A 115,343-nucleotide genomic window follows, 5' to 3' on the forward strand; every position below is an offset into this window, starting at 1 on the left:
ATGGCAAGATGGTTATCCAAACCCCGAAGTGGTTAAAAAAGACATTGAAAAAGGGGCAGGATTTGTTTTGACCGATGAAGAAACCATCGTTGGGTATTGTGCGGTATTGATCAATGACGAGCCGGAATATGCAAACATTGAAGGAAAGTGGTTAACCAATGATGATTTTGTCGTGTTTCACCGAGTGGCCATTTCCGAAAAGTATTTGGGAAAAGGTTGTGCCCAAAAAATGATTGGCTGTATAGAAGATTTTGCAATCCAGAACAACATATATAGCGTAAAAGCAGACACGAATTTTGATAATATTGCAATGATGAAAGTTTTCGAAAAATTAGGTTACACTTTCTGTGGTCATGTTTATTTCAGAGGAGGACAAAGAAAAGCATATGAGAAAGTGCTACATAAATCATAAATCTAAAATCTGCAATCTCTTTTCCTTTGTGCTATATTTGTGAACCAATATCGATTCAATGCAAAGAAGGCTTTTATATCTATTTTTTTTATTTGTACTACAAATCACTTTTGCCCAAACGAATTTGTCTTGGCAAGGATATTTCTCATACACCCAAATCAAAGCCGTTTCCGAATCACCAACGACTATTTATGCCGCTTCCGAAAATGCTTTGTTTTCCCAAAACAATACTACAAACATTATAAAAACCTCCACAACTGTTGATGGACTTTCAGGTGAAACCATTACAGCGCTTTATTACAGTCCAACTTTTAATAAAACTATTGTTGGCTATCAAAACGGCTTATTAATCGTTATCAATGAAGCTGATGGGACAATGCTCAAAGTGGTCGATATCATTAATAAAAACTTGCCAAGTAGCATAAAACGAATTAATAATTTTATGGAATTTGGCGGAATTGCATATGTCTCAACCGACTTTGGGATTGTTCAATTCAATCTGGCCACTTCCAAGTTTGGTGATACTTATTTCATCGGTGACAATGGTGCCGAAATCAAAGTATCTCAAACCGCTATTTACAATGGATTTATTTATGCATCCACTTCAAGCGGAATTAGAAAAGGAGACATAAGTAATCCTAATTTAATTAACTTCAAGCAATGGCAAGTTATAAACTCAGGGGATTGGTCAGGAATAGTTTCATTTGGTACTGAATTATATGCTGTAAATACAGCAGGCTACGTTCACAAATACGATTCAGGTTCGAATACATTTAATGGTTTCTTGCCATTATCAGAAGCAACCACGAATTTTCGTTCCACCACAGATTATCTAATTATAACAACAGCAAATACCGTTTTTATTTACAATAAACAGATGGTATTGCAGCGTCAAATAAACAGAAATGAAATCCCAGAGATAAATTCAACTTTTAGCTGTGCTACCGTAATAAGTGATGCAATTTATATTGGCACAACCGAAAATGGATTGATTACTACCTCATTTTTGCCCGGTTCAACTTATGAAAACATAACACCCATTGGGCCTTCCCGTAACAATATCTTCTCCATGCAGGCTACTCCAACACAGCTTTGGACAGTCTATGGCGATTATAGCACTTTTTACAATCCATATCCATTGGATAGTTATGGCATAAGTAAATTCACCACATCTGGATGGTTGAATATCGCTTTTGATGCAGTTTTGGGAGCCAAATCGATGTCCCGAATTACGGTTAATCCAACCAATGAAAATGAAGTTTATGCCAGTTCTTTTTTTTCAGGATTGTTAAAAACAGAAAAGGATATTCCAACGATTTTGTACAATCAAACCAACAGCGCTCTGGAATCACTAACCATTAGCCCACCAGATCCCAATTATATTGACATTAGAATCAACGGAACTGCATTTGATAAATCTGGAAATTTTTGGGTAACCAATTGTAGGGTTGTAAATGGTTTGAAAGTGATGAGCTCTGGTGGACAATGGAAAAGTTATGCTATGGATAAAATTCTTTTAGCACCTTCCGAAAATGATTTTGCTACAATGGTTATAGATAAATATGGAACCAAATGGATGGCAACCAGTAAAAATGGTGTGGTAGGATTTAATGAAAGCAGCAATACTTTCAAAAAAATTACTTTTGGTGCAGATCAAGGAAATTTACCTATACAAGACGTTAGGGCAGTTTCAGTGGATACCAAGAATCAACTTTGGATAGGAACAACCAAAGGATTGAGGGTTTTGTCTAATGTGAGCAATTTTCAAACCGAGAGCCAGTTGACGACAGAAAGCATCATTATTTTGGAGGACAATTTGGCTCAGGAATTACTTTATGAGCAATTTATAAGTGATATTGAAGTAGACGGTGCCAACAATAAATGGATTGCTACTGCAGATGCTGGTGTATTTATGGTGTCTCCAAATGGACAAGAAACCAAGTATCATTTTACAACGGATAACTCTCCATTGCCGAGTAATGTGATCAATGATATCAGCATCAACAGCAGTACAGGCGAGGTTTTTATAGCAACATCCAAAGGATTGATTTCTTTCAAAGGAATTGCTACATCGGCAAGTGAAAACTTAAGTAATGTATATGTATATCCCAATCCAGTTCGCCCAGAATATCAAGGTACAGTAAAAATAAATGGATTGCTCAACAAAGCGAACGTAAAAATTACTGACGTGGCAGGCAATCTTGTTTATGAAGCGACATCCGAAGGAGGGACTATAGAATGGGATACTACCGCTTTTGGGAAATACAAAGTGGCATCTGGTGTCTATATGATTTTTGTATCGGCTCAAGATGGAGGCGAAACCAAAGTCAAAAAAGTGATGATAATCAGATAGCAGAATGAAGATTTCAGTTAGCAGTTTCTGAAAATCTAAAATCTAAGAAGTCCAATAATCTAATAATCCAATTTTGCTAGTCAAAACCAAAGCCATCGTAATTTCAACATTAAAATTTCAAGAGAAAAGCTTGATCGTAAAATGCTTTACGCTATCCAGCGGATTGAAGTCGTACTTTGTTCGTGATGCTTTTTCGTCTCGTAAAGCAAGTCAAAAAATGGCTTATTTTCAACCTTTGACTATTATAGAAATTGAAGCCGTCCATAAAAATAAAGGGACCTTGGAAAATTTCAAAGAAGTAAAAATTTCGTCTCCTTTTCATTCGATACATTCGGATATTTTTAAAAGCACCATAGTTTTGTTTCTCTCCGAAATTCTGCATCATTCGATACACGAAGAAGAAAAAAACGAATCATTGTTTACATTCCTAGAAACGGCTTTGCATTGGTTGGACCAGCACGATGAAATTTCCAATTTCCATTTGATTCTAATGTTGGAAACTACAAAATACCTTGGGTTTTATCCAGATACTTCGGATATGGATATGCCTTTTTTCGAAATGATTGAAGGGGTTTTTACTCCTTTTCACGCCATTAGTTCACTAACGGAACACGAAACCCAGTTGTTCAAAAAACTAATTCAGTTAAAACTTGATAACGACCAAAAAACGTTTCATGTTATTGAAAGACAGCTGCTCTTGAAAATTTTAATCGATTATTATAGTTTCCATCTCGATGGTTTCAAAAGACCAAAATCTTTGGATGTTTTGAAGGAAGTTTTTTCTTGAAAAATTTCGACGATGGCTTTCCTCTAAATCTTTGATTTCGCTACTGCTTCACGAAAGAATGCAGCTACAATTCCTTACACATAAAAACTCATATACTCATAACTCATAATTCATAACTATTTATTACTTTCGCACCACGATTAAGAAAAGGATAAAATGAGTACAAAATTTACTGAATACAAAGGACTTGACTTGCCTACAGTGGCATCAGAAGTGTTGGATTTTTGGAAGGAAAAAAACATTTTTGAGAAAAGTGTAACCACTCGCGAAGGAAATGAGCCTTTCGTGTTTTTTGAAGGACCACCTTCGGCTAATGGATTGCCTGGAATTCACCACGTAATGGCACGTGCGATTAAAGATATTTTTTGCAGATATAAAACCCAAAAAGGATTTCAAGTAAAGCGTAAAGCTGGTTGGGATACCCATGGTTTACCTGTGGAATTGGGTACAGAAAAAGAACTTGGAATCACCAAAGAAGATATTGGAAAAAAAATAACCGTAGAGGAGTATAACGAAGCGTGCAAGAAAACTGTAATGCGTTATACCGATGTTTGGAATGACCTAACCGAAAAAATGGGGTATTGGGTTGATATGGAAGATCCATACGTGACTTACAAATCCAAATATATGGAATCGGTTTGGTGGTTGTTGAAGCAAATCTACAACAAGGATTTGATGTACAAAGGGTACACCATTCAGCCTTATTCTCCAAAAGCGGGAACAGGATTGAGCTCTCATGAGGTAAATCAGCCTGGAAGTTATAGAGATGTTACTGATACAACGGTTGTGGCTCAATTTAAAGTTTTAGAAGACCAAAAAGAATTGGTTTTTAATACTTTTTATGATTATATCAGTTCCAATAATTTAAAACATTATAAGTTCGAAAAACTAGATTTGGATGAAATCCATTTCTTGGCTTGGACGACAACTCCTTGGACTTTGCCAAGTAACACTGCCTTGACAGTAGGACCAAGAATTGAATATGTTTTGGTAAAAACATTCAATCAATATACTTTCCGCCCATCCAATGTGATCTTGGCGAAAAACCTAGTTGGAAAACAATTTGGAAAAGGTTTTTTTGAAAGTACCGATGCGTCTGATTTTGAAAATTTCAAAGAAGGAGATAAAAAAATACCGTTTCATATTCTTGCAGAATGTAAAGGTGCCGATTTAGTTGGTATTCGTTACGAGCAATTATTACCTTTTGTTTTGCCATACCAAAATCCAGAAAATGCTTTTAGAGTAATTTCAGGAGATTTTGTTACAACAGAAGACGGAACTGGAATTGTGCACACAGCGCCAACTTTTGGAGCTGATGATGCCAAAGTAGCAAAAGAAGCTATGCCAGAAGTACCGCCAATGTTAGTGTTGGATGAAAATGAGAACCCAGTTCCATTAGTGAATTTACAAGGGAAATTTATCCAAGGATTAGGGCAATATTCTGGTAAATATGTTAAAAACGAATACTATACAGCTGCAGATGGAGATGCACCAGAACGTTCTATTGATGTAGAGATTGCCATTCAATTAAAAGAAGAAAATAAAGCATTCAAAGTAGAGAAATATGTGCACAGTTACCCACATTGCTGGAGAACTGATACGCCAATTTTATACTACCCTTTGGATTCTTGGTTTATAAAAATCACCGAGGTTAGAGACCGTATGTTCGATCTTAATGAAACCATCAATTGGAAGCCAAAAGCGACAGGTGAAGGACGTTTTGGAAATTGGTTGAAAAATGCCAATGACTGGAATTTATCCCGTTCCCGTTTTTGGGGAATTCCATTGCCTATTTGGAGAACCGAAGACGGAACCGAAGAAATGTTAATCGGATCTGTTGAAGAGTTATACAATGAAATTGAAAAAGCAGTTCAAGCAGGCGTTCAAAGTGAAAATCCATTCAAGGGATTCCAGATTGGAAACATGTCTGAAGAGAATTATGATTTGATTGATTTGCACAAAAATGTAGTCGATCAAATTACGTTAGTTTCTGCTTCAGGGAAAGCGATGAAGCGTGAAGCCGATTTGATAGATGTTTGGTTTGATTCAGGTGCGATGCCTTATGCACAATGGCATTACCCATTTGAAAACAAAGAAAAAATAGACGAAAACAAAGATTATCCTGCTAATTTTATTGCCGAAGGAGTAGATCAAACTCGTGGTTGGTTTTATACTTTGCATGCTATTGGAACTTTGGTTTTTGATAAAATTGCCTATAAAAATGTAGTTTCAAACGGATTAGTTTTGGATAAAAATGGACAAAAAATGTCCAAACGTTTGGGTAACGCAGCCGATCCTTTTGAAACTTTAAAAGAATATGGTCCGGATGCTACACGTTGGTATATGATTTCGAATGCCAATCCTTGGGATAACTTAAAATTTGATTTAGAAGGAATTGCTGAGGTGCGTCGTAAGTTCTTTGGAACGTTGTACAATACTTATTCTTTCTTTAGTTTATATGCCAATATTGACGGGTTTAAATATGCTGAAGCTGAAATTCCAGTAAACGAAAGACCTGAAATTGATCAATGGATTATTTCAGAATTGAATACTTTAATTGCTGAGGTAGACGGTTATTATGATGATTATGAGCCTACAAAAGCAGCTCGAGCGATATCCGAATTTGTACAGGAAAATTTAAGTAACTGGTACGTTCGTCTATGYCGTCGTCGTTTCTGGAARGGWGAATATGCTCAAGATAAAATYGCTGCTTATCAAACGCTTTATACTTGTTTGYTTAGTATCAGTAAATTAAGTGCGCCGATAGCCCCGTTCTTTATGGATTCTCTTTACAGAGACTTGACAAAAGCGACACAAACAGAAAATTTTGAGTCTGTACATTTGGCTCAGTTCCCTGTTTCAGTTGAAAAGTATGTTAATAAAATGTTAGAGAGCAAAATGCAGAAAGCGCAGACTATCTCTTCACTTGTCTTATCACTAAGAAAAAAGGAGATGATTAAGGTACGTCAACCACTGCAAAAGGTAATGATTCCGGTACTTGACGAGAATCAGAAGCTTGAAATTGAAGCTGTTTCAGATCTTATCAAAGCAGAGGTAAATGTAAAAGAAATCGTGCTTTTGGATGATGCTTCCGGTGTTTTGATTAAACAAATTAAACCGAATTTCAAAGCTTTAGGGCCTCGCTTCGGAAAAGATATGGGATTGATTTCCAAAGAGATACAAAATCTATCTACAGAACAAATCTCACAATTTGACAAAGAAGGCTCGCTAACTGTTGTAATTGCGGGAAATAGTGTAATTTTATCACTAGAAGACGTAGAAATATCGTCACAAGATATCGAAGGATGGTTGGTTGCCAATTCAAACGGAATAACAGTTGCGTTGGATATTACAATTTCTCCCGAGCTGAAAGAAGAAGGAATTGCAAGAGAATTGGTGAACAGAATTCAAAATATCCGAAAAGATACTGGATTTGAAGTGACTGATAAAATTAAAGTTCATTTGCAAAATAATGATACTTTGGAAACAGCAGTTAAGGCCAATGAAGACTATATAAAATCAGAAACGCTGACAGAAGTACTTGTTTTTGAGGAAATTATAGAGAATGGCACGGAAATTGACTTTGATGGAATAACAACAAAAATAACAATTACAAAAAATTAGTATTATGGTAGATGAAGTTGCAAGATACTCTGACGCTGATTTAGCAGAGTTTAAGGAAATCATTCAGATTAAAATCGTAAAGGCTCAAGCCGATTTAGATTTGATTAAAAGCGCCTACATGAATGACCTTAACAATGGTACAGATGATACATCTCCAACGTTTAAAGCATTTGAAGAAGGTAGCGAAATCATGTCTAAAGAAGCGAACTCACAACTTGCAATTCGACAAGAAAAGTTTATACGAGATTTAAAGAATGCACTATTCCGTGTAGAAAACAAAACATACGGTGTTTGTAGAATCACAGGAAAATTAATCGGAAAAGAAAGACTAAAAATCGTTCCTCATGCAACAATGAGCATCGAGGCAAAAAWTTTGCAAAGATAAATGTCTTATCATTCAATAATTAACGCTCCTTTAGGAGCGTTTTTTTTGGTTAATTCATTACTTTTACGCCTTTAAAAATTCAAAAATGTCATTATTCAAAGCGTACTTTCTTATTGTTCTTATATTGTTAGTGGATCAAGTTTCTAAAATATATGTAAAAACAAATTTTATTTTAGGAGAAGAGGTTCATGTATTCAATTGGTTTCAGATTCATTTTATTGAAAATGAAGGAATGGCCTGGGGAACGAAGATTCCTGGAGCCTATGGGAAATTAATCCTAACAATTTTTAGACTTTTTGCCGTAACTGGGATTGGTTATTGGTTGTGGGATTCAGTTGAAAGAAAAAAAAGTTCTAACTATCTGATAGTTGCAATCGCTTTGATATTGGCCGGAGCTTTTGGAAACATTATTGATTCTGTTTTTTACGGAGTCATTTTTGACGACAGCCACCAACAATTGGCTACAATATTTACTGACAACCCTTATGGAACTTGGCTAAACGGACAAGTGGTCGATATGTTTTATTTTCCTTTTATAAAAGATTATCCAATGCCGGAGTGGATTCCTTATTTTGGTGGACGCAATTTTACTTTTTTTAACGCCATTTTCAATGTTGCCGATGTGGCCATTTCAACAGGTGTTGGAATTTTGATAGTATTCAACAAAAAAGCTTTTCATAAACATTAATATTTTGCTTTTTTGAATAAAAAAAAAGAGGCTGACCTTTCGGGCAGCCTCTTTTTTTTATTTATTATGGCCAGGAGCGTGATTTTTGGCACTTTTTTCTCCTGTCATCTTTTTGGCTTGTCCAGGAGGAACCTGTTTCGTTTTGGCATGACTATGATTTGGTCCAACTTTAACACTGCAGTTAGTCAATGTAATAGCAAAAAGCATAATCAGAATTTGGGTTGTAAATCTGGGGATTTTAAACATTTTCATAATTTATTAGTAGGTTATATAAATGCAAAAGTACTACTTCTAAACTAAAATTCATAAATTCCATTTGGGCAAACACAATAATCCAATAATATGTCAGTCTCAAAAACATCCTCAATCACCTCTTCGGGTCCAAAGAAAGACAGGCCAATTTTAATGGTTTCAGGTTTGCATTGGGACAAGAATTTATCATAAAATCCTTTGCCATAACCCACGCGGTTTCCTTTTTTGTCAAAAGCCAAAAGTGGAACAAAAACCACGTCAATTTTTGTGTCGGGAACTTCAAGGCCGTCAACGGGTTCTGGGATATTGTATTCGTTTTTTTGTATTCGTGTATTGTCGGTCAAAAGAAAATGGGTCATTTCTCGAGTTGCAAAATCACTTTTGGAAATCACAATTTCTTTGTCTTTTCCAGAGAGGAGGTGCAGTATAAATTCTGTATTGACTTCCTTTTGCTCTTCAATGGGCAAAAAAACATGGAAATAGGTTTTGTCCCAAATAGGAAGTTTCAGGATTTCATTGGCTATAACAAGGCTTAAATTCTCAATTTCAGTAGTACTAAGATTTTGTCTTAATTCTTTATACTTCTGTCTTAATTCCTTTTTCAACATAAAGTGATTCTTTTAGATCGGTTATAAAAGTACTCAAATGATCTACTTCTACATGATCCATAATCACAATTTTATACCACGAATTATCACCATTGTGTTTTTGGGGTACCAAATCAAATTTTTTGACCAATGCCTCTTCAATGTATTGGGCCTGTATGGTAACAATATTCATAAATGGATCCCTAAAATAAGCTACTTTCAATTTGTCCAGTTGGTCGCAAAGCCACTGCGTTCTCATTTGCAAAACACGTACTTTTTCGCACCAACCAAAAGGGCCATAGGTAAATAAAATCATCCAAACCGCCACAGCATTGGAACCCGATCTACTGCCACAAAGGGTCAAATCCATTCCTTCTATATATTCTGCTTCTTTGGTTAGAACATTTTCGATTAAACCTTTTCTGCATAGAAAAATACCGGTTCCATAAGGAGCTTGTAGCATTTTGTGTGCATCAATGGTTATGGAACTGATTTTTGGATTTTCAAAATTAAGTTCCGATTCTTTGTTGCTGAATGGATATATGAAACCACCATAGGCACCATCAATATGTATTTTATAAATCAAATGATGTTTTTCTAAAACCTGGACATAGTCATTGGGATTGTCAATAGCCCCGAACATGGTAGTTCCCATATTGGAGATTACTATAAAATATTTTTTTCCTTTTTTCTTGGCTTTAAGGATGATGTTTTCCAATTGGAAAGTATCTATTTCTCGGGTATGAAAATCAACAGGCACTTTCAGCCAATCGAGCATCAGAATGTTTGCAGCTTTTGGGATGGAGTAATGTGTGTCTTCGGAAGCTAAAATGGCAATTTCATATGGATTGGCACCAAGTTTATAGCTAAAATAATTGCGATACATCCAAATGGCCTGAATATTGGCTTCGGTTCCGCCAGGAGAAATATAGCCGTCATAAGATTTGGGTTGTGCTTTGAAAAGATCGACTGCCAGTACATCTAAAACTTCGCGTTCCATTTCTTGGGTTCCCTTAAATGCTTTCTCTGAAGTGCCCAGCGTATGACATCCAATGTGGTTGGGATTGGCCACATAAGTTTTTAAAGTGGGAGCATCGGTCAAGAAAGAGGCTTCCTCATAATATACTTTACTGTCCAGTTTTGATGCTGGATAGCCTAGAGAAGTGTCAAGGCTAAAATTGACATTTTCCTGTAAAGCTTTTTCGATACGGGTTTGTCTTTCTTTCTGGGATAATTTTTTCCAATACAGCATAATCTTATTTTTACTCAAAAATAAGAATGTTGAAGTATTGAAAATATGATAATTGTTAGGTTTTAGTCTTCTTCTTCCTGTTCGTCTTCTCCTGTATTTGAAAGATGGTAAATGGCATCTCCTTGATATACAATGGGAGAATGATTAGCATTGAGGACATAGCCATCATTTGGGGCTTTAATCTTACGTTCAAATTTTCCAAAAGGATCGGTTATCATTCCAAGGACAGCCCCTTTTTTTACAAACTGACCAACCAGATTATGGTCTATCAATAAGCCGGAACATTTGGCCCGCAGCCAACCCGATTTTTCGATGTAAATGGTTTGTTTTTTTTGAGTTGGAACAAATTGTTTTGGATCCAACATATCCAAATGTTTCAAAAGACGCTTGACACCATTAACGCCCTCTTGGGCTACATCATGATTAATATCCAAGGATTTTCCACCTTCAAAAAGCAACATTTTCACATTTATTTTTTCACTTGAACTTCTAAAAGAGCCAGCAATGTTTTTGGAAAATAAAGTAAAGGGGGCATTAAATGCATCGGCCAATATTTTTACACTGGGGTTATTTGGCGTAAGCCTAATTTGTGGAGCATTAAATCGGCTAGCACCTCCAGCGTGAAAATCAACTGCATAATCCACTAGAGGCATAATGTCAGTTATGATATGATAAGCAAATCGACTGGCCAATGACCCTTTTTTGCTTCCTGGAAATACTCTATTCAAATCTCTTCCATCTGGAAAATCCCTTGATCTATTGATAAACCCATAGATGTTTATGATGGGAATGCAAATGATGGTACCTTTTTTTGGTTTGTTTATTTTTTTGGTGATGAGTTGCCTAACGATTTCGATACCATTAAATTCATCGCCATGAATTCCTCCCGAAAAGAGGACAACAGGCCCTTCAATTTTGGAACGTTTTACGATAATAGGGATAGTCAGTTTGGTCGTGCTGTGCAATCTGGCAATTTCCAGTTGAATAGTTTTACTTTCTCCAGGCAAAACGCTTTCGCCAAAAATCACTAATGGTCTTGAGTCTTTCATACTGTAAAATAAAGTTTAAATATAAAAATTATTATTGGGTGGGATCAGAAGTTGTAGATCCAAATGAAAATCTTTATGAAAACAACAAAAATGGCTATTCGCTATTGCAAATAATTCATTTTAGACCTCCTTTTTGGTTATACCCGTTCTAGGGAAAAAGACAACCATATCCTCAATTTTTTTTGAATAGCCACTTTCATTCGCAAATCGGTTTTTGTATTTGGCATATTGATAATCCCGCAGCGCATCGGTATAATTGTCATAGTCGCCCAGGATTTTTATGTTAATGAGTTGGTTTTCGATAGCCTTAATTTTCAATAACATTTGCGAAGTCTGTAACCTATTTTCATAATCAAGATCAAATTCCTTCCAGTCTACTTCCGGCGACTGCAGTCGAGGCTGGTTATCATGATAGTTTTTTACTTTGTCAATAAGCAATTTGTTTTTCTCTTTCACTCTGCCATATTTCTGGTGTTCGGCAGCGGTCAAGTTCACCGACATTCCTGCCAAGCTGTCCGTCAGCGCAGTCAGGGCTTGGTTTATATCCTGAATTTGCTGTTTCGAAAAATGGATTTTACCTAAATTCTCTATTGGCATATTGTGTTCGTTTTAAGTATTTTATATAAAAATATAAAAAATATGTTTAAAAAATTAAGTGTAGTAAATAAAATTTTATTTATAAATATTAAAAAATAGAACTATATCAGTTAAATTTTAAAAATCTGTATTAAAATTTTAAATATATTTTATAAAATTTTAATAATTTTAATTAATTTTTTAATGATTGAGTTTAAAAAATGACGTTATATGCACGAATAAACTATCTGAAACTATAATCAGAATGTTTAGGATGATGGGAATTAATGGATCTAGCTTTAACAAAAAAAGATTAATGAGTATATTTGTATACTGAAAGTTAATTTGCGAATAGATAATCTGCATTCTTAAATCCCAATGACCAACCCTAATTTAGCCTTACAAATACAAACTCTACCGGATGGTCCTGGTGTATATCAATATTACGATAAGGAAGGGAAGATTTTGTATGTGGGCAAAGCCAAGAATCTTAAGAAAAGAGTCACTTCGTATTTCAATAAAATTCACGATGCAGCCAAGACCAATGTGCTGGTTAAGAAAATTGTAACCATCAAGCACATCGTTGTTCCCACAGAAACAGATGCCCTTTTGCTGGAAAACAATCTGATAAAAACGCTGCAACCCAGATATAATGTATTGTTGCGGGATGATAAAAGTTACCCTTGGTTGTGCATCAAGAAAGAACCTTTTTCCCGAATTTTTGCAACTCGTAGAATGGTAAAAGATGGATCGGAATATTTTGGTCCTTATACCAATTTCAAGACGGTTCATACAATTTTGGACCTAATAAAAGAACTATACCCACTACGAACCTGCAACTACGATTTGAGTAAAAGCAATATCGATAGCGGAAAATTCAAAGTGTGTTTGGAATATCACATCGGCAATTGCAAAGGGCCATGTGAAGGGTTTGAAACATTGGAACATTATCAAAAACAAGTTGATGCCATTCGGGAAATCCTAAAAGGGAATTTCAAGGAAAGCATGAAAGATTTCAAGCGCCTCATGACCACTTTGGCGCAAGACATGCATTTTGAAGAGGCACAAAAAATAAAAGAAAAGATAGAAGTATTGGAGAATTACCAATCGCGTTCTACGATTGTAAACCCAAAGATTACTAATATAGATGTCTTCTCAATTGTTTCTGACGAAAGCGCCGCTTTTATCAATTTCCTGCAAATTTCTCACGGATCAATTATTCGATCCCATACAATGGAAATCAAAAAGAAACTGGAAGAATCAGATGAAGAATTGTTGGAATTGGCCATTATAGAATTACGTGAGCGGTTCCAATTACTGTCCAAAGAAGTGATTGTCCCTTTTGAAGTGGATTTGGGACCAACGATAAAAATTACGGTACCGCAACTGGGCGACAAAAAGCAAATATTGGACTTGTCGATTCGTAATGCCAAGTTTTATAGAATCGAGCAGTTAAAACAATTGCAGATAGTAGACCCAGATCGCCATACCAATAGAATCATGGCTCAAATGAAAAGTGATTTGCGATTGCCGGTAGAACCAAGACATATTGAATGTTTTGATAATTCAAATATACAGGGAACAAACCCAGTTGCTGCTTGTGTAGTATTTAAAGACGGAAAAGCAAGCAAGAAGGATTACAGGCATTTTAATGTCAAAACAGTAATTGGTCCAGACGATTTTGCTTCGATGGAAGAAATAGTCTATCGCCGTTACAAAAGGTTATTGGATGAGAACGAACCTTTGCCTAATTTGATTATTATTGATGGAGGAAAAGGGCAGTTGTCATCGGCATTAAAAAGTATTGATGCTTTGGGGTTACGTGGTAAAATTGCCATTATAGGAATTGCCAAAAGATTGGAAGAGTTGTTTTATCCTGGAGATTCAATCCCTTTATATTTGGATAAAAAATCGGAAACTTTGAAAGTCATTCAGCAATTACGTAATGAAGCACACCGTTTTGGAATTACGTTTCACCGTGATAAAAGAAGTAAAGCTGCGTTGAACTCTTCGATTGAGAGCATTCCCGGAATTGGCGAAAAAACGATGTTGACATTAATTCAGCATTTTAAAAGTGTTAAAAGATTGAAATTGGCAACCGAAAAAGAAATTTCTGACGTTATAGGTATATCAAAAGCCAAAAAAATTACCGACTTTTACAAAACAAAGTAATTTGCCCTTTATGTATAGAATACTGATTTTTATTCTTTTGTTTTTTACTTGTTTGAATTCATTTTCCCAAGACACACCCAAAAGGCCTAAAATTGGCTTGGTGTTGAGCGGAGGCGGAGCCAAAGGGTTCGCTCATATCGGTGTTTTAAATGTACTAGAAGATGCCGGAATAAAGATAGATTACATAGGTGGAACCAGTATGGGAGCCGTTATAGGAGGACTTTATGCGATGGGGTATAATGCCAAACAAATCGATTCTATTATTGATGTAACCAATTTCAGTAATGTACTGAATGATTATATCCCTCGATCTTCTAAGAATTTTTATGAAAAGCGAAATGATGAATTGTATGCTTTGACACTTCCGTTTAATAAACTAAGTATTGGTGCTCCCGAGGCATTGTCAAAAGGGATGTATAATTTCAACTTGTTAAGCCGATTGACATTGCCAGTACGACATGTTCGTGATTTTAATGAACTACCAATTCCTTTTTTGTGTGTAGGAACAAATATTGCACTTGGGGAACAAGTGGTTTTTGATAAAGGTGTTCTGGCTCAGGCAATAACAGGAAGTTCTTCTTTGCCTTCCATATTTGCGCCAGTTGTAATTGATAATAATCTTATTGTTGATGGAGGCGTAATTAATAATTACCCAATTGAAGAAGTTCGAAAAATGGGTGCCGATATAATAATAGGAGTAGATGTGCAATCAGGGTTACTCAATAAAGACGAATTAAGAAGCGCTTCAAAGATTTTCTTTCAAATCACCAATTTACAGATGATAGAAAGAATGAAAACAAATGCAAATCTAACGGAAGTTTATATCAAACCTGATGTAAAAAATTATGGAGTGGTAACCTTTGACAAAGCTGCAGAAATTATTAAAAAAGGTGAAGATGCTACTTTTGCAGTTTATGAAAAAATTGAGCTTTTAGTAGATAAAGCAAATCCTTACCACAAACCAAAATTAAAAGTAGAGACTGATAGTCTGACCATTGTGGATATTAAAACAAATGAACTGCAAAATTATTCCAGAGATTATATTATTGGTAAATTAAACTTTAAGCCAGGAGCAAAAATAAGTTTTAGAAACTTGGAAACGGGGATTAACAATCTTAATGCCACTCAAAACTTTAGTGCAGTGAGTTACTATTTTGAAAAAAATGGAGAGCATGATGATTTGATTCTGACCTTAACAGAAAGCCCTGTAAAAACAAATTTGAAGTTTGGATTACATTACGATGGTTTGTATAAAAGCGCAATTTTGGCCAATGTGACCAATAAAAAGACGTTTTTTAAAAATGACTTTTTATCTGCCGATTTGGTTTTGGGAGATAACGTAAGGTATTATTTTGACTACTATATTGATAATGGATACCAATTGAGTTATGGTTTCAAATCCCAATTGAACCGATTTAATAAAAACATTCCGGTGAGTGTGATAACCTATAATAGCGACGGAACGAATTCTATAAATATTGATTATCTTGATTTGTCTAATCAGGTATATATTCAATCAGTATTTGCCCAAAAATTCCTTATTGGAGTTGGAGCCGAATTTGAATATCTTGACATTACTTCAGAAACGCTTGAATTAGAGCCAACGATTACCAAAAGCAATTATTTTAGTCTCTTTGGGTATATAAAATACGATTCTTACGACAATAAATATTTTCCTAAAAAGGGATGGTATTTTTCTGGAAACCCTCAGTTTTATATGTTTTCTTCTGAAAGCACAGCAAATTTCGAACCTTTTTCTATTGTAAGTGCCGAAGCGGGTATTGCAAGAACAATTTTTAAGAATACGACAATAAAACTTCAGGCCGAAGCAGGAACCTCAATCGGAAGTAAAAGTTTGCCTTATTTTGATTTTATTTTGGGAGGTTATGGATTTAACAACACAAATAATTTCAAGTATTTTTATGGTTATGATTATTTAAGTATTGCAGGCAATAGTTATTTGGAAAGCACAATTACTCTTGATTATGAAATCTTCAAAAAGAATCATCTCAACTTTTCGGCCAATTATGCCAATTTAGATGACAATCTTTATGATTCCTTAGATTGGATTTCATTGCCAAAATACTCAGGATATGCTTTGGGTTATGGATTGGAAACTGTTATTGGTCCAGTCGAAGTCAAGTATTCCTGGTCTCCGGAAACCTCAAATTCCTACCTTTGGTTTACTGTTGGATTTATATTTTAATTTGTATTTTTTTAAATAAAAATTACGATATTTGTAATTATGAAAACAAATTGGACAGGTTTATTAGAGTATCTTCAATTCCTAATCAAAAGAAATCCAGAGTGATTTTATAGGAGCATCTAGCCCTATTAGTATTGTCAAAGAATTGAATACTTGATTGTGTATATCAAAGTTTTGTTTAAAAAAGAAAACTATTTGACGCTACGATTTTTACGAATTGTTTATTATCTAATTTAAATTGTTATGCCAATATATCATAAACTAGGAAATATTCCACCTAAAAGACACACCCAGTTTGAAAAACCAAATGGAGGTTTGTATTACGAACAACTATTTGGTACAGAGGGATTTCATGGACATTCTTCTTTGTCCTACCATATTCATCGACCGACTCAGGTCAAAGAAATACTAAAATCGTATTCGGTTGAACCCAAAATTGCAATTGGGAAAAACATAAAATCATTATTGTTGAAAGGTTTCGAATTGAAACCCGAAGATGATTTCTTGGACAGCCGAAAAGCCATGTTGGTCAATAAAGATTGTATCATAGGATTGGCAGCACCGAGAAAATCATTGACTTCTTATTTCTATAAAAATGCCGATGCCGATGAAATGATTTTCATTCACAAAGGCAAAGGAAAACTTCGAACCATGCTTGGGAATATCCCTTTTGAGTATGGGGATTATTTGATTATTCCACGCGGAATTATTTATCAAATTGAATTTGAAACCGAAGACAATCGTTTGTTTTACGTAGAATCCTATTCTCCGTTTTATACACCAAAACGTTATAAAAACGAATCAGGACAACATTTGGAACATTCTCCATTTTGTGAGCGTGATTTTATTTTGCCAAACGAATTAGAATCACATGATGAAAAAGGAGATTTTGTCATCAAAATGAAAAAAGAAGGAATGATGCATGAAGTAGTTTATGCAACACATCCTTTTGACGTTGTGGGTTGGGACGGTTACAACTTTCCGTATGGGTTTTCGATTCACAATTTTGAACCTATAACGGGTCGTGTACATCAACCGCCACCAGTGCATCAAACATTCGAGACAGGCACTTTTGTAGTTTGTTCTTTCGTGCCAAGACTTTATGATTACCACCCGAAATCGATTCCGGCACCATACAATCACAGCAATATTGATAGTGACGAGGTGTTATATTATGTAGATGGCGATTTCATGAGCCGTAACAATATCGAGCAAGGACATATCACATTACACCCAAAAGGAATTCCACACGGACCCGCTCCAGGTGCTATGGAACGCAGTATAGGGCATAAGGAAACGCAAGAATTGGCCGTAATGGTCGATACTTTCCGTCCACTTATGGTAACTGAGGAAGCCATGGGAATAGACGATGGACAGTACTACAAATCTTGGGTAGAGTAAGTCATTACGAGGAACGAAGTAATCTCACTAAGTATATCACGTTTAGGACATCAGTTTAAAATAATCACATTTAAAAAATAATTAGGAGCTATTTCCTGCTATCCGTTGCAATCTCCCGAAAAAAAATCGGGAGGATTTCCACTGTTATCAGGGCTAGGGCCTTAGAACAATAAACAACATTTCGGCACATCAATTTAACGATTAACCGATTAAACAAATAAACATCATGGCAAAAGAAGTAAAATCAGTAGAATACGGATTAGAGAAAATATTCGAAGGAGCGCAAGATTTTCTTCCGCTTTTAGGTACAGATTATGTAGAATTTTACGTAGGCAACGCAAAACAATCGGCACATTATTATAAAACTGCTTTTGGTTATCAATCATTGGCGTATGCCGGATTGGAAACAGGAGTGAAAGACAGAGCTTCTTATGTTTTAAAACAAGACAAAATCCGAATTGTTTTAACCACTCCATTAACGCAGGATTCTCCCCTTCACGACCATTTGAAAAAACATGGTGACGGAGTAAAAGTTGCTGCTCTTTGGGTAGAAGATGCAAGAAGCGCCTATGAAGAAACTATAAAGCGTGGTGCTCGTTCTTTTATGGAGCCAACAGTTGAGAAAGATGAGTTTGGAGAAGTTGTGCGTTCAGGTATCTATACTTATGGTGAAACGGTTCATATTTTTGTCGAAAGAAAAAATTACAACGGTATTTTCTTGCCAGGCTATAAAGAATGGAAATCCGATTACAATCCAGAACCAACTGGTTTGAAATACATTGATCATATGGTTGGAAATGTGGGTTGGAACGAAATGAATACTTGGGTAAAATTCTATGAAGATGTAATGGGATTTGTAAATTTCCTTTCTTTTGATGACAAACAAATCAATACCGAATATTCGGCTTTGATGAGTAAAGTAATGTCAAATGGAAACGGAAGAATCAAATTTCCAATCAATGAACCAGCCGAAGGAAAGAAAAAATCACAAATCGAAGAATATTTAGATTTCTACGGTGGGCCTGGAATTCAGCACATCGCCATCGCCACCGATGATATCATAAAAACAGTTTCGCAATTAAAAGCAAGAGGTGTAGAATTTTTATCGGCACCCCCACATACCTATTACGAAGCGATTCCAGAAAGGTTGGGAGTACACATGGATATGATGAAAGAAGATTTGGTTGAAATAGAAAAATTGGCCATTATGGTAGATGCCGATGAAGATGGCTATTTGTTGCAAATTTTCACCAAGCCTGTTCAAGACCGTCCAACTTTGTTTTTTGAAATTATTCAAAGAATGGGAGCAAAAGGATTTGGCGCAGGGAACTTTAAGGCACTTTTTGAGTCCATTGAACGCGAACAGCAATTGCGAGGAACTCTGTAAAAATTCATTTTTTTTGCATTATCAAAAAAAATAATAGTTAACATACCCTTAAAATTGCAAATGTTGTGTTAAACTTGACTTTTTGCTAAAAAAACGTCGATTGATAGCATACCTTTGCACTCGCAAATCAGGAAGGGGTGGTTTCCTTCTTAGTTTCATATAAATTTTCATAATTTATAGTTTTTTGGTTAGTTAATAGCATAAAAACTCAGTCATTAATTTGACTGAGTTTTTTTGTTTTAATACATTTGGTAATATTATTATGGCACGTTTTTTGTCATATACGTACGCAACCAAATGAACACTTGATTTTCGAACTCGGCCGAATGAGCAAGAGACGGTTTTATAAGACGAATTTTTTGGTGCAAATAAATCGAATCCATGAAAAAATTTTTGATTTTCTTGTTAGTGGTTATCACTTTGGGTTTCGATACTCAGAAAGATGAAGCCTTTTCAGGAGGTGAATATCTAAAATTCAGAGTGCATTACGGGCTCTTAAATGCTGGTTATGCTACAATCGAAGTCAAAGATGAAACATTAAGTGGCCAGCCAGTTTACCATGTTATAGGAAAAGGTTTTTCTACTGGTATGACCAAATTTTTTTTTGATGTTGAAGATGTTTACGAAAGCTACATTGACAAGGATACTAGAAATCCTTACCGCTTTGTTAGAAAAATTGACGAAGGTGGATATACTAAGAATCAAGAAGGATTCTTTAATCAAAAAAATAATAAAGTCTTGGTGAAAGACTATAAACACAAAACCGAAAAAACATTTGACTTTTCCAAAAACACACAAGACATATTGTCGTCATTTTATTATCTACGAAATTACCCGAATATCAATAAAATAAAAACAGGTGATTCGGTAATTATTGATATGTTTTTCGACAATGAGACTACAAAATTTAAGTTAAAATTTATAGGTAGAGAAGATATTAAAACTAAATTTGGCATTGTTTCTGCGATGATTTTTAGACCTTTAGTGCAGTCTGGACGGATATTTAAGGAAGAGGAAAGTTTAACGATTTGGATTTCAGACGACTACAATAAGATTCCGCTTAGAATAAAAGCGAGTCTTTTGGTAGGGTCTCTCAAAGCCGATTTGGAAGAATACAAAGGATTGAATAATCCGTTTAAATTAAAATCAAAATGACAATAAATGATACCACTGCATCAATTTTGGATGAAATTGATCAAAAATTTCAAAAAATAAACCAAAAAACGGAGACACATCTTGAAGGATTGCTTTGGTCAAAACCGATAACTTATTGGGATTATATTCAAACTGATGCTTTGTTGAATTTACAAATTCAAAGAACAACGCTTCCAGATGAAATGGTTTTTATCATGTATCATCAAGTCAATGAATTACTTTTTAAAATGATATTGTGGGAAATGCATCAAATTTCCTATTCTGAAAAACTGACAACTGATTTTTTTACAGAGCGATTAATGAGAATTAGTCGTTACTTTGACATGCTTACCACTTCTTTTGATATTATGGGAGACGGTATGGAGGTTGAACAGTATATGAAATTTAGAAATACGTTAACTCCAGCCAGTGGTTTTCAAAGCGCACAATATAGAATGATTGAAATAGCTTCAACTGATTTAATCAATCTTATTGATTACCGTTTTAGAGCTACGATAGATAGAGATACTCCTTACGAACATGCTTTGGATCATATGTATTGGCAAGCAGCGGGTAAAGATCATCAAACAGGTGAGAAGTCTTATTTGTTATTAGAGTTTGAACGCAAATACAAAGGGGCATTTTTGACACAAATGCAGGAATACAATACTATAAATCTTTGGCAGAAATTTAAACAATTACCAGAATCCGATCGTGAAAATCCGGAATTGGTTAAGGCTATGCGTCATTATGATCACACGGTAAATATTACTTGGGTAATGGGACATCTAAATGCCGCCAGAAAATATATTGATAACGGTAAAGGTGATGGTGAGGCAACTGGTGGAAGTGATTGGAAAAAATACATGCATCCAAGGTACCAAAGAAGAATTTTCTTCCCGGAATTATGGAGTGTAGAGGAATTGGCTAATTGGGGAGTAGAAAACTAAAAGTAAAAAGAGATAACTTGAAGCAGGTAATTGTAATTTTAGTAGTGCTGTTTTCCTTGATATCCTGTAATAGGAGTGAGGATGTTGTGGAAAATCAAGTGATTCCAAAGTCCAAAAAAAGTGACTTTGGTTTTAAATTTTCTGATTTTAATGTTGTTCAGGATTCTGTAAAGTCAGGAGATACTTTTGGGAGTATTTTACAAAATCAAAACATTGGAGACAAAAAAGTATTTGATATCGTAGCTCAAGTAAAAGATACTTTTGATGTACGTACAATTAGAATTAACAAACACTATACACTGCTTCGTTCTAAAAATAAGACCAATACACTAGATGTTTTTATATATCAACCTGATGCTTTAAATTATTATGTAGTGGATTTGCGGGATTCAATAGCAAAAGCCTACAAAAAAACGAAACCTTTAACATTAAAACGCCGAACTATTGGTGGAGTGTTAAAAGGTTCACTTTCTGAAACTTTAGAATCTGCGAACGTTGAAGGAGCGTTGGCAACAAGGATTTCAAAGATTTTTGCTTGGTCTATTGATTTCTTTAAAGTTAAAAAGGGAGATCGCTTTGGACTAACTTTTACGGAAAGATATATTAATGATTCAATTTATGATGGAGTTGACAGTCTTGAAGCCGCTTTTTTTGAATATAAAGGGAAGATTATTTATGCTTTCCCGTTTGAACAAAATCTAGGTTCGGGTAAAGTTGACTATTATGATGAAGATGGAAAAACGCTGAAGAATTTTTTCCTTAAGACACCAATCAAATTTAGTCGTATTACCTCTCATTTTAGTTCTAATCGTTTTCATCCCGTACAGCAAATATGGAAAGCCCACAAAGGAACCGATTATGCGGCGCCATATGGAACACCGATTTCTACAACCGCTGCCGGAATCGTGGAACAAACAGGTTATACGGCCGGGAATGGTAACTTTGTGAAAGTAAAACACAACAAGGTTTATTCTACTCAATATCTGCACATGTCTCGAATACTGGTAAGACGTGGGCAACATGTTAATCAAGGGCAAACTATTGGATTGGTTGGAAGTACAGGATTAGCAACTGGTCCACACGTATGCTATCGTTTTTGGAAAAATGGGGTTCAGGTTGATGCATTGCGATTGAAATTGCCAAACGGTGAACCGATGAACCCAAAAAACAAAGAACGTTTCTTAAAGAGAATCGAGCCATTGAAATTTGAATTGGACAGTGTTTCTAATTTATAGAAATGATTTCTAAGCTTATTTAATCCAAGTTGATTTATTCTTTTATTTGACATTTAATTGTTATATAATGTACTGATTTTAGTCCAATCAAACTTATTTCAGTAAATTTGCACAATTATAAAAAACTAGAATTAAAATGGCTTTAAATACAATAAACCCAACTGAAACTTCTGCTTGGAAAAAACTTCAGGCACACTATAATGAAATACAACAGGCTTCGATGACAGCAATGTTTCAAGCCGATTCTTCAAGAACCGAAAAATTTCATTTGAAATGGAATGATTTTTTGGTTGATTACTCCAAAAACAGAATTACTCAGGAAACAATTGATTTGTTACTTGAGTTAGCAAACGAAACAGGTTTGAAAAATGCTATTTCCGATTATTTTGGAGGAGCAATTATTAATCAAACAGAAAATAGAGCTGTTTTGCATACTGCTTTGCGTGCCAAAGAATCTGCTGTAATTAATGTGGATGGAATCAATGTGATGCCAGAAGTATATGCAGTAAAAAATAAAGTAAAATCATTTACAAACGAAGTAATTTCAGGACAAAGAACTGGATATACAGGTAAACCATTTACAGATATTGTTAATATAGGTATTGGTGGTTCTGATTTAGGTCCTGTAATGGCAGTTGAAGCTTTACAATATTATAAAAATCATTTAAATGTACATTTTGCATCCAATGTTGATGGAGATCATGTAAATGAAATTATTAAAAAACTGAATCCGGAAACGACCTTATTTGTGATTGTTTCTAAAACATTTACAACCCAAGAGACTTTAACCAATTCTGAAACGATTAAAGCTTGGTTTTTAAAATCGGCCAACCAAGAAGATGTTGCCAAACATTTTGTGGCAGTTTCAACCAATATTCAAAAAGTAACTGAGTTTGGAATCAATCCTGACAATGTATTTCCAATGTGGGATTGGGTTGGAGGACGTTTTTCTTTATGGAGTGCAGTAGGACTTTCTATAAGTCTGGCGGTTGGTTTCGATAATTTCAACGATTTGTTAAGTGGTGCCAATGAAATGGACGAGCATTTCAAAACAGCTGATTTTGATAAAAATATCCCTGTAACACTTGCGTTATTGAGTGTTTGGTACAATAATTTTTTTGGTGCCGAGAGTGAAGCCTTGATTCCTTATACACAATATTTACAAAAATTGGCTCCTTATTTACAACAAGGAACAATGGAAAGTAACGGTAAGAGTGTAGGGCGTAATGGGAAACCGGTAAACTACGAAACTGGAACTATTATTTGGGGTGAGCCTGGAACGAATGCGCAACATGCCTTTTTTCAGTTAATTCATCAAGGGACGAAATTGATTCCTTCTGATTTTATTGGATTTGTAAAACCTTTATATGGAGATGACGATCATCATGATAAACTGATGTCAAACTTTTTTGCCCAAACAGAAGCTTTGATGAATGGAAAATCAGAAGAACAAGTTCAGGCTGAGTTTGACAAACAAGGATTGAGTGCTGAGAAAGCAAGTGTTCTTTTGCCATTTAAAGTGTTTACAGGAAATAAACCGACTAATACAATTTTGATTCAAAAATTGACACCAAAATCATTAGGTTCGCTAATTGCGATGTACGAGCATAAAATCTTTGTACAAGGTATTATTTGGAATATCTTTAGTTTTGATCAATGGGGAGTTGAACTCGGAAAACAATTGGCCAATTCGATATTAGAGGAGATTCATAGCAAGCAAGTTAATAATCACGATAGTTCTACAAAATTTTTATTGAATCATTTTTTAGACAATAAGTAGAGATAGCTTCTGTAATAAATAAAAGGCTCTGATTTTTATAATCAGAGCTTTTTTTATTGGGCGAAAATTAAAATTTGTATGTTCTGATCAAAAAAGAAATAGCTAGAGATTGAAAAACAGGTATGAAATATTTATTTTTTGCAATTAAAAATAGATAATTTGTTAAAAGATTAACGATAAAATTATAATATGCTTTTTCTGTATCTAAAAGTTATTAAAAGTGTAATTTATTAAACTTTTCTTAACATTAATTCGTTCAAATGTTATAATTTTGCCAAAAATATTTAAAATAACAAGAATGAAGACAATGAAAAATTGGTTACTCTCTGGATTACTGTTTTTGATGGTTTCGACCGTATTTTCACAAGGAAAAATTACTGGAACTATTACAGATGGACAAGGTCCATTACCTGGAGCAAATGTTGCTATTAAAGGTACATCAGCAGGTGCTTCAACAGGTTTTGATGGTAAATTTACCATTAGTTCTACTGTAAATGCTGGACAATTAATTATTTCTTACATTGGTTACGATAACCAAACTGTTAATTTTACTACTTCAAGCAATGGAACTACAGATTTAGGGAACATTGTTTTGGTGTCTAATTCCAATCAGTTAAGTGAAATAGTTGTTAAGTCATCTGTTGTGGATGTTGCAAAAGACAGAAAAACACCTGTTGCAGTATCGACTATTAAAGCATCTGAAATTCAACAAAAACTTGGGACTCAGGAATTTCCTGAAGTTTTAAAGAACACTCCTTCAGTTTATGCTGTAAAAGGTGGTGGTGGATTTGGAGATTCAAGAATTAGTATTCGTGGATTTAGCCAAAATAACATTGCTGTTATGATTAATGGTGTACCTGTTAATGATATGGAAAACAGTTCTGTATATTGGAGCAACTGGGCTGGATTATCTGATGTAACTTCTGCTATGCAAGTGCAAAGAGGTTTAGGATCTTCAAAATTGGCTATTGCATCTGTTGGAGGAACAATAAATATATTGACTAAAACTTCTGATCAAAAAGAAGGAGGTTCTATTGGGACTTCTTTTGGAAATGCAAATTATCTAAAAACACAAGCTTCTTATTCTACAGGTAAATTGGAGAATGGACTTTCAGCTTCTATTTTGTATAGCCATACAATGGGAGATGGATATGTAGATGGAACTGATTTTGTAGGAGATAACTATTTTGTGGCTTTGGGTTATACTACAAAAGACAACAAGCACGATTTTCAATTTACTTTTACAGGAGCGCCACAATGGCACAACCAAAGAAGTTCAAGTATTACTATCGCTCAATATCAAAAATATGGAGTTGATGGAGAACCAAATATAAAATACAATTCTGATTGGGGATATTTGAATGGAGAAAAGTTTAGTATGACAAGAAACTATTTCCATAAACCAGTTGGTTCTTTTAACTGGGATTACAAAATCAACGAGACTTCAAAATTATCAACAGTTCTTTACGGTTCTTGGGGCCGTGGAGGTGGAGCTAGAGGAGCTGGAGGAGTTAGAGGTTCATCTTATACAGCAAATGAATTTAGAACTGCTAATGGTTTAGTGGATTTTGATAAGATTCAAGCCTACAACTCTGGTCAAACAGTTATGATTAATGGAGTGGCTACAACAAGAACGGAAATTAACGGTAATTTTCAAAATAGTTCTGACACAGGTAGAAAAGGTAAAGGAACTGCAACTGATCCATATATTTACAATAGTACTTCAGGTATTTCTCAAATTTCATCTATCAACTCTCATGACTGGTATGGTGGTGTAATCAATTTTAATAAAAAATTCACAGAGAACATAACTTGGGATTTAGGGGTTGACGCTAGAACTTATGTAGGTATTCACTATCAAAATTTAAATAATTTGMTAGGAGCTGATGAGTATTATGATAATACGGATAAGAATAACCCAAAAAGAATCTTGACAAACACCTATACTGTGAGTCCTTCTGGAAATCCTTTTTCAAATGCTACAGCTGGAGATAAAATCAATTTTTACAATGATGGAAATGTAAACTGGTATGGTGCTTTTACTCAATTAGAGTATTCTAAAGATAATTTGACTGCATTTATTCAAGGAGCCATTTCTCAGCAAGGTTTTGAAAGAGTAGATTATTTCAAATATTTAAGTTCAGATCCAATTTCTAATTCTGGTTACGAGAATATTCTTGGAGGTAACGTAAAAGGAGGAGTTAACTATAATATCAATGAGCAGCATAATGTTTTCGTTAATGCTGGATATTATTCGAAACAACCATTTTTTAATGCGGTATATCCTGGAAATGCAAATATTGTAAATCCATATTTGACAAATGAAAAAATCATGAGTGTTGAAGGTGGTTACGGTTTCCGTTCAGGAATTTTCTCTGCCAATGTAAATGTTTATTATACTACTTGGGATGATAGAAATTTAAGAATAAATGATTCTAATACAGATACGAATAATGGTGGGTATTATGATTACACAGGACTTAGTGAAACACACATGGGAGCTGAATTTGAAGGAAACGCTAGAATTACTGATAAATTCAAAGTTAATGGAATGTTCTCTTATGGAAACTGGGAATACAGTGGTAATGCTAATTCAACATTATACAATTCTGCTAACGTAGAATTGAGTAAAGCACTTTTATACTTGGACAAAGTTAAAGTAGGTGATGCTGCTCAAATGACAGCTTCTTTAGGAGCTTCTTATGAGGTTTTGGAAAGAGTTACTTTGGATGCTAATTATAATTATAACAACCATTTATATGCAGCAATTTCGCCTGAAAAATTCACGTCAGCTGACAATAAAGGATCTTTGGAATTGCCATCTTACGGATTGGTTGATGCAGGATTCTCATATAAAATGCTTGTAGGAGCAAAAAGAGATAAATCAGTAAATTTTAGATTGAATGTAAACAACGTGTTTGATAAAATTTATATTGCTGAATCTAAATCTAACTTCTTTGCTGATGATAATATAGATTCAAAAAACCCATCAAAAGGAACATACGCTTCAAACAATATGCTTTATGATGGCATAGCAAATGGTAACCAAGTTTTCTTCGGTTTCGGAAGAACTTATAACTTTAGTTTACGTTACGATTTTTAAAAAAAGAATCAAAATAAGGTTCACAAAACCCCAATCGCTTTTTAGTGTATTGGGGTTTTTTTATGACTTTTTTGCTTATATTTGTTTAAATTAAAAAACTATTTATGTACACGATTTTACAAAAATTTCACTCAGGTTGGGCTTATATTGCATTGTTAGTTCTTGTTATCGCGGTTATTAATGCCATAATAGGAATTTCTTCTAAAAAAGAATTTACTCCAAAAGATAGAAAAATTGCTTTGTTTGGATTAATTGGAATACACGTTCAATTATTGATTGGTATAATCTTGTATTTTGTTTCTCCGCTAGGGTTGGCCTCATTTGGGCAAATGTCCGATAAAGCATTACGTTTAACTTCATTGGAACATCCATTAATCAATACCATTGCTATCGTTTTGATTACAATTGGTTGGTCAAAACATAAAAAATTAACGACTAGCGAATCAAAATTCAAAACCTTCTCTATATTTTACGGTTTAGGATTAGTACTTATTTTAAGTAGAATCCCTTGGTCCTTGTGGTTTTAAACCCATTTTTAAAAGTCCTGAAAAGGACTTTTTTTTACCCATAATTTTTTTGCAATTCAAAGTTTCACCTAATAAACTATAAATGAAAAAAATAATCACGCTTTTATTTTTACTGGCCAATATTGGTTTGGTAAGTAGTCAAAGTTCTATTATAAACAGCAAAAAATTTTCCATCAATAAAGACACTGTTAAAAAAACTGCTAAAGTTGTCGAGAAAGAGTTTACACCAGTAACAATCGCCCCAGATTCTGTAATTGTTGAAACCGGAAAGTTTGTATTCTTCAAGAAAAATGCCCACGCCTCTTATTATCATGACAAGTTTAATGGTAAAAAAACAGCAAGCGGAAAACGATTTGATAATCAAAAATTAACTGCAGCCCATAGAAAATTCCCTTTTGGGACCAAGCTCAGAATTACCAATGAAGCCAATGGGAAGTCGGTAATAGTAGAAGTGATTGACCGCGGGCCTTTTGCAAGAGGAAGAGAAATAGATTTAAGTAAAAAAGCTTTTATGGATATTACTTCCAACAAAAGCAGTGGTGCGGTAATTGTGAAAATTGAGGAATTACAAAAATAAGTTACCAATTCTTAAAAGGATTGTTGCTCAAGTAGGCATTGTAATATCTTTTGTCGTTCGTAACTTCTTGACCAAGCCAGATTGGTTTATCAAAAGATTCGGTTTCAGATTTTAGCTCGATTTCAGCCATAATCAGTCCTTGGTTTTCACCATAAAACTCATCTACTTCAATAATATGACGACCCGTTTTGACTTCAAATCGGGTTTTGTCAATTACGCCAGCTTCACATAAAAGCAATAATTTTTCGGCCTCATCAATAGGGATTTCTTTTTCCCATTCAAAACGGGACATACCCGATTCGCTTGAGATGCCTTTTATGGTCAAAAAACCTTTGTTTCCTTTTACGCGCACTCTAACGGTTCTTTCGGGAACGGAACTTAAATAGCCTTGTTTTATTCTGTTTTGGGCAAAAGATTCTTGTTTGAAAGCATCTGAAGTAACCAAAAATTTTCTTTCTATTTCTAGCATTTATATGTTTTTTAGGAGCTTTATCCCGCTATTCGTTTCAAACGAAGTTCACTGAACTCCTATGAAAATGAATGTACAGTGAAGTAATCTTATGAGCCGAACCCCGGCTCATAAGGATTTCCACTTCTATCGGGGCTAGTTGCGTTCATCAAAGATATTCATTTATTTTTTTAACAGTTCCGTCGTTCCATTTTTTTGAAAACGTTTCTAAATTTGTAATATGTCCGAACCGCTTCCACATAGAAAAATCATACACATCGACATGGATGCTTTCTATGCTTCGGTGGAGCAAATGGACAATCCTGAGTTACGAGGAAAGCCCATTGCGGTGGGTGGAGCCGAAAATAGGGGAGTCGTTTCAGCAGCGAGTTATGAAGCCAGAAAATTTGGTGTTCGTTCTGCCATAAGTGGATTTTTGGCCAAAAAAAATTGTCCTGAACTTATTTTTGTAAGGCCACGTTTTGACCGCTATAAAGAAATCTCAAAGAAGATCCATAAAATATTCCATGAATATACTGATTTGGTCGAACCTCTTTCGCTTGATGAAGCTTATCTAGATGTTACCAAAAACAAAAAAGGAAATCCCAGTGCCAGTTTATTGGCACAGGAAATTAGGATAAGAATATTTAATGAAGTTGGGTTAACAGCTTCAGCGGGGATTTCGGTCAATAAATTTGTGGCCAAAATTGCCAGTGATTATAATAAACCCAACGGTCAGAAAACGGTTAATCCTGATGAAGTTATTTCCTTTTTGGAACAATTACCTATCCAGAAATTTTACGGAGTAGGGAAGGTTACTGCCGAAAAAATGTTTCAACTTGGAATTTTTACGGGTTTGGATCTAAAAGGTAAATCTGTTGAATTTTTGGAAAAGCATTTCGGAAAGTCGGGTGGATTCTATTATAATGTAGTTCGGGGAATTCACAACAGTGAAGTAAAATCAAATCGAATTACAAAATCTGTGGCGGCCGAACATACCTTTGACATCAATCTTTCTTCGGAAATATTTATGTTGGAAAAACTCGAAAGAATTGCACTGGAATTGGAGCGTCGTTTAAAGAAACATCAAATTTCGGGTAAAACAATTACCCTTAAAATAAAGTACAGCGATTTTACCCAACAAACGCGTAGCAAAACAATGCCATATTTTATTTCGGATAAAGCACTGATTTATGAAACGGTCAAGGAATTATTATATCAGGAGAAAATGAAAGATTCGGTGCGCCTTCTCGGAATTTCATTAAGCAACCTAAATACCGAAATCAAAAAGACAGTGGTGGTACAACTCAAATTTGATTTTTGATTCAATTGGATTATGTAATGGGCCACTGATTTTACGGATCAAACGGATTTGCACAGATTTTTTTATATTCTACTCAAATGTAATTATTGCTTTTTTTGGATGATGGCAAAAAAGCAAAATGTTTCTCTTTAGCCCGGATTGCTTCGCCAGTTCGCTTCGCTCGTGTGTAGCGAAAATCCTTGTGAGCCGGTGTTCGGCTCCCAAGATTGAAGCGGATAGCGGGAGGAATGTTTCCTAAAATGCCTAATCTTTCTGCTCCAAAATCAACAATTGTATTTAGTTTTTATTGTTGTTGCTGTTGTTCGATATAATTTATTTGCTCGTTTATTTCCTGTGGAATTTCCTCAAGTTGAACATCGTTTATTTCTTCGTAATGCCTGCCGTCCTCATAGCCTATGGAAACGCAAACGGAGAGTGTTTGCCTTGCCAGTCCCTTAAATGTTCCTTTAATTGGTGTGCAGTCGCAAAAATCCCTGCCTACGGCCAGTTTTACGTGATTGTCCATAGTCCATATATTATTGGTGGGATCGAGTCCTAACCAGCCTTGAGTAGGTGTGTAAATTTCGACCCAGGCATGAGTTGCTCCTTCGCCTCTTAAACCACTTTCATTTGGACAAATATAGCCACTCACATATCTAGATGGAATCCCTACAGTTCTTAATAGTTGTAGCAATACGTGTGCAAAATCTTGGCAAACTCCTTTTTTGAGTTCCAAAAGTTCATCAATAGTGGTCTCAATATTGGTGATTCCTTTGGTATAGGTAAAGTTGTCAAATATGTATTGATTGCATAATTGAGCAATGGTTATAACTGGTTTACTGACTACATCTATAGTTGCCAAAATGGCTTCTATCTCGTTTTGTTTTTGAATGGATTCGGGGTAACTAAGCCTTAGTAAGGTAATGTTTTCACTTTTTTCTTTCTGTAAATCTTCAACAGTTGTATTGTCAATTTTAGGTATTTTCAGAGAATGATTAACCCGAACAGTCATTCTGGATTCGATAACCATTTCTTCATGCGCTTCCAGATTGTTGAAATTTGCAACCCGATTGCCGTAATAGTCTTGGTAATATTCTACTTTGGGATCATGGGTAATCAAGAGTTGGTAGTCGAGTAGGTCTTGATTGTCAAAATGGTTAGGGAACAAACGTACCTCGTTTATGCTTTCTTTTATGGGCCAATTGTATTGGTATTTTGTAATGTGAACTATTTTGAATATTGCCATAAGAAATTAGGTGTAGGAGAAAAATAATTTCGAGAAATCGACAGAAAACTGAGTTAGTTGTGTTTTCGTAGTTTCTAGAACTTCTTCCAATTGTTTGTTCGTCAAGTGATGATAGTCTGTAAAGGCTATGTAGCTTTTTAATCGTCCAAATTGATTGTACAATGTTCTGGCTTCACTTATTTCGCTGTCTTTCACAAGGCAATCCAAATATTTATTAATTAATTCGAGTGTAAATATCACGGAATGAGCAAAGTCTTGGTTAAAAATAACATGTTGTACGACCTTTCGATTGTGTTTGATATTGCTGTAGCTCTTAAGGTACAATTCGTAACCCGACAAGGAAAGCAATAATCTTCTCCAGTACATTACGTCTTCATTTCCGTCAAGATTATAATTGATAGGAGCGTAATAGGCTTGTGTCATGGAAATGGTTTGCAGGCACCTTTCTATTAGTTTTCCTATATTCGAAAAGCTCCACCCGAGTCCTCTTGGCATAGTGACTTGCAATATACCGTTGTAAAGCAAGAGGTCTTTATTGAGTTTGTTTACAATTTTTAAAGCATCGGAGGTTTCCAGCTTTTTGGGAAGATCAGGGGAGTTCATGAAATGATACAATGAATTGATGTGTTCCCAGAGTTCTTTTGTTATTTTGTCTTGAGAACCCCTGGCATTTTCACGGGCCTTCACTACCAAATTTTTAACCGAATTGTGATTCAAACTATCGCAAATAATGTATTTCAACACAAAGTTGGTGTCATATTGCACTTCGTTTATTTGGTCGTATGTCAAATCGGTATAGTATTTTAATAGAGGTTTGTAGCCTTGACAGTCATCTGTTTCCTTGTCAAATGAAAGAATATAACTGGTGTTAAGAGTTAGTAACATGCCATCGGTTCTTTCCATATATCTGTGGAGCCAGAACATTCCGTCTGCCACACGACTTAGCATATTTGCCTTCATCTGTTTCGATTTAAAAGTTGTATTTTTTTCAGTAAAATTATATACTGCGTCAATTCACAAAAGCTCGTGTGGGCGTGACCCTATTGAGCAAAGGGACTTACTTTTAGTAACGCTTATACAGCTCCTTTTCTCAACAGCGTCGGGCTATCACGAGCGCATAGCGCCTTGTTCAAATGGAATTCACTGAACTCCAATGAAAATAAATAAGTTGTGAAGTAATCCCTCATGCAATCCCATAAATCGGCTTCTCGTAATAGTTACAAGTTCACAATGATTGGAAACTGTGGCTAAATAGTTCTCTATTTTAGCATTTGAAAATAATAGGTTCTACAATGGTTTCTATTATTGACTCTATGATGGGAGCCTGAGAATCCGAATAATTGTTGAGTAAAAACATCCCGTTTCTAACTCCACTTAGCATTGTTGTTTTCATTTGAATTGGTTTTAAAATTGTGGTTAATAGATTTTTATTTTGTTTATAAATCGCTTGATTAAATTTTCGTCTGATTCACTTTTTATTTTTTCCAAACTGAGATGCTCTACAGTTTCAATGGGCTTTATTGTTTCTTTTTTTGAAACTGTTTCCGGAATTGGAATTGAATCTAAATTTGGTATATCAGGATCTGCTGTTATTGTTATTTTTTTTACTTCAGGCTCTTTTAAATTTTCTACTGCTGTTTCAGTTGGTTTCGCTTCGTTTAAATGGGTTAAAACCATTTCTGGCAAAAAGGCAAACATTGGATTGTCGTTTTTTTCTGTGTTTAAGGCTGTTGTTTTCATTTTGATTCATTTTAATAATTAAAAATGAAATTACTTTATGATCCAAGTGTCTTTACTTCCTCCTCCTTGCGAAGAGTTGACGACCAATGAACCTTCTGTTAGTGCGACTCGAGTTAATCCTCCAGGCACAATTTCTACTCCATTGGGTCCACATAAAGCATACGGTCTTAGATCTACATGGCGTAATTTCAATTGGCCATCTATTAAACAGGGGACAGTACTGAGTTGAATGATAGGTTGTGCGATAAAATTTCTGGGATTGGCCAAAATGGCTATTTTGCCATTTTCAAGTTCTTCTTGCGTAGCCTTATTTCCCATAATCATTCCATACCCGCCACTTCCGTTAGTTTCTTTGATAACCATATTTTCCATATCGGCAAATACTAGTTCTCTTTCCTCACTGTTTTCCATTTGGTATGTTGGAACATTTTTAAGTATTGGTTCTTCGTTAAGATAATATTTTATCATATCTGGGACATAGGCATAGACGGCTTTGTCATCGGCAACGCCATTTCCCACGGCGTTTACTAAGGCAACATTTCCGTGACGGTAAGCGCTGATAAGTCCTGGTACGCCCAGTGTACTTTCGGGTTTAAAAACCAACGGATCGAGATATTCATCGTCCAAACGACGGTAAATAACATCCACTTGCTGTAATCCCGAAGTGGTTTTCATGTATACTTTATTATTATTAACTACCAAGTCTCTTCCTTCTACAAGAGGAATTCCCATTTGTCTGGCTAAAAAAGTATGTTCATAATAAGCTGAATTATAGACTCCCGGTGTAAGTAAAACCACGTTGGGATTGGATACGTTTCGTGGGGACAGCGAAACCAATATGTTGTGAAATATCATCGGATAACTTCCTACCATGCTGACTTTATTGGAGGTAAGCATATCTGGGAAAATTCGTTTGGTAATTTCACGGTTCTCCAACATGTAACTCACACCGCTGGGACATCGTAGGTTGTCTTCAAGCACATAGAATTCTCCCTTTGCCCCACGAATTAAATCAATTCCTGCGATATGCACATGAATGCTATGCGGTACTTTTATCCCATGAACTTCTTGTATGTAGTGAGGGCAAGACGCTACCAATGAAGCTGGAATTATACCATCTTTTATAATGTGCTGTCCATTATAAACATCTTCCAAAAATAAATTAAGTGCTTTTAATCGCTGTTTGATTCCTGTTTCCACTTCGCTCCATTCGGCTTTCGTGATGATTCTGGGAATAATGTCAAACGGAAAAATTCTTTCTATTCCTTGATTATTGTCGCTATAAACTGTAAATGTTATACCTTGATTCATGAACAAGTCCGAAGCCTGAATTTGTTTGTCGTTTAGGCTTTCCGGATTTAGATTTTGTAACGTTTGAAGGACCTGAGCATAAGAATTTCTAACGCCTTCATTTGAGAACATCTCATCCCACCCTTTTGGGTTTAGCTGTGGTATCAATTTCATCATATTTCTCAGTATTAAATAATTAATATTCTGGTGTAATATGGCTTTTTTAAGCGCTATTTTGCTCTAAATTATTAAATTATTATCACTGAAATTGACATTGTTGTGATTATTTTGTAATTTATATCATTTTCTTTTTTAGTCAATCTTTTTTTGATAAATCCAATTTTTTTGTTTGTATTTTTTTTTGATTTCGCATTCGCTAAATTGATTTTTTACTCACAGCTAATTGATAGTGGGTGTTTTATAGTTTGTGTAGATGTTATTAAAGAAGAAAATATTTAGATTACACGATTATCTTTTGATGAAAGAAATAATGTCATAATCTGTTTCAGTTGTTGAGTCATTAACAAATAAAGAACAATAAGTTTTTTTGCCAAAAAAAAGACCATCAGCAATGATGGTCTTTTAATAATGCTATTTCAAAAGCAGCTATTTTGACTTTATTTTTTATTCAGATTATTGTCTTTTCTGGTTCAAATGAGTATTTAAAAAAGCTAAAACTTTATTTTTAATGTCTTCGGATCTAAACAATTCTCCGCCATGTTGACCACCTTCTACAATTACAAATTCACTTTGAACATTTGCAAGCTTTAAATAGGAATCTAATAGTTTTGATAATGTAATAGGTACAGTTGTGTCTTTATCACCATGGAAAATAAGAAATGGAGGGTCTGCTTTGTCAATATAAGTGGTGGGACTTGCAAATTTAGCCAAGTCAGGTCTAGCTAATGGTTGAGCTCCAAGAAGTCCTGTCGATGTGGTTTTGTGTTCTCCTTCGTCCAAAGGCATACTACCAATTCGGGCTATGAAATCAGATGGGCCATAAAAATCAATTACTCCCCTTATTTTGAAATGTGGTTTTTGATTTTTATAATAAAAAGCGTTAACAGTATTGTTGTTTGAGGTAGCAATCAATGAAGCTAAATGCCCGCCAGCTGAGAAACCAATAACCGCAATCTTGTTTTTGTCTAAATTATATTTTAAAGAGTTGTTATAAAGATAATTTACAGCTTGGTTGCAATCTTGTATTTGGGCAGGAAAAATGTCGGTTGTGCTAAAACGATAAGCAATGGAAGCCACAGCAAACCCACTGTCTAAAATTGCTTTTAGAGTGGATTTCATATTCTCCATGTCTCCAAATTTGTCTCCACCTATCCATCCTCCTCCATGAATCCATACCACAAGCGGCAGTGAATTTCCAATATGTTTTGGAATGTATAAATCTAGAGTATGATTTTTCAGAGTATCTGAAGCATAAGGGATGTTTGATTGAACAAGGGTTCCCTCGGGTAATACATCTTTTATTTTGGAAGGCATCTGTGCATGTAGTGCATTTCCATAAATAAATAGAAGCAAACAAAATGTATAAATTTTTCTCGTTTTCATTATTAACTATTTGGAATAGCAATTTAACGATTAATTATGCAAACATCAAGGGAGAATTAGAATTTGTCTTTTATTGCTTTTGGAGGAGCCCAAAATGAGAATCATGGGAGGCGTGGGTTTTAATCCCAAAAAAGAGGCCATCATTTCTGACGGTCTTTTTTTTGAGAATAGTATTTCTTAACAGAATCTGATGTTGATTTTTTTATGTAAATCAGTACTCATAAACTTCATAACCCCAAGGTTTCATTTTCCATTCTTTAGAGTTTAAATCCTCTTCTTTTCCTTTAAAGACATTATGTGCTTTTCCTGTCAAAGTATTGTCTTTTATGGATACAGTTTGTTCGATTCCCGAAAAATTAAGGATTATCAAAACTTTTTTGTTTCCCTTTTCTCTTACATAGGCATAAATAGCTTTGTCATCTCCTAAAGATACTTTTTTGAAGGAAGCATTAGCGGAAAGCGCTTCGTTGTTCTTTCTTAGATTAAGTAATGTCTTGTAGAACTTTTCTCTTTGAAAGTTTTTAAATGTTATTGGGTCTTTGTCGAAAAACTTCAAGGCTCTTAAAACAGGTTCTTCCTGTCCGCTGTAAATTAGTGGGACACTGTTTTTCATGGTCTGAGTAAATACGACAAAAGGCTCGTGAATAACCCCTTGAAAAGTTCCGAAATCGGCATGATTCCAGCTATTTTCATCGTGATTACTTGTAAAATACATTTGAATCGTATTTTTGGGATAGAAAGTTTCATTTTCCTTGTTGATGCTATCCAATGCAAGTGCTGATTTTTCGCCTTTGGCTACTTTTTCCATCATTTTGAACATATGCCATGGGTAAACAGCATCAAATCCACTTTTGGGAAGATAAGTGCTGTCTCCTTCGGCAAGCATAAAGATATTCTTCATTTTTTTTAATTCCAGAATAGATTTACGCCAAAAAGAAGCGGGGACGTTCCAGGCAACATCACATCGAAATCCATCAATATCAGTGTCTTCAATCCAGTATTTCATCGCACGAACCATGCTGTCTTGCAATACAGGATTTTTATAATTTAATTGTCTCGTGTCATTCCAATCAAATGCAACTGCAGGTTTGCCGGAGCTGTCTTTTACAAAAAAATCAGGATGTTGTGTGATCCATCGATGGTCTGCTCCAGTGTGATTTGGTACCCAATCAATTAATACTTTCATCCCTTTATCGTGTATGGATTGTACCAATTTCTTAAAGTCATCCATTGTTCCAAATTCAGGGTTAATTGTGGTATAATCTGAAACTGCATAATAACTTCCCAAAGAGCCTTTTCTGTCCAATTTGCTAATAGGATTAATAGGCATAAACCAAATCGTTTGTACTCCCATTGCTTTTAATCGGTCAAGATGTTTGGCAAACGCATTAAAAGTTCCTTCTGGTGTATACTGGCGAACGTTTACTTCATAAATATTGCCTTGCATGATCCAAGCGGGATGACCGTCGATTTGATTGTTGTCGTTATTTGAGAATTTGTTCTTTTGACAGCATATCAAAGAAAAAATCAATGCAACTAATAAAAAAGGAATAGGAGTTCTTTTCATAGCAGTGAAAATTAATTATTGAAACAACTTTATAATTTGAAGTGTTTTAGTTTATGGAATCTTGGAAAACGTTTTTCTGTAAATTACACAAACTAGAGGACTACCAATTTAGTGATTTATTAAATAAATTCAAATAAAACGGGTGTTAATGTATTAATCATCAAGTTGTTTTGATGTTTGAAGATATGTGTGTTTTTTTTATTCAATCTTAATTTGGAGAATTTGACCTTGATGATCTTTAGCCTTGATTCCTTTTTTCGCGTAAAAAAGAGTTGAGTTTCGAGCAAAAAAAAAGACCATCATTGCTGATAGTCTTTTTATTAAGCTCCCTCTCTTGGGCTCGAACCAAGGACCCTCTGATTAACAGTCAGATGCTCTAACCAACTGAGCTAAGAAGGAATCACCTTAAAGGTAAATATGTTTGCTAAAAAAGTTGCTCCCCCTCTTGGGCTCGAACCAAGGACCCTCTGATTAACAGTCAGATGCTCTAACCAACTGAGCTAAGGAGGAAGTTGTTGCTCTTTTTAGCGAGTGCAAATATAGGATTAAATTTAAATGTAGCAAACAAAAAAAGCAAAAATAACATTCTTTTTTATTTACCTACAATCGCTTTATAAATATCATTTCCATTCGCAAAAAGTAATAGGCTGATAAGTAATACAAAACCAACCATTTGGGCATTCTCTAAGAATTTGTCACTTGGTTTTTTGCCGCTAACAATTTCAAACAATAAAAACATTACGTGACCTCCATCAAGTGCAGGAATAGGTAATAAATTCATAACTCCAAGCATAATCGATAATATCGCCGTGATGCTCCAAAAAACTTCCCAACTCCAAGAACTTGGGAAAATGTTATAAATGGCATGAAATCCTCCCACTTGCTTGTAGGCTTTTGTTTCTGGATTGAAAATCATTTTTAATTGTTTTCCATATCCTACCAATTGGTCTTTTCCTTTTTCGATTCCAAAAGGAATCGATTCCATGAAACTGTATTTTTGATGCGTAATTTTGTAATAACCTAATTTCTCTAATGAATCAAGACCTAAGCCACCAAGTTGAACGCCTAATTTACCTTCATTATTTACTTTTACATTTACAGCTACTTGTTTCTGATCTCTCAAAACTAATGCTGTAATGCTTTTGTTCTTGTTGTTTTCTAGAATTACTTTGGCTTGATCAAGATATTTTGTAGTTTGCCCATTTAGGGACAAAAGAATATCTTTTACTTTAAGATCTTTGTTTAAAGATTCATCAGGAATATTTCCGATAACAAAAGGAATTCGGATAGTTGCCAATGGTTCTTTCTCAAATTTTGATAATTGATCTACAAAATCATTTGGCATTTTAATGGTTTGTTCTACACCATTTCGTTCAATTACAACTTCTTTGGCCAAAATAACTTTGCCATTAATTTCTTTGTCAAAACGGATAATTTTTTCTCCATCAACAGCTACGATTTTATCTCCAGATTTGAATCCAGCATTTATCATCGCTTTATTTTCTATTAAAAGACCGTCTTTCATATCAGCATTCGCGATATAGGAATCTCCATAAACAAACGCCATACCAATGTATATAATGAAAGCCAGTATGAAGTTCACGGTTACTCCACCTAACATAATAATCAAACGTTGCCAAGCCGGTTTGGATCTAAATTCCCAAGGCTGTGCAGGCAAAGCCATTTGTTCCTTGTCCATGCTTTCGTCGATCATACCCGATATTTTTACGTAACCGCCAAGAGGCAACCATCCAATTCCGTATTCGGTTTCGCCAATTTTCTTTTTTAGAAGGGAATATTTTACGTCAAAAAATAAATAAAATTTCTCGACTCTGGTTTTGAATAATTTTGCAGGAATGAAATGCCCTAATTCGTGAAGTATAATAAGTAATGATAAGCTCAATAAAAATTGAGAAAGCTTGATAACTATTTCCATTTTTTAATTTTCGGTTCTTTAATGACGGACAAAAGTACTATTTTCTATTTTATTATTTGTGCTATATTTTTTTGGATCCTTTTAAATGTTTGTTAATTAATGCATTTTTCATTTTTATTTTAAAGTTAGTGCAATAACTTTACTACATAAAAATCTTGTTTTAATGCAATTTGGCTTAAAACATTAATATCCTTGTATTTATGTCTTCACAATTATTTTCTCCATTACAAATAAAAAGCATCACACTCAAAAACAGAATTACAATTTCTCCTATGTGCCAGTATTCGGCGGAAGATGGCTTTGCCAATGATTGGCATTTAATTCACCTTGGTAGTCGCGCTACGGGTGGATCGGGTTTAATCATTCAAGAAGCGACAGCCGTTTCTCCCGAAGGAAGAATTTCTCCTAGTGATTTAGGTATTTGGAGTGATGATCATATCAAAAAATTACAGTCTATCACGAAGTTTATCATTAGCCAGGATTCGGTTCCGGGAATACAATTGGCCCATGCTGGTAGAAAAGCCAGTGTTTCGTCTCCTTGGTATGGCAATAAAAAATTAGCCCAAAATCAAGGCGGGTGGGAAACTGTTGCGCCAAGTGCGATTGGCTATCACGATAATGAGCAAACCCCAACAGCATTGGATAAAGAAGGAATTCAAAAAGTAATTACCGATTTTAAATTGGCTACCAGAAGAGCTGAGCAAGCAGGTTATCAAGTTCTTGAAATTCACGCAGCACACGGTTATTTATTGCACCAATTTCTGTCGCCTTTGTCTAACTCGAGAACGGATGAGTATGGCGGTTCTTTTGAAAACAGAGTAAGATTGCTTCTTGAAGTGCTAGAGGCTGTTCAGTCTGAATGGTCAAAAGAGTTTCCTTTAATGGTGAGAATCTCGGCTACAGATTGGGCTGATGGCGGTTGGAATGATGAAGAATCAGTGCAACTTTGTAAAATTCTAAAAGAGAAAGGAGTCGATTTAATTGATGTTTCTTCAGGCGGATTGGTGTCTCATCAACAAATTCCTTTAGGGCCTAATTATCAGGTTCATTTTGCCGAAAAAATTAAAAAAGAAACGGGAATTTTGACTGGAGCAGTTGGTTTGATTACCACTTCACAACAAGCGGAGGCTATTGTAGCGAGTGGAAAAGCTGATCTCGTTTTATTTGCTAGAGAGTCACTAAGAAATCCAAACTTAGGTTTGACTTTTGCACAAGAATTGGGAGTTGATGTTCAATGGCCGAAGCAATATGATAGAGCCAAAACGAGATAAGTTCTTGTTTAAACGTTTTCCTGCAAGGTCTTTTTTTGACCTTGTAGGTATTAAATTTAAAATCATACCTACAAGGTTTTTGGAAACCTTGCAGGATTGTAAATCACACAAAATATATGCAAAAAATAAAAACCGCACTACTATCTTATGGAATGTCTGGAAAAGTTTTTCACGCTCCATTTTTGGATTTTCATCCAGGATTTGAATTGGTTGGTTCTTGGGAAAGAAGCAAGCAATTAATTCAATTGGATTATCCAAATGTAAAAAGTTATGCAACTATTGAAGAATTGCTTCAGGATGATATTGATTTGGTAATTGTAAATACGCCGGTTGGAACTCATTTTGAATATGCCAAGCAAGTTTTGCTTGCTGGAAAAAATGCTGTGGTAGAAAAGGCTTTTACCACCACTGTTGCCGAAGCTCAGGAATTAGTGAATTTGTCCGAAGAAAAAGGATTGAAACTTTCTGTTTTCCAGAATCGAAGATGGGACAGTGACCTTAAAACTGTACAAAAGGTTGTCTCGGATAAAGTGTTGGGAGAATTGGTGGAAGCCGAATTTCATTTTGATCGCTATAATCCGTTGTTGAGTCCAAAAGGACATAAAGAAACTGCCAATTCGGGTGCTGGAATTCTGAAGGATTTAGGGCCGCATTTAATTGACCAAGCATTGTTTTTATTTGGATTTCCCCAAAGTGTTTTTGCCGATATTCGAACAACACGGGAACATTCTTTGGTAGATGATTGGATTGATATTTTGCTTTATTATTCAGATTTTAGAGTGCGATTGAAAGCTGGTTTTTTTGTGAGAGAAGCCAATCCTGCGTATGTTATTCACGGAAAAAAAGGTTCTTTCCTAAAACCTCGTGGCGATGTTCAAGAGGATGAATTGAAACTAGGAAAGAAACCAAATCTTACCACTTGGGGGAAAGAAGCTTCTGGTTATGAAGGATTGTTGCATACAGTGATAGATGATAAAATTATAAAAGAGAAAATTCCAACGTTGCAGGGAAATTATTATGATTTTTTTGAAGGTGTTTATCAGTCAATTATTAATGATACCAAAGAACCTGTTACGGCTAAAGAAGGATTGCAGGTGATGCAAATTATTGAAGCAGCTATAGAAAGTAATGCCCAAGGAAAAGTCATAATGTTGTAATAAATGATGTTTTTTAGCACTCAATATCTTGTTTTACAGCTTGGGTGAGGGATAAAAGCTAGCTACCGAAGTAGCGGATAGCCCGACAGCATTAGGGAAAGGGACCGACTAAGCGATATGCTGAGTTGGTCCCTTTTTCTAATGGTGGCACCTCCAAATGTTTCTTATTTTGATGGTATTATTTGCTGTTTTTTCTAACAATAACGTTGTAAATTATTGTATTGAAAGTGTTTGAGTCTTTGGATTGTTTCTTTTCGTACTTTTGACACAAAGGATTCCCAAAAAACAATTATTTTGATAGATTTAAATTTTTTAGGTCGATTTAAGACCAAGGGCAAATACAAGAAAAACTATCGAGATGCAAAAGCATCTTATTTGGTTCGAATTCGTTGGGCAGTTTCCATGTTTTATTTTGCTATGGGTTTGTGTTTTGCTACTTGGGCAAGTCGTATTCCAACGATAAAATCAGCATTGCACCTAAGTGACGGTCAGTTGGGCAGTATTCTTTTTGCCTTACCTGTAGGACAATTAACGATGATGTATTTTTCGGGTAAATTGGTTACTCGCTATGGGAGTCACCGGATTTTGTTTTTTGCAATTATGATGTATGCGGTGAGTTTAACGAATTTGGGATTGGCTCAAAACGCGTGGCAATTGGCTCTTGGATTATATGCTTTCGGAATCTTTGGTAACCTCACTAATATTTCTGTAAATACCCAAGGCGTTTATACAGAAGGACTTTTTAGAAGAACTATTATGTCTTCATTCCACGGGATGTGGAGTTTGGCTGGATTTACAGGTGCATTGGTAGGGTTGGGAATGTTGGCATTGCAACTCAGTACGTATACCCATTTCCTAATAGTTGCTTTTATAGCATTTTTGTTGGTTATATCAAATTTTAAATTTTTGATTAAGGCCAAAGAAACAATCAAAATAGAGAAGAAAAAAGGATTCAGTAAACCAGATGCCACTTTAGTTTCACTCGGAATTATTGGATTTTGTAGTATGGCCAGTGAAGGAATTATGTTTGATTGGAGTGGTGTTTTTTTTAAAGACATAGTCAAAGCACCAGGTGCTTTAATAATTTTAGGCTACACTTCATTTATGATTATGATGGCAAGTGGTCGTTTTTTTGGGGATAAATTGATTAATATATATGGGCGAAAAACGGTAATGAAAATTAGTGGAATTATGATTTCATCTGGTTTCTTCACTGCAGTTGCTTTTCCTTATATAATACCTTCCACAATTGCTTTTATGGTCATTGGCTTGGGAGTTTCTACAGTTGTACCTACTTTGTATAGTATTGCAGGTAAACACCCAACAATCCCTACTGGCGAAGCCTTGACCACTGTTTCAAGTGTAAGTTTCCTTGGTTTTTTGATGGGACCACCTGTTATAGGTTACATTGCCGAACTTTTTAGTTTACGATTCTCATTCGCCTTTATTGGGATTTTTGGTTTTTTTATAGCCTTTATGGTTAGCCGAATTAAGGCTATTAATTAGATCTATAAATTTAAATTATTTCTTTGATTTTGTTATAATTAAGAAAATGACGACCATTTAAAAATTAATTAATAGTTTTTTTCCTAAGTTTGCAACTTAGTTTTTAATCTAATGATTTTTTTATTCGATTAAAAACTAAGATGCCACACTTGCTTTAGGTTTTTACAGTTCATTTTTCCCAAAAACATTTTATCCTTTTTTTAAACGAATCTAATTTTTGGATGCGTTGCGTTTTGTATGCAGCGTGTTCCAAATGTTTACAAAACTGGTATGGGTAAATTTTTGTTAGGAATGCTTTTTTTATTGAAAATGTCTTTTGTATGTGCCCAAAAACCAACAGGAATTAAGGGAAAAATAATCGATGCTAAAACTCAAAAACCATTAGAAAATGTAGTGGTTACGATTGCAAACACACAACTGATGCAACTCACTTCAAGTGATGGTGTTTTTAGTTTTTATGCTGTTGTTCCAGGAAATCAATTATTGCTTTTGCATAGTCAAGGTTTTAAGGATGTTATACTTCCAGTTGAGATTACTAAAGATCAAATGTTGGATTTGGGAGCTATTCCATTAGAGGATAATCAAACTTCAGAGCAACAAACAGGAATAATCACGCTTCTCGAAAGTGACTTGAGCGATGATAATAGTGGTTCCGAAAGTACGTCTGGGCTTTTGCAATCTTCAAGAGATGCTTTTCAGCAAGCTGCGGCTTTCAATTGGGGACAAGCTCGATTTAGGATTCGAGGGCTGGACAGTCAATATGCAACTACAATGATCAACGGTGTTACTATGAACAAACTGTTTGATGGAAGACCGCAATGGGGAGATTGGGGAGGATTGAATAATGTGATTCGTAATCAGGAATTTACAGTGGGTTCTTTTCCTTCAGATTATGCTTTTGGAGGTATTTTGGGAACTCAGGAAATCAATACGCGAGCGTCTATTTACAGACCGGGAACAATTTTATCCTTTTCGGGTACCAATACCAATTACGATTGGCGAATGATGGGAACCTATGCTTCTGGAATGAATAATAAAGGTTGGGCATTCGTGGTTTCGGCAGGAACTCGCTGGGCAACGGAAGGATATTTTGAAGGTACAGATTATAATACCCTAGCTGGTTTTATTAGTGTGGAAAAGAAAATAAATGAACGCAATTCCTTGAATTTCTCAGGATTTTATACACCCAATTCCAGAGCCAAAAATTCGCCAAATACTGCCGAAGTTACTGAATTAACTAGCGAGAAATACAATTCGTATTGGGGCTGGCAAGACGGCAAAAAGCGTAATGCAAGAATAAAAACGATCGAAGAGCCTATCTTGATGCTGAATCATTTTTATACCGTTAATGATATCTCAACTTTGAATTCAAGTTTGACGTATCAATTTGGAAAAATTACCAACAGCAATATTGATTACCAAAATGGTAATAGTCCAGACCCAACTTATTATAGAAAGATGCCGAGCTATTACAGTTCGATGTATGCGCCGGATAACGGAGAGTTTTCTGGAGAATTTACTCCCGATTATGAGAATGCTGGGAAAAGCAGGGAACAGTTTCTAGCAAATAGCCAAATCGATTGGAATGCTTTGTACTATGCCAATCAAGCTCCGATTTTAGATTCCAATGGAAAAATAACAGGCTATATTCCCGCCAAAAGCAATTATGTTTTGTATGAAGACTGCACGGATGACCAAACGTTAACGGGGACTTCCAACTTCAATACACAAATAAGCGACAACCTTTTCTTCACGGCTGGGGGTTTTTACAGTCATCTAAAATCTCATAATTACCAACAATTAACTGATTTATTGGGAGGTTTGTATTTTGATGATATCGATGTTTTTTACAATGGAAATCAGGCACAATCTGATTTGAATCATCCCGATAGACAGGTTGTGGTGGGAGATGCTTATGGTTACAATTTTAGTTATGTTGCAAATAATATAAACCTTTTTACCAATTTTAAATTTACATATGATAAAGGCGATTTTTATTTGGCACAAAATTTCATAAGTACTAATTATCAAAGGGAAGGCTTGTACCAAAATGGAATCTATCCAACCAATTCTTTTGGAAAAAGCGAGAAAGTACAGTTTGAAAATTTTGGTTTTAAAGGTGGAATTCTTTTCAAAATTTCGGGTAGGCAACAGTTGAGTTTTAATGGAGCGTATATTTCAAACCCACCAACAATCAGGAATACATTTCCCAATTCGAGATTGAACAATTCTGTTGTTGATGGTTTAGAAAGTGAAAATATAAGCAGTTTGGATGCGAGTTATTTTTACCGAACTCCAAAATGGCAAACTCGTCTTACTCTTTTTTATGCTACTATAAAAAACATCACACAAACTTCTTTCTTTTATGCCGAAGGGATTTTCGATGATGGAGCAGGATATGCCAATACTGATGCTTTTGTAAGTCAAACATTAACGCATTTGGATAAGAAGAATGTTGGTGCCGAGTTCAGTTTTCAATACCAATTAAACCCAACGTTAATGACTAATTTTTCGGCAGCTTACGGTCAGTTTACATTTGACAGCAACCCAAATGTTACCATAACAAATGATGCTCAAGCGACTATTGAAAATCCTAATCCAGTATTTGATTTTGGAACTTCATCATTAAAAAATTACCGTCAGGCGGGAATGCCACAACAGGCCTTTGCTTTGGGAATTGAATATCGTGATCCCAAATATTGGTGGGTAGGCGCCAATATTAATTATTTGGCTAATAGTTTTATTGATATTTCACCCATTTCTAGAACGGCTACATTTTATAAAAATCCAGAGAGTGGTTTCAATTTTCCGGAAGCTTCAGAGGAGAGAGCCAGAGAATTATTGAAGCAAGAAGAATTTGAGCCTACTACTTTGTTGAACATTTCAGGAGGAAAATCCTGGAAAATAAAGGGAAAGAATGTTGGGCTTTTTGCAACGATAAATAATGTTCTGGATTTTAGTTATAAAACTGGTGGATATGAACAGGCCAGAAATGCAAATTTTAGACAACTCAATCAAGATGTTTCCAGTGGGACACCCAATTTTGGTAACAAATATTTTTATGGTTATGGGAGAACGTATTTTGTAAATCTGTACATCAATTTATAAATTTTAAACAAAAGAAAGATGAATTTAAAATTCAATACTATTTTCTTAGCAGTTGCAATGACTTTTGCGAGCTGTGCAAAGGAAGAATTTGATGTGCCAAAATTAAGCTGTACTCAGCCAGACTTGATAGTAAACCGTACGGTCGAAGAAGTACGCGCGAGCTCAAGCTCCATAGTAACGCAATATACATACGATGATATTATCGAAGCATATGTGGTCTCCAGTGATGAGGCTGGGAATTTTTTCAAGACAATCTCGTTTCAAACTTTGGCGACAGCGACAACACCAGCGATGGGTTTTAGTGTTCCTGTAGATGCCTCGAATACGTACATTGATTTTAGGCTTGGAAATAAAGTTTATATCAAAATGAAAAATCAATACACGGATATTTACTTTGGTGGAATGCGTATTGGGAGTATTTATGTCAATACGTATAACGAAGGAGGTGTTGGACGAATTTCTCCAAACGATTATAAAAATGTGCTGAATGCTTCTTGTACAATAGTGGATGAGGAACTTTTGGTTCGGCCTATTTCAATAACCGATTTGCTGCAGGATTCAAACATCAATACGTTGGTTGAATTGTCAGAGGTGCAATTTACAAATGATGCGATTGGGAGACATTATTATGAAGAATCCAATGATATTGGTGGTGGAACCAATTGGAGTTTGATGGATAAATTAGGGAATCAAGTGTTGTTTCGAACTAGTAGTTTTGCTGATTTTGCAGATAAAATTGTTCCAGATGGAAGCGGAAAAGTGCGTGGGGTTTTGACCAAGTTTGGTTCAGACTATCAACTATTGGCTCGATCCGAAAAAGATGTAGCACTTACAGGAACTGCTGCTGTTCCATTCTTTTCAGAAAACTTTCAAAGTGTCGAAACAAATACTAAACTCAATCTTCCGGGTTGGTCAAATATGGTACAAAAAGGAACAAAATTTTGGCTTGGGACAATGTACGCAGGGAATGGATATGCGGAGTTTAATACAACAGGAACAAAAGCAGCATCGAATATTGCTTGGCTGATTTCTCCAAAAATTGATATGGATGTACATACCAATGAAGTGCTTACTTTTAGAACAGCCCAACATCATTTGGATGTGGATTCTCCCTTAAATTCGCTCGAAGTGTATGTCTCTAATGATTTTGATGGTTTGAATATTGCCAAAGCTACTTGGGTTCCGCTCACAGTTGTATTGCCTAAGCAAGCTACACCTTGGTACCAGTTTGTGGGTTCTGGTGGAGTGGATTTATCAACTTACACAGGGGAAATAAACATTGCTTTCAAGTACATTGGCTCGGGTAAAAACCTTGCTTTGGATGGCGCTTTTCAAGTGGATGATATTCAGATTTTCGGGAACAAGTAAAACCTTTAGGCATTCTAATTTAAAATTAGAATCTATTTTAAACCATTAAGACATTAAGCTTCATTAAGTTTTTAATCCTTAATGAAGCTTAATGTCTTAATGGTTCACTTTTTCTAATCCGTTCGGATTAGAAAAAAATTATTTCTTATTTTCAATGATGCTTATTGCGTAACCGCCGCCAGCTGCACTCAATTGAGAAAGTTTTGATGTATTGGTTACCTGTATTTTTCGAACGGTATATGCTTGTGGATTTGTTTTGTAATTGGCGTCTTTCCCATCAGCATAAATAGTTGCAGTGTATTTTTTTCCTTTTTCTAAAAAAGAAAAATTAATGTTCGAAGTACGAGGTTCGTACCCATTTACATTCCCAATAAACCAGTTATTTGTTCCTTTTGCTTTTCTGGCTACGGTTATATATTGACCTGGTTCTGCTTCCAGGTAGTTGCTTTCACTCCAATCTACCGCTACATCTTTAATGAATTGAAACGCATCCGGAAATTTATTGTAGTGTTCAGGAAAATCTGCAGCCATTTGCAACGGACTGTAAAGTGTTACATACAACGCCAATTGATTGGCAATCGTGCTGTTTACGTGTGATTTATTGTTAGGACTAAATTTGCTTAAATCCATTTCGAAAATACCAGGAGTATAATCCATTGGTCCACCAATTAATCTAGTAAAAGGCAATAATGTTACGTGGTTCGGTTTTGATCCACCAAAAGCCTGGTATTCTGTTCCTCTGGCCGCTTCATTACCAATTAAGTTTGGATAAGTTCTGCAAATACCAGTTGGTCTAACCGCTTCATGGGCATTAACCATAATTTTATATTCAGCTGCTTTTTCTATGGCATATTGATAATGGTTAATCATAAATTGGTTGTAATGATTATTGCCATTCGATATTATACTTCCCACATAACCACTTTTTACGGCATCATATCCATTGTCTTTCATGAATTGATATGCTTTATCCATATGACGCTCATAGTTACGAACCGACCCAGATGTTTCATGGTGCATAATCATTTTTACGCCTTTGGATTTTGCATATTCATGCAAGCCTTTTACATCAAAATCGGGATAAGGAGTTACAAAGTCAAAAACATAGTCTTTGTAATGACCAAACCAATCTTCCCAACCTTCATTCCAACCTTCAACAAGTACTGCTCCAAAACCATTTGCGGCAGCAAAATCGATATATTTTTTCACATTGGCAGTATTTGCACCATGTGTTCCGTTAGGTTTTGCTTTAGAAAAATCAGTAACTCCAAGTTGTACCGATGGAAATTCATCTGTATAAGACCATGAACTTTTCCCTGAAATCATTTCCCACCATACACCAACGTATTTTATCGGTTTAATCCAAGAGGTATCTTCTATTTTGCAAGGATCGTTTAAATTCAAAGTCATTTTTGAAGCAAGAATTTCTCTTGCATCATCGCTTACAATGATAGTACGCCAAGGCGAATGTGTTGGTGCTTGAATATATCCTTTATCTCCTTTTTCATCTGGGGTCAGCCAAGATTCAAATACCATATTTTTGTCATCCAAATTCAAATGCATACAAGAATAATTAATCAATGCAGCTTCGTGTAAATTGATGTACAATCCGTCAGCTGTTTTCAGCATAAGGGAAGTTTGTACACCAGTTGGTGAAAAGGAAGTTTGGGATAAATTATCAGTTTTTGCTTTTTCGGTTAGTCCTCTTATTTCAGATAATTTAGAAGTGGTGTAATCGTATTCTTGTGTGTCATAATCCCCAGGAATCCAAAAAGCAGTATGATCACCAGTCATAGCAAATTGAGTTCTCTCTTCTTTTATGACAAAATAAACCAAGTTTTTTTGTGTTGGGAATTCATATCGAAAGCCTAATCCATCATTAAACAATCGGAAACGAATGATGATTTGTCTGTCTGTTTCTTTCTGATTTAGCGTAATTGCAAGTTCATTATATTGATTTCTGATGCTTTCAACTTCACCCCAAACCGGCTTCCATGTTTCATCAAAAGAGGAAGTTTTGGAATCAATTACAGTGAAATCATTCAGTAATGATTTTTTGTCGTTTTTTAGTTCAAGACCTAATTTACTTGTCTTTATAACAGTTTTGTCTTTGTAGTTTAAACTATAACTTGGAGTTCCATCCTTTTGCAATGAAAATTCCATTGTGAATTTTCCATTAGGGGATTTCAACTGTTGGGCATTGGCATATTGCAAAACCAACAAACAGAACAGAGCTGTATAAAGTAAATGTTTCATTGTTTTTAATATAAATTAGAGATTGATTTTTTGAATTACTTTTGACGAAATCGATTTATTAATTGTAAAAAGGATATATCGTTTTCGTGAAAGTAAAAGTATACGCTTTAGAGTTTGAAAAATTCAATCGTTTTAAAAAAGTAGATTGTAATTTCAAAAATACAATTTAAAATATTTATAATCAATAAGTTGTGAATGTTTTAAATTAAAAAAAAGTGGCAGGAAAGTAAGTAAAAATTTGAGTCAAAAGTAAATTTGGCTTGATTTTATAACTAATTGCATTTTTATTTGGGCGTGACCCTCCGTAAAAACTTCGGGTCGGGCTTTCCGTTCCCGCTTTTTTTTACCCCAAAAAAAATGGGATAAAAAAAGAGCTCCACTTCATCCCTCACGCAACTGCCAGTTAAGAAAATTGGTGTAAAACAAACTATAAATTTTGAATTAAGATAGAAATGTAATTTATTTATTTCCAGCTCCAATTTGCATCACTTTTTCTTCAAATTCATCTCTAGGTCCAGCCGATTTGTTTTTGAGTTGCGAACGATAATTGTAAATAGTCGAAATGGAGTATCTGAGGAATACAGAAATCTTAGCACTGTCCTTTATTCCTAAACGAATGAGTGCAAAAATCCTTAATTCGGTATTGAGTTGTTCGCCATCTTTTGTCTGAATGGCATCTTCGGGGATTAATAAAGCATTAAAATCATGAATAAAATTAGGAAAGAGTTGCAAAAAGGTTTTGTCAAAATTTGCATAAAACTCTTTTAATTCATTTTCGATATATTCTTTTGATTTTACTGCACTTACCAAATCATTCAGTTTCCCCGTAGTTGCCAATACATTTAGTTTTCGTTGGTATTCATCCAGTTTTCCTAAATAATCAGAACATTGGTCCATATAGCGACCAATATATATTTCCTTTAAAAAATTGGCTTCGCTCAAAGTATTATTGGAGAGATTTAGTTTCTGATTAAAAGTGTTTAATTCAGCATTTAATTCAGAAAGTTTATCATTAGCCAAGCTTAAATCGCTCTTTGCTTTAGATAATTTCTTCATTTGTCTAATGAGTAAAAACAAAAGAGTAAGCAATACGAGTGCCAAAAAACTGGCACTAATTAAAAACACCATCAATTGAAATCTGTTGGTTTCGTTTTGTTGCTGATACGACTCGCTGATGATGGGAAGCATCTTCGATATTTCATAGGTTCTCAAGCGGGCGTTGCAGATAACTGCATCGTCGAGAGAACGTTTTATGTAGGTATAAGCTCGCTCAATATCACCATCTTCATAGAGTAGAAAAGCCAATGAACGAAGCGAAATGTATTCTTTTTTTGCCAATTGTAAATCAGATAGCGCCGAGATACTTAGCCATTTTTTTTCTTGATTTCTATCTTTTTTTAACTTGTATGCTTGTGAAATGATATAGGATATTATGGCTCGATTAGGATCATTTTGTTGAATTTTTGAAAAGAAAGGAAGTAACAAATCGAGAGTTTCGTCAGGCTTTTTATTGTCTAAATAACAATCGGCCTTAGCAATAATGAATGGAGTAGAATTATGAGGGTAAAAATTTACACAGGAATCCCGGTATTTTTTTGAAAGCAAAAGGTACTTTTCTTTTTCTTGTTGGGAAGAAGCATTGTCGGCCATTTGCCCATAGATTACTCTACTAATGCCATAAAAAGAACCTTTTAAGTTGGGGGTAGAAACAATGGGAATGGCATTCAGTACATCGATTCCTTCTTTGTACATGCCTAATGTTCCCATAATGGAAACGAGGTTAAATTTAGCCTGATTTAATTTTTCAAGCTCATTTAGATTTTCCGCTATTTGAAAATTCTTTCGGGCATAAACCAAAGCAGAATCGGATTGATACGATTGGTATTCATTATATAGTTTTTGTGTAATATTATATTCTTGTTCAGAATCAATAGTGCGTTTTAATAGTGCTTTAAGCTGCGTAATTCCGTGTTCTTTCTTTTGTGTATAGGAATTGTTTTCAATAGTCTTGTCTATTTCAAGCAATAGATTATTTGAATTATTTTGTGCAAATAAAGGAAATGATAGAAGTGAAATAATAAGAAACAGTGAAAAGCGATTCATTAAGGTTAGATTTGTTTCCTGTAAAAATAATTAAAAATTTAAATGAAAAACCGTCTTGAATCTTTAAAAGATTTAAGACGGTTTTATATTTTGATGCACTAAAAGTTATTCTATTTCAGAAACTCTTAAGGTATTTACCATTCCTTTATCGGAAATTGGCATAGCGGCTAAGTTGATTAAGAAATCACCTTTTTTCACAAAACCTTTTTCTTTTACAATGTTATTTACATCCGTAACAGTATCATCTGTACTAACTGATTTTTCGTAATAGAATGATTTTACTCCCCATAATAAATTAAGTTGAGTCAAGATTCTTTTATTAGAAGTAAAAACCAAAACGTGAGCAGAAGGTCTCCATGCTGAAATTTGGAATGCAGTATAACCACTATTAGTTAAAGTACAAATAGCTTTTGCTTTGATAGCATTGGCCATAATAGCTGCATGTTGACAAATTGTTTTAGTGATAAAACGGTTTGTTCTTACTTGTGGAGAGTTTTGAGGAACTTGAATAAGTGGAGAATCTTCAACAGCTTCAATGATTTGAGTCATTTTTTGAATAACTTGTACAGGATAATTTCCAGTAGCCGTTTCTCCAGAAAGCATTACTGCATCTGCACCATCCATTACAGAGTTGGCAACGTCATTTACTTCAGCGCGAGTTGGAGTCAAACTAGTAATCATTGTTTCCATCATTTGAGTCGCAACAATAACTGGAATTCTAGCTGTTTTAGCTCTGCGAATTAATTCTTTTTGTACCAATGGCACTTCATGAGCAGGAAGTTCAACTCCCAAATCTCCTCTGGCTACCATTAAAGCATCACAATAAGCAACAATTCTATCCATGTTTTCTAATGCTTCTGGCATTTCGATTTTGGCTATAATTGGAATTTTATGTTCAGAATGCTTAGCGATTAATTCTTGTAAATCTTGTAAGTCTCTTGGAGTTTTTACAAATGAAAGTGCAATCCAGTCTAATTTTTGTTCGATTGCAAAAATAGCATCTGCAACGTCTTTCTCGGTCATTGCAGGTAATGAAATCTTAGTGTTTGGTAAATTTACCCCTTTCTTTGATTTCAATTCACCACCTTGAATAACACGCGCTATAACTTCTGTTTTTTTATCAGTTTCAACGATTTCAAAAATTAATTTTCCGTCATCAAGTAATATTCTTTCTCCAGGATTTACATCATTAGGAAAGTTTTGGTACTTCATGAAGACTTTTTTGGCGGTTCCTAATATATCTTCTGCAGTTGTAAAAGTGATTAAATCACCGTCGTTTACAACAACTCCGTCTTCCATTACTCCAACACGTAGTTTAGGTCCTTGTAAATCTCCTAGAATCCCGGTAGTATATCCAAATTCTTCGTTTATACCGCGGATAATGCTTATCTTATTTTTTACGTCTTCGTAATCAGCATGGGAAAAATTTACTCTAAATACATTTACACCTGCTTCAATCATGTCTTTTATGATTTCTCGTGTGCTACATGCAGGCCCAAGTGTGGCTACAATTTTGGTCTTTTTGTTAGTATGCATTTGTATTAAAAAATTAAATTGTTTTTAGATTTTATTTTATTTGTGTCAACAATATACATAGTTGCTATATTGTCTATTGTATTCAATTCATTCTGTATTTTCAAAAGATTCAAATTCTCGTCGCTATTTTCTATTTTCAAAAAGTAATCTACTTTTTTAAATTCAGGAAGCATATACACTTTTGTGGCAACTTCTAAATTTATATTCGAAAATAAACTCTGGTTTTCTTCTTTTTTTTGTTGAATGACTTCGTTTTTATTTTGTATCAAATCCCAAGAAATCTCTTTTTTCTTTTCATAATAATGAAATCTAGAAAAATGAGCTTCTCCTTCTTTAACTGTAATTTGAATTTCTTTTATAGATTTATTCAGATTAACATGAAGTTTTTGATTGATAAAATAAGCCAATCGGTAATCTTCTAATGAAGTATGAATAGCAATAAGACTATAATCTATTTCGTCAAATTCGCCAAAATCCAGTTTATGAATTGCCATTTCATTAAAAAATAAGATGTAAATATAGTATTTCTATTGTAGCAAAAGGTTGCTTAGCGGATATGATTTTGATATTTTATTAACGAAAACGATGTAGTATTGGTAATAGAATAGTTATTTTCTGTCAATTTTCTCTTGAAATGCAAAGTAAGCGCGTTGAGATGCTTTTTCTTCAGCTTTCTTTTTAGAAGTAGCTCTGGCTTTTGCAATTACTTTGTCATCAATACTAAGTTTTACTCCAAATAAGCGTTGGCCATCAATAGCATTGTCTTCATAGATATCATAGTGAAACTGTTTTTTCTCTTTTTGACACCATTCGATAACAAGACTTTTGTAGCTGATTACTTTTCCCTCTAGTCGTGCAATGTCAACATAAGGGATGATTACTCTCTTTTGGATGAATTTTTCGCAATATTGATATCCTTTGTCTAAGTAAATGGCTCCGATCAAAGATTCAAATATATTACCATGTATGTTTTCGCCAAAATGATGAACAGGTACTTTGCTTTCAACAAATTGGATTAAATTTAAATCTTTACCTAATTCATTTAAATGTTCTCTACTGACTATTTTAGAGCGCATTTTTGTTAAATAACCTTCGTCTCCAAGTGGAGCTTCTTTAAATAAGTGAGCCGCAATTACAGAACTTAGCATTGCATCTCCTAAAAATTCAAGTCTTTCGTAATTGATTGGGCTTCCCTTTGGATCGATACGATTAGATGAGCGATGTGTAAATGCTTTTTTGTAACAGTCTAGCGTTACAGGATCGAAACCCAAAATAGGTTGAATAGCATCAAAAAAAATCCCGTCTTCTAGAGAACGGGATTTTGAGAATATTTTTTTTAGTATACGCATTTATGCTTTGTAATCTAATTTTTTTACCAAAACACAAGCATTGTGGCCACCAAAACCAAATGTATTACTCATAACAACGTTCATTTCTCTTTTTTGAGCAACGTTAAAAGTAAAGTTTAATTTTGGGTCAATATTTTCATCATCTGTAAAATGATTGATTGTTGGAGGAACAATACCATATTTTAATGAAAGAATACAAGATATAGCTTCAATTGCTCCAGTAGCACCAAGTAAGTGACCTGTCATTGATTTTGTTGAATTCAAATTCATTGTGTAAGCGTGTTCACCAAAAACGTGTAGAATTGCTTTTGATTCTCCGATATCACCAAGAGGAGTTGAAGTTCCATGCATATTTACACCATCTACATCAGTTGGTTCTAAACCAGCATCTCTTAAACAGTTTAACATTACATTTTTAGCTCCTAATCCTTCAGGATGTGGTGCAGTAATGTGATAAGCATCTGCAGACATTCCGCCTCCGCCAATTTCACAGTAAATTTTTGCTCCACGAGCCACAGCATGTTCGTATTCTTCTAGGATTAATGCTCCAGCACCTTCACCCAATACAAATCCATCTCTGTCTTTGTCCATAGGTCTTGAAGCTGTTTTTGGATCGTCATTTCTGGTTGATAAAGCATGCATAGCATTAAAACCTCCCATTCCTGCAATTGTTACAGCTGCTTCTGAACCACCTGTTACTATTGCATCGGCATGACCTAGTCTAATGTAATTGAAAGCATCAATGATAGCGTTTGTTGATGATGCACAAGCTGAAACAGTTGTGAAATTTGGACCTCTAAGTCCATATTTCATTGAAATAAGTCCGCCTGCAATATCTGCAATCATTTTTGGTATGAAGAAAGGATTAAATTTTGGTGTACCATCTCCGGCTGCAAAATTAAGAACCTCAATTTGAAAAGTTTCTAATCCTCCAATTCCAGAACCCCAAATAACACCTACTCTGTCTTTGTCTAATTTGTCAAAATCAAAATCAGCATCTTTAATAGCTTCGTCTGATGCAACCGCAGCATATTGTGCGTAACGGTCCATTTTTCTTGCCTCTTTTCTCTCTATAAAGTCTTCAACATTGAAGTTCTTTACTTCGCAGGCAAACTTTGTTCTAAATTTTGAAGCATCGAAATAGGTTATTGGAGCAGCGCCACTAACACCATTGATTAGACCATTCCAAAATTCCTCAATATTATTACCAATGGGAGTAAGAGCACCAAGGCCTGTTACAACAACTCTTCTTAAAACCATAACGTTTTTATTTTTGTTATCTTTTAACAAATAAAGCCCATGCTTTCTATACTATAAGAAGTAACTAAAAGAGACATGGGTATTATAATGTAAATATAATTTGATTGAAGTTCAATCGAAAAATTTATTTAATCAAATAATAACACCCGATTCTTAAAACTTTAAAATTTTAGAAATCGGGTGTGTCATTATTATTTTTTAGCTTCCTCGATGTAAGAGATAGCTTGACCTACAGTAGCGATGTTTTCTGCTTGATCGTCTGGAATTTGGATATCAAATTCTTTTTCGAATTCCATAATAAGCTCAACAGTGTCTAATGAGTCAGCTCCCAAATCATTAGTGAAGCTTGCTTCTGTTACAACTTCGTTTTCGTCAACACCTAATTTGTCTACGATAATCGCTTTTACTCTTGATGCAATGTCTGACATAATCTTTTAATTTTAGAATTTAATTTGTTGGCAAAAATAAAACAACTTTATTTTAAAACAACTATTTAGTGAATAAATGTGTGTACTAATTTATAAAATTTATTTCAACAAAGATTTCTTAAATCTATTTATTTTCGTTTTTTATTCCTTTTTTTGCATAAATTTAAAAAAACGAATTATGAAAAGAATACTGATATTTGCTTCTGGATCGGGGACTAACGCTGAAAATATTATAAAATATTTTGGCAATAGATCTACTGGAACCGTAGTGGCGGTTTTTTCAAATAATTCGAATGCAACAGTCCTTGATAAAGCAAAAAAATTGGCTGTTCCGACCGTTATTTTTTCAAAAGAAGAATTAAATTTAGGAAAAACATTACAAAAAGTTAATGATTTTCAACCTGATTTGATAGTCTTGGCTGGCTTTTTACTAAAATTTCCCGAAAATTTGATTGAAGCTTATCCAAATTGCATAATAAATATACATCCGGCACTATTACCAAAATTTGGTGGAAAGGGGATGTATGGTATGCATATCCATAAAGCTGTAGTCGAAAATAATGAAAAAGAAACAGGGATTACCATTCATTATGTAAATGAAAACTATGATGAAGGTAATATTATATTTCAAGAAAGTGTAGCTCTTTCAGAAGGTGATACCCCAGAATCGGTAGCAGTGAAAATCCATGCACTGGAACAAGAATATTTTCCTGTGATTATTGAAAAGCTTCTAACTTCTAATCTCTAATTCTATACTTTGGAATACGACGTACATATATATACGGATGGTGCTGCCAAAGGCAATCCTGGAAATGGTGGCTATGGAGTGGTCATGGAATGGGTGGGCAAACCTTATAAAAAAGAATTTTACGAGGGCTTTAGATATACAACCAATAACCGAATGGAATTGCTAGGTGTTATTGTGGGTTTAGAAAAATTAAAAAAAGAAAATACAGCTGTTTTGGTAATTTCTGATTCAAAGTATGTTGTGGATGCTGTACAAAAAAAATGGGTTTTTGGTTGGGAGAAGAAAGGTTTTGCAGGAAAAAAAAATCCCGACTTATGGAAGCGCTTCTTAGTTATCTATAGAAAACATAAAGTGGATTTCAAGTGGATTAAAGGGCATAATAACCATGTCCAAAACGAAAGATGCGACGAATTGGCGGTTATGGCTTCCATGCAAAAGCAACTATCTATTGATGCTTTTTATGAAAAAGAAGAAGGTAAATTTTTATGAAAACTTTGATAGTCTGACCCTTTGCAATATTGCAACTTATGGACTATCTTTGCACCCTAATTCGAAACACACCTAATGAATAAATTATTGATTGTTGGAACAGTAGCTTTCGACGCAATTGAAACTCCTTTTGGAAAGACAGATAAAATTTTAGGAGGAGCAGCAACATATATAGGGTTATCAGCTTCTTTTTTTAATGTTCAATCAGCTATAGTTTCTGTAGTTGGTGACGATTTTCCGCAAGAATATCTAGACTTGTTGACAGATAGAAATATTGATATTTCAGGTATCGAAGTTGTTAAAGGAGGTAAAACTTTTTTCTGGAGCGGATTATACCACAACGATTTAAATTCAAGAGATACTTTGGTTACAGAACTTAATGTACTGGCCGATTTTCAACCTAAAGTTCCTCAAGACTATAAAAATGCCGAAATTGTGATGTTGGGTAACTTGCATCCATTAGTACAAAGCAGTGTTTTGGACCAAATGGAAACAAAACCAAAATTAGTGGTTTTGGATACCATGAACTTTTGGATGGATTGTGCTTTACCAGAATTATTGGCAATCATCAAAAGAGTAGATGTTATTGCAATAAATGATGAAGAAGCACGTCAGCTTTCAGGAGAATATTCTTTGGTAAAGGCAGCTGCAAAAATTCACGAAATGGGACCAAAATATGTGGTAATCAAAAAAGGAGAGCATGGGGCTTTATTGTTTCATGGTGAAGAAATTTTCTTTGCTCCGGCATTACCGTTAGAAGAGGTTTTTGATCCAACAGGAGCAGGAGATACTTTTGCTGGTGGTTTTTCAGGATTTATTACACAGAGCGAAAATGTTTCTTTCGACAATATGAAAAATGCAATAATCCATGGTTCTAATTTAGCTTCTTTCAGTGTAGAGAAATTTGGAACGGAACGAATGGTTGATTTAGATAAAGAAGAAGTGGTCTCAAGATTGAAACAGTTCAAGTCTCTGACCCAGTTTGAAATAGAATTATAAAGTTCTTAAGCCTCTATATGAGGCTTTTTTTAATTAGTACAGTCAATATTTATAAGAAAGAGTACGAATTTGCATCGTATTTGATTAGAATAATAAGAATTGAAACATCATTAAATACCAATAACTACAAACAATAAAACAATGAGCGACGCTTTAAAACACGAATGTGGAATAGCTTTAGTTAGACTTTTAAAACCCCTTGAATTCTATAAAGAAAAGTACGGAACTGCTTTCTATGGTATCCAAAAAATGTATTTGATGATGGAGAAGCAGCACAATCGAGGTCAAGATGGTGCCGGTTTTGCAAGTATCAAAATGGATGTGGAGCCTGGGGAGAGATACATCAGTCGCGTACGTTCCAATCATGCGCAACCGATTCAAGATGTTTTCAAACAAATAAATGATAGAATAAACGAAGAAATGACAGCCCATCCAGAATACGCGGATGATATGTCAGAATTAAAAGCTAATATTCCTTATATAGGTGAATTGTTTTTAGGACACGTTCGTTATGGAACTTTTGGTAAAAACAGTATCGAAAGTGTTCACCCATTTTTGCGTCAAAGCAATTGGATGCACAGAAACTTGATTTTGGCAGGGAATTTTAACATGACCAATGTTAAAGAACTTTTTGAGAATCTAGTTGAATTGGGGCAGCATCCAAAAGAAATGGCCGATACAGTTACGGTAATGGAAAAAATTGGTCATTTTTTAGATAAAGAAGTGATGCAGTTGTACCAAGATTGCAAAGCTGAGGGTTATTCTAAAAGAGAAGCTTCACCAGTTATTGCAGATCGTTTAGATATTGCAAAAATACTTTCACGTTCAGCAAAAAATCTTGATGGTGGATATGCTATGGCCGGTTTATTGGGTCATGGAGATGCATTTGTTTTCAGAGACCCAGCAGGAATTCGTCCTGCTTATTTCTATCAAGATGATGAAATTGTTGTCGTAGCATCTGAAAGACCTGTAATACAAACGGTTTTTAATATTCCTTTCGATAAAGTAAAAGAAATTGATCCAGGAAGTGCATTAATCATAAAGAAAAATGGAGATGTTTCTATGAAAGAGATTCTTACTCCAACTGTTAAAAAAGCATGTTCATTTGAGCGTATTTATTTTTCAAGAGGTAGTGATGCCGAAATCTATCAGGAAAGAAAGAATTTAGGAAAGCTTATTTTGCCGGCAGTATTAGAGTCTATTGATAATGATACTGATAATACGGTTTTCTCCTATATTCCAAATACAGCAGAAACTTCTTTCTACGGATTGGTGGAAGCTGCTCAAGACTTTTTAAATCAAAGAAAGAAAAATTTTATTCTTGAAAATAAAGACACATTAACAGTAGACTCTTTAGAAGAATTACTTTCTGTAAAAATTAGAACTGAAAAAGTAGCTATTAAAGACGCTAAGCTTAGAACCTTTATTACCGAAGACAGTAGTAGAGACGATTTGGTGGCTCACGTTTATGATGTGACTTATGGAGTAATAAAACCAACAGACAACCTTGTAATAATTGATGATAGTATAGTAAGAGGGACAACTCTTAAAATGAGTATTATCAAAATGATGGATCGTTTGAATCCAAAGAGAATTGTAATTGTTTCGTCAGCACCGCAAATAAGGTTTCCAGATTGTTATGGAATTGATATGGCAAAACTGGAAGGACTTGTTGCTTTTAGAGCAGCATTGGAGCTGTTGAAAGAAAGAAACTTGTACCATATCGTTGATGATGTTTATACTAAGTGTAAAGCTCAGGAAAATTATCACGACAATGATGTTGTAAATTATGTTACAGCTATATACGAACCATTTGCTCCTCAAGAGATTTCAGATAAAATTGCCGAAATGCTAAGTTCACCTGAAATTAACGCAGAAGTAAAAATTATCTTTCAAACTGTTGAAGATTTGCATGTTGCTTGTCCAAAAAATTTAGGAGATTGGTATTTTACTGGTGATTATCCTACTCCAGGAGGTAATCGTGTGGTTAACAGGGCTTTTATGAATTTTTATGAAGGTAAAGATGCAAGAGCATATTAATTAATATTGCAGATAAACGGGTTTGTATGTGTTTTATCGACTTTATTTTCAAAGTTATAAAACTCAAAGTATATTTGCCTACCATAATTTTAGTAGGTTAAGTTTATGGTAGATTTGGGGCAAAAAGGGTGAAAGTAACATTTCACCTTTTTTATTGGAATAAAGTCAAGTTTTAGGTCATATAGCATAAGTTTGTCAGAGAAATAGTTTGTTTAAAAAATATTAAATATTCTGTAAATCAATAAATTAGTCAATAATCGAGTATTTTGGATATTTATCGAATTTATTTTAAAAGGAAGAAATGTAAAAGTATATTTGACTACCATAATTTTTAGTAGGTTAAGTTTATGGTAGATTTGGGGCAAAAAGGGCGAAAGTAACATTTCGCCTTTTTTATTGGAATAAAATCAAATTTTGCTTTTTAATAATAAATTAAGAGTAAAATAACAAGTCAAATATTCTGAAAATCAATAAATTAGTTGATGGTCGTATATTTTCGACATTCATCGAAAATATTTTCAATAAGGTGATTATCGACGTATATTTGATTACCATAATTTTAGTAGGTTAAGTTTATGGTAGATTTGGGGCAAAAAGGGTGAAAGTAATATTTCACCTTTTTTATTGGAATAAAGTTATATTTAATTAATTGATAATCAATAAATTATCAATTCAACGAGTATTTAGGGCATTCATCGGAAATAGTATAAAAACAGTTTATTTCAACGTATATTTGACTACCATAATTTTTAGTAGGTTAAGTTTATGGTAGATTTGGGGCAAAAAGGGTGAAAGTAACATTTCACCTTTTTTATTGGAATAAAGTCCCATAAAACAAAACAGAATTGAGAGAATAGGAAAAGTATAGGTCAAAAAAATAGACGAATAAACTTTTCAGTCTATTCGTCTATAATGTATGGATTTATTATCGTTCTTCTTATTTCTCTAAAGCAAAACGTCTAGATACTTCTGTCCAGTTAATTACATTGAAAAAAGCTTCAATATAGTCTGGTCTTCTGTTTTGGTAATGCAAGTAATAAGCATGTTCCCAAACATCCATTCCTAAAATTGGAGTTCCACCACAACCTACTTCCGGCATTAATGGATTATCTTGATTAGGAGTTCCGCAAACGTCAAGTTTACCACCTTTTTGTACACATAACCAAGCCCATCCAGAACCAAATTGTGTTGCACCAGCTTTAGCAAATTTTGCTTTAAATTCTTCAAAAGTCCCAAAAGAACTTTCGATAGCAGCTAACAATTCCCCAGTTGGCAATCCACCACCGTTTGGAGACATAACAGTCCAAAACAAATTGTGATTGTAGAACCCACCACCATTATTGCGAACCGCAGCATTAGTTTTATCAAGGTTAATTAAGATATTCTCAATAGTTTTTCCCTCCAAATCAGTTCCAGCGATAGCTGCATTCAAATTTGTTGTATAAGCATTGTGGTGCTTTGAATGGTGAATTTCCATTGTACGAGCATCAATATGAGGTTCTAATGCGTCATACGCATAAGGTAATTGTGGTAATTCAAAAGCCATAATATAGTTGTTTAATGATTTATAAATATTTATTCAAAATTAAACATTTAACTTTGGAATTGAAAATTCTATTTCGTTATAATTTCATCAAATAAAATGATAATACAATTCTGATTGTTTAAATCCGAGTAATTAGGAGCTATTTCCTGCTATCCGCTTGTATCTTTTTCTTGCTAAAGGAGCAAGAAAAAGGATACCGCTTCTATCAGGGCTAAGGCATTCAGGATTTCAAGAACATTCGTGTAAATCAGAAATCTAAAATCGTTAATCAAAAATCTAAAATCCAAATGGAAAGACCTTCTTTCGCCATATACGATGCCTCTGCAGGTTCTGGAAAAACGTATGCTCTTGTAAAAGAATACCTGAAGATAATCCTCACGGCTAACAAGAATGATGCTTACCGAAATATTCTGGCTATAACGTTTACCAACAAAGCGGTGCATGAAATGAAAAGCCGAATCGTAGGCAGTTTATCCGAATTTGCCAAAGACGAACCTAATTCCAAAGCATCGGATTTAATGCAGGACATATCATTAGATACTGGACTTTCGATAATTCAGATTAAAACCAAGTCTCAGCAAATAATCAAGCATATTATTCATAATTATGCTGCTTTTGATATATCCACGATTGACAAATTTACACACAAGGTAATTCGTGCTTTTGCGCATGATTTAGGATTACCTATGACTTTCGAGGTGACTCTAGATACCGAAAATCTGCTAATCGAAGCGGTTGATGCCATTATTGCGCAAGCGGGAGAAGATGAAACTTTGACTAAATTGCTCATCGATTTCACGATGGAAAAAACCGATGATGATAAATCTTGGGATATCTCGCGTGAAATTTTGGAAACGGGAAAATTAGTACTGAATGAAAATAACCGAAATGAGATTACTCATTTTCATGATAAATCGATCAGTGACTTTATAGCCGTAAAAGAAAAATTAGTTCAAGTCTGTAAAGATTTGGAAAAAGAAAATGCAAGCCTTGCCAGTGAACTATTATTGCTAGTTGATAAAAATGTAATTGATTTAAAATCATTTTCAAGAGGAACTTTTCCTAATCATCTTCAAAGTATAGCTGATGGAAAATTTAATCCCAAAAACAAGATGTTTCGCGAGTTCGACGATATTGCCATCAATAAAACGGCAAAAGACCGTGCATTAATAGAAAACATCATTCCCGATTTATTGAAAAGTCTTTCAGATATTTATAAAAACTTCGAAAAGAGAAATTTCTATAAAGCCTTTTTGAAAAACATCACTCCTTTATCGTTATTAAATACAGTTAGTAATGAATTGGCAAAAATTCAAAACGAACAAAATGTACTTTCGATAACCGAGTTCAATGCGATTATTCACCGCGAGATTCAAAATCAGCCCGCTCCTTTTATATATGAGCGATTAGGGGAGCGTTACCGTCACTTTTTTATTGACGAATTTCAGGATACCTCCGAAATGCAATGGCAAAATCTGATTCCGCTTATTGATAATGCGCTTTCTGGTCAAGACGATTCGGGGCAAAAAGGAACTTTAATGATTGTTGGCGATCCAAAACAATCCATTTACCGTTGGCGTGGCGGTAAGGCGGAGCAGTTTATTGAGTTGAGTAAAGATCAAAATCCATTCAGCAATCCGGAAAAAAAACTAGAACATTTAGATAAAAATTATAGAAGTTATTCTCAAGTAATTGAGTTCAATAATGACTTTTTTCAATTATTGTCCAATGAATTTAGTAATGCAGATTATAAGGATTTATACGAAAACCATAGTCGCCAGAAGATAAATAATAAAGTAGGCGGTTATGTGAATATTTCTTTTTTGCCGGAAATTGAATCTTCAGAAGAAGATGAAGAGACTTTAGACAAAACGGATTTGTATGTTTTGGCTACATTAAACACTATTCAGAAAGTTGTAAAAGAAGGTTTTGAATACAAAGACATTGTGATTCTGACTCGAAAAAGAAGCCAGGGAATTGCTGTTGCCAATTATTTAACAGAGCAAAGCATTCCGCTTTTGTCCTCTGAAACATTGATGATTCAAAATGCAACCGAAGTCCGATTGATTATTCACATTTTAAAATATTTGAAGAATAGTTCGGATTTGGAGTCAAAGGCCAACTTTTTGCAATATTTGGCACAAAATAAACAAGATGAATTACCTGTTCATGATTTTATAGCCAAAGGAATGGAATTGAAAGAGGAAGGAACTTTCGAAAAATGGCTTGAAAACTGTAACATAGAACTTTCTTTTCAAAACATTAGAAAAAAATCATTGTACGAAGCTGTTGAGATTATCATTTCGAAGTTTTTGAAAACTAATGAAAATAAAGAGATGCAATCGTCAGCAACGGCTTATGTTCAATATTTCCTTGACATAGTTCTCGAACGCGATGTTCGTAATCAGGCGGGAATTTCAGATTTTCTGAATTATTGGGATAAAAACGCTGAGAAGTTCAGCATTCCTTCTCCAGAAGGCACAAATGCTGTTCGTATAATGACCATCCATAAATCAAAAGGACTAGAATTTCCAGTTGTAATAATGCCTTTTGCCGAAGAAGATTATAATAGAAAACCGAAAGATAAATTATGGCTTAACTCGGAAAAACAAGATTTTGATATGCCAAAAGTGCTAGTTGACAACAGTAGTGCAATTGAAGAATTTGGAGAAGAAGCTTCTACAGTTTATAACCTAAAAAAGCAGGAAGAATTGTTGGATAACATTAATGTATTGTATGTGGCTTTAACCAGGGCTGAAGAGCAGCTGTATGTCATTTCTCAAAATATTAAACCAAGAAAAGATGGGGAATATCCAAGTAATATGGCTTCATTTTTTATAAAATATTTAATACAGCAAGGGGTTTATGATGAAAACCAACTCGAATATAAATTTGGACATCAAACTAAATTATCTGAAAAATCCAAACACATTGATACTTCCAAAAATATTCCTGTTGTTTCGGAGATGCTGAATCCAAAAAACATAAAAATTGCACAAAGAGAAGCATTGATGTGGGGTACACATCAATTGGAAGCTATTGAGTTTGGTAATGTGATACATGAAATACTTTCATTTATAGCAACAAAAGGAGATGTGGAATTGGCAATTAACAAAGCGATTGAAAACGGATTGATTACAATACTTCAAAAAGACATTGTTTATAATGCAATTATTGAAATAGTAAATCATCAAGATTTAGTAGAACATTTTGCTGAAGGAAATGAAGTTTTGAATGAAAAAACAATCATTCAAAAAGAAGGAGGTACTGTTAAACCGGATCGAATTGTAATTAATAAAGCCAAAGAAGTTTTTTTATTGGACTATAAAACGGGTCTTCCTAATCCAAAATATAAGTATCAATTGGAAAATTATCAAATGGCTATTGAGAAAATGGGATTCAAAGTATTAAAAAAAGCACTTGTGTACATAGGAGTCGAAATCGATGTAGTACATTTGTAGAAAAATAAATAATTGTCAAATAGCGAAGTTTATGGCTTATCTGTCTTTAAACTTTAAGATTTAAAATCTAATAAAATGTACGGTAAAATTCAACAACACTTACAATCAGAGCTTCAAACTATTGAAGAAAACGGAATTTTTAAAAAAGAAAGAATTATAACTTCTGCCCAAGGAGCAGAAATTACCATTTCGACAGGAGAAACAGTTTTAAATTTTTGTGCTAATAATTATTTAGGATTGTCGTCACATCCTGAAGTAGTTCAAGCTGCGAAAGATGCAATGGATACTCATGGTTTCGGGATGTCATCGGTACGTTTTATTTGTGGAACACAGGATATTCATAAAACATTGGAAAAAAAGATAGCCGATTTTTATGGAACAGAAGATACTATATTATATGCTGCGGCTTTTGATGCTAATGGAGGTGTGTTTGAGCCTTTGTTTGGAGAAAATGATGCTATTATATCGGATAGTTTGAATCATGCATCTATAATAGATGGAGTGCGTTTGTGTAAAGCTGCTCGTTATCGTTATGAGAATAGCAATATGGAAGATTTGGAACAGCAATTGATTAAAGCTAATGAAGCGGGAGCTCGTTTTAAAATAATAGTTACAGATGGTGTTTTTTCTATGGATGGAGTTGTGGCACCTTTAGATAAAATCTGTAATCTAGCCGATAAGTACGATGCATTGGTTATGGTTGATGAATGTCACGCAGCAGGATTCATTGGTGCAACTGGAAAAGGAACTCTGGAAGCTAAAGGAGTAATGGGGCGTGTCGATATTATTACTGGCACCTTAGGAAAAGCTTTAGGAGGTGCTATGGGAGGTTATACAACTGCCAAAAAAGAAATAATAGAGTTGTTACGTCAACGTTCTAGACCTTATTTGTTTTCAAATTCACTCGCTCCGGCTATTGTGGGAGCATCAATCAAGGTATTTGAGTTGTTAGAAAAGGATACTACACTTAGAGATCAATTGGAATGGAATACCAATTACTTTAAAGAAGGAATGAAAAAAGCAGGCTTTGATATAGTAGAAGGTGATTCGGCTATAGTTCCAGTGATGCTTTATGATGCAAAATTAGCTCAAAATATGGCTAATGAACTTTTAAAAGAAGGAGTTTATGTCATAGGTTTCTTTTTTCCAGTGGTGCCTAAAGACAAAGCTAGAATAAGAGTCCAATTATCTGCGGGACATTCAAAAGAACATTTAGATAAAGCAATTGATGCTTTTGTGACTGTAGGTAAGAGACTTGCTGTAATATAATTGTTAAATTTTGTGTTTACGAAGTGTTTTATTTAACATTTTATTTTGTTGTTACAGAAAATCGTCCTACTTTTGTTTCAAATTAACTAATTGTAATTAAAAATAACAAGTATGAAACATCTTAACAAACTTTTAGTTGCTGTAACGATGGTGATGGGGTTAAGCTCTCAAGCACAGGACAGTAACAATAAATGGGCTATCGGTTTTGGAGTAAACGCGATTGACTACAGATCTAGTGCTGGCGAAGACTTTATGAGTCATTTTGACCAACCTTTTATGGTAAGTGATAACTGGAACATTCTACCTTCAGTTTCTTACATCAACGTTTCAAGATACGTAGGAAGTGGTTTTATTGTAGGACTTACGGGATCTATCAACCAAATTGATAAATTTGTTATACCTGTTGCTGGGAAAACTTGGAATGGACCTAATGATTACGTAGCAGTAAATCCAGGAGATTTGATGTACTATGGTGTTGACGCAACGGTTACTTACAGTTTTATGGAATTAATCAAATCTAAAGTAGTTGAGCCTACATTAAGTGTTGGTGGAGGTTATACTTTCCTAGGTGATGAGAGTTACGGAACTGTAAACCCTGGAATTGGAGTGAATTTCTGGTTTACTGAAAATGTAGGTCTTTCTTTACTAGGTACATACAAAAAATCTTTCGGAGACAGAAATTATCCAGGTGCAATTGGTACTCCAGATGCACCTTCTTACACTCAATATTCTGCTGGTTTAACTTTCAAGTTTGGAGCTAAAGATACTGATGGAGACGGAATCTATGATAAAGATGATGCTTGTCCAGAAGTTGCTGGTTTGAAACAATTCAACGGTTGTCCTGATACAGACGCTGATGGTATCGAAGATTCAAAAGATAAATGTCCTACTGTTGCTGGTCCAGCTGAATTTAACGGATGTCCTGATACAGACGGAGACGGTGTAGCAGATCCTGATGATGCTTGTCCTTCAGTAGCTGGATTGAAACAATTCCAAGGTTGTCCTGATACAGATGGTGACGGTGTTACTGATGCTTCAGACAAATGTCCTACAGTAGCTGGTCCAGCTTCAAATGGTGGATGTCCTGATTTGGATGCTGATAAAGATGGTGTATTAGATAAAGATGATGCTTGTCCTACAGTAGCTGGTCCTGCTAGTAACAAAGGATGTCCAGAAGTAACTGAACAAGTATTACAAGAGCTTAAAGTACAAGCTAGAGCAGTTTACTTCGTAACTGGTAAAGCTGTACTAGAGACTGCTGATAAAGGAGCTACAGATGGAAGATTGGAAGCAATCAAAGAAATCCTTAAAAACTACCCTAACGCTAAATTTGCTATCGAAGGTCACACAGATAACACTGGTAGTGCTAAATTAAACCAAAAACTTTCTGAGGCTAGAGCTAAAGTTGTTATGGATAAATTAATTGAAAAAGGTGTTAACCCTGCTAACTTAACTTCAGCTGGTTACGGTTCATCTAAACCAGTTGCTACTAACAAAACTAAAGAAGGTAGAGCATTGAACAGAAGAACTGAAATTAGACACATAGGTTCAATATACGAAGGTAAATTGTAATCTATTATCTAAATAATTTTAAAAAGCCATTCTTAATTGAATGGCTTTTTTTATATTTATAAAATGACAAATAATTCTTTTTTAGATAAAATTGCAACGGTTATATTGACAGAGTATCATAATGTAATTAGTGATACTATCGTGGTCTTGCCTAACAAACGGGCCAAAATATTTCTAGTTGAAGCACTAAAAAAACAAACGGAGGAAAATATATTTTCACCAGAAATTATAAGCATAGAAGATTTTGTGCAAAACATTGCAGAGATAAGAGCTATTGATCCTATAGAATTACTATTTGAGTTTTTTGAAGTATATCTATCCATTACGGAAAAAAAGAATCAGCAGACATTTGAGCTTTTTGCCAATTGGGCTAAAACTTTACTTCAAGATTTTAATGAAATAGATCGTTATTTGTTAGATCCAGATCATGTCTTGTCATACTTAAAAGATATTGAGGATATCAAGAAATGGGGAATTGAGGTAGAAAACAAAACCCAGTTGCTCGAAAACTATATTGATTTCTGGAAATTGTTACCCAAATATTACCAATCTCTTTATGAACATTTGCTTAAAAAGGGAGTCGGTTATCAAGGGTTGATTTATCGCGAAGCGGTAAAGAACATAAATGATTTTTCAAAATCAATTCAAGGCAAACAATTTGTTTTTGCCGGTTTTAATGCTTTGAATGCTTCTGAGGAAAAAATAATTCAGCATCTTGTCGCTTCAGATCAGGCCAAAATATACTGGGATGCTGATCAAACGTTCCTAAATGATCCTTACCATGATGCGGGTTTATTTGTACGCCGTTTTAAAGAAAGTTGGAAACATTATAAGTCACACCCTTTTGAATGGATTGTGGATGATTTTTCGGCTACAAAAAATATTCAAGTCATTGGAACCCCAAAAACCATTGGTCAAGCCAAGATTGCTGGGAGTATTATAGAAAAAATAAACATTGAAAATCCAACTACAACACTTGATAAGGTGGCTATTGTTTTGGGAGAAGAGAATCTATTAATTCCGCTATTGTATTCTCTACCCAATACTGTAGGAGCTTTGAATATCACTATGGGATATTCCAGTAAAAATAACCCAGCTCAAATTCTGATAGCCAAATTGTTTAAAATGCACACCAATGCATTGTCCAGGAGCAATAGTAGCTATGTTTTTTATTATAAAGATGTGTTGGATATATTGACGCATCCGTTAATTGAACCTTATGCCAATACAAGTGCTTTGGTTGGGATTATTAATAAAAATAACTACACTTTTATCAGTCATCATAAATTATTGGAATTAAATGATAATTCAAGTGATTTATTTTTGCTTGTATTCCAAAAATGGGAGAATGGTTCTATTGCTGTTTTAGAGGTGATTTCTAGTTTGTTGCTAAAGGTTAAGAATAATTTGAGTAATGAAAATGAAGAGGAAAAAATAGCCAAAACTTTTGTTTATGCTATTTTTAAAGTGATTAATAAACTGATTAATTACTATTCAAAACACAAAGAAATTGATACAATTGATACTTTGTATGCAATTTACAAGCAAGTAATTGATTTAGCTGAAGTCTCTTTTGAAGGGGAACCTTTAAATGGATTACAGATTATGGGTGTTCTTGAAAGTAGGGTTTTGGATTTTGAGACCGTGATTATAACTTCTATGAATGAGGGCAAATTTCCAGCTGGTAAATCGCAAAATTCTTTTATTCCTTATGATGTGAAACGTGAATTGGGATTACCCACTTTCAAAGAGAAAGACGCGATTTATACCTATCACTTTTATCATTTATTGCAACGTGCCAAAAACATTTATTTGCTGTATAATACAGAAAGTGAAGGTCTGGACGCAGGTGAGAAAAGCCGTTTTATTACCCAATTAGAAGTAGAGAAACAACGTAACCACACTTTAACCCACGAAATTTATAATGCAGTTTTGCCAGACACGGCTTATTCACCAATGGTAATCCCAAAATCGGAGAAGGTGATGTTGCGTTTGAAAGAAATAGCCGAAAAGGGATTTTCTCCGTCAGCATTGACGAGTTATATACGTAATCCGATTCAGTTTTATTTTCAAAAGATTTTGAGAATTAGTGAAGTTGAAGAGGTAGAGGAGAATATTGCCTTGAATACTTTGGGAACTATTATTCACGAGACTTTAAAGGTTTTGTTTGAACCGTTTATTGGTAAGTTTATTTCAGAAATAGATATTGAAAATTGTATTAAGAAGATTGACTCCGAAGTCTTGATCCAATTTAAAGTAGTATACAAAGAAGGGGAAATTAAAAAGGGAAGAAATTTATTGGCCTTTGAAGTGGCTAAGCGTAATGTATTCAATTTTCTGAAAGTTGAGTTGGAGAGTATTAAAAAAGGTGATGCGATAAAGATTCTGGAGCTTGAAAAGACTTTTGAAAGAATGGTTGAACATCCTAGTTTACCTTTTCCTGTTTTGATTAAAGGTAATGTGGACAGAATTGAAGAACGAAACGGGATTATTAGAATTATTGACTACAAAACAGGTAAAGTAGAAAAAACTAATGTTACTCTTAAATCTTGGAGAGGACTGACGGATGATATCAAAAATGACAAAATCATTCAGGTTTTGGCGTATGCCTATATGTATGAGAAAAACGCCAATGGAAAACCTATTGAGGCGGGAATTATTTCTTTTAAAAACTTAAAATCAGGTTTTTTACCTTTCAATTTTAAAGAAGAAAAAGAGAGTACTGCTACTATTAATATTGAAATCCAATCAAATTATTTGGAACAAATTGTTTTGTTATTGAATGAGATATTGGATGTGACAATTCCTTTTGAGGAGAAAATTATATAACGGAATGAGTAGAAAATGGAATAATCTATTTGAGTTTTTTAAAAGCACGCTTGCGATTAATTTTGCGGGTAGTTTTTTTGTTTTTCTTTTTGGAGGATTGATAGCTTTTAATTACTCAGTTCTAACTTTTGGCTTTGGCTTAAGTTTGCTTTTCAAAGAAGTTAATGCTAAAAACGAGTACGTGTTTTATTTCAATAATAAAATTTCCAAAATACAGCTTTGGTTTTATTCATGGTGTTTTACTTTTGTTTTTTTGGCAGTTTGCTCTTTTGTTTTTAATTTGATAAAAAAGTTATTTTGAAAAATCATTTATTAGAGATTGATAGCGTTCAAAAATCTTTTGACAACAAAAATATATTGTCGGATGTTTATTTAAAATGCAAAACAAAAGATATCATTGGTCTTCTTGGGAGAAATGGTTCGGGTAAATCGACTTTTCTGAAAATTATTTTTGGGATTACTTCTGCCGATTTTAAGTTTGTTAGAATTGATGGTCATGTAAAAACCAAGACTAAGGACTTACTTGATGAAATCAGTTATTTGCCTCAGGATAATTGCATTCCCAAAGTGTTTTCGGTTAAAAAAGCGATACAATTATCAGTTCCGAAGGAGAGGATTTTGGAGTTTTGTGCAGATAAAATCATTGCCACAATGTTAGATAAGAAGGTTTCCCATTTGTCCGGAGGGGAATTACGGTATTTAGAAATTAAAATGATCCTCAATAATTCCTCAAAATTTGTTTTGTTAGATGAACCTTATAATGGTTTGTCCCCTTTGATGGTTGAGAAAGTGAATCAATTAATAGTTGAGAATTCAAAAACTAAGGGCGTTATTATTTCTGATCATAACTACGAAAATGTAATCAAAGTGTCAAACAAATTGGTTTTGCTCAAAGAAGGTAAGGCACATCATCTGCTTTGTAAAGAAGAACTTGTAGAAAAAGGATATTTGAAAGAAGGGATGCTTTAGATTGATTTTATAAAAGAAGCTAAAACAATAAGTAATTCATCTTGATTTTCAATAGAACTCATGTGACCATCTGCAAAAGTGACCAATTCAACATCTGTGTTTTTTATTTGTTCCAGGTTTTCTACGTAATTAAGAACAGGATCTTTTTTGCCTAGAATTAATAATTTGGGATAGGTAGTTGTATGTAAAAGAAACTCTCTGTCTTTACGTATTTTCATTCCTTCAAGTGAAGCTACGATTCCTTGTAGAGGAGTTTTTATAGCTTGAATTTTTACACCTTCAATTTCATTACTTAGAATTTCTCTATTGTCTTCGCTAAATAAATTGGCAATGGAAAGTCTGATGAAGGTTTCGTAATCTTTCTTAACGGCTTTGATGGCCCGGTCTCTGTTTTTCTTTCTTTCGGGGCTGTCTTCCTTAGAGGTAGAGTTGAGCAATACTAATCCTTTCATTTTTTCGGGATACAATTCGGCGAAAGCCAAAGCAACGTATCCTCCCATGGAATGTCCCACAAGAATGGCTTTTCGAATTCGTAATTTGGATAAAACTTCGTGAACCATATCGGAGTTTTCTTCCATCGTTTGGATATATCCTAAACTTTCGGTTTCCCCGTGTCCCAATAAATCGATGGTTATGATTCTATTTTTTTTACTTAATTCATTAATAAAAGCATCCCACATGGTTTTGTTTTCCAAAAAACCGTGCAACAAAACTACTGCAGTTCCTTTTCCAGTATCTGAGTATGAAATTTGTGTGTTTTTGTAGAGAAGTGTTTCCAATGGGATAAGGTTTATGTTGATAGATTACAATTGCAAAATTAATTTTTTAAATTCCTAAATGCTATATTTGAAGAAAGCATTTTAGAATATGGCTAAAATTTTAATTACAGGGAATGGATTTGATTTATTTCATCATTTGCCAACAAAATATGGGCATTTCATTTCAATAATGATGGCCATTGAAGGCAATATATATGGTACTAATGTGTCTTTTGAAGAATTATTTGGGAAGGTATTTAAAGAAAGATATCCATCTGACTATAATTCATTAGAAGAAAATTACAATTCGATTAATATTGAATTCAGTTATGAAAAATTAAATCGAATAAAACAACTTCTAGAGACCAATCTTTGGTATAAACATTTCAAAGATATTTTAGAAATAGATACTTGGATTGATTTTGAAATGGAAATTGAAAATATTTTGAATCAATTTGTAATATTTAATAAGCATGAGGATAAAAGATCTGTGGAAAATAACGCATTTGAAGATCATTTATTTGCCTTTACAGATTTTGAATTGTTTCAAATAATACAAAAGAAATCTGTTGGTCAAATTCCTTTTAGCTTAAATGAAAGATACATTAACAGACGAAAAAAAGTTCTTGATATAAAAAAAATGTTGGAAGATTTGGCAAAATCATTTGAGGATTTTGTTGTAATTTTTAATCGTTATTTAGTTGATGTTGTAAGTGTTTTCTATGTTGAAATAAGACAGAAATTGGAAATTCCATTTCATTTAATGAATGAGATTTACACATTTAATTATACTCCTACATTTGAAAATGTGTATAAAGTTGATAAATCAAAAGTCGTTTATTTACATGGAGAAATAAATGAAGATTGTAGTAGTCAAAATTTAGTGTTTGGGGTAAGTGAGATATCACAAGACGTCAAAAAAACTAAAGCATATGATTTTACTAAATATTATCAAAGGATAAAGAAAAACTCTAATAGAAAGTTTATTGAGATACCGGATAAAAAAAGCGGACTTGATGAGACAATTTTTTATATAATAGGGCATTCTTTGGATGAATCAGATAAAGTATATATTTTAGACTTATTTAAGTTTTTAGAATTTGACTTAAGTGCAAATTCTAAAATATGCATATTTTATCACAGTGCTCATGACAGAGAACATAAATTGAAAAATTTATTCAATATAATAGATAAGAATGTTGTTATTGAAATGAACAAGATGGGTCGGCTTTATTTTGTCAAATTAGATATTGAAAATATTCATCGAGAATTTAGTCGTGAAATTTTCATTGGTGGAGATTCCTTTTTCGTTTTATAAAATAAAAACGGCTCCCATTCCTGAAAGCCGTATATGATTTTTTATTTATAAAAGCTTAAAATCGATTATCCCCATCCAAAAGATTTCCGATTCCGCCCAATAAACTTCCTTCATCACGACCGCTTCCTCCTGATCTTGGTGCCGATGCAATGATCCTGTCTGCCAATCTACTGAAAGGCAATGATTGGATGTAAACTGTTCCCGGTCCTTTCAAGGTGGCGTAAAACAAACCTTCTCCTCCAAAAATAGAGTTCTTGATTCCGCCTATAAATTCAATATCATAATCGACATCTTTTGTAAATCCGATGATGCAACCTGTATCCACTTTTAGAACTTCACCGTGCGCTAATTCTTTTTTAGCCATTGTTCCACCAGAATGTACAAATGCCATTCCGTCTCCTTCTATTTTTTGCATGATGAAACCTTCACCTCCAAAAAAACCACGACCGAGTTTTTGGGAGAATTCTATTCCAACCGAAACACCTTTGGCAGCGCATAGGAAAGAACTTTTTTGGCAGATAAATTTCCCTTGAAATTGTGTCAAATCAATCGGAAGTATTTTTCCGGGATATGGAGAGGCAAACGAAACTTTGCTTTTGGTGTTGCCTTGATTCAGGAATGCTGTCATGAATAAGCTTTCGCCTGTAAGAACTCTTTTTCCGGCATTCAAAAGTTTACCGAATAAACCACCCGAACCTGATTGCGCAGAACCGTCTCCAAATATGGTTTCCATCTGGATATTATTTTCCATCATCATAAAACTGCCCGCTTCGGCAATTACGATTTCCTGCGGATCCAATTCTATTTCCACATACTGCATTTCTTCTCCAAAAATCTGATAATCTATTTCGTGTGCTTGCATGATTTCTCTAATTTAAGTTTTTGAATAAGTCGAATTTAAACTCAGAATGTTACAGCTTAATTAAGGAGGGCAAACCGGCAAAGTACTAGTTGTAAAGATGTCTCTATCAAAATCCGATTGCAAGAACCGTAAATGGTATTGCAAGAACCATAAATCAAGTTGCAAGAACTATAAATGAGAATGCAAGAACCATAAGTGAAGTTGCAAGAACCGTAAATGAAGTTGCAAGAACTATAAATGAGAATGCAAGAATCATAAGTGAAGTTGCAAGAACCGTAAATGAAGTTGCAAGAATCATAAATGAGAATGCAAGAACCATAAGTGAAGTTACAAGAATCATAAATGAGATTAGCACTCCATTTACTTATTTTATAGAAACAAAAAAACGGCTCCCATTACTGAAAGCCGTTTCTGAAATCTATAAAATCAATTGTTTAACTTTTTAAAAAAGCTTCAATTGTGTCAAAATACTTTTCTTTTGCGTCAAGCCAACCATAGTGTTTGCAATTTTCAAGCAGCACCATTTTTGAATTTGGAAATGCTTTTAAACTAATTTCCCCAATTTCCTTGCTAATGATATCTTGCTTTCCTTGAATGATTAAAACAGGATTCTTGAAATTGGAAAGCTTGTTTTTGCAGTCGAAATTTGTTTTTTGCATATCACCCCACAACAATGAATTTATGGTCGAATTGCCTTGTGTTAATCTTTCGGCAATGATGGGGACAAATTTTCTATCGTAAACATAAGCAGGCGCCATGGCTCTTCCTCTGCCAATCCTAGCAGTGTAAGTCGTGTCACCTTTTTCGATTTTGTCATTCCAATAGTTCAAAGAATCTTTCTCTATTTTGCTTAAGCCAGCTTCAATAAGGTTTTCGCCTTTTAGCAAACTCAAATCTACTCCGCCAGAAGATGACAAAATTAATTTATCAATACTGTTTGGGTAAATTGTGGCATAATAAGAAGCCAACATTCCGCCAAAAGAATGACCGAGTATTGTCCACTTTTCAATTTTCAAATGTTTTCTTAATGACTCAATATCATCGGCCATTAATTTCATCGTAATCGTTTTGTTGTTTAATTCTTTAAGGGTTGATTTTCCTGTCCCCCTTTGGTCATAAATAATGGTTTGATATTTCTCTGCCAAAATTTTTGCCATAGGTTCAAACCCATTGCTATTCATTCCGGGGCCACCATTTATTATTAAAATTGGTGCACCCTTGCTAAATATTTTATAATAGGTTTGACTGGAATCTTCGTTTTTTGCAAAACCATCGGTTTGGGCAAATGTGTGTCCAAAAAGAGATAGGAAGACAAATAGGAATATTTTTTTTATCATATAAATTAAGAATTCATCAAACTTTCGATTTCTTCCACTTCAATCGGGATGTTTCTCATTAAGTTGAAAGGTTCTCCTTTTTCCTGAACCACGACATTGTCTTCCAAACGAATTCCGAAACCTTCGGCAGGGATATAAATTCCAGGCTCAACTGTGAAAACCATATTGGCTTTCATAGGCTCGTGCAATAATCCGTAATCGTGCGTGTCCAATCCCATGTGGTGAGATGTTCCATGCATGAAATATTTTTTGTACGCTGGCCATTCCGGGTTTTCATTTTGAACATCGGCTTTGTCAATCAATCCCAAACCTAGCAATTCTGAAGTCATAATTTTACCCACTTCTACATGATATTGTTTCCAAAGAGTTCCTGGAGTAAGCATTTTGGTTGCTTCGTTTTTAACTCTCAAAACAGCATTGTAAACCGCCTTTTGTCTCTCAGAATAACGTCCCGAAACTGGAATAGTTCGTGTTAAATCACTGGAATAATTGGCATATTCGGCTGCAACGTCAAGCAAAATCAAATCACCGGCTTTGCATTGTTGGTTGTTTTCGATGTAATGTAAAACATTGGCATTATTTCCTGAAGCAATAATAGGCGTGTAAGCAAAACCTTTGGAACGGTTGCGAATGAACTCGTGGATCAATTCAGCTTCGATTTCGTACTCGGTTACGTTTGGTTTTACGAATGACAACAATCTTCGGAAACCTTTTTCGGTGATGTTACAGGCGTTCTGGATTAAATCAATTTCTTCGGTTTCTTTCACAGAACGAATGCGTTGCAAAATTGGGTTGCTTTTTGCAACTTGATGTGCAGGATATTTGTCTTTCCACCATTTAATGAAACGAGCTTCACGGGTTTCGGTTTCAACAGAAGCACGATAATGTTCGTTGGTATTGATGTACATAATATCAGAATATGTCATCATTTCGTTTAAGATTTTCTCGAAATCTTGTAACCAATACACAGTTTTAATTCCTGAAACTTCAAAAGCGCGGTCTTTGGTCAGTTTTTCACCTTCCCAAACAGCAATATGAGCGCTGGTTTCTTTTAGGAATAACATTTCTCTTTGGTTCTCATAAGGAGCATCCGGGAAAAGTAATAAGATGCTTTCTTCTTGGTCTACACCAGATAAATAAAAGATATCGCGGTGTTGTGCAAATGGCAATGTACTATCTGCAGAAACGGGATAAATATCATTAGAATTAAATACTGCTACACTATTAGGCTTCATTTGAGCCATGAATTTTGCTCTGTTTTTTATAAAAAGGGCGCTGTCAATTTGGTGGTATTTCATACGTATTTGTATTTATTAATTTTTTATTGGAATATGGTATTGCCACTTTTCTATTGATTTTGTGATTTGAAATTGTGGCAACTTCAGTTTAAAACAATTTTAGGTATTGAATCATCAAAAATAGTAACTTTAAGAATGTAATTAGTATATGTATAGTTTTTTTTAAGATTTTAATAATGGCTTTGAATAGACGGGAGTTTATTATTGTTTTTTGAAGCAGAAAGATTAGGCATTTTTAGTAGGCATTGGTCCCGCTATTCGTTGCAATCCACGCCCAAAAGCGTGGGATTTTCACTGCTATCGGGGCTAAAGGGAGATATTTTGCATTTTTGTTGTGATCCTAAAAAGAAAATGGAGATAATCTAACTTACAGTATAATAGTAATTATTTGCACTAAAGTTCTTGTTTTACGACTTGCGTGAGGGATAGAGCAAGGCGCCATAGCGCTCGTGATAGCCCGACCGCATAAAGCAAAGGGCCTAATGAGCGRTATTATCAGTAGGCCCTTTGCTTTATGGGGTCACGCCCGAATGATTTTTGTAATTATCCGTTAATAAAAAAAGCACGAAGAAATGGGGGTTCTCCGTGCTTTATTAAAAAAGTATTTAGATTTAAAACTGCGCTACTTCGGTAGAATCTTTCATAGCTGTTGTAGAAGATTTTCCTGTCGTTACAGTGTTTTGTACAGCATCAAAATAGGATGTGCCAACAAAATTTTGGTGTTTTACGGCTTTGAAACCGTGTTGTTGCAAAGCGAATTCTCTTTCCTGCAATTCAGAATAGCCGGCCATTCCTCTTTCTTTGTAAGCTTTGGACAATTCGAACATACTGGTGTTCAAGGCGTGGAATCCAGCCAAAGTAATGAACTGGAATTTGTAGCCCAGAGCAGCCAAGTCTTCCCTGAAAGTTTCCATTTCGGCAACGGATAATTTGGCCGCCCAGTTGAATGAAGGCGAACAGTTGTAAGCCAGCATTTTTCCAGGGAATTTTTTGTGAATTGCATCAGCAAATTGTTTGGCATAGGCCAAATCAGGGTTGCTGGTTTCCATCCAGATCAAATCGGCGTATGGAGCATAACTCAATCCGCGGTCAATTCCTTGCTCCACACCACAGTTTACATAGAAGAATCCTTCGGCTGTTTTTTCACCTGTTATGAATTTGGCATCTCTCGGATCGATATCGCTGGTCAATAAATTGGCAGCATCAGCATCAGTTCGCGCAACGATGAGCGTTGGTGTTCCCATTACATCGGCAGCCAGTCTAGCAGCGATTAGTTTATTGATGGCTTCTTGAGTAGGTACCAAAACTTTCCCTCCAAGATGTCCGCATTTTTTGGCAGAGCTCAATTGATCTTCAAAATGAACTCCAGAAGCACCCGATTCAATCATCGATTTCATCAACTCGAACGCATTTAGATTACCTCCAAAACCGGCTTCGGCATCGGCAACTATTGGAACCAAATAGTCCTTTTTGTCAGTTGTTCCGTTAACCACTTGTATTTGATCGGCGCGCAAAAGTGCGTTGTTGATTCTTTTCACAACCAAAGGAACGCTGTTCGCAGGATATAAGGATTGGTCAGGGTACATTTCGCCCGCCACATTGGCGTCGGCTGCCACTTGCCAGCCACTTAGGTAAATGGCTTCCAGTCCAGCTTCCACTTCTTGAATGGCTTGGTTTCCTGTAAGTGCGCCCAATCCTGCCACAAAATCTTGCGAATTGAGTTTGTTCCATAATTTGGTTGCTCCCATTCTGGCAATGCTGTGTTCAATTTGATAAGATCCTTGAAGATTAACAACTTCTTCGGCGGTGTACGGTCGTTCGATTCCTTTCCATCTTGGGTTTGTAATCCAGTCGGTAACTAATTCTTGAATTCTTGTCTCGGTTGTTTTCATGGTCGTTGTTTAATAGCGTTTGTTGGTTATTTATTTTGGATGGTTTTTTACATTTTGCAATTAATGTTTACAGGTATTTATATCCGATTAGGGTTAGAAATTCTATGAAATTTTCATTGACTACTAAAGTGTCGAGCAGTTGTTCTGCCAGATGATAGTTTTGTTTCTCGTGGTTTTCATCACCGACAATTTTTTTGATTTTCTCAAATTCTTCCATTGCCAAGCGGTGATAATAATCTTCGGTAAGTGTTTTGTTGTTGTCCAAAATCACTTCGTTTTGAAGCCATTGCCATAATTGAGATCTTGAGATTTCAGCAGTTGCGGCATCTTCCATTAAATGGTGTAAAGCAGCTGCGCCTTGTCCGTTGAGCCAAGAGGCGATATAGAGAACCGAAATGCTGATGTTTTTTCGAACACCATCTTCGGTAATGGTTCCTTTTGGGACTGCCAGTAAATCTTCTTCGACTACATTTACATCTTCTCTTTTTACATGAATCTGGTTTTGAGTAGGCATGTATTTATCAAAAACAGATTGGGCCAAGGGAACCAAATCGGGATGGGCAACCCAAGTTCCGTCATGTCCATTTTGAACTTCTCTTCGCTTGTCTGTTACTACTTTGTCAAAGGCAATATTATTGGCTTCTTCGTCATTCTTGATTGGAATTTGCGCTGCCATTCCGCCAATTGCGTGTATGTTTCTCTTGTGACATCTTTGAATAACTAATTGTGAATAGGCACTCATAAAAGGCGAAGTCATAGTTACCTGGTCGCGATTTGGAACAAGAAAGGTTTTGTTTTTTCTTAATTTTTTGATGAAAGAAAAAATGTAATCCCATCGTCCACAATTCAATCCTACGATATGATCTCTTAATTCGAAGATGATTTCGTCCAGCTGAAAACTAGCTGTAATCGTCTCTATTAATACGGTTGCTTTGAAAGTTCCGTTTTGTTCGCCTAAATATTCTTGTGCAAATTCGAAAACCTCGTTCCACCATCTTGCTTCGAGATAATGCTCCAATTTTGGTAAATAGAAATAAGGAGCAGTTCCGTTTTTGGTTAATTCCTCGTGATTATGGAAAGCGTATAATCCAAAATCAACTAGAGAACCAGATGTTTCTTGACCGTCGATAAGTATGTTTTTTTCATTCAAATGCAATCCACGAGGTCTTACAATTAAAACTGCTGTCTTATCTTTTAGTGCGTATTTTTTATTTTTTATTGGATCTTCAAGAGTTATGGTTTTGTTTACAGCATCGATCAGGTTTTGTTGCCCTTCCATTAAATTACTCCAAGTAGGGGAAGTGCTATCTTCAAAATCGGGCATAAATGTTTTGGCTCCAGAATTGAGTGCGTTGATGACCATTTTACGATCCACAGGGCCTGTGATTTCTACTCTTCGGTCTAGTAAATCCCTTGGAGTAGTTGCGGCTACCCAATTGCTTTCTCTAATCATTCTTGTTTCCGGTTGGAAACAAGGTAGAGCTCCAGCATCAAATAAGACCTGTTGTTTTTTTCGGTCTTCTAATAACGAAAGTCTTTTGCTATTAAATTTTTGATGTAATTCAGTTAAGAATTCAATGGCGCTATCCGTCAATATTTCAGGATACTGCTGTGTGATTCCATTTGTTATTTGGAACTTTTTTTCGATGGTTTCTGTGTGGTTTTTCATAACTAGTTCATTTTGATACTGCAATACTACAAAAAGTTTTTTACAAAACAAGCGAACGTTCGCTAAAAATTAAAAATAATTTTTTTGAGGTTTTTCTTTTTTTAGTTTATCTTTGATTTTATGAATATGGAAAAAGATTATATCAAGTTGATTTTTGGGCTTAAACTCAAGCAGGCTCGAACAAATAAAGATTTGTCATTATTTGGCTTGGCCAAAATAACGGAGCTTTCGAAATCGTATTTGAACGAAATTGAAAAGGGAAAAAAATATCCTAAAACGGAAAAAATTATTCTTTTGGCGGAGAAATTGGACGTGACCTACGACCATATGGTGTCATTGAAACTCGATAATAATCTTGCGCCGATTGGGGAAATATTAAAATCAGGAATTTTGAAGGAGATTCCGTTGGATCTTTTTGGAATTCAAGAGGCAGATCTAATTGATATTATTGCCAATGCTCCCGCCAAAGTCAATGCCTTTATCAGTACCATTATTGAAATAGCACAGCATTATAACTTAACTCGTGAAAGCTTCTTCTTGGCCTCATTGCGTTCTTATCAAGAAGCACATAATAATTACTTTGAGGAGCTTGAGGAAAAAGTATTGTTGTTTTGCAAAGCATTTCATATTGATGGAGAAACCATTATTTCTATAGATGAATTGTCTGCGATATTGATTGAAGAATATGGCTACACCATAAAAGAAATTGTTTTTTCTGAGCAAGAAGAATTGGGTGATTTGAGATCTATTTTTGTACCAAAAAGTAAAACATTACTACTTTCGATAGGTATTGATGATTCTCAAAAAGCATTTATTTTGGCCAAAGAAATAGCGTATAATTTTCTTGAAATCAAAGAAAGACTGTATACTTTCAGCTGGATCAAGTTTGATAATTTTGATCAGGTTCTTAATAATTTTTATGCTTCTTATTTTGCGGGAGCGTTACTTATTCCTAGAGAGCGATTAATAAATGAGTTGAATTTGTTTTTATCAAAAACAGATCCAAAACCGCAAGAAATGATTCAGTTGATGAATAAATTTACGGTTTCGCCAGAGTCATTTTATCAGCGACTGACCAATATTTTGCCAAAGGATTTTCAAATAAAAAATCTGTTTTTCCTTCGTCTTTCCCATGAAATTGGAACTGATACCTATCAGATAAAGAAAGAATTGCATATTACGAATCAGCAGGAACCTCATGCCAACGAAATGAATGAGCATTATTGCAGAAGATGGGTTTCCATAAAAACGATTGTGGAGTCTTTGAAGCAGAAGAAAGAGCACTTTTTTGATGCGCAGATTTCACGCTATGAAAATAGTAATAATGAGTATCTCGTTTTTTCATCGGCTACTCCAGATCCTTTTAAGAAAAACTGTTTGCGAAGTATTTCGGTTGGAATTTTGATAACGCCTTCCATTAAGAAAAAGTTTAAATTTATTGAGGGCAATTCGGTGCAAAGACAATTGGTTGGGGTGACTTGTGAAACTTGCTCGGTGCAAAATTGTTTAGAGAGAGCCTCACCACCAATTCATTTGGAACAAAAAGTTAGAAATGAAAAAACTGATGCGACAGTTCAGGAATATATAGCTAAATACAGTTAAAGCAAAAGAGCCACGAATGGATTTGTTTCGTGGCTCTTTTTTATATTGTTATTCTCAGTATTAATCTACCCATTTATAATAACGGGCACCAATTAGATTTGGAATTTCAGTTTCTATTCGGTCCAAAATCCATTCGTTTTTAGGTTCTTGGATACTTTGTTTCTGTTCCTTTTTGTGTAGTTTTTCATAAGTTTCAAAATCAATTTCAAAACTGTTTTCAAGTGTTTCAAAAAGAGCAACATTGCTTATGGCTGATTTCCATTCCGGTTGAATTGTTCCTTCAAAAACTTTGGATTTGGAACCACTTCCGTAGGCTAAAAAACCGAATTTTTCGGATGCGATTTCTTTTTTTGTATCGTAGAAATGAGCCAGAGTAGAGAGTAGTCCCATAAAAATGGATCCAGTATATAAGTTTCCGATTAAAGAAGACGCTAATTCTGCAGGCTGTAATTTTTCAGAAACAAATGTTTTATAATAATCAGATTTGCTGATTTCTTTTAATTTGTTCAGGTATTCTGAAGCAGTTTCTTCTCCAGAAAGAATAGGAGTAGAAGCATCCAAAGCATATATTTCAGATAACATTCTTCGACCTTGAAAAGCATAAGGTAAATGCATTACAATGCTTGTCCAGTTATTATAGACAGTTTCGGTTGTGTTTTTTATTTTTTTGAATGAAAAATAAGCTTCTCTTGTTCGATCCATATAACATTGGTTCGAATATTGACCATCAAAAACAGGTTGGTCTTTGTGGATTTCAATTTCGCTTTCTAAATTATCAAACCAAGATTCGTTATTTGAATTTCCTGTGATTTCTTGTTTTGAAACCGTTCTATAAGGTTTGAAGAAATCAAAAACTCCTTTTGTGCTTATTCCCCAATGATTCTCAAAACTAATGATTCTTGGGTTAGTAGAAATCAACATTGCTACAGCGCCAGCTCCCTGAGTATATTCACCAGTTGAATTCAAGTCGTATTTGGCAAAGTCTGTTGAGACAACAACTGCTTTTTTGGTTGGATTGAGTTGAACAAAATCAAGACAATTTTGCATAGCGTCAACTCCTCCAATACACGCAAAAGTGAAATCTACAACATCACATTCAGATAAAGAGTTCTCTCCGAATTTTTGTTCCATTAGAGAAATCAAAAAAGAACTTATAGGTTTTGAACTGTCAATAGCACTTTCGGTTCCGACATATATTCGCGCAATTTCATCTAATTTGATGTTGTTGTCTTGAATTAGTTTTGTCAAAGCATTGGCACCAAACACAACTGTGTCTTGATGAGTGTCGGGCAATGTCATTTTTAATAACCCTAGCCCTTTTTCGAGTTTTTCGGGTTCTATATTTCTAGCTAAGGCTAATGTTTTTATGGGTAAATGTAATTTTGCAACATCAAATGCAATAGCGTCAATTCCAGTTTTCATGAATAAAATTTAAAGCTGTAAAGTTAAAATTGCTTTTGCGAAATACAATGTTTTAAAGACTATAAAATGGCTAATCTTTAATTTTTAGGGAATAACTTGTAAACCTTGTTTTGGATTATAATATTGTTAGTTTTTTTAACTTTTGTCAATAAAAAAAAATTGGGTCCGTAATTTTAATGCGTTTTTTGAATTCAGGAACTGTTTAAGTACTTTTTTGTAAGTTGATGAAGAATAGCGGTTTAAAACTACGTATTTTTATACGTAGTTTATACGTATTTTTTAAGTACTTTAAAATCATTATAAATTGCGAAGTAAAATTGCATATTTGGTTGTTATTCTTTCTTAATTACCATAAATTTGTGGGACTTTTTAAAAAAATATAATATTTATATCATTATGGCAAAATCTACAATATTGAAGTCGTCTATAGCTAAGAAAGTAGCTATGGCGCTTTCAGGACTTTTTTTGATTTCGTTTCTATCGCTTCACTTCTTTATTAATTTCGTTTCCGTTTTTAGTAAAGATTCATTTAATGCGATGTCACATTTTATGGGCTACAACCCATTAATACAATATGTAATGCAGCCTGTTTTGGTTGCTGGTGTGGTTTTTCACTTCGTTATGGGATTCGTTTTGGAGCTGAAAAACAAAAGTGCAAGACCTGTTGCATATGTAAAATACGATGGTGCTGCAAATGCTTCATGGGCTTCTAGAAATATGATTATTTCTGGTTTGGTTGTGTTGGCCTTTTTAGGATTACATATGTATGATTTCTGGTTTCACGAAATAGTTTATAAATATGTAGAAGCAAATTCAATTGATGAAGCAAGATATTATCCTGAATTGGTGGCTAAATTTGAAAGCCCGGTTCGTACAGGATTGTATTGTGTTGCTTTCGTGTTATTGGCGTTACACCTTTGGCATGGTTTCACTTCTTCTTTGCAATCAGTTGGATTCGATAATAAAATTGGAAAGTCATTGCATAAAATATGTTATGCTTTTGCAATAATAGTTCCTTTTGGATTTATTTTCATTGCGCTATTTCATCATTTTAATAATTAATATCAATCTATAATGAAACTAGATTCTAAAATACCAGAAGGTCACATTTCACAAAAATGGACTGATTATAAAGATCACTTAAAGTTAGTTGCACCAAACAACCGACCAAAAATAGATATTATTGTAGTAGGGACAGGATTGGCTGGAGCTTCGGCAGCAGCATCTTTTGCCGAAATGGGTTATAATGTAAAAGCATTTTGTTATCAAGATTCTCCACGTCGTGCGCACTCAATCGCTGCACAAGGAGGTATCAACGCTGCAAAAAATTATCAAAATGACGGGGATAGTACTTTCCGTTTGTTTTATGACACAATTAAAGGAGGGGATTACAGAGCACGTGAAGCAAACGTTCACCGTTTAGCTGAAGTTTCTGGAAACATCATCGACCAATGTGTGGCTCAGGGAGTTCCTTTTGCACGTGATTACGGAGGAATGTTGGATAACCGTTCTTTTGGTGGTACACAAGTACAACGTACTTTTTACGCTGCTGGACAAACTGGACAACAATTATTATTAGGAGCTTATTCTTCTTTATCAAGACAAATCGGTTTAGGAAAAATCGATATGTACAACCGTCACGAAATGTTGGAATTGGTAAAGGTTGATGGAAAAGCTCGTGGAATCATTGCCCGTAACTTGATTACTGGAGAATTGGAAAGACATTCTGCTCACGCTGTAATTATTGCAACAGGAGGATACGGAAACGTTTATTTCCTTTCTACAAATGCAATGGGATCGAACGTAACTGCTGGTTGGAAAATTCACAAACAAGGAGCTTTGTTCGCAAATCCTTGTTACGTACAAATTCACCCAACTTGTATTCCAGTTCACGGAACTAATCAATCTAAATTGACATTGATGTCTGAGTCGTTAAGAAACTCTGGACGTATTTGGGTTCCAAAGAAAAAAGAAGATTCAGAAGCTATTCGTGCTGGTAAATTAAAACCAGTTCAAATTGCTGAAGAAGATAGAGATTACTACTTAGAAAGAAAATATCCAGCATTTGGAAATTTAGTTCCTCGTGATGTTGCTTCAAGAGCAGGAAAAGAAGTTTGTGACGAAGGTCGCGGAATTGAAGCAAATGATACCAATGAAGGAGTTTATTTGGATTTCGCCACAGAGATTCAATCTAAAGGAAAACAAACGGCTTTCGCCAAAGGAAATCATAATCCTTCTCAAGAAGAAATCCTTACTTTAGGGAAAAAATGGTTGGAAGAAAAATATGGCAACTTGTTTACTATGTACCAAAAAATTACGGATGAGAATCCTTATGAAACTCCAATGAAAATTTATCCTGCGGTTCACTACACAATGGGTGGAGTTTGGGTTGATTATAACTTACAATCTACTATTCCAGGTTGTTTCGTTGCTGGAGAAGCTAACTTCTCAGACCACGGAGCGAACCGTTTAGGAGCTTCGGCTTTGATGCAAGGTTTGGCTGATGGATATTTTGTATTGCCATACACCGTTTCTAATTATTTGGCTGATGATATTCGTACTGGAAAAATCGCTACTGATTTGCCAGAATTCGTAGCTGCTGAAAATAATGTAAAAGAGCAAATCAATAAATTCTTGTCTAATAATGGATCTAAAACTGTGGATCATTTCCACAAACGTTTAGGTCATATTATGTGGAATAAAGTAGGAATGGGTCGTAATGAAAAAGGTTTAACTGAAGCCATTGCCGAAATTGCTACTTTGAAAGAAGAATTCTATAAAGAAGTTTATGTTCCTGGTAGTTCAGACGAATTGAATCCTGAATTAGAAAAAGCACTTCGTGTTGCCGATTTCATCGAATTAGGACAATTGATGGCTATGGATGCTTTGCAACGTAAAGAATCTTGTGGTGGTCACTTCCGTGAAGAGTATCAGGATTCTGAAGGAGAAACGCTTCGTGATGACGAAAACTTCTCGTTTGTGGGAGCTTGGGAAAACAAAGGATACGATGTTACAAAATCGGAACTTCACAAAGAGGAATTGAAATACGAGTTTATTAAAATAGCCGCAAGAAATTACAAATAAAAAAATTATGAGCGCAGCAAAAAATATCAATATAAGCCTTCAAATTTGGCGTCAAAAAAACTCCAAAGAAAAAGGAAAAATGGAAACATACAAATTGAACGATGTCTCTACGGCTAGTTCATTTTTGGAAATGTTAGACCAATTGAATGAACAATTAGTAAACGAAAGAAAAGAGCCAATTGCATTTGACCACGACTGTCGTGAAGGAATTTGCGGAATGTGTTCTTTGTATATCAATGGACGTGCACACGGACCAGATACTGGAATCACTACTTGTCAATTACACATGAGAATGTTCAACGACGGGGATACGATTGTTATCGAACCTTGGCGTTCTGCAGCTTTTCCTGTAATTAAGGATTTGATTGTAGATAGAACTTCTTTTGATAGAATTCAACAAGCTGGTGGTTTCGTTTCAGTAAATACTTCTGGAAACACTATCGATGCTAATGCAACTCCAATTAACAAACAAGATGCGGATAAAGCATTTGAAGCTGCGGCTTGTATTGGTTGTGGTGCTTGTGTAGCAACTTGTAAAAATGGTTCAGCTATGTTATTTGTTGGAGCAAAAGTATCTCAATATGCTTTGTTGCCACAAGGACGTGTTGAAGCTACAGATCGTGTATTGAACATGGTACGTCAAATGGACGAAGAAGGTTTTGGTAACTGTACTAACACTGGAGCTTGTGAAATCGAATGCCCAAAAGGAATTTCTTTGGAAAACATTGCTCGTATGAATAGAGAATATCTATCTGCAAGTTTGAAATAGTACTTCAAATATTTTTTAATATCAAAAACGTCTCAATTTATTGGGGCGTTTTTTTTTGTAAAGTACAAAAAATCTTAATATTTTATTTGTATTTGAAAAGGATAATCTTCATATTTGTACATAATAATTTACAAAATTTTTAAAAAGATAATATTGTCTATAAAAATCAATTTCCTTTATATGAAAAACAAATTCCTAATATTGTTGGTTACTTCATTTTTAATAAGTTGTTCTAATGATTCAGCAACAGATGATTCACAAAACACATCACCATCTACAGGCAGAATAAAAAAAGTTGAAGAAATTCAAAACGATGTGGTAATAAAAACAAGTGATTATGAATATAACAGTTTAGGAGATATATCTAAGTTAACTATTAAAGATGTTTTGAAATCGTATCAAACAAGTTTTAATTATGACTCTTCTAATAAAATGATTAGTTGGAATTTAAGAGAATACTACATATCAAGTCCTTCTGATTTTATAGAGCAAATGAATTCGCTCGAGTACACTAACGGATTAGTTACCAACATTTGCATTAAAAGAAATGAAACTGAGTCGGATGTTTTAACGAATTCAATGGATAGAATTAGTTTTTCGTATTCAGGAGCGGAACTAACTTCAATACAGCATTATATTCAAATTACCAATTCTGAAACAGCAGATTGTTCTGATGTCACAGATGTGGATAATGAAGAATTTTTTGAATATTCTAATGGAAATTTAGTTCGTTATGAAGCGCCTGGCACTGGTTTCTCAGATGAATATTATAAAATTGAATATGACAATGGAAATAATTATCTATCTGGAATAAAACCAGATGCATTTAGATACGCTTTAGGGAATCAATATTCTGTAAATAATAGAAAAAAAGTAAATGTATATGATTCTTATAATGATGAGCTCACGGCAACTATTGTATTTGAAAATACTTATGATAAAAATAATAATCTTGTAAAAGCTGTAGAAAAATATTATTATGTGGGGAGTACAAGTCCTTCTAATATAACGACGATGAACTATTATTATTACTAATAATAAAGTTTAAAGTCAACATCAGAAAATTGGAAAGTTTAAACAACGCATCCCTTCATTGGGATGCGTTGTTTTTGTTTATATAAACCTTTGTGAATCTCTTTTTATCTTTGCGTATCTTTGTGTAACAGCAAAGTATTCAAAATGAAACTCGCACTTATACAATCCTCATTGTTTTGGGAAAACCCAGAAAAAAACAGAAAAAAACTCGGAGAAAAAATCAATGCAATTTCCGAAAGTGTTGATTTAATTGTGCTTCCCGAAATGTTTACTTCGGGATTTACCATGCAGCCCAATGATGTTGCCGAAACGATGCAAGGCGAAACGATTACTTGGCTAAAAGATTTGGCGAAAGCCAAAAATGCAGCCATTACAGGAAGTCTTGTTATTATTGAAAAAGATAATTTCTACAACCGATTGGTTTTTGTTTTCCCTTCAGGCGAAATTCAGTTTTACGACAAAAGGCATTTGTTTACTTTGGCAGGAGAAGACCAAGTCTATACATCTGGTAGCAAAAAATTAATTGTTGAATATAAAGGATGGAAAATTTGTCCGTTGATTTGTTATGATTTGCGTTTCCCTGTTTTTTCTAGAAATGTAGAGGAATACGATTTGCTGATTTATGTTGCCAATTGGCCAGAAATAAGGATAAAAGCTTGGGATGCTTTATTAAAGGCACGTGCCATAGAGAACATGAGTTATACCATTGGAGTCAATAGGATTGGGAAAGATGATAACAATTTTCACTATAATGGACATTCCCAAGTAGTTAATTTCTTGGGAGATTACATTATGGAGCCAATAGAGACAAAAGGTGTTTTTATTGTCGAATTAAATAAAGCCGAGTTGCTCTTAGTCAGAAAAAAGTTTAGTTTTTTAAGTGATCAAGATTCTTTTTCGCTAAAATGAGCTACTTTTTTTTCCTTTTTCTTTCTCCTTTGGGATTTTCTTCTTAGGTTCTGGGACATAAGGAAGACTTAAGTCAAAAGTCTCTTCCCAATCAAAATTAGCGTGAAGATTTATTTCCTTAGAAGAGTAGATTACTTCTTCAGCTTGTCGTTTTTCAAGATAATTTCCAGTATCCCATACCTTGTTTTTATTGTCATCATAAATTACTCTAACCGTGTATGTTTCTGGCTCTAGTGAATTGAATTCAATTCTTGTTTTATTATCGGTATATTCGCTGGCTTTGACTATATCTCCTTTTTCATTTGTCAATTCAATTATAATCGGAAAACGTTTTACATTTTTTAAATTCATTAAAATATTTCCATAATCTGCTAGATTTCGTGTACTCGTTTTAAATGATAAAGTATCATTTGTTTTTTCAAAAAAATCGGTAACAGCGCCAGGCATCAATTTCAAAGTGTATTTCTGGGCTTCTTCTATTTTAAAATCGACATATAATTGTTGAGTGTATTCATCGTATGCAGTTGTAAATGCAACGTCAGTCGAATCTTTGTTAACAAGTTTCATTTTTGATTTGTCAAAATTCACCAAAGGAGTACTGGATTCCAAAGTAAATCGATCTCTAAAATTCAAATTTCCACTTTGAACGGCCTTAATACTCAAAGTATCATTTTTTTGTTTTTTGATTTTAAAAGTAAAGTCTTTTTGGTACTTGTCTTTTGCGATATTTAGCGAAAGGGAATCCACTTTCAAAGGTTTGTACCAGACTTGTAAAGAATCCTTTTTTTCTATTTTTGTAACTATTGAAGGTACAATTTCACCATTGTTTTTCAAAGTGATTTTGGCTATTTCACCATTGCTATTCGGGTTTCCTTCATAACCTACAATTAATCTATTTCCAGAAGCTTGGCTTGGTTTAAGGGCCTTGAAAGGTAATACTTCCTTAAATAATTCCAATTCAAAAACAGTGTCATTGGGAATCGTTACAATTTGTTTGTTAAACCCAATTCGGTCTGATTTTGGATTGAACTTATTATTGCTATTATTATCTTTCATAGCAACCAAAAAGTATTTCCCCGCTTTTAAATTCTCCAATCGGAATGTTTTCAAGCTATCCAAAGTATTGGTAATATATCTAGGATTCTCTTTATAAACGGTAGAATCATTAAATTTTTCATTTGCTTCATAAAGCATAATTGAAACAAATGAGGCAACCTCTTTGTCATAAGCATCTTTTACCCTTCCGCCAAGAGCCAAGGAATCGATATAATCTCCCGTAGAAAACACATATTTAAATTGGTTAAATGGATTTCCTTCGTTATTATCGGCAATACTTTGCCCAAAATTTAGGCTATATGTCGTGTTGGGTTGTAGTGTGTCATTTATGGTGATGGTCAATACTTTTGTTGCAGTCGTTGGAGTAATCAACGGTTCATTCTTCATTGGAGGCGAAATAATCAATTGCTTGTTTAGGTTTTTAAGCTTGATATTTTCGTCAAAAGTAAGTTTGATTTTATTGCCTTGAAATTTAACCGAATAATTTTCAGGGAAACTATATTTTAATGTTGGAGCAATGGTGTCTTTCGCACCACCAGTAATGGCACCTCTTTTGGCACAACTAATAAAAAAAAGTAGAACTAAAAAAGGAATATATTTAAAATGTTTTTTGAACATAATGAACTAAAATTTGATTCTACAAAATAACAATTATATTTACTGTAATCGAAATATTTCACGAATTATTAGGAGCTATTTCCTGCTATCCGCTTGTATCTTTTTATAAGGTGAAGAAAAATCACCTTATAAAAGGTAATTGCGAAAGCAATTTGAATATCAGGGCTAGTAATTGCTAACGAGGGAATCCCATTTTAAAAGACCATTTCTCATACTTATTCATTAAATTTGCAACCAAAATAGATCTTCAATGAGCAATATTAGAATTACCAAACAATTTAATTTTGAAACCGGTCATGCTTTATACGGATATGACGGGAAATGTAAAAATGTGCATGGTCATAGTTATAAGTTATCGGTTACCGTTATTGGGAAGCCAATTACGGATCGGAACAATGTGAAGTTTGGTATGGTCATTGATTTTTCGGATTTAAAAAAAATTGTAAAAGAAGAGATTGTCGATCAATTTGATCACGCTACCGTTTTCAACGAAACGACTCCACATATCGAGTTGGCAAACGAATTAAAAAACCGTGGTCATCACGTAATTTTAGTAGATTATCAGCCAACCAGTGAGAATATGGTAGTCGATTTTTCCCAAAGAATCATCCGTAGGTTGCCTCAAAACATTCAACTTTTCTCTTTGAAATTGCAGGAAACAGAGTCTTCATTTGCCGAATGGTTTGCAAGCGACAATCAATAATTTATACGTAGTTCATGCAATTATCCAATAATAAAAAAATCTATTTTGCCTCCGATCAGCATTTTGGTGCGCCAACTCCAGAACTGAGTTTTCCAAGAGAGCAAAAGTTTGTCGCTTGGTTAAACGAAGTAAAAGACGATGCCGAAGCCATATTTCTTTTGGGTGATTTATTTGATTTTTGGTTCGAATATAAAACTGTTGTCCCAAAAGGCTTTGTTCGTATTTTAGGTAAGTTGGCCGAAATTCGAGATAGCGGTGTTCCAATTTATTTCTTTGTGGGAAACCATGATTTATGGATGGCCGATTATTTTGAAACCGAGTTGAATATTCCCGTTTATCACGATAACAGAGAATTTACTTTTGGAGACAAAACCTTTTTGATTGGTCATGGCGACGGAAAAGGACCAGGTGATTTAGGTTATAAACGTATGAAAAAAGTATTTACCAATCCGTTTTCAAAGTGGCTTTTCAGATGGCTTCATCCAGATATCGGAGTGAAATTGGCGCAATATCTTTCCGTAAAAAACAAACTTATCTCAGGTTCTGAAGACGTTAAGTTTTTAGGAGAGGAAAATGAATGGCTTATTCTTTATGCCAAACGAAAACTGGAAACCAAACATTATAATTATTTTGTTTTTGGTCACCGTCATTTGCCCATGATTAAGACTGTTGGTGAAAATTCAGAATATGTAAATCTTGGCGATTGGATCACCTATTTCACCTACGGGGTTTTTGATGGAGAAAAATTCGAGGTTAAAAAGTTTGAATAAATTCTGCAATTAATACAACTCACTTTCTGTATTTCATAAATAAAATTAAGATGGCAACTGGTAATCATAAATTAGACAATCCCGTTTGGTATTCAGTGTCCGAAACGCATAAAAATTTTGGAATTGATTTTGGAACTATAAAATTTTATCATCCCGACTATTGTCCTTTTGGAGGTTTTATTGCTCTTGATAATATGGAGCAGTTTATTTCTGAATACGCTAAACTAGCCAGTAATTTTTTTATTATTGGGCAGAAACCAAATGTGCCACACAGCCTAAAATTAAACAATGAATTAATTTGTTTACAAATGATTATTCATAATAAAATTGAAGGAGAAATCGAGGATCAGATTGTGAAATTAGAGGAGGAACACTTAGAAGATTTATTGGGATTGGTCAAAATTGTGTATCCCGAGTATTTTAAAAAGAAAACTTCTTCATTGGGAAATTATTATGGCATTTACAAAAACAATCAACTTGTCGCTGTAACTGGGGAACGAATGCAAATGGATGAATTCACCGAAGTAAGCGCTGTAATTACTCATCCGGAACATACTGGCAAAGGATATGCAAAGCAATTAGTTACTCATACTGCAAATGCTATCTTTGCAAAAAACAAAACACCATTTTTACATGTTGCAGAGTCCAATGTTGGAGCAATTAAGCTATATGAAAAATTAGGTTTTGAAACCAGAGCTAAAATAAGTGTTTGGAATATTGTCCAAAAGTAACAGCTAAATTATTTGTTTTCCGTCTTTGGATAGATTGCAATTTTATGTGTTCTTAAAATATAATTAGACATTTCTGCATTATTCGAAAGCTGAAAACGAATGGCATTCGATGATTTTTTTGTCATGTGACATTCCACACAATTATTAGCCAATAATGAGGCTGGCATTGTTTTAAGAGTAGCCGCACTATGTTTAATCTCTTGATGGCAAGACATACAAATTTTAGAATAAGAAGCTAGATTTTGAGATGCATTTTCATGTGGATTATGACAGGTAATACAATCCATTTTTTCGCTTTTGATAAAACATTTGCTTTGCGCCAATAATCGATATTGATTTCCGTGCACATCAAATTCAGTGGTGCTATTAGGATCGCTCATACTTCTCATATAATCCGTAAGATTATCTCCTGGTTTAAATTTGAAACGCGATTTTATTTTGATACCGTCATTTCCAGCATGGCAAAGAGCACAAGCATCTAATTTTTGCTGTCGGCTAAGAGATTGGTAGCTAACAATACTATTGGCCACTTTTACATTTGGATTTTTGAGATGAAACTCGGCGTGTTCTTTTGCTGGACCATGACAACGTTCACAGTCAATTCCATAAACGATTGTTTTTTTATTGATGACATCTTCAGTGTCCATAGTAAGAAAGCTGTTTTCTCTGGAACTTTGATCTACAGTTCGACTACTTATGTTAGAGCTGTGGCATGCATAACAATCTTTGACTACTTTTCGATCAAAATAAGGCTTGTCAGACGGAAAACCAGGGCTTGTTGCCCAACTATGTACTGATGTGTAATAAGAAAGTGGTAATTCGTAAGTATTATTATTGCGCCAATAAACAGAAGTTTGTGCATGCTTGGTTCCAAAAACAATTTCAAATCGATGGGTTTCCAATTCTTTACCATTTTTGTATAGAACCTGATAAAGGCTGTCATTGCGTTCCTCTACTACTAATTTGGTGTTTTTATCATAAATAAAAACAGGGTTCCCTTTGCTGAAATCACCCAAAACATTCTCTGGAATAGCAGGCGCTGTCGCTTTGGAATGCGAACTGTGAAAAGCTGATTCGTACTGCGTTTTATGACATTGAATACAACTTTCGGACCCAGCATAATCGGTTCCGCGAGGATCAATATATTCGTCTGATTTGTTGGTGCAACTCGTCAAAAAAGTTACCAGAGCTGCAATTGTAAAAAGTATTTTTGTTTTTCCCATTGCAGTAAATGTACTTTTTATTTGAATAAATTAGAAAGAAAATAATTATTCATGTTTTTCATGATCATCCATATCTTTTTGCAAATCTAATTTTCTAAATTCAGGAGACACTAATCCTGTGAAAACGACAATAAGAAGTGTCATACTTCCGCCAAATACAACAGCAGTAACAGTTCCCATTAGTTTTGCGGTTAGTCCGCTTTCAAAAGCACCCAACTCGTTTGAAGAACCTACAAATATTGAATTTACAGAGGCTACACGACCGCGCATGTGATCAGGAGTTTTAAGCTGTAAAATGGTTTGTCTGATAACCATGGAGATTCCATCAACAACTCCACTGAAAAATAGAGCTAAAAGCGAAATCCAAAAACTTGTAGAAAGACCAAATATGATGATGCAAACACCAAATAGGAAGATGGCGGTCAATAATTTCATTCCGGCATTTTTATTCACAGGAACGTAGGCTGTAAAAAACATGGTTAAAATAGCACCAACTGCTGGCGCTGCTCTTAGAAATCCAAATCCTTGAGGTCCTACTTTTAAAATATCTAAAGCAAAAATGGGTAGTAATGCTACCGCTCCTCCAAACAAAACGGCTGCCATGTCAAGGGTCAAAGCACTTAAAATAGATTTGTTGTTATAAACAAATTTGACTCCTTCCTTTAAACTCTCCATAACAGGTTCGCCAATTTTTGGATTCAAAATAGGCTTTTTTTCAATTTGAGTTAGTATTATTAAGGCAAAAAGAGAGCAGGCAAGAACCAAACACATTGACCAGTGAACTCCAATTAAATGAATAGAAAAACCTGCTACAGCTGGCCCCACAACAGAACCCACTTGCCATACGGAACTACTCCAAGTAGCTGCGTTTGAATATGCTTTTTTAGGAACAATTAATGCCAAAAGAGAGAAAACGGTTGGCCCTAAAAACGAACGGACAATTCCCCCAAAGAAAACTAGACCATAGATAGTATATAGTATAGTAGTTGTAGGCAAACCAGTATTTACCTTTGGCCAAGTGATTAAAAACAATCCTAAACTAATTACTGAGAACCCTAAAATGCATTTGGATAAAAGACTTTTTTTTTCATTTTGATCTACAAAATGTCCTGCGAATAATGACACAGCTATGGCTGGAATGATTTCCATTAAACCGATAATACCAAGCGAAAGTGCACTTTTCGTGATTCTATAAACTTCCCATTCGATGACGATAAATTGCATAGACCAGGCAAAAACCATGGCAAAACGAATAAGCAAAAAGGTGTTGAATTCTTTAAATCTCAGGGCTGCGTATGGATCGTTTTTTTTCATTTTAATCTTGAATTATTTTATGTCTTTTAATCGTAATTGAATGCTCACTTTGTCATTCCATTCATTTTCATCGATGCAATATACGGCATCAAATTCTTTTTGATTAGAGGTTAACTCTTTTTTATTCCCTAGTCCAAAGCCAATAGCGGTAAGGCCTTCGGAGTTATTTTTTTTTACAAATAACTTTAAGTGCTCATCTTCAGAACCTAGAGTTTTGGCATAACCAGTGTCTTTTATTTTTTTGGTTAAAAAAACAGGGGTCATATTTAATGGTCCAAAAGGCTCAAATTGTTTAAGAATCCGAATTAATTTTGGTGAAATGTCTTCAAAATTAATTTCGGCATCAATGGATATTTCGGGAGTTAACTGATCGGGATGAATAGTTTCTTGAACTGTTTTTTCAAATGCATTTTTGAAGGTTTGATAATTTTCTTCTTTTAGAGTCATTCCCGCAGCATACATATGTCCTCCAAATTGTTCCAAATGTTCAGAACAGGCCTCGAGGGCATTGTACACATCAAATCCTTTTACCGATCGTGCAGAAGCGGCATATTTATCACCACTTTTTGTAAAAACCAATGTGGGACGATAATAGGTTTCGATCAATCGGGAAGCAACAATTCCGATAACTCCTTTGTGCCAATCTTCTTGAAAAACCACCGAAGTAAAATTTTTCTCTTCCTGGTTTTGGGCAATTTGCTGTAGCGCTTCTTTGGTGATTTGTTTGTCCAAATCTTTTCGATCAGTATTGTATTGTTCAATTTCGGAAGCAAATTGTTGCGCTTGTTCAAAATCAAATTCAGTCAATAATTCGACGGCATGATTGCCGTGTTTGATTCGGCCTGCGGCATTGATTCGAGGTGCAATTATAAATACAACATCAGTAATGTCGAGTGTTTTCTTTTTTATTTGATGTATTAATGCTTTAATTCCTGGTCTTGGTTCCGCATTAATTACCTGTAATCCGAAATAAGCAAGTACACGGTTTTCGCCAGTCATTGGCACAATATCGGCAGCAATTGCGATGGCTACCAAATCAAGATATAATACCAAGTCTTCAATGGTTTGGTTTCTGTTGGCACCTAAAGCCTGAATGAGTTTGAAACCTACGCCACAACCACACAATTCGTCATAAGGATAGTCACAGTCTTCTCGCTTTGGGTCAAGAACAGCAATAGCTTCAGGTAAAATTGCTCCTGGCCTGTGATGATCACAAATGATGAAATCAATGTTTCGTTCTTTTGCGTAAGCGACATGATCTATGGATTTAATGCCACAATCCAGTGCAATGATGAGTGAAAATCCGTTGTCATCGGCAAAATCAATTCCTGCATAGGAGACTCCGTAACCTTCGTTATAACGATCCGGAATATAAGTGGCAATATTGGGGTAGTAGCTCTTCAGATACGAAGAAACAAGAGATACTGCAGTGGTTCCATCGACATCATAATCCCCGAAAACAAGTATGTTTTCTTGATTTGAGATGGCTTTTTCGATGCGGTCCACGGCTTTGTCCATGTCCTTCATTAGGTAAGGATCATGTAAATCGTCTAAACTTGGTCGGAAAAAAAGTTTTGCCTGTTCAAAAGTTTCAATTCCTCTTTGAATTAATAAAGCGGCGACAAATTCTTCTACATTTAAAGCTTGGGTTAGGTGCTTTATTTTTTCTTCAGCAGGTTTTGGCTTAAGTGTCCAACGCATTTTTTATGGCAGTATTAGGGTACTAATTTTTTGTATTTAATGAAATAAAACTATTTCAAAAGCAATGCTTCTCCTTCAAATTGTATTCCGTCCCAACCTGTTTTCATAAAGTTGCGAATGTTTTGGTGATTGGTTCCATTTGGGTCTCCCAAAGTTTCTTCAAAATAATAAGCTCCAAAACAAGCCAATGTTTCTGCAACGGATAATTTTTGCAATAGCGCGAAAGCAAATAATTTGCAAGATCCTGAGTTTTCTCCTGCGGCATTATATTGCTCTCCGTTTTTAAACGTGGTTGGCGTAAAAGTGTAGTTTTCTTCTATTGTTGCGATTGTTTCTGCAAATGTTATGGCTGTTGGAGTTTGTTTTAGTTTGTCTAAAAATGTATTAATGCTCATATTTGTGTATTTATTCTTCGTCTTTTTGAAATTTGTTTTTCTTGGCTTCTTTTACAATAGTTTTTCCTGCAACTACTACGACAATTTCACCGCGAGGGGCAGTTTTTTCAAAATGCGTCAGTACTTCGCGAGCAGTTCCCCGAACATTTTCTTCGTGTAGTTTTGATAATTCCCTGCAAACACAAATAGTGCGGTCTTCGCTAAAATAGGTAATGAATTCGGCTAAAGTTTTGACCAATTTATGAGGGGAAACATACAGAATCATCGTGCGAGTTTCCTCGGCAAGTTCCATATAGCGGGTTTGTCTTCCTTTTTTTTCCGGAAGGAAACCTTCAAAAACGAATTTGTCATTGGGTAATCCGCTATTGACAAGAGCAGGAACAAAAGCCGTTGCTCCAGGCAAACATTCTACTGCAATTCCGTTTTCGATACAGGCACGGGTTAGCAAAAATCCGGGGTCTGAAATTGCTGGTGTTCCTGCATCAGAAATTAATGCAATGGTTTCGCCTGCTTTCAATCTCGAAATCAAATTCTCGATTGTTTTGTGTTCGTTATGCATATGATGGCTGTGCATATGTGTGCCAATCTCAAAATGCTTGAGCAATTTACCGCTCGTTCTAGTGTCCTCGGCAAGGATTAAATCTACTTCTTTAAGAATCCTAATGGCTCGAAAAGTCATGTCTTCGAGGTTGCCAATAGGAGTAGGGACTATATATAATTTTGACATTTTTTTTAAATTAAAAACAATTTGTGGTTACTTGACAATTATATCCATATGTATTAATTAAATTTTTAACATATTCAAGTTCAGTTGGGTTACAACAAATTGAATTTAAATTTGGATTTAAATAAAATGAATAACTAATCGTTGAGCCATTACCAGTACCAATAGTTTTAACAATCAAGTATTCTAATTTATTTGAATAGCAATTTAAATTCGTTAATAGGGGGCAATCACGCGCATCTAAAGTTTTTAATTGGTTAAAAGAACAGTCAATATTGTTTAGTTCTTTTAATCCCTTTAAATTCAATGATGATAATTGGTTTCCATTGCAATCAAGAGAATTCATTTTTGTACAATTATCAATTATTAATTCTGTTATAGCATTATGATTGCAATCTAACCATCCTAGGTTTGTACAATTGGAAGTTTTTAATTTCGTTATTTTATTTGAACTACATTGTAAATCATAAATGATTTTTAAGTCGCTAATGTCTAATGAAGTTAATGAATTATAATTCACACTTAAATATTCCAAATTAGCTAAATGTTTTACTGATAGTGTGGTTAATAAATTATTGTCACCAGTTATATATTTTATTTTATCAGAATTCTCAATGTTTAAGTCGCTAATTTTATTACTCTCAAATCTTACTATTTCTAATTTTGGTAATGATTTCAAATTTAGAGATGTTAATTGATTGCCATAGCATAAAAGTTCTTGCAGATTGTTTAAACCTTGTACGTTTAAATTTGTAATTTTATTAGAATGGCAATATAAAATTTCTAATTTTTTAAAACTAGAAACATCTAGGCTACCAATACTGTTATAGCCACAGTATAATCTTTTAAGATTAGGAAATGATTGTAAACCTTCTAAATTCGTAATATTTGCACTTTGAAGATCTAAAGCACTAACATTTTCGGCTTCACAAACTTGAATAATCCCGTCATCATTTGTATCAATTTTAAATTGAAAACCTTGTAAATTTGTGGCTATAGAGTTAATGTCATTTTTTGATGATAACAGTTTTGCTTTAAAATTGGTGTCAGGTATGTTAACTATTTGTTTGCAATCTGGATCGGTGTTTATGTTTTTAGATTCATCTTCATTTGAATTAGAACAACTTGAGATTATTAAACTAAAACAGCATAAGAAATAAATAAGTGGTTTGATGCTCATTTTAAGGTAAATTTGGGTTTGAAATGCGATATAATAAATTGGTTAAGAACGGATTAAAATGATAAGAATTTTTTCTCTATGATTTCCATAAAACGATGTTCGTAATCTTCTTTTCCTTCCCAATTATTGTAATCTGGTTTTACCATTTCGTCAATAAAAGTTTTGGTTTCTACAAAAGTATCAAATGTGATGAGTTGATTCACTACACGATTGTAATCCTCATTGTTTCCACCAAAAAGATGTTTAACAAAAGCAATTCGATCGTTCAATCCAATATTGATTTCTTTTGCTAATTTGTCATTTAGGGTAATAGTTTTAGGTTCTGCTTTTTCTATTATCGTTTGTGGAGCATCTGAAATGGATTCTTTTTGAAAATCAAAAGAAGGAGTTGGTTGAGTAGAATCAGATTCTTGTTTTTTATCAGAAGGAGATACTTTTACAAAATCAGGGTCAGAATATTTACCACCAAGTAAATCATCAAAAGATATTTGGACTATTCCCTTTTTCTTAGTTGATTCTGGTTTTGCAGTTTCTATTGGCTCAACAATTGATGCGGCAATTGGTTCAATTTCTGTTTCTTCCAAAACAAACATTGGCTTCTCAATTAAAGTATCTTCTTCTGTTTCTTCTTCTACAGCCAAAGGTTCAGCAATAATTGAAGCAGGAACTTCTTCGCTTGCTGCAATGACTTCTTCCAATTCAATTTTATTCTCTTCTTCCTTTTTTTCTTCGGCTTCAATAGGGCTGATAGTTTTGTTCTCAATAATTTCAACTATAGGATTTTCCTCTAAAGCGGTTTTGATACTTGGAGATTTTGTTTGAAATTCGGGAACTGCAATATTTTCGAAAAATTCTTTCATTTTTTCGACAACTTCAGCTTGGCCAATGGTAGGCTTTGACTCTCCAAAATGCTCTTCCACAAATCGTAAAACTGCTAATTTTTCATATAATTTTTGTGTTTCCAAAAAAAGCTGATTGATGTCAGATTTATTTTTAAGTTGTAAAATTCTATGAGCAATGCTGATTAAGTCGGCTTCCAATTTTTTTTTCATGGCTTCTGAAATTATAATGAATATGGCTTTATATAAAATTGTTCTTTGTTTGTAATAGCTGGCGAGGGATGAATTTTTTTTTTGTTATTTATTATCTAAATAAGACCTTTCAAATTTCCGATTTGATAAAAATTATCTACTTTTGAAACGAGGTAAAATTGAGTTTACCCATGCAATTTATTACCGTTACAAAGTAATAAAAACTATTCATTTTTTAAGCTAGAAAAATACAAAATGTTTCTCGAAAACACAGTAAATCATAAAGAGCAGTTTGGGTGGATTGAAGTCATTTGCGGTTCTATGTTTTCGGGCAAAACCGAAGAACTTATTCGCAGGCTCAAAAGAGCACAATTTGCCAAACAAAAAGTAGAGATTTTCAAACCCGCAATTGATACTAGATATCATGAGGAAATGGTGGTGTCACACGACAGTAATGAAATTCGCTCCACGCCCGTTCCTGCAGCGGCCAATATTGCTATTTTGGCATTAGGCTGTGATGTGGTTGGGATTGATGAAGCACAGTTTTTTGATGACGAAATTGTAACGATTTGCAACGATCTTGCTAATCAGGGGATTCGTGTAATTGTAGCTGGTTTGGATATGGATTTCAAGGGTAATCCTTTTGGTCCTATGCCTGCGCTTATGGCCACAGCCGAGTACGTTACCAAAGTGCATGCGGTGTGTACACGAACAGGAAATCTAGCCAATTATAGTTTTCGAAAGACGGATAATGATAAACTCGTAATGCTTGGTGAAACTGAGGAATATGAACCATTGAGTCGCGCTGCCTATTATCACGCGATGAGGAAAGATGACAAAAACAGCGAGAGTCATAAACCCAATAATAAAGACTAAGATTGAATTTAAATATTGTAAATATTGAAACTGTCCTAAATTCGAAATGGAATGGAAATCCGACAGGAGAATCTATTGATAACATTTCTATTGACAGTCGTTCTTTGCAAAACAATGAAAAAACACTTTTTTTTGCATTAGTAGGATCCAATCACGACGCTCACATATACCTAAAAGATTTAATTGGTAAAGGCGTTCGCAATTTTGTGGTAACGCACATTCCCAATGGTCTTGAATCAAAAGCCAATTTTTTGGTTGTTAAAAATACTTTAGAAGCTTTACAACAAATCGCTGCCCATTACCGAAGCCTTTTTTCGTTTCCAATTATTGGAGTGACAGGAAGCAACGGCAAAACAATCGTAAAAGAATGGCTCAATTTTCTGTTGAGTCCTGACTATAATATTATCCGAAGTCCTAAAAGTTATAACTCTCAAGTTGGCGTTCCTTTGTCGGTACTTGCTATTAATGAGAAACACAATCTAGGCATTTTTGAAGCTGGAATTTCGACCGTTTCAGAAATGGAGAAACTAGAGAAAATCATTCATCCAACAATTGGAATCTTAACGAATATCGGTTCTGCCCACGATGAAGGTTTTAAAAATCTTGAAGAAAAAGTCAAAGAAAAAATGCTACTTTTCAAAGATTCGGAAGTAGTGATTTTTCAAAAAAATATTAACGTAGAGAAATTTATTCTTCCAAAAACTAAAACTATTTCTTGGTCTTTTACAGATTCAACTGCGACTGTTTTTGTTTCCAAAAAAGAACACACACACGAACATACAGATATTGAATATACCTATAAAGAGAATGTTTTAACCTTGAAAATTCCTTTTGTAGATGATGCTTCGGTCGAAAATGTTATTACTTGTTTATCGGTCTTATTGCATTTGGAATACGATGCCAAAACCATTCAAAGCCGAATCGAATTATTGTATCCAATAGAAATGCGTTTGAAAGTAAAAAAAGGAATCAATAATTGTAGTCTTATCGATGACAGTTATAGTTCCGATTTTCAATCTTTAAAAATAGCGTTGGATTTTCTCGAAAGTCAAAAACAACATCAGAAAAAAACGGTAGTGCTTTCGGATATTTTTCAAAGCGGATTATCCAATGAAGTATTATATTCTAAAGTAGCAGAGTTGATTATTTCTAATGATATCAGCCGTTTTATTGGAATAGGCGAAACGATTTCAACATTGGAAACAAAACTTCCGAATGCTATTTTTTTTAAGGACACCAACGAGTTTTTATTGCATTTGGATCAATTGAATTTTGAAAATGAAACCATACTGATTAAAGGTGCGAGATCTTTTCGGTTCGAAGAAATCGTGGCGGCATTTGCAGAGAAAACACACGAAACAGTTCTTGAAATCAATCTGAATTCGATTAGTCATAATTTTAATTTCTTCAAATCAAAATTAAAGACCACCACCAAAATGATGGCGATGGTCAAAGCGTTTGGTTATGGAAGCGGAGGATTTGAAATTGCGAAATTACTGGAACACCACAAAGTAGATTATTTGGGAGTGGCTTTCGCCGATGAGGGAATCTCGTTAAAAACAGCGGGTATAAAATTACCCATTATGGTTTTGAATCCAGAAAACACCAGTTTCCCAGCTATAATTCAGCACCAATTAGAACCTGAAATTTATAGTTTGAAAGGACTGAATGCGTTCTTGAAAATTGCCGAACAAAAGAAATTAAAAGATTTTCCTATTCATATTAAAATGGATACCGGAATGCATCGTTTAGGTTTTGAGGCGAATACAATTGATGATTTAATAGCCACTCTGAAAGGAAACTCAACAGTCAAAGTGCAGAGTATTTTATCACATTTGGCCACAAGTGATGATTTGCAACATAAAGATTTTGTACAGTATCAAATTAATTTATTCGAGAAATTATCTTCAAAATTAATGAGCGAATTGGAGATTACTCCCATTCGTCATATTTTAAATACTTCAGGCATTAGTAATTTTCCACAGGCACAATACGATATGGTTCGTTTAGGGATTGGTCTTTATGGTGTTTCCAATGATTCAGAAGAACAAAAATATCTTGAAAATGTAGGGACTTTAAAATCTATTATTTCCCAAATCAGAACAATTCAATCAGGAGAAAGTGTTGGCTATGGCAGACGATTTGTGGCAAGCAGAGAATCGAAAATTGCCACAATTCCTATTGGTTATGCTGATGGAATTGCCAGAAGTTGGGGGAATGGAATTGGATTTGTTACGATTAAGAACAAAAAAGCAAGTATTTTAGGAAGCGTTTGTATGGATATGTTAATGGTTGATGTGACCGAGATTGAGTGTAAAGAAGGAGATGCCGTAGTGATTTTTGGAGAAAGCCCAACAGTATCTTATATGGCGGAACAATTGAAAACAATCCCTTATGAAATCCTTACAAGTATTTCTCAACGGGTAAAACGTGTTTTTTATAGAGAATAATAGTAATTTATTTCCCAAAAATAATTATATTCGTTACATTATAAACTAACCAAAATCAATACATTATGGGATTTATTAGTGATTTCAAAGCTTTTTTGATGAAAGGCGAAATAGTGAATTTGGCAACAGCCGTAATCGTTGGGGGCGCTTTTGGAAAAATTGTCACCTCTTTTACAAATGACGTTTTGATGCCACCAATTGGACTACTATTAGGAAAGGTAGATTTTAAAAACCTAAAAGTTGTTCTTCAGGACGGTGTTCCTGCTGTTATGGAAAATGGTGCGGAAAAAGCTCCGGCAATTGCAGAAGTTGCTATTAATTACGGTGCTTTTATTCAGACTGTTTTTGATTTTGTAATCATTGGTTTTTGTATTTTTATGGTACTTAAAGCCTATGAAAAAACCAAAAAACAAGAAGTTCCAGTTGAAGCTCCACCTGCAGGACCAACACAGGAAGAATTGCTTACTCAAATTAGAGATTTGCTAAAAAAATAGACTCTAAGTGGCTAAGATTCTAAGTTTAAAAAAATACTGTTAATTCAAATCTTAGACACTTAGATTCTCAGAATCTCAGTAACTCAAAAAAATACCGCTCTACACTATATATTCTAACTAAACCACTCTATAAATGGGTGGTTTTTCTATTTTGTTCAATTTATAACAATTTGTTAATTTTTGTGAATGCGCTTGTTATGTTTTGAATATTACATACTTTTGTACTTCAAAAATAAAATATACACATATAATAATATAGTTACGATGAGAATAGCAGTTGTAGGAGCTACCGGAATGGTTGGCGAAATAATGTTGAAAGTATTGGCAGAAAGAAATTTTCCTGTAACCGAATTAATTCCAGTTGCTTCTGAGAAATCAGTTGGAAAAGAAATTGAATTTCAAGGAAAAAAATACAAGGTAGTAGGAATGCAAACAGCCGTTGATATGAAAGCGGATATTGCATTATTTTCTGCTGGTGGAGGAACATCATTAGAATGGGCTCCGAAATTTGCTGCTGCAGGAACTACAGTTATTGACAATTCATCAGCTTGGAGAATGGATCCGACCAAAAAATTAATTGTTCCGGAAATCAATGCAAATCAATTGACAAAAGAAGATAAAATCATTGCAAACCCAAACTGTTCGACTATTCAAATGGTATTGGCTTTGGCTCCATTGCATAAAAAATACAACGTAAAACGTGTAATCGTTTCTACTTACCAATCCATTACAGGAACTGGTGTAAAAGCAGTTCAACAATTCGAAAACGAGGTTGCTGGAGTAAAAGGTGATATGGTTTACAAATACGAAATCAACCGTAACTGTATTCCTCAATGTGATGTTTTTGAAGATAACGGATACACAAAAGAAGAGATGAAATTGGTTAAAGAAACCAAGAAAATCTTAAGCGATGATTCAATCAAAGTGACGGCTACTGCTGTTCGTGTGCCAGTTGTTGGTGGACACAGTGAAGCTGTGAATGTTGAATTCAGCAATGATTTTGATGTAAACGATGTAAGAACTCTTTTGAGCCAAACAGATGGTGTAACGGTTCAAGACAATTTGGATACTTTTACTTATCCAATGCCAAAATATGCTGAAGGTAAAAATGATGTATTCGTTGGACGTATTCGTCGTGACGAAAGCCAAGCAAATACTTTGAATATGTGGATTGTTGCCGATAACTTGAGAAAGGGAGCAGCAACAAACACTATCCAAATTGCAGAATATCTAATCGCTGCAAAATTGGTTTAATTCATTTCAGATATTTAATACATAAGAAAACTACAACTTTAATCGGTTGTAGTTTTTTTGTTTTGTTACCTTTGCGCTGATGAAAAGGAAACAGCTCATATTAAATTTTTCTTTGGTTGTTGCGGTATTGTTCTCAATACTGTTTCAATCGGTCGACAGTATCGGCCATTTAAAGGAAAAATTTTCTGAAAAATCCTGCCATCATACCTATAATTCCAGTTCGGAGTTTACTCACCAGCATCACAGTTTTGACCATTGTTATGTTTGTCAATTCGGATTTAGCAGTTTTGTAACACCAATAAATTATTCCTATGCATTCTTCGCTGGGAATTGGAAAATACCTTATTTCTCTGCAACTACACAAAACGTTTTTTCGTTTTCGGGTAGTTTGTATTCCCATCGTGGTCCCCCAAATTTTATATAAACAACCTTGTTTATCCCTCACTTCGCAATAATCCACAGATAAATTTATCAAGGAGCGAAAGAATAGGCTTTATCAGTAAACATCGTTCCTGCTGTCCGCTATATCTTTTATTACCCTGTCAGGGTTCAAAACCCTGACAGGGTAATAAAAGGATGCCGCTTCCATCAGGGCTAAAAAGCCAGCAATAGTTCATTTTTGGAAGTATAGCCTAGCGTTGTATTTCCTGCAAGGTTTTTTTCAACCTTGTAGGTATGAATGCTGACAACAAAAGACCTAGGAGGTCTCGAAAAAGGCCTTGCAGGATATATAAAACATAACTAATTATTGAATAATAGAACTCGAAAACAGTTCTGTTACCCATAAAAAACAGTTCCAATCCCACTTTACTTTTCAAAGGGAATTGATTGGAAATACAATTATTCAAATGATATGAAACAATATATTTTAGCTCTATTTTTAGGGCTTACCACTTTTTTACAAGCACAAAACTCCATAAGCGGAAAGGTAACAGACTCCAAAAACAATCCTTTGGCAGGTATTCTAGTTGAGGCATCCGAATTGCATAAATCAACGAAAACTGATCAAAACGGTATATATACTTTAACTGAACTCCCAAGTGGAGATTTAACCCTTGTGTTTTCATACGTAGGATTTGCAACCCAAGATAAAAAGATTGAAAAAGTTCAAAATGCCCCAACGCTTGATGTCGTTATGGACGAATTGGCTTTTCAGATGGATGAGGTTATTGTGTCAACTCCTTTCTCCAAATTGCAATCACAAAATGTAATGAAAGTAGACCGAGAAAGTGTCAAATCAATGCAAGAAAAGGGGAGTGCTACTTTGATTGAAGGCTTGGCCACGATTCCTGGAGTTTCACAAGTTTCTACAGGAACGTCAATCGGGAAACCAGTAATTCGAGGATTGAGTGGAAACCGAGTTTTGGTGTATACACAAGGCGTTCGATTAGAAAATCAACAGTTTGGAGACGAACACGGCTTGGGATTGAACGATTCCGGGGTAGAAAATGTTGAGGTTATAAAAGGCCCAGCATCTTTGCTTTATGGTTCTGATGCATTGGGAGGGGTTTTGTTTTTTAATCCCGAAAAATTTGCTTTGGCTAATACTTTTCAAGGGGATTTTGGACAAAGATTGTTTTCGAATACTCTTGGAGCCAGCACAACTTTGGGCTTGAAAACCTCTACCGATAATTGGAAATATTTGATACGCGGTGCTTATAATACCCAATCCGATTATAAAATTCCGGATGGTAATCGTGTGACTAACACTCGTTTTCAAGAAATGGATTTCAAAGCAGGAATAGGGTATAGCAATGCCAAGTTTTCGAGTGTTTTGAGATATAACTATAACAATCTGGATGTTGGAATTCCCGAAGATGGAATTGCAGACCAAACTACAACCAAGAAAACTGCCTATCCTAAACAAGGTGTTTTCAATAATTTACTCTCTTTGAATAACACGCTGTTTTTTAGCGATTCAAAATTGGATGTGAATCTGGGTTATATCAAGAATGACCGAAGTGAGTATGAAGATAGTAATGTTGCTGTTTTGCATATGATTTTAAACACATTTGATTATAATGTGAAATACTATTTGCCGAAGCTTGGTAAAGTAGAAACCATTTTTGGTATTCAAGGAATGTCACAAGAAAATAAAAATCTAGCCGATGAATTTTTAATTCCAAATGCGACGACAAATGATTTTGGTGTTTTTGGAACTGGGATTTACAATTGGGGAGTTAATTCATTGCAAGGAGGACTTCGCTTTGATTATAGACACTTAGTTTCCGAAGAACACGGAGTTGTTGGCGCAGAAGGATATTTTGAAGCACTTGATAAAAACTATGACAGCTTTAATGCCTCATTGGGATATAAGACTAATTTTGCCAAAGATCTATCTTTCCGATTGAATGCAGCAACAGGTTTCAGGGCACCGAATTTAGCTGAGCTATCTTCGAATGGTGTTCACGAGGGAACTTTTCGTTATGAAGTAGGGAATCCTAATTTAAAAACGGAGCAAAACCTACAAACCGATTTAGATTTGGAATATAAAAGCACCCATTTTGAGTTTAGTGTGAGTGGTTTTTACAATCATATTAACGATTACATTTATTCGTCACCATCTGGAGCAGAAATTGAAGGATTTAAGGTCTATGATTATATTCAAAATAATGCCAATTTGTATGGAGGAGAAGTTGCGTTGCATATTCATCCGCATCCTTTGGATTGGCTGCATTTTGAAACTAGTTTTGAAACCGTTACTGGAAAGTTACAGAATGGAGGTTATTTGCCTCAAATTCCCGCTAACAATTGGGACAACACCCTAAAAACCGATTTTGTAATTGGGAAATGGCTTGAGGATGCTTTTGCTACTTTAAATGTTTCGACCACTTTCAGTCAGGACAAAGTAAGTGGCTTTGATATTTCTTCAGATGGTTATACGTTGTTGAATATGGGTTTTGGAGGTAAAGTAAAGCTTGGTAAAACTGCTTTTGACCTAAACCTGAATGGGAATAACTTATTGAATAAGACTTACATTCCTCATTTGTCTCGTTTAGCTACTTCGGGAATACCCAATCTGGGAAGAAATTTTGTTTTAGGAGTTGCTTTTAAATTCTAAGTTTAAATTTTTTCAAAATAATAACCCCCAATAGGAAATAGTTATTGGGCTTTACGTTAAACTTTTTTTACTTTGTTATTTTTAAATAAGGCTCTCATTATTTGGGAGTCTTTTTTTATATGAAAAGTTTTAGTATTTTTGATTGAAATCAAAACCTACTATTGAAAAAAAATTGCTACATATTATTTTTCTTTTTAGCTTTTTTCATTGGTTGTACCAATAATAAAAGCAATAAAAAAAATTCGGCATCTTCAGAAGATAGCTTGTCTACTTATCTTACTTTAGCAAATGACGAGCATTTGCCCTATGTTTTCAAAAAAAAATACAATCAAAAGGCATTATCCATCATCCTGAATCAGAAAGATGATTCAATTAATAAAGTCAATCTCTTTAAAGTTGCCAACCGCTATTATAATATGAATGATTGGCAAGGTTATCATGAAACTTCCAATCTTATTTTAGAACGTTCTAGAAATAATGGCGATTTTGCTAATATGGCCAAAGCCTATACTTATTTAGGGGATTATTATAGTGCCAAAGATATTTCGGATAGTGCCTTTTATTGCTATTTTAAAGCTGAGAAGCTTTACCTTAAAACCAACAATAATTACAACCTTGCTAAAACACGAATTAGTAAAGCCAACTTACGATACAATGAAAATGATCTTTTTGACAGCGAAATAACAGTTTTTAAAGCGTTACGAGTTTTGAAAGGAGAAAATGCAAATGATTTACTATATGAATCCTACAATCTTTTGGGGATTTTATACAATGAAAGAGAAGAATACAGTAGAGCATTAGAATACCATAATAAAGCATTGGCTATTATTGATAATCAATCTATTCCATTAGTATTACAGTTCAAAGCTTCTTCCTTAAATAATATGGGCTATGTGTACTTGAATTTGAAAAATTACAAGCAGGCCAAAAAATATTTTGAGAAAGGATTAAAAGAGGAACATTTGTTTTTAGATAAACCCAAATTATATGCTATGTTATTAGACAATTTGGCTTATGCGAAATTTAAGCTTAAAGAATCCGATGGGTTACCAGATCAGTTTTATAGAGCATTAAAAATTAGAGACAGTTTGGATTTTACAACAGGTGTTATTATCAACAAAACTCATCTATCTGAATATTTTGCTTTCAAGAAAGATACATTAAAGGCTATTCAATATGCCAAGCAATCACTTACATTGGCACGTAGCACCAATCGATTGAGAAGTATTTTGGAAGCCCTTAAGCAAATAGAATCAGTAGATCAAAAAAATGCTTCTATTTATTCTAAAGAATACATACTCATCAATGATCGCTTACAAAAAGCAGAACGTAAAATGGGGGAAAAATTTTCCAGAATAGAGTATGAAACTGATGAAATTAAAGTAGAAAACACTAATCTGGAAGGGCAAAATAAGAAGCTTTTGTTAATTTTCGGGTCTTTTATAATCTTGGCAATATTGTTGTATACCATTAAATTACAAAAAGTTAAGCAGCGTGAATTGTTATTTAAGCAACAGCAACAACAAGCTAATGCAGAAATCTATAATTTGTTAATTAATCAACAAAACACTATTGAAATCAATAACATCAAAGAGAAAAAAAGAGTAGCAAGAGAATTACATGATGGTGTTTTAGGTAGGATGTTTGGTGTTCGGATCAATTTGGATAGTTTAAATAAAATAAAAGATGACTCTGGTATAGAAAGCAGATTAAATTATTTGACTGAACTCAAAAATATTGAACAAGATATTCGTGAAATTTCACATAACTTGAATAGAGAAAAATCAGAATTAATTAATAACTTCGTAGCAATAGTTACTAATTTATTCGAAGAACAGAAAAAAACATATTCGACTAAATTTCTTGCTCACATTGACCCAGCCATAAAGTGGGATTTGATTGATAATACAGCAAAAATTAATTTATATCGAATTCTTCAAGAATCACTTCAAAATTGTAATAAATATGCTAGTGCAACAAAGATAAAGGTAGAATTCAAAAAGGAAAATGACAATTTAGTACTGAAAATAAGTGATGATGGGGCAGGATTTAATGTCAATCGTACAAAAAAAGGTATAGGCCTGCAAAATATAAAAGTAAGGACTATAGAATGCGAGGGAACACTTGAAATAAAATCAAAAAAAGAAGAAGGCACTTTAATTATAATTACAATTCCAGTTAAAAAAACACAAAAAACAGCAATAAAATGATAGTTGATTCAAAAGTGGAAAAGTTAATTAAAAAAAATATTTTAATAGTAGATGACCATCCCTTTATAATTGACGGATATAAAAACGCCATTACCCGATACAAACCAGACCTTTACGAATATTCATTCACTCAAGGTAAGGACTGTGAGACAGGTTATAATATTATTACAAATCCAGAAACCCCTCTTTTTGACATTGCCTTTTTAGATATTAGTATGCCTGTATATGAAGAAAAAGGAATTATTTCTGGTGAGGATTTAGCCAAATTAATTATGGAATTGATGCCCAATTGCAAAATTATTTTACTCACAATGTACACTGAATTGCTTAAAATAAAGAACATAATTGAGACTATAAATCCTGCAGGACTTGTTATAAAAAATGATTTAACCTTTGATGAATTACTTTTTGGTTTTGATATTATATTGAAAAATGAAATCTATTACAGTCACTCTGTAATTAAAATGGCCAAACAAATCAATAATGATTTTGAAGATATAGATCAATTTGATAAATTAATTTTATTTCATATTTCCAAAGGGACAAAAACCAAAGATATCCCACAATATATCCCTATTTCACTACATGCAATTGAAAGTAGAAAAGTAAATTTAAAAGAATTATTTAAAATTGAAGACGGAAGTGATATCGATCTGATTCAGGAAGCAAAAGTTAGAGGGATTATCTTTTAATTCACTTAATAAACAAAAAAATGACACTATCTCAGTGTCATTTTTTTGTTTAATATTTTTCAATTTTAATGTGTTTATTCACTTATTGCGTCCCAACCTCTAGCTTTCAAAGGTATTTTGGTATTGGCGCGAGTTACAAGATGTACTCCTTCACTCTCTTGAGTCATATGTCCAATAATGCTGAAATTTGGATTCCCTTTTATTTTTTCAAAATCTTCCATGGCAATAGTAAAGAGTAATTCATAATCCTCTCCACCGTTGATGGCAACTGTTGTACTGTCGATATTAAATTCTTCGCAAACATTAATAAACTGAGGATCTATAGGTAATTTATCTTCATATAAATTACAACCAACACCTGATTGTTTGCACAAATGCATAATCTCCGATGATAATCCATCGGAAATGTCAATCATAGAAGTTGGTTTTATTTCCAAAGCATGCAACAAAGTACGTACATCCTTGCGGGCTTCCGGTTTCAATTGACGCTCAATTAAATAAGTATAGGCATCCAAATCGGGTTGCGAATTCGGGTTAACCTGGAAAACTTGTTTTTCTCTTTCCAAGACTTGTAAGCCCATATAAGCAGCTCCAATATCACCTGTAACGACCAATAAATCGGTTTGTTTTGCTCCGTTTCTATAAACAATTTCGTTTTCATCGGCCTCGCCAAGAGCAGTGATGCTAATTATTAATCCTTTTTGAGAAGAGGTTGTGTCGCCACCTATTACATCTACTTTGTATTCTTGAGCTGCATGGGCAATTCCTTCATACAATTCTTCCAATGCTTCCAGCGGAAAACGATTGGAAACCGCTATCGAAACTGTAATTTGAGTTGGTTTGGCGTTCATTGCACAAATATCCGATACATTTACCACGACGGATTTGTAGCCTAAATGCTTTAAGGGCATGTATGCCAAATCAAAATGGACACCTTCTATCAATAAATCAGTGGAAACAACCACTTTTTTTTCTTTGAAATCCAAGACAGCTGCGTCGTCACCAATTCCTTTTAGTGTGGAAGGCTGTGTGATTTCGAAGTTTTTTGTCAAATGGTCTATTAAACCAAATTCTCCTAGTTGGGCTATGCTCGTGCGTTGTGGGGTTTTATCTTCAATCATTTTGTGTGTTTATTGCTTTTTTGGTTTTACCAAGGTTGCAAAGGTACGAAGTTGATTTGCTTTATAAATTTAAAAGAGAAGAGATTTTATAGTAGTTGTTTATGAGTGTCGGTATTTTTTTGCATCTTTAAATTCTTAAAACATCATAAAATGAACTCATTTGATATTGTTACCCTTACTGTAAATCCTGCTTTAGACAAAAGCACCCATTTTAAAGGTTTAGTTGCCGAGCAAAAAATACGCTGTTCTGAACCTCGGTTTGATGCCGGAGGTGGTGGAATCAATGTTTCCAAAGCTATTTCTCGTTTGGGTGGATCATCTTTAGCGGTGTTCACTTCGGGAGGGCCATTGGGAAAAATGCTGGAAGAATTGGTTGCCAAAGAATCCATTGCCTTTCAAGCCATTCCTATTCAAACTTGGACAAGGGAAAGCTTTGTGGCGGTGGATGAGAATACCAATTCGCAGTATCGTTTTGGTTTTACAGGAGGCGAAATAACCAATGAAGAAGAACAAGCCGTGCTTCAAGCCATAACCAACTTAAAACCAAAATTCTTGGTAGCCAGTGGTAGTCTAAACGAGGGTTTATCAGCCGAATTTTATCAAAAGGTAGCCGAAATAGCCAAGAAATCAAATTCAAAATTAATAGTGGACACTTCCGGTGAAGCCTTGAAAAAAGTATTGGAAACGGGCGCTTACCTAATTAAACCAAACGTTGGTGAATTAGCTAAACTAGTAGGCGTTGAACGACTAGAAATGGAAGAAGTCAATGAAGCCGCAAAACAAATTATTGCCAAAGGAGGAGCCGAAATTGTAGTAGTCTCACTCGGCCCGCAAGGAGCAGTTTTAGTGACCAAAGATAGTTATGAGTTTGTCCCGGCTCCCAATGTTGCCAAGAAAAGCACCGTTGGTGCCGGTGATAGTATGGTTGGCGGGATGGTTTGGGCGCTTTCGCAAAATAAAAGCTTGAAAGAAGTAATTCGTTGGGGGGTG

The 115,343-nt window shown here is 34.5% G+C and carries 88 protein-coding genes and 2 tRNA genes (2 of these 90 running past the window's edge); 50 read left to right on the forward strand and 40 right to left on the reverse strand.

From position 1 onward, the window contains the following. The 6 genes from AC1DY0_RS02570 to AC1DY0_RS02595 form a co-directional block, all read left to right on the forward strand. Window positions 1-412, forward strand: partial view of an N-acetyltransferase family protein gene (locus AC1DY0_RS02570; protein WP_477187115.1) — the 3' portion only. It extends 104 nt beyond the left edge of the window; only the last 412 of its 516 coding nucleotides appear in the window; its start codon lies beyond the left edge, outside the window; the stop codon is at window positions 410-412. A gap of 58 nt (window positions 413-470) precedes the next feature. Further along, window positions 471-2,765, forward strand: a complete 2,295-nt coding sequence (gene porZ / locus AC1DY0_RS02575; RefSeq protein ID WP_477187116.1) for a type IX secretion system anionic LPS delivery protein PorZ — start codon at window positions 471-473, stop codon at window positions 2,763-2,765. Between the two features lie 73 nt (window positions 2,766-2,838). Beyond that, entirely contained in the window at window positions 2,839-3,552 is a 714-nt protein-coding gene (recO, locus tag AC1DY0_RS02580; protein ID WP_477187117.1) for a DNA repair protein RecO, read from the forward strand. Window positions 3,553-3,708: 156 nt separating this feature from the next. After that, window positions 3,709-7,176: an isoleucine--tRNA ligase gene (gene ileS, locus AC1DY0_RS02585; protein ID WP_477187118.1), complete on the forward strand. Its 3,468-nt coding sequence runs from the start codon at window positions 3,709-3,711 to the stop codon at window positions 7,174-7,176. A 4-nt stretch (window positions 7,177-7,180) separates the two neighbouring features. Continuing rightward, a complete protein-coding gene (locus AC1DY0_RS02590; RefSeq protein ID WP_477187119.1) occupies window positions 7,181-7,561 on the forward strand; it encodes a TraR/DksA family transcriptional regulator in 381 nt (126 codons plus the stop codon). Between the two features lie 85 nt (window positions 7,562-7,646). Then, window positions 7,647-8,249, forward strand: coding sequence for a lipoprotein signal peptidase (locus AC1DY0_RS02595; protein WP_477187120.1), 603 nt, complete (start codon window positions 7,647-7,649; stop codon window positions 8,247-8,249). A gap of 57 nt (window positions 8,250-8,306) precedes the next feature. On the opposite strand, the gene AC1DY0_RS02600 is transcribed toward AC1DY0_RS02595, so the two are convergent. The 5 genes from AC1DY0_RS02600 to AC1DY0_RS02620 all read right to left on the reverse strand — a co-directional run bounded on the left by AC1DY0_RS02600 (window position 8,307) and on the right by AC1DY0_RS02620 (window position 11,986). Further along, window positions 8,307-8,501, reverse strand: a complete 195-nt coding sequence (locus AC1DY0_RS02600; RefSeq protein ID WP_477187121.1) for a hypothetical protein — start codon at window positions 8,499-8,501, stop codon at window positions 8,307-8,309. Between the two features lie 44 nt (window positions 8,502-8,545). After that, window positions 8,546-9,109, reverse strand: coding sequence for a 5-formyltetrahydrofolate cyclo-ligase (locus AC1DY0_RS02605; protein WP_477187122.1), 564 nt, complete (start codon window positions 9,107-9,109; stop codon window positions 8,546-8,548). Next, window positions 9,078-10,358, reverse strand: coding sequence for a pyridoxal-dependent decarboxylase (locus AC1DY0_RS02610; RefSeq protein WP_477187123.1), 1,281 nt, complete (start codon window positions 10,356-10,358; stop codon window positions 9,078-9,080). The genes AC1DY0_RS02605 and AC1DY0_RS02610 overlap by 32 nt, the downstream gene beginning before the upstream one ends. 44 nt (window positions 10,359-10,402) lie before the next feature. Further along, the gene (locus AC1DY0_RS02615; RefSeq protein WP_477187124.1) at window positions 10,403-11,389 is read right to left on the reverse strand and encodes a succinylglutamate desuccinylase/aspartoacylase family protein; all 987 of its coding nucleotides are present in this window, start codon (window positions 11,387-11,389) and stop codon (window positions 10,403-10,405) included. A 120-nt stretch (window positions 11,390-11,509) separates the two neighbouring features. Then, window positions 11,510-11,986 carry a hypothetical protein gene (locus AC1DY0_RS02620; RefSeq protein WP_477187125.1) on the reverse strand — a complete coding sequence of 159 codons (477 nt, stop codon included), beginning with the start codon at window positions 11,984-11,986 and terminating at the stop codon, window positions 11,510-11,512. Between the two features lie 357 nt (window positions 11,987-12,343). On the opposite strand from AC1DY0_RS02620, the gene uvrC reads away from it, so the two are divergent. From uvrC to AC1DY0_RS02675, 11 genes are all read left to right on the forward strand, one after another. Then, window positions 12,344-14,137 (forward strand): excinuclease ABC subunit UvrC, encoded by a 1,794-nt coding sequence (gene uvrC, locus AC1DY0_RS02625; RefSeq protein ID WP_477187126.1) that lies wholly within the window; start codon window positions 12,344-12,346, stop codon window positions 14,135-14,137. Window positions 14,138-14,147: 10 nt separating this feature from the next. Further along, window positions 14,148-16,343 (forward strand): patatin-like phospholipase family protein, encoded by a 2,196-nt coding sequence (locus AC1DY0_RS02630; protein ID WP_477187127.1) that lies wholly within the window; start codon window positions 14,148-14,150, stop codon window positions 16,341-16,343. A gap of 243 nt (window positions 16,344-16,586) precedes the next feature. After that, window positions 16,587-17,744, forward strand: a complete 1,158-nt coding sequence (locus tag AC1DY0_RS02635; RefSeq protein WP_173503037.1) for a homogentisate 1,2-dioxygenase — start codon at window positions 16,587-16,589, stop codon at window positions 17,742-17,744. 226 nt (window positions 17,745-17,970) lie between these two features. Continuing rightward, window positions 17,971-19,131: a 4-hydroxyphenylpyruvate dioxygenase gene (gene hppD / locus AC1DY0_RS02640; RefSeq protein WP_477187128.1), complete on the forward strand. Its 1,161-nt coding sequence runs from the start codon at window positions 17,971-17,973 to the stop codon at window positions 19,129-19,131. A gap of 381 nt (window positions 19,132-19,512) precedes the next feature. Beyond that, on the forward strand, window positions 19,513-20,286 hold the full coding sequence (locus AC1DY0_RS02645) for a DUF3108 domain-containing protein (RefSeq protein WP_477187129.1): 774 nt from the start codon (window positions 19,513-19,515) through the stop codon (window positions 20,284-20,286). Further along, a complete protein-coding gene (locus AC1DY0_RS02650) occupies window positions 20,283-21,215 on the forward strand; it encodes a tryptophan 2,3-dioxygenase family protein (RefSeq protein ID WP_477187130.1) in 933 nt (310 codons plus the stop codon). The genes AC1DY0_RS02645 and AC1DY0_RS02650 overlap by 4 nt, the downstream gene beginning before the upstream one ends. Window positions 21,216-21,232: 17 nt before the next feature. Further along, window positions 21,233-22,450, forward strand: a complete 1,218-nt coding sequence (locus tag AC1DY0_RS02655; RefSeq protein WP_477187131.1) for a peptidoglycan DD-metalloendopeptidase family protein — start codon at window positions 21,233-21,235, stop codon at window positions 22,448-22,450. A gap of 136 nt (window positions 22,451-22,586) precedes the next feature. Further along, window positions 22,587-24,230 carry a glucose-6-phosphate isomerase gene (gene pgi / locus AC1DY0_RS02660; RefSeq protein ID WP_477187132.1) on the forward strand — a complete coding sequence of 548 codons (1,644 nt, stop codon included), beginning with the start codon at window positions 22,587-22,589 and terminating at the stop codon, window positions 24,228-24,230. A gap of 298 nt (window positions 24,231-24,528) precedes the next feature. Further along, on the forward strand, window positions 24,529-27,333 hold the full coding sequence (locus tag AC1DY0_RS02665; protein ID WP_477187133.1) for a TonB-dependent receptor: 2,805 nt from the start codon (window positions 24,529-24,531) through the stop codon (window positions 27,331-27,333). A gap of 104 nt (window positions 27,334-27,437) precedes the next feature. Beyond that, the gene (locus AC1DY0_RS02670) at window positions 27,438-27,860 is read left to right on the forward strand and encodes a hypothetical protein (RefSeq protein WP_477187134.1); all 423 of its coding nucleotides are present in this window, start codon (window positions 27,438-27,440) and stop codon (window positions 27,858-27,860) included. An 82-nt stretch (window positions 27,861-27,942) separates the two neighbouring features. Next, window positions 27,943-28,437, forward strand: coding sequence for a septal ring lytic transglycosylase RlpA family protein (locus AC1DY0_RS02675; protein WP_477187135.1), 495 nt, complete (start codon window positions 27,943-27,945; stop codon window positions 28,435-28,437). 1 nt (window position 28,438) lies between these two features. Here the strand turns inward: AC1DY0_RS02675 and AC1DY0_RS02680 are convergent, their stop codons facing one another. Then, complete coding sequence (locus AC1DY0_RS02680; RefSeq protein WP_477187136.1) at window positions 28,439-28,906, reverse strand: CYTH domain-containing protein; 468 nt, start codon at window positions 28,904-28,906, stop codon at window positions 28,439-28,441. Between the two features lie 220 nt (window positions 28,907-29,126). Between AC1DY0_RS02680 and dinB the strand changes: the two genes are divergently transcribed. Further along, a complete protein-coding gene (gene dinB, locus AC1DY0_RS02685) occupies window positions 29,127-30,209 on the forward strand; it encodes a DNA polymerase IV (protein WP_477187137.1) in 1,083 nt (360 codons plus the stop codon). A gap of 283 nt (window positions 30,210-30,492) precedes the next feature. Here the strand turns inward: dinB and AC1DY0_RS02690 are convergent, their stop codons facing one another. The 10 genes from AC1DY0_RS02690 to rseP form a co-directional block, all read right to left on the reverse strand. After that, window positions 30,493-31,434 carry a transglutaminase family protein gene (locus AC1DY0_RS02690; RefSeq protein WP_477187138.1) on the reverse strand — a complete coding sequence of 314 codons (942 nt, stop codon included), beginning with the start codon at window positions 31,432-31,434 and terminating at the stop codon, window positions 30,493-30,495. Window positions 31,435-31,440: 6 nt separating this feature from the next. Next, entirely contained in the window at window positions 31,441-32,394 is a 954-nt protein-coding gene (locus tag AC1DY0_RS02695; protein ID WP_477187139.1) for an alpha-E domain-containing protein, read from the reverse strand. Between the two features lie 304 nt (window positions 32,395-32,698). Then, window positions 32,699-32,827: a hypothetical protein gene (locus tag AC1DY0_RS02700; RefSeq protein ID WP_477187140.1), complete on the reverse strand. Its 129-nt coding sequence runs from the start codon at window positions 32,825-32,827 to the stop codon at window positions 32,699-32,701. Window positions 32,828-32,850: 23 nt separating this feature from the next. After that, entirely contained in the window at window positions 32,851-33,174 is a 324-nt protein-coding gene (locus AC1DY0_RS02705; protein WP_477187141.1) for a hypothetical protein, read from the reverse strand. A 30-nt stretch (window positions 33,175-33,204) separates the two neighbouring features. Further along, window positions 33,205-34,641 (reverse strand): circularly permuted type 2 ATP-grasp protein, encoded by a 1,437-nt coding sequence (locus AC1DY0_RS02710; protein ID WP_477187142.1) that lies wholly within the window; start codon window positions 34,639-34,641, stop codon window positions 33,205-33,207. A 456-nt stretch (window positions 34,642-35,097) separates the two neighbouring features. After that, window positions 35,098-36,027, reverse strand: coding sequence for an alpha/beta hydrolase fold domain-containing protein (locus tag AC1DY0_RS02715; RefSeq protein ID WP_477187143.1), 930 nt, complete (start codon window positions 36,025-36,027; stop codon window positions 35,098-35,100). Between the two features lie 211 nt (window positions 36,028-36,238). Then, window positions 36,239-37,594, reverse strand: coding sequence for an alpha-amylase family glycosyl hydrolase (locus tag AC1DY0_RS02720; RefSeq protein WP_477187144.1), 1,356 nt, complete (start codon window positions 37,592-37,594; stop codon window positions 36,239-36,241). A 325-nt stretch (window positions 37,595-37,919) separates the two neighbouring features. Further along, a tRNA-Asn gene (locus AC1DY0_RS02725) sits at window positions 37,920-37,993 on the reverse strand. A 37-nt stretch (window positions 37,994-38,030) separates the two neighbouring features. Next, window positions 38,031-38,104 (reverse strand) — tRNA-Asn (locus tag AC1DY0_RS02730). Window positions 38,105-38,186: 82 nt separating this feature from the next. Further along, window positions 38,187-39,530, reverse strand: a complete 1,344-nt coding sequence (gene rseP / locus AC1DY0_RS02735) for an RIP metalloprotease RseP (protein WP_477187145.1) — start codon at window positions 39,528-39,530, stop codon at window positions 38,187-38,189. Window positions 39,531-39,730: 200 nt separating this feature from the next. Between rseP and AC1DY0_RS02740 the strand changes: the two genes are divergently transcribed. The 5 genes from AC1DY0_RS02740 to AC1DY0_RS02760 all read left to right on the forward strand — a co-directional run bounded on the left by AC1DY0_RS02740 (window position 39,731) and on the right by AC1DY0_RS02760 (window position 47,940). Further along, window positions 39,731-40,801 carry an NADH:flavin oxidoreductase/NADH oxidase gene (locus AC1DY0_RS02740; protein ID WP_477187146.1) on the forward strand — a complete coding sequence of 357 codons (1,071 nt, stop codon included), beginning with the start codon at window positions 39,731-39,733 and terminating at the stop codon, window positions 40,799-40,801. A 116-nt stretch (window positions 40,802-40,917) separates the two neighbouring features. Next, window positions 40,918-41,958 (forward strand): Gfo/Idh/MocA family protein, encoded by a 1,041-nt coding sequence (locus AC1DY0_RS02745; protein ID WP_477187147.1) that lies wholly within the window; start codon window positions 40,918-40,920, stop codon window positions 41,956-41,958. Between the two features lie 294 nt (window positions 41,959-42,252). Further along, on the forward strand, window positions 42,253-43,464 hold the full coding sequence (locus tag AC1DY0_RS02750) for an MFS transporter (protein WP_477187148.1): 1,212 nt from the start codon (window positions 42,253-42,255) through the stop codon (window positions 43,462-43,464). A gap of 270 nt (window positions 43,465-43,734) precedes the next feature. Then, entirely contained in the window at window positions 43,735-46,572 is a 2,838-nt protein-coding gene (locus AC1DY0_RS02755; protein WP_477187149.1) for a carboxypeptidase-like regulatory domain-containing protein, read from the forward strand. Window positions 46,573-46,590: 18 nt separating this feature from the next. Next, window positions 46,591-47,940, forward strand: a complete 1,350-nt coding sequence (locus AC1DY0_RS02760; RefSeq protein WP_477187150.1) for a DUF5689 domain-containing protein — start codon at window positions 46,591-46,593, stop codon at window positions 47,938-47,940. A gap of 138 nt (window positions 47,941-48,078) precedes the next feature. On the opposite strand, the gene AC1DY0_RS02765 is transcribed toward AC1DY0_RS02760, so the two are convergent. The 7 genes from AC1DY0_RS02765 to AC1DY0_RS02795 form a co-directional block, all read right to left on the reverse strand. Continuing rightward, complete coding sequence (locus AC1DY0_RS02765) at window positions 48,079-50,196, reverse strand: glycoside hydrolase family 97 protein (protein ID WP_477187151.1); 2,118 nt, start codon at window positions 50,194-50,196, stop codon at window positions 48,079-48,081. A 459-nt stretch (window positions 50,197-50,655) separates the two neighbouring features. Continuing rightward, entirely contained in the window at window positions 50,656-52,299 is a 1,644-nt protein-coding gene (locus AC1DY0_RS02770) for a DUF6377 domain-containing protein (protein ID WP_477187152.1), read from the reverse strand. Window positions 52,300-52,404: 105 nt separating this feature from the next. Then, window positions 52,405-53,835, reverse strand: a complete 1,431-nt coding sequence (gene pyk, locus AC1DY0_RS02775) for a pyruvate kinase (protein ID WP_477187153.1) — start codon at window positions 53,833-53,835, stop codon at window positions 52,405-52,407. A gap of 5 nt (window positions 53,836-53,840) precedes the next feature. After that, window positions 53,841-54,329, reverse strand: coding sequence for an IPExxxVDY family protein (locus AC1DY0_RS02780; protein WP_477187154.1), 489 nt, complete (start codon window positions 54,327-54,329; stop codon window positions 53,841-53,843). 114 nt (window positions 54,330-54,443) lie between these two features. Then, window positions 54,444-55,184: a ribonuclease III family protein gene (locus AC1DY0_RS02785; RefSeq protein ID WP_477187155.1), complete on the reverse strand. Its 741-nt coding sequence runs from the start codon at window positions 55,182-55,184 to the stop codon at window positions 54,444-54,446. Continuing rightward, the gene (fabF, locus tag AC1DY0_RS02790) at window positions 55,185-56,444 is read right to left on the reverse strand and encodes a beta-ketoacyl-ACP synthase II (RefSeq protein WP_477187156.1); all 1,260 of its coding nucleotides are present in this window, start codon (window positions 56,442-56,444) and stop codon (window positions 55,185-55,187) included. A gap of 191 nt (window positions 56,445-56,635) precedes the next feature. Further along, complete coding sequence (locus AC1DY0_RS02795) at window positions 56,636-56,872, reverse strand: acyl carrier protein (RefSeq protein WP_007137004.1); 237 nt, start codon at window positions 56,870-56,872, stop codon at window positions 56,636-56,638. Between the two features lie 178 nt (window positions 56,873-57,050). On the opposite strand from AC1DY0_RS02795, the gene purN reads away from it, so the two are divergent. From purN to AC1DY0_RS02815, 4 genes are all read left to right on the forward strand, one after another. Continuing rightward, window positions 57,051-57,620 (forward strand): phosphoribosylglycinamide formyltransferase, encoded by a 570-nt coding sequence (gene purN, locus AC1DY0_RS02800; protein ID WP_477187157.1) that lies wholly within the window; start codon window positions 57,051-57,053, stop codon window positions 57,618-57,620. Between the two features lie 9 nt (window positions 57,621-57,629). Continuing rightward, a complete protein-coding gene (gene rnhA / locus AC1DY0_RS02805; protein ID WP_477187158.1) occupies window positions 57,630-58,109 on the forward strand; it encodes a ribonuclease HI in 480 nt (159 codons plus the stop codon). 75 nt (window positions 58,110-58,184) lie between these two features. After that, complete coding sequence (locus AC1DY0_RS02810) at window positions 58,185-59,108, forward strand: PfkB family carbohydrate kinase (RefSeq protein ID WP_477187159.1); 924 nt, start codon at window positions 58,185-58,187, stop codon at window positions 59,106-59,108. 141 nt (window positions 59,109-59,249) lie between these two features. Beyond that, window positions 59,250-61,148: an amidophosphoribosyltransferase gene (locus tag AC1DY0_RS02815; protein ID WP_477187160.1), complete on the forward strand. Its 1,899-nt coding sequence runs from the start codon at window positions 59,250-59,252 to the stop codon at window positions 61,146-61,148. Between the two features lie 937 nt (window positions 61,149-62,085). Here AC1DY0_RS02815 and AC1DY0_RS02820 read toward each other — a convergent pair. Further along, the gene (locus tag AC1DY0_RS02820) at window positions 62,086-62,694 is read right to left on the reverse strand and encodes a superoxide dismutase (RefSeq protein WP_326398913.1); all 609 of its coding nucleotides are present in this window, start codon (window positions 62,692-62,694) and stop codon (window positions 62,086-62,088) included. A 287-nt stretch (window positions 62,695-62,981) separates the two neighbouring features. Here AC1DY0_RS02820 and AC1DY0_RS02825 point away from each other — a divergent pair, with 287 nt between their 5' ends. The 5 genes from AC1DY0_RS02825 to AC1DY0_RS02845 all read left to right on the forward strand — a co-directional run bounded on the left by AC1DY0_RS02825 (window position 62,982) and on the right by AC1DY0_RS02845 (window position 72,794). Then, window positions 62,982-66,155, forward strand: coding sequence for a UvrD-helicase domain-containing protein (locus AC1DY0_RS02825; RefSeq protein ID WP_477187161.1), 3,174 nt, complete (start codon window positions 62,982-62,984; stop codon window positions 66,153-66,155). Between the two features lie 75 nt (window positions 66,156-66,230). After that, on the forward strand, window positions 66,231-67,424 hold the full coding sequence (gene kbl, locus AC1DY0_RS02830) for a glycine C-acetyltransferase (RefSeq protein WP_477187162.1): 1,194 nt from the start codon (window positions 66,231-66,233) through the stop codon (window positions 67,422-67,424). A gap of 111 nt (window positions 67,425-67,535) precedes the next feature. Continuing rightward, a complete protein-coding gene (locus AC1DY0_RS02835; protein WP_477187163.1) occupies window positions 67,536-68,996 on the forward strand; it encodes a thrombospondin type 3 repeat-containing protein in 1,461 nt (486 codons plus the stop codon). Between the two features lie 63 nt (window positions 68,997-69,059). Then, window positions 69,060-71,825 carry a PD-(D/E)XK nuclease family protein gene (locus tag AC1DY0_RS02840; RefSeq protein WP_477187164.1) on the forward strand — a complete coding sequence of 922 codons (2,766 nt, stop codon included), beginning with the start codon at window positions 69,060-69,062 and terminating at the stop codon, window positions 71,823-71,825. Between the two features lie 297 nt (window positions 71,826-72,122). Beyond that, window positions 72,123-72,794, forward strand: coding sequence for an ATP-binding cassette domain-containing protein (locus AC1DY0_RS02845; protein ID WP_477187165.1), 672 nt, complete (start codon window positions 72,123-72,125; stop codon window positions 72,792-72,794). On the opposite strand, the gene AC1DY0_RS02850 is transcribed toward AC1DY0_RS02845, so the two are convergent. After that, window positions 72,791-73,573: an alpha/beta fold hydrolase gene (locus AC1DY0_RS02850; RefSeq protein ID WP_477187166.1), complete on the reverse strand. Its 783-nt coding sequence runs from the start codon at window positions 73,571-73,573 to the stop codon at window positions 72,791-72,793. The genes AC1DY0_RS02845 and AC1DY0_RS02850 overlap by 4 nt on opposite strands. 88 nt (window positions 73,574-73,661) lie before the next feature. Here AC1DY0_RS02850 and AC1DY0_RS02855 point away from each other — a divergent pair, with 88 nt between their 5' ends. Next, the gene (locus AC1DY0_RS02855) at window positions 73,662-74,870 is read left to right on the forward strand and encodes an AbiH family protein (protein ID WP_477187167.1); all 1,209 of its coding nucleotides are present in this window, start codon (window positions 73,662-73,664) and stop codon (window positions 74,868-74,870) included. A 55-nt stretch (window positions 74,871-74,925) separates the two neighbouring features. On the opposite strand, the gene AC1DY0_RS02860 is transcribed toward AC1DY0_RS02855, so the two are convergent. From AC1DY0_RS02860 to aceB, 5 genes are all read right to left on the reverse strand, one after another. Then, a complete protein-coding gene (locus tag AC1DY0_RS02860) occupies window positions 74,926-75,732 on the reverse strand; it encodes a TIGR00266 family protein (RefSeq protein ID WP_477187168.1) in 807 nt (268 codons plus the stop codon). Between the two features lie 434 nt (window positions 75,733-76,166). Next, entirely contained in the window at window positions 76,167-77,069 is a 903-nt protein-coding gene (locus AC1DY0_RS02865) for an alpha/beta fold hydrolase (protein ID WP_477187169.1), read from the reverse strand. Between the two features lie 5 nt (window positions 77,070-77,074). Next, window positions 77,075-78,367, reverse strand: coding sequence for an aminopeptidase P family protein (locus tag AC1DY0_RS02870; protein WP_477187170.1), 1,293 nt, complete (start codon window positions 78,365-78,367; stop codon window positions 77,075-77,077). 611 nt (window positions 78,368-78,978) lie between these two features. Continuing rightward, complete coding sequence (aceA, locus tag AC1DY0_RS02875) at window positions 78,979-80,259, reverse strand: isocitrate lyase (protein WP_477187171.1); 1,281 nt, start codon at window positions 80,257-80,259, stop codon at window positions 78,979-78,981. A 67-nt stretch (window positions 80,260-80,326) separates the two neighbouring features. Then, window positions 80,327-81,928, reverse strand: coding sequence for a malate synthase A (aceB, locus tag AC1DY0_RS02880; protein WP_477187172.1), 1,602 nt, complete (start codon window positions 81,926-81,928; stop codon window positions 80,327-80,329). 120 nt (window positions 81,929-82,048) lie between these two features. Here aceB and AC1DY0_RS02885 point away from each other — a divergent pair, with 120 nt between their 5' ends. Continuing rightward, window positions 82,049-83,530, forward strand: a complete 1,482-nt coding sequence (locus AC1DY0_RS02885) for a helix-turn-helix domain-containing protein (protein ID WP_477187173.1) — start codon at window positions 82,049-82,051, stop codon at window positions 83,528-83,530. 60 nt (window positions 83,531-83,590) lie between these two features. Here AC1DY0_RS02885 and AC1DY0_RS02890 read toward each other — a convergent pair whose 3' ends face one another. Next, window positions 83,591-84,952, reverse strand: coding sequence for a hydroxymethylglutaryl-CoA synthase family protein (locus AC1DY0_RS02890; protein ID WP_477187174.1), 1,362 nt, complete (start codon window positions 84,950-84,952; stop codon window positions 83,591-83,593). A gap of 396 nt (window positions 84,953-85,348) precedes the next feature. On the opposite strand from AC1DY0_RS02890, the gene AC1DY0_RS02895 reads away from it, so the two are divergent. The 5 genes from AC1DY0_RS02895 (at window position 85,349) to AC1DY0_RS02915 (ending at window position 90,749) form a co-directional block, all read left to right on the forward strand. Further along, the gene (locus tag AC1DY0_RS02895) at window positions 85,349-86,014 is read left to right on the forward strand and encodes a succinate dehydrogenase cytochrome b subunit (RefSeq protein ID WP_477187175.1); all 666 of its coding nucleotides are present in this window, start codon (window positions 85,349-85,351) and stop codon (window positions 86,012-86,014) included. A gap of 12 nt (window positions 86,015-86,026) precedes the next feature. Beyond that, a complete protein-coding gene (locus AC1DY0_RS02900) occupies window positions 86,027-88,036 on the forward strand; it encodes a fumarate reductase/succinate dehydrogenase flavoprotein subunit (protein WP_477187176.1) in 2,010 nt (669 codons plus the stop codon). 7 nt (window positions 88,037-88,043) lie between these two features. After that, window positions 88,044-88,805 (forward strand): succinate dehydrogenase/fumarate reductase iron-sulfur subunit, encoded by a 762-nt coding sequence (locus AC1DY0_RS02905; protein WP_477187177.1) that lies wholly within the window; start codon window positions 88,044-88,046, stop codon window positions 88,803-88,805. Window positions 88,806-88,985: 180 nt separating this feature from the next. Continuing rightward, complete coding sequence (locus AC1DY0_RS02910) at window positions 88,986-89,840, forward strand: hypothetical protein (RefSeq protein ID WP_477187178.1); 855 nt, start codon at window positions 88,986-88,988, stop codon at window positions 89,838-89,840. A gap of 144 nt (window positions 89,841-89,984) precedes the next feature. After that, on the forward strand, window positions 89,985-90,749 hold the full coding sequence (locus AC1DY0_RS02915) for an amidohydrolase (protein ID WP_477187179.1): 765 nt from the start codon (window positions 89,985-89,987) through the stop codon (window positions 90,747-90,749). Here the strand turns inward: AC1DY0_RS02915 and AC1DY0_RS02920 are convergent. Then, window positions 90,741-92,423 carry an Ig-like domain-containing domain gene (locus AC1DY0_RS02920; protein WP_477187180.1) on the reverse strand — a complete coding sequence of 561 codons (1,683 nt, stop codon included), beginning with the start codon at window positions 92,421-92,423 and terminating at the stop codon, window positions 90,741-90,743. The genes AC1DY0_RS02915 and AC1DY0_RS02920 overlap by 9 nt on opposite strands. 250 nt (window positions 92,424-92,673) lie before the next feature. Here AC1DY0_RS02920 and AC1DY0_RS02925 point away from each other — a divergent pair, with 250 nt between their 5' ends. The 3 genes from AC1DY0_RS02925 to AC1DY0_RS02935 are packed head-to-tail and all read left to right on the forward strand — an operon-like array spanning window position 92,674 to window position 94,627. After that, window positions 92,674-93,126 carry a 6-pyruvoyl trahydropterin synthase family protein gene (locus AC1DY0_RS02925; protein ID WP_477187181.1) on the forward strand — a complete coding sequence of 151 codons (453 nt, stop codon included), beginning with the start codon at window positions 92,674-92,676 and terminating at the stop codon, window positions 93,124-93,126. 14 nt (window positions 93,127-93,140) lie between these two features. After that, window positions 93,141-93,896, forward strand: coding sequence for a UDP-2,3-diacylglucosamine diphosphatase (locus AC1DY0_RS02930; RefSeq protein ID WP_477187182.1), 756 nt, complete (start codon window positions 93,141-93,143; stop codon window positions 93,894-93,896). A gap of 50 nt (window positions 93,897-93,946) precedes the next feature. Further along, window positions 93,947-94,627: a GNAT family N-acetyltransferase gene (locus AC1DY0_RS02935; protein ID WP_477187183.1), complete on the forward strand. Its 681-nt coding sequence runs from the start codon at window positions 93,947-93,949 to the stop codon at window positions 94,625-94,627. 8 nt (window positions 94,628-94,635) lie between these two features. Here AC1DY0_RS02935 and AC1DY0_RS02940 read toward each other — a convergent pair whose 3' ends face one another. From AC1DY0_RS02940 to AC1DY0_RS02970, 7 genes are read right to left on the reverse strand one after another with little or no spacing between them, the layout of a single operon-like run. Further along, window positions 94,636-95,850: a cytochrome c3 family protein gene (locus AC1DY0_RS02940; protein ID WP_477187184.1), complete on the reverse strand. Its 1,215-nt coding sequence runs from the start codon at window positions 95,848-95,850 to the stop codon at window positions 94,636-94,638. Between the two features lie 45 nt (window positions 95,851-95,895). Then, window positions 95,896-97,164, reverse strand: a complete 1,269-nt coding sequence (locus tag AC1DY0_RS02945; protein WP_477187185.1) for an MFS transporter — start codon at window positions 97,162-97,164, stop codon at window positions 95,896-95,898. A 12-nt stretch (window positions 97,165-97,176) separates the two neighbouring features. After that, on the reverse strand, window positions 97,177-98,865 hold the full coding sequence (recJ, locus tag AC1DY0_RS02950; protein WP_477187186.1) for a single-stranded-DNA-specific exonuclease RecJ: 1,689 nt from the start codon (window positions 98,863-98,865) through the stop codon (window positions 97,177-97,179). A 50-nt stretch (window positions 98,866-98,915) separates the two neighbouring features. Next, the gene (locus AC1DY0_RS02955) at window positions 98,916-99,260 is read right to left on the reverse strand and encodes a HopJ type III effector protein (protein ID WP_477187187.1); all 345 of its coding nucleotides are present in this window, start codon (window positions 99,258-99,260) and stop codon (window positions 98,916-98,918) included. A 10-nt stretch (window positions 99,261-99,270) separates the two neighbouring features. Next, on the reverse strand, window positions 99,271-99,987 hold the full coding sequence (rsmI, locus tag AC1DY0_RS02960) for a 16S rRNA (cytidine(1402)-2'-O)-methyltransferase (protein WP_477187188.1): 717 nt from the start codon (window positions 99,985-99,987) through the stop codon (window positions 99,271-99,273). A 10-nt stretch (window positions 99,988-99,997) separates the two neighbouring features. Continuing rightward, a complete protein-coding gene (locus tag AC1DY0_RS02965; RefSeq protein WP_477187189.1) occupies window positions 99,998-101,164 on the reverse strand; it encodes a leucine-rich repeat domain-containing protein in 1,167 nt (388 codons plus the stop codon). 53 nt (window positions 101,165-101,217) lie between these two features. Beyond that, window positions 101,218-102,216, reverse strand: a complete 999-nt coding sequence (locus AC1DY0_RS02970; protein WP_477187190.1) for a hypothetical protein — start codon at window positions 102,214-102,216, stop codon at window positions 101,218-101,220. Between the two features lie 234 nt (window positions 102,217-102,450). On the opposite strand from AC1DY0_RS02970, the gene AC1DY0_RS02975 reads away from it, so the two are divergent. From AC1DY0_RS02975 to AC1DY0_RS03005, 7 genes are all read left to right on the forward strand, one after another. Beyond that, window positions 102,451-103,071 carry a thymidine kinase gene (locus AC1DY0_RS02975; protein ID WP_477187191.1) on the forward strand — a complete coding sequence of 207 codons (621 nt, stop codon included), beginning with the start codon at window positions 102,451-102,453 and terminating at the stop codon, window positions 103,069-103,071. Window positions 103,072-103,073: 2 nt separating this feature from the next. Then, window positions 103,074-105,521: a bifunctional UDP-N-acetylmuramoyl-tripeptide:D-alanyl-D-alanine ligase/alanine racemase gene (locus AC1DY0_RS02980; protein ID WP_477187192.1), complete on the forward strand. Its 2,448-nt coding sequence runs from the start codon at window positions 103,074-103,076 to the stop codon at window positions 105,519-105,521. A gap of 65 nt (window positions 105,522-105,586) precedes the next feature. After that, on the forward strand, window positions 105,587-106,015 hold the full coding sequence (mscL, locus tag AC1DY0_RS02985) for a large-conductance mechanosensitive channel protein MscL (RefSeq protein ID WP_477187193.1): 429 nt from the start codon (window positions 105,587-105,589) through the stop codon (window positions 106,013-106,015). A 264-nt stretch (window positions 106,016-106,279) separates the two neighbouring features. Then, window positions 106,280-107,269, forward strand: coding sequence for an aspartate-semialdehyde dehydrogenase (locus AC1DY0_RS02990; protein ID WP_477187194.1), 990 nt, complete (start codon window positions 106,280-106,282; stop codon window positions 107,267-107,269). A gap of 853 nt (window positions 107,270-108,122) precedes the next feature. Next, window positions 108,123-110,330, forward strand: coding sequence for a TonB-dependent receptor (locus AC1DY0_RS02995; protein ID WP_477187195.1), 2,208 nt, complete (start codon window positions 108,123-108,125; stop codon window positions 110,328-110,330). 161 nt (window positions 110,331-110,491) lie between these two features. Next, window positions 110,492-112,540, forward strand: a complete 2,049-nt coding sequence (locus tag AC1DY0_RS03000; protein WP_477187196.1) for a tetratricopeptide repeat-containing sensor histidine kinase — start codon at window positions 110,492-110,494, stop codon at window positions 112,538-112,540. After that, window positions 112,537-113,232 carry a response regulator gene (locus tag AC1DY0_RS03005; protein WP_477187197.1) on the forward strand — a complete coding sequence of 232 codons (696 nt, stop codon included), beginning with the start codon at window positions 112,537-112,539 and terminating at the stop codon, window positions 113,230-113,232. The genes AC1DY0_RS03000 and AC1DY0_RS03005 overlap by 4 nt, the downstream gene beginning before the upstream one ends. Before the next feature lie 74 nt (window positions 113,233-113,306). On the opposite strand, the gene thiL is transcribed toward AC1DY0_RS03005, so the two are convergent. Further along, on the reverse strand, window positions 113,307-114,353 hold the full coding sequence (thiL, locus tag AC1DY0_RS03010) for a thiamine-phosphate kinase (protein ID WP_477187198.1): 1,047 nt from the start codon (window positions 114,351-114,353) through the stop codon (window positions 113,307-113,309). Between the two features lie 150 nt (window positions 114,354-114,503). On the opposite strand from thiL, the gene AC1DY0_RS03015 reads away from it, so the two are divergent. After that, window positions 114,504-115,343: the 5' portion of a 1-phosphofructokinase family hexose kinase gene (locus AC1DY0_RS03015; protein ID WP_477187199.1), read on the forward strand. 93 nt of this gene lie beyond the right edge of the window; the window shows 840 of its 933 coding nt (coding positions 1-840); it begins with the start codon at window positions 114,504-114,506; its stop codon lies beyond the right edge, outside the window.

This window comes from Flavobacterium sp. P1_E4 (assembly GCF_056405915.1).

Bases quoted from the DNA above. Each gene is read 5' to 3' on its own strand.
- porZ (WP_477187116.1), top strand. From the start codon at position 471: ATGCAAAGAAGGCTTTTATATCTATTTTTTTTATTTGTACTACAAATC.
- purN (WP_477187157.1), top strand. From the start codon at position 57,051: ATGAAAAGAATACTGATATTTGCTTCTGGATCGGGGACTAACGCTGAA.
- AC1DY0_RS02765 (WP_477187151.1), bottom strand. From the start codon at position 50,196: ATGAAACATTTACTTTATACAGCTCTGTTCTGTTTGTTGGTTTTGCAA.
- AC1DY0_RS03005 (WP_477187197.1), top strand. From the start codon at position 112,537: ATGATAGTTGATTCAAAAGTGGAAAAGTTAATTAAAAAAAATATTTTA.
- rsmI (WP_477187188.1), bottom strand. From the start codon at position 99,987: ATGTCAAAATTATATATAGTCCCTACTCCTATTGGCAACCTCGAAGAC.
- AC1DY0_RS02700 (WP_477187140.1), bottom strand. From the start codon at position 32,827: ATGAAAACAACAATGCTAAGTGGAGTTAGAAACGGGATGTTTTTACTC.
- AC1DY0_RS02620 (WP_477187125.1), bottom strand. From the start codon at position 11,986: ATGCCAATAGAGAATTTAGGTAAAATCCATTTTTCGAAACAGCAAATT.
- AC1DY0_RS02740 (WP_477187146.1), top strand. From the start codon at position 39,731: ATGTCTTCACAATTATTTTCTCCATTACAAATAAAAAGCATCACACTC.
- thiL (WP_477187198.1), bottom strand. From the start codon at position 114,353: ATGATTGAAGATAAAACCCCACAACGCACGAGCATAGCCCAACTAGGA.
- AC1DY0_RS02715 (WP_477187143.1), bottom strand. From the start codon at position 36,027: ATGAAAACGAGAAAAATTTATACATTTTGTTTGCTTCTATTTATTTAT.
- AC1DY0_RS02720 (WP_477187144.1), bottom strand. From the start codon at position 37,594: ATGAAAAGAACTCCTATTCCTTTTTTATTAGTTGCATTGATTTTTTCT.
- AC1DY0_RS02710 (WP_477187142.1), bottom strand. From the start codon at position 34,641: ATGATGAAATTGATACCACAGCTAAACCCAAAAGGGTGGGATGAGATG.
- AC1DY0_RS02945 (WP_477187185.1), bottom strand. From the start codon at position 97,164: ATGAAAAAAAACGATCCATACGCAGCCCTGAGATTTAAAGAATTCAAC.
- AC1DY0_RS02605 (WP_477187122.1), bottom strand. From the start codon at position 9,109: ATGTTGAAAAAGGAATTAAGACAGAAGTATAAAGAATTAAGACAAAAT.
- AC1DY0_RS02925 (WP_477187181.1), top strand. From the start codon at position 92,674: ATGAGCAATATTAGAATTACCAAACAATTTAATTTTGAAACCGGTCAT.
- rseP (WP_477187145.1), bottom strand. From the start codon at position 39,530: ATGGAAATAGTTATCAAGCTTTCTCAATTTTTATTGAGCTTATCATTA.
- AC1DY0_RS02995 (WP_477187195.1), top strand. From the start codon at position 108,123: ATGAAACAATATATTTTAGCTCTATTTTTAGGGCTTACCACTTTTTTA.
- AC1DY0_RS02650 (WP_477187130.1), top strand. From the start codon at position 20,283: ATGACAATAAATGATACCACTGCATCAATTTTGGATGAAATTGATCAA.
- pgi (WP_477187132.1), top strand. From the start codon at position 22,587: ATGGCTTTAAATACAATAAACCCAACTGAAACTTCTGCTTGGAAAAAA.
- AC1DY0_RS02935 (WP_477187183.1), top strand. From the start codon at position 93,947: ATGGCAACTGGTAATCATAAATTAGACAATCCCGTTTGGTATTCAGTG.
- AC1DY0_RS02760 (WP_477187150.1), top strand. From the start codon at position 46,591: ATGAATTTAAAATTCAATACTATTTTCTTAGCAGTTGCAATGACTTTT.
- dinB (WP_477187137.1), top strand. From the start codon at position 29,127: ATGTCCGAACCGCTTCCACATAGAAAAATCATACACATCGACATGGAT.
- AC1DY0_RS02915 (WP_477187179.1), top strand. From the start codon at position 89,985: ATGAAACTCGCACTTATACAATCCTCATTGTTTTGGGAAAACCCAGAA.
- AC1DY0_RS02680 (WP_477187136.1), bottom strand. From the start codon at position 28,906: ATGCTAGAAATAGAAAGAAAATTTTTGGTTACTTCAGATGCTTTCAAA.
- AC1DY0_RS02885 (WP_477187173.1), top strand. From the start codon at position 82,049: ATGAATATGGAAAAAGATTATATCAAGTTGATTTTTGGGCTTAAACTC.
- mscL (WP_477187193.1), top strand. From the start codon at position 105,587: ATGGGATTTATTAGTGATTTCAAAGCTTTTTTGATGAAAGGCGAAATA.
- aceB (WP_477187172.1), bottom strand. From the start codon at position 81,928: ATGAAAAACCACACAGAAACCATCGAAAAAAAGTTCCAAATAACAAAT.
- AC1DY0_RS02955 (WP_477187187.1), bottom strand. From the start codon at position 99,260: ATGAGCATTAATACATTTTTAGACAAACTAAAACAAACTCCAACAGCC.
- AC1DY0_RS02895 (WP_477187175.1), top strand. From the start codon at position 85,349: ATGGCAAAATCTACAATATTGAAGTCGTCTATAGCTAAGAAAGTAGCT.
- AC1DY0_RS02635 (WP_173503037.1), top strand. From the start codon at position 16,587: ATGCCAATATATCATAAACTAGGAAATATTCCACCTAAAAGACACACC.
- AC1DY0_RS02840 (WP_477187164.1), top strand. From the start codon at position 69,060: ATGACAAATAATTCTTTTTTAGATAAAATTGCAACGGTTATATTGACA.
- AC1DY0_RS02930 (WP_477187182.1), top strand. From the start codon at position 93,141: ATGCAATTATCCAATAATAAAAAAATCTATTTTGCCTCCGATCAGCAT.
- AC1DY0_RS02780 (WP_477187154.1), bottom strand. From the start codon at position 54,329: ATGGCAATTCATAAACTGGATTTTGGCGAATTTGACGAAATAGATTAT.
- AC1DY0_RS02865 (WP_477187169.1), bottom strand. From the start codon at position 77,069: ATGATAAAAAAAATATTCCTATTTGTCTTCCTATCTCTTTTTGGACAC.
- AC1DY0_RS02810 (WP_477187159.1), top strand. From the start codon at position 58,185: ATGAATAAATTATTGATTGTTGGAACAGTAGCTTTCGACGCAATTGAA.
- AC1DY0_RS02920 (WP_477187180.1), bottom strand. From the start codon at position 92,423: ATGTTCAAAAAACATTTTAAATATATTCCTTTTTTAGTTCTACTTTTT.
- fabF (WP_477187156.1), bottom strand. From the start codon at position 56,444: ATGGTTTTAAGAAGAGTTGTTGTAACAGGCCTTGGTGCTCTTACTCCC.
- AC1DY0_RS02970 (WP_477187190.1), bottom strand. From the start codon at position 102,216: ATGAAAAAAAAATTGGAAGCCGACTTAATCAGCATTGCTCATAGAATT.
- AC1DY0_RS02975 (WP_477187191.1), top strand. From the start codon at position 102,451: ATGTTTCTCGAAAACACAGTAAATCATAAAGAGCAGTTTGGGTGGATT.
- kbl (WP_477187162.1), top strand. From the start codon at position 66,231: ATGTACGGTAAAATTCAACAACACTTACAATCAGAGCTTCAAACTATT.
- aceA (WP_477187171.1), bottom strand. From the start codon at position 80,259: ATGAAAACAACCGAGACAAGAATTCAAGAATTAGTTACCGACTGGATT.
- AC1DY0_RS02835 (WP_477187163.1), top strand. From the start codon at position 67,536: ATGAAACATCTTAACAAACTTTTAGTTGCTGTAACGATGGTGATGGGG.
- AC1DY0_RS02860 (WP_477187168.1), bottom strand. From the start codon at position 75,732: ATGCAAGCACACGAAATAGATTATCAGATTTTTGGAGAAGAAATGCAG.
- AC1DY0_RS02675 (WP_477187135.1), top strand. From the start codon at position 27,943: ATGAAAAAAATAATCACGCTTTTATTTTTACTGGCCAATATTGGTTTG.
- AC1DY0_RS02870 (WP_477187170.1), bottom strand. From the start codon at position 78,367: ATGAAATACCACCAAATTGACAGCGCCCTTTTTATAAAAAACAGAGCA.
- AC1DY0_RS02855 (WP_477187167.1), top strand. From the start codon at position 73,662: ATGGCTAAAATTTTAATTACAGGGAATGGATTTGATTTATTTCATCAT.
- AC1DY0_RS02615 (WP_477187124.1), bottom strand. From the start codon at position 11,389: ATGAAAGACTCAAGACCATTAGTGATTTTTGGCGAAAGCGTTTTGCCT.
- hppD (WP_477187128.1), top strand. From the start codon at position 17,971: ATGGCAAAAGAAGTAAAATCAGTAGAATACGGATTAGAGAAAATATTC.
- uvrC (WP_477187126.1), top strand. From the start codon at position 12,344: ATGACCAACCCTAATTTAGCCTTACAAATACAAACTCTACCGGATGGT.
- AC1DY0_RS02900 (WP_477187176.1), top strand. From the start codon at position 86,027: ATGAAACTAGATTCTAAAATACCAGAAGGTCACATTTCACAAAAATGG.
- AC1DY0_RS02595 (WP_477187120.1), top strand. From the start codon at position 7,647: ATGTCATTATTCAAAGCGTACTTTCTTATTGTTCTTATATTGTTAGTG.
- AC1DY0_RS02785 (WP_477187155.1), bottom strand. From the start codon at position 55,184: ATGCGTATACTAAAAAAAATATTCTCAAAATCCCGTTCTCTAGAAGAC.
- AC1DY0_RS02770 (WP_477187152.1), bottom strand. From the start codon at position 52,299: ATGAATCGCTTTTCACTGTTTCTTATTATTTCACTTCTATCATTTCCT.
- AC1DY0_RS02820 (WP_326398913.1), bottom strand. From the start codon at position 62,694: ATGGCTTTTGAATTACCACAATTACCTTATGCGTATGACGCATTAGAA.
- AC1DY0_RS02795 (WP_007137004.1), bottom strand. From the start codon at position 56,872: ATGTCAGACATTGCATCAAGAGTAAAAGCGATTATCGTAGACAAATTA.
- AC1DY0_RS02695 (WP_477187139.1), bottom strand. From the start codon at position 32,394: ATGAAGGCAAATATGCTAAGTCGTGTGGCAGACGGAATGTTCTGGCTC.
- AC1DY0_RS02905 (WP_477187177.1), top strand. From the start codon at position 88,044: ATGAGCGCAGCAAAAAATATCAATATAAGCCTTCAAATTTGGCGTCAA.
- AC1DY0_RS02815 (WP_477187160.1), top strand. From the start codon at position 59,250: ATGAGCGACGCTTTAAAACACGAATGTGGAATAGCTTTAGTTAGACTT.
- AC1DY0_RS02690 (WP_477187138.1), bottom strand. From the start codon at position 31,434: ATGGCAATATTCAAAATAGTTCACATTACAAAATACCAATACAATTGG.
- AC1DY0_RS02990 (WP_477187194.1), top strand. From the start codon at position 106,280: ATGAGAATAGCAGTTGTAGGAGCTACCGGAATGGTTGGCGAAATAATG.
- AC1DY0_RS02745 (WP_477187147.1), top strand. From the start codon at position 40,918: ATGCAAAAAATAAAAACCGCACTACTATCTTATGGAATGTCTGGAAAA.
- AC1DY0_RS02600 (WP_477187121.1), bottom strand. From the start codon at position 8,501: ATGAAAATGTTTAAAATCCCCAGATTTACAACCCAAATTCTGATTATG.
- AC1DY0_RS02705 (WP_477187141.1), bottom strand. From the start codon at position 33,174: ATGAAAACAACAGCCTTAAACACAGAAAAAAACGACAATCCAATGTTT.
- AC1DY0_RS02670 (WP_477187134.1), top strand. From the start codon at position 27,438: ATGTACACGATTTTACAAAAATTTCACTCAGGTTGGGCTTATATTGCA.
- AC1DY0_RS02910 (WP_477187178.1), top strand. From the start codon at position 88,986: ATGAAAAACAAATTCCTAATATTGTTGGTTACTTCATTTTTAATAAGT.
- AC1DY0_RS02630 (WP_477187127.1), top strand. From the start codon at position 14,148: ATGTATAGAATACTGATTTTTATTCTTTTGTTTTTTACTTGTTTGAAT.
- AC1DY0_RS02645 (WP_477187129.1), top strand. From the start codon at position 19,513: ATGAAAAAATTTTTGATTTTCTTGTTAGTGGTTATCACTTTGGGTTTC.
- AC1DY0_RS02825 (WP_477187161.1), top strand. From the start codon at position 62,982: ATGGAAAGACCTTCTTTCGCCATATACGATGCCTCTGCAGGTTCTGGA.
- AC1DY0_RS02965 (WP_477187189.1), bottom strand. From the start codon at position 101,164: ATGAGCATCAAACCACTTATTTATTTCTTATGCTGTTTTAGTTTAATA.
- AC1DY0_RS02890 (WP_477187174.1), bottom strand. From the start codon at position 84,952: ATGAAAACTGGAATTGACGCTATTGCATTTGATGTTGCAAAATTACAT.
- pyk (WP_477187153.1), bottom strand. From the start codon at position 53,835: ATGCATACTAACAAAAAGACCAAAATTGTAGCCACACTTGGGCCTGCA.
- recJ (WP_477187186.1), bottom strand. From the start codon at position 98,865: ATGCGTTGGACACTTAAGCCAAAACCTGCTGAAGAAAAAATAAAGCAC.
- AC1DY0_RS02940 (WP_477187184.1), bottom strand. From the start codon at position 95,850: ATGGGAAAAACAAAAATACTTTTTACAATTGCAGCTCTGGTAACTTTT.
- AC1DY0_RS02755 (WP_477187149.1), top strand. From the start codon at position 43,735: ATGGGTAAATTTTTGTTAGGAATGCTTTTTTTATTGAAAATGTCTTTT.